The 115343-nt window shown below is 41.5% G+C and carries 88 protein-coding genes, 1 tRNA gene and 3 pseudogenes; 30 read left to right on the top strand and 62 right to left on the bottom strand.

Features of this window, described 5'->3' with window-relative positions:
- The first annotated feature begins 560 nt into the window (after positions 1 to 560).
- Positions 561 to 1157 carry a TetR/AcrR family transcriptional regulator gene (locus tag AAEY87_RS06005; protein ID WP_350656358.1) on the top strand — a complete coding sequence of 199 codons (597 nt, stop codon included), beginning with the start codon at positions 561 to 563 and terminating at the stop codon, positions 1155 to 1157.
- 221 nt (positions 1158 to 1378) lie between these two features.
- Here the strand turns inward: AAEY87_RS06005 and AAEY87_RS06010 are convergent, their stop codons facing one another.
- From AAEY87_RS06010 to AAEY87_RS06030, 5 genes are all read right to left on the bottom strand, one after another.
- A complete protein-coding gene (locus AAEY87_RS06010) occupies positions 1379 to 2188 on the bottom strand; it encodes an enoyl-CoA hydratase/isomerase family protein (protein WP_350656359.1) in 810 nt (269 codons plus the stop codon).
- Between the two features lie 39 nt (positions 2189 to 2227).
- Positions 2228 to 3838 carry a BCCT family transporter gene (locus AAEY87_RS06015; protein WP_068327719.1) on the bottom strand — a complete coding sequence of 537 codons (1611 nt, stop codon included), beginning with the start codon at positions 3836 to 3838 and terminating at the stop codon, positions 2228 to 2230.
- Between the two features lie 97 nt (positions 3839 to 3935).
- The gene (locus AAEY87_RS06020) at positions 3936 to 6065 is read right to left on the bottom strand and encodes an acetate--CoA ligase family protein (protein ID WP_350656360.1); all 2130 of its coding nucleotides are present in this window, start codon (positions 6063 to 6065) and stop codon (positions 3936 to 3938) included.
- 341 nt (positions 6066 to 6406) lie between these two features.
- Entirely contained in the window at positions 6407 to 7897 is a 1491-nt protein-coding gene (locus tag AAEY87_RS06025) for a CoA-acylating methylmalonate-semialdehyde dehydrogenase (RefSeq protein WP_350656361.1), read from the bottom strand.
- A 59-nt stretch (positions 7898 to 7956) separates the two neighbouring features.
- The gene (locus AAEY87_RS06030) at positions 7957 to 9147 is read right to left on the bottom strand and encodes an iron-containing alcohol dehydrogenase (RefSeq protein ID WP_350656362.1); all 1191 of its coding nucleotides are present in this window, start codon (positions 9145 to 9147) and stop codon (positions 7957 to 7959) included.
- Between the two features lie 240 nt (positions 9148 to 9387).
- Between AAEY87_RS06030 and AAEY87_RS06035 the strand changes: the two genes are divergently transcribed.
- Positions 9388 to 10158, top strand: coding sequence for an IclR family transcriptional regulator (locus tag AAEY87_RS06035; RefSeq protein ID WP_350656363.1), 771 nt, complete (start codon positions 9388 to 9390; stop codon positions 10156 to 10158).
- A gap of 554 nt (positions 10159 to 10712) precedes the next feature.
- On the opposite strand, the gene AAEY87_RS06040 is transcribed toward AAEY87_RS06035, so the two are convergent.
- The 10 genes from AAEY87_RS06040 to AAEY87_RS06090 form a co-directional block, all read right to left on the bottom strand.
- Complete coding sequence (locus AAEY87_RS06040) at positions 10713 to 12053, bottom strand: short-chain fatty acid transporter (protein ID WP_350656364.1); 1341 nt, start codon at positions 12051 to 12053, stop codon at positions 10713 to 10715.
- 142 nt (positions 12054 to 12195) lie between these two features.
- Positions 12196 to 13830, bottom strand: a complete 1635-nt coding sequence (locus tag AAEY87_RS06045) for an AMP-binding protein (protein ID WP_350656365.1) — start codon at positions 13828 to 13830, stop codon at positions 12196 to 12198.
- A 112-nt stretch (positions 13831 to 13942) separates the two neighbouring features.
- A complete protein-coding gene (locus tag AAEY87_RS06050; RefSeq protein WP_350656366.1) occupies positions 13943 to 15847 on the bottom strand; it encodes a sigma 54-interacting transcriptional regulator in 1905 nt (634 codons plus the stop codon).
- Between the two features lie 24 nt (positions 15848 to 15871).
- Positions 15872 to 16639, bottom strand: a complete 768-nt coding sequence (locus tag AAEY87_RS06055) for an SDR family NAD(P)-dependent oxidoreductase (protein WP_350656367.1) — start codon at positions 16637 to 16639, stop codon at positions 15872 to 15874.
- Between the two features lie 10 nt (positions 16640 to 16649).
- Positions 16650 to 17810, bottom strand: coding sequence for an acyl-CoA dehydrogenase family protein (locus AAEY87_RS06060; protein WP_350656368.1), 1161 nt, complete (start codon positions 17808 to 17810; stop codon positions 16650 to 16652).
- Between the two features lie 4 nt (positions 17811 to 17814).
- Entirely contained in the window at positions 17815 to 18525 is a 711-nt protein-coding gene (locus AAEY87_RS06065) for a histidine phosphatase family protein (RefSeq protein ID WP_350656370.1), read from the bottom strand.
- Positions 18518 to 18859: a hypothetical protein gene (locus tag AAEY87_RS06070; RefSeq protein ID WP_350656371.1), complete on the bottom strand. Its 342-nt coding sequence runs from the start codon at positions 18857 to 18859 to the stop codon at positions 18518 to 18520. The genes AAEY87_RS06065 and AAEY87_RS06070 overlap by 8 nt, the downstream gene beginning before the upstream one ends.
- Positions 18856 to 19848 carry a phosphotransferase family protein gene (locus AAEY87_RS06075; RefSeq protein ID WP_350656372.1) on the bottom strand — a complete coding sequence of 331 codons (993 nt, stop codon included), beginning with the start codon at positions 19846 to 19848 and terminating at the stop codon, positions 18856 to 18858. Before AAEY87_RS06075 ends, AAEY87_RS06070 begins: the two co-directional genes overlap by 4 nt.
- A 1337-nt stretch (positions 19849 to 21185) precedes the next feature.
- A complete protein-coding gene (locus tag AAEY87_RS06085) occupies positions 21186 to 22451 on the bottom strand; it encodes a type II toxin-antitoxin system HipA family toxin (protein ID WP_350656373.1) in 1266 nt (421 codons plus the stop codon).
- A gap of 18 nt (positions 22452 to 22469) precedes the next feature.
- On the bottom strand, positions 22470 to 22775 hold the full coding sequence (locus AAEY87_RS06090) for a helix-turn-helix domain-containing protein (RefSeq protein WP_068035789.1): 306 nt from the start codon (positions 22773 to 22775) through the stop codon (positions 22470 to 22472).
- Between the two features lie 156 nt (positions 22776 to 22931).
- Here AAEY87_RS06090 and AAEY87_RS06095 point away from each other — a divergent pair.
- Both AAEY87_RS06095 and AAEY87_RS06100 read left to right on the top strand, forming a co-directional pair.
- A pseudogene (locus AAEY87_RS06095) lies at positions 22932 to 23273 on the top strand (IS3 family transposase); the annotation flags it as partial.
- Positions 23274 to 23439: 166 nt separating this feature from the next.
- On the top strand, positions 23440 to 25056 hold the full coding sequence (locus AAEY87_RS06100; protein WP_350656375.1) for an NAD(P)/FAD-dependent oxidoreductase: 1617 nt from the start codon (positions 23440 to 23442) through the stop codon (positions 25054 to 25056).
- Positions 25057 to 25236: 180 nt separating this feature from the next.
- Here AAEY87_RS06100 and AAEY87_RS06105 read toward each other — a convergent pair.
- The 5 genes and pseudogenes from AAEY87_RS06105 to cadR form a co-directional block, all read right to left on the bottom strand.
- Positions 25237 to 26586, bottom strand: a pseudogene (locus AAEY87_RS06105) (IS3 family transposase).
- Between the two features lie 123 nt (positions 26587 to 26709).
- Positions 26710 to 27408 carry a VIT1/CCC1 transporter family protein gene (locus AAEY87_RS06110; protein ID WP_350656376.1) on the bottom strand — a complete coding sequence of 233 codons (699 nt, stop codon included), beginning with the start codon at positions 27406 to 27408 and terminating at the stop codon, positions 26710 to 26712.
- A gap of 80 nt (positions 27409 to 27488) precedes the next feature.
- Positions 27489 to 27821 carry a hypothetical protein gene (locus tag AAEY87_RS06115; RefSeq protein ID WP_227514030.1) on the bottom strand — a complete coding sequence of 111 codons (333 nt, stop codon included), beginning with the start codon at positions 27819 to 27821 and terminating at the stop codon, positions 27489 to 27491.
- 51 nt (positions 27822 to 27872) lie between these two features.
- Positions 27873 to 28136, bottom strand: a complete 264-nt coding sequence (locus AAEY87_RS06120; protein WP_228138819.1) for a hypothetical protein — start codon at positions 28134 to 28136, stop codon at positions 27873 to 27875.
- Between the two features lie 303 nt (positions 28137 to 28439).
- Entirely contained in the window at positions 28440 to 28853 is a 414-nt protein-coding gene (gene cadR / locus AAEY87_RS06125) for a Cd(II)/Pb(II)-responsive transcriptional regulator (RefSeq protein WP_068035815.1), read from the bottom strand.
- A 153-nt stretch (positions 28854 to 29006) separates the two neighbouring features.
- On the opposite strand from cadR, the gene AAEY87_RS06130 reads away from it, so the two are divergent.
- On the top strand, positions 29007 to 31154 hold the full coding sequence (locus AAEY87_RS06130) for a heavy metal translocating P-type ATPase (protein ID WP_350656377.1): 2148 nt from the start codon (positions 29007 to 29009) through the stop codon (positions 31152 to 31154).
- A 94-nt stretch (positions 31155 to 31248) separates the two neighbouring features.
- Here the strand turns inward: AAEY87_RS06130 and AAEY87_RS06135 are convergent, their stop codons facing one another.
- The 4 genes from AAEY87_RS06135 to AAEY87_RS06150 all read right to left on the bottom strand — a co-directional run bounded on the left by AAEY87_RS06135 (position 31249) and on the right by AAEY87_RS06150 (position 33267).
- On the bottom strand, positions 31249 to 31413 hold the full coding sequence (locus tag AAEY87_RS06135; RefSeq protein ID WP_350656378.1) for a hypothetical protein: 165 nt from the start codon (positions 31411 to 31413) through the stop codon (positions 31249 to 31251).
- A 280-nt stretch (positions 31414 to 31693) separates the two neighbouring features.
- Positions 31694 to 31769: transfer RNA gene (locus tag AAEY87_RS06140), tRNA-Arg, on the bottom strand.
- Between the two features lie 73 nt (positions 31770 to 31842).
- Positions 31843 to 32550, bottom strand: coding sequence for a hypothetical protein (locus AAEY87_RS06145; RefSeq protein ID WP_227514032.1), 708 nt, complete (start codon positions 32548 to 32550; stop codon positions 31843 to 31845).
- 201 nt (positions 32551 to 32751) lie between these two features.
- Positions 32752 to 33267 (bottom strand): hypothetical protein, encoded by a 516-nt coding sequence (locus AAEY87_RS06150; RefSeq protein WP_350656379.1) that lies wholly within the window; start codon positions 33265 to 33267, stop codon positions 32752 to 32754.
- Positions 33268 to 33867: 600 nt separating this feature from the next.
- Here AAEY87_RS06150 and AAEY87_RS06155 point away from each other — a divergent pair.
- The 3 genes from AAEY87_RS06155 (at position 33868) to recD (ending at position 45350) form a co-directional block, all read left to right on the top strand.
- Positions 33868 to 38385, top strand: a complete 4518-nt coding sequence (locus AAEY87_RS06155; protein ID WP_350656380.1) for an exodeoxyribonuclease V subunit gamma — start codon at positions 33868 to 33870, stop codon at positions 38383 to 38385.
- 74 nt (positions 38386 to 38459) lie between these two features.
- The gene (locus tag AAEY87_RS06160) at positions 38460 to 43055 is read left to right on the top strand and encodes a UvrD-helicase domain-containing protein (RefSeq protein WP_350656381.1); all 4596 of its coding nucleotides are present in this window, start codon (positions 38460 to 38462) and stop codon (positions 43053 to 43055) included.
- Positions 43056 to 43142: 87 nt separating this feature from the next.
- Positions 43143 to 45350: an exodeoxyribonuclease V subunit alpha gene (gene recD, locus AAEY87_RS06165; RefSeq protein WP_350656382.1), complete on the top strand. Its 2208-nt coding sequence runs from the start codon at positions 43143 to 43145 to the stop codon at positions 45348 to 45350.
- Between the two features lie 106 nt (positions 45351 to 45456).
- Here the strand turns inward: recD and AAEY87_RS06170 are convergent, their stop codons facing one another.
- Both AAEY87_RS06170 and AAEY87_RS06175 read right to left on the bottom strand, forming a co-directional pair.
- Positions 45457 to 46020, bottom strand: a complete 564-nt coding sequence (locus AAEY87_RS06170; protein WP_068035828.1) for a hypoxanthine-guanine phosphoribosyltransferase — start codon at positions 46018 to 46020, stop codon at positions 45457 to 45459.
- Between the two features lie 111 nt (positions 46021 to 46131).
- Positions 46132 to 46800 carry a hypothetical protein gene (locus tag AAEY87_RS06175; protein ID WP_068327767.1) on the bottom strand — a complete coding sequence of 223 codons (669 nt, stop codon included), beginning with the start codon at positions 46798 to 46800 and terminating at the stop codon, positions 46132 to 46134.
- 503 nt (positions 46801 to 47303) lie between these two features.
- Here AAEY87_RS06175 and AAEY87_RS06180 point away from each other — a divergent pair.
- From AAEY87_RS06180 to AAEY87_RS06190, 3 genes are all read left to right on the top strand, one after another.
- The gene (locus AAEY87_RS06180; RefSeq protein ID WP_068327770.1) at positions 47304 to 48983 is read left to right on the top strand and encodes a carbon starvation CstA family protein; all 1680 of its coding nucleotides are present in this window, start codon (positions 47304 to 47306) and stop codon (positions 48981 to 48983) included.
- A 148-nt stretch (positions 48984 to 49131) separates the two neighbouring features.
- The gene (locus AAEY87_RS06185) at positions 49132 to 49407 is read left to right on the top strand and encodes a cory-CC-star protein (RefSeq protein WP_350656384.1); all 276 of its coding nucleotides are present in this window, start codon (positions 49132 to 49134) and stop codon (positions 49405 to 49407) included.
- Between the two features lie 83 nt (positions 49408 to 49490).
- Positions 49491 to 50507: an ArsA family ATPase gene (locus tag AAEY87_RS06190; RefSeq protein WP_350656386.1), complete on the top strand. Its 1017-nt coding sequence runs from the start codon at positions 49491 to 49493 to the stop codon at positions 50505 to 50507.
- A gap of 117 nt (positions 50508 to 50624) precedes the next feature.
- Here the strand turns inward: AAEY87_RS06190 and AAEY87_RS06195 are convergent, their stop codons facing one another.
- From AAEY87_RS06195 to AAEY87_RS06210, 4 genes are all read right to left on the bottom strand, one after another.
- Complete coding sequence (locus AAEY87_RS06195; protein WP_350656388.1) at positions 50625 to 52313, bottom strand: GTPase/DUF3482 domain-containing protein; 1689 nt, start codon at positions 52311 to 52313, stop codon at positions 50625 to 50627.
- A 21-nt stretch (positions 52314 to 52334) separates the two neighbouring features.
- On the bottom strand, positions 52335 to 52532 hold the full coding sequence (locus AAEY87_RS06200) for a hypothetical protein (RefSeq protein ID WP_350656389.1): 198 nt from the start codon (positions 52530 to 52532) through the stop codon (positions 52335 to 52337).
- A gap of 147 nt (positions 52533 to 52679) precedes the next feature.
- On the bottom strand, positions 52680 to 53663 hold the full coding sequence (locus AAEY87_RS06205; RefSeq protein WP_350656390.1) for a sterol desaturase family protein: 984 nt from the start codon (positions 53661 to 53663) through the stop codon (positions 52680 to 52682).
- Between the two features lie 224 nt (positions 53664 to 53887).
- On the bottom strand, positions 53888 to 55288 hold the full coding sequence (locus AAEY87_RS06210; RefSeq protein ID WP_350656391.1) for a DUF2868 domain-containing protein: 1401 nt from the start codon (positions 55286 to 55288) through the stop codon (positions 53888 to 53890).
- A gap of 294 nt (positions 55289 to 55582) precedes the next feature.
- On the opposite strand from AAEY87_RS06210, the gene merR reads away from it, so the two are divergent.
- The 5 genes from merR to AAEY87_RS06235 all read left to right on the top strand — a co-directional run bounded on the left by merR (position 55583) and on the right by AAEY87_RS06235 (position 59056).
- A complete protein-coding gene (merR, locus tag AAEY87_RS06215; protein ID WP_350656392.1) occupies positions 55583 to 55969 on the top strand; it encodes a mercury resistance transcriptional regulator MerR in 387 nt (128 codons plus the stop codon).
- 150 nt (positions 55970 to 56119) lie between these two features.
- Positions 56120 to 56359 carry a mercury resistance system periplasmic binding protein MerP gene (gene merP, locus AAEY87_RS06220; protein ID WP_350656393.1) on the top strand — a complete coding sequence of 80 codons (240 nt, stop codon included), beginning with the start codon at positions 56120 to 56122 and terminating at the stop codon, positions 56357 to 56359.
- Between the two features lie 9 nt (positions 56360 to 56368).
- Entirely contained in the window at positions 56369 to 56617 is a 249-nt protein-coding gene (merF, locus tag AAEY87_RS06225) for a mercury resistance system transport protein MerF (protein WP_350656394.1), read from the top strand.
- Positions 56618 to 56659: 42 nt separating this feature from the next.
- Positions 56660 to 58063, top strand: coding sequence for a mercury(II) reductase (merA, locus tag AAEY87_RS06230; protein WP_350656453.1), 1404 nt, complete (start codon positions 56660 to 56662; stop codon positions 58061 to 58063).
- 216 nt (positions 58064 to 58279) lie between these two features.
- Positions 58280 to 59056: an SDR family oxidoreductase gene (locus tag AAEY87_RS06235; RefSeq protein WP_350656395.1), complete on the top strand. Its 777-nt coding sequence runs from the start codon at positions 58280 to 58282 to the stop codon at positions 59054 to 59056.
- A gap of 117 nt (positions 59057 to 59173) precedes the next feature.
- On the opposite strand, the gene AAEY87_RS06240 is transcribed toward AAEY87_RS06235, so the two are convergent.
- The 5 genes from AAEY87_RS06240 to prpF form a co-directional block, all read right to left on the bottom strand.
- On the bottom strand, positions 59174 to 60673 hold the full coding sequence (locus AAEY87_RS06240) for a bifunctional 2-methylcitrate dehydratase/aconitate hydratase (RefSeq protein ID WP_350656396.1): 1500 nt from the start codon (positions 60671 to 60673) through the stop codon (positions 59174 to 59176).
- Positions 60674 to 60883: 210 nt separating this feature from the next.
- Positions 60884 to 61483: a GNAT family N-acetyltransferase gene (locus AAEY87_RS06245; RefSeq protein WP_350656397.1), complete on the bottom strand. Its 600-nt coding sequence runs from the start codon at positions 61481 to 61483 to the stop codon at positions 60884 to 60886.
- A 12-nt stretch (positions 61484 to 61495) separates the two neighbouring features.
- Complete coding sequence (locus AAEY87_RS06250; protein ID WP_350656398.1) at positions 61496 to 61888, bottom strand: hypothetical protein; 393 nt, start codon at positions 61886 to 61888, stop codon at positions 61496 to 61498.
- Between the two features lie 154 nt (positions 61889 to 62042).
- The gene (locus AAEY87_RS06255) at positions 62043 to 63890 is read right to left on the bottom strand and encodes an ABC transporter ATP-binding protein (protein ID WP_350656399.1); all 1848 of its coding nucleotides are present in this window, start codon (positions 63888 to 63890) and stop codon (positions 62043 to 62045) included.
- A gap of 133 nt (positions 63891 to 64023) precedes the next feature.
- Complete coding sequence (gene prpF / locus AAEY87_RS06260; RefSeq protein WP_350656400.1) at positions 64024 to 65271, bottom strand: 2-methylaconitate cis-trans isomerase PrpF; 1248 nt, start codon at positions 65269 to 65271, stop codon at positions 64024 to 64026.
- Between the two features lie 100 nt (positions 65272 to 65371).
- On the opposite strand from prpF, the gene AAEY87_RS06265 reads away from it, so the two are divergent.
- Both AAEY87_RS06265 and AAEY87_RS06270 read left to right on the top strand, forming a co-directional pair.
- Entirely contained in the window at positions 65372 to 65593 is a 222-nt protein-coding gene (locus AAEY87_RS06265; protein WP_068035855.1) for a TA system antitoxin ParD family protein, read from the top strand.
- A 17-nt stretch (positions 65594 to 65610) separates the two neighbouring features.
- Complete coding sequence (locus tag AAEY87_RS06270) at positions 65611 to 65901, top strand: type II toxin-antitoxin system RelE/ParE family toxin (RefSeq protein WP_350656401.1); 291 nt, start codon at positions 65611 to 65613, stop codon at positions 65899 to 65901.
- 110 nt (positions 65902 to 66011) lie between these two features.
- Here AAEY87_RS06270 and acnD read toward each other — a convergent pair whose 3' ends face one another.
- From acnD to AAEY87_RS06295, 5 genes are all read right to left on the bottom strand, one after another.
- Positions 66012 to 68645: a Fe/S-dependent 2-methylisocitrate dehydratase AcnD gene (gene acnD / locus AAEY87_RS06275; RefSeq protein WP_350656454.1), complete on the bottom strand. Its 2634-nt coding sequence runs from the start codon at positions 68643 to 68645 to the stop codon at positions 66012 to 66014.
- Positions 68646 to 68850: 205 nt separating this feature from the next.
- Positions 68851 to 69978 carry a bifunctional 2-methylcitrate synthase/citrate synthase gene (prpC, locus tag AAEY87_RS06280; protein ID WP_350656402.1) on the bottom strand — a complete coding sequence of 376 codons (1128 nt, stop codon included), beginning with the start codon at positions 69976 to 69978 and terminating at the stop codon, positions 68851 to 68853.
- Between the two features lie 106 nt (positions 69979 to 70084).
- Positions 70085 to 70978: a methylisocitrate lyase gene (gene prpB, locus AAEY87_RS06285; RefSeq protein WP_350656403.1), complete on the bottom strand. Its 894-nt coding sequence runs from the start codon at positions 70976 to 70978 to the stop codon at positions 70085 to 70087.
- Between the two features lie 508 nt (positions 70979 to 71486).
- Positions 71487 to 72773: an NRAMP family divalent metal transporter gene (locus AAEY87_RS06290; RefSeq protein ID WP_068035864.1), complete on the bottom strand. Its 1287-nt coding sequence runs from the start codon at positions 72771 to 72773 to the stop codon at positions 71487 to 71489.
- A 309-nt stretch (positions 72774 to 73082) separates the two neighbouring features.
- The gene (locus AAEY87_RS06295) at positions 73083 to 74063 is read right to left on the bottom strand and encodes a LysR family transcriptional regulator (RefSeq protein ID WP_350656404.1); all 981 of its coding nucleotides are present in this window, start codon (positions 74061 to 74063) and stop codon (positions 73083 to 73085) included.
- 228 nt (positions 74064 to 74291) lie between these two features.
- Between AAEY87_RS06295 and AAEY87_RS06300 the strand changes: the two genes are divergently transcribed.
- On the top strand, positions 74292 to 75248 hold the full coding sequence (locus AAEY87_RS06300) for a hypothetical protein (protein WP_350656405.1): 957 nt from the start codon (positions 74292 to 74294) through the stop codon (positions 75246 to 75248).
- 575 nt (positions 75249 to 75823) lie between these two features.
- Entirely contained in the window at positions 75824 to 79909 is a 4086-nt protein-coding gene (locus tag AAEY87_RS06305) for an ESPR-type extended signal peptide-containing protein (RefSeq protein ID WP_350656407.1), read from the top strand.
- 231 nt (positions 79910 to 80140) lie between these two features.
- On the opposite strand, the gene AAEY87_RS06310 is transcribed toward AAEY87_RS06305, so the two are convergent.
- Positions 80141 to 80575 carry a hypothetical protein gene (locus tag AAEY87_RS06310; RefSeq protein WP_227514033.1) on the bottom strand — a complete coding sequence of 145 codons (435 nt, stop codon included), beginning with the start codon at positions 80573 to 80575 and terminating at the stop codon, positions 80141 to 80143.
- Positions 80576 to 80781: 206 nt separating this feature from the next.
- On the opposite strand from AAEY87_RS06310, the gene AAEY87_RS06315 reads away from it, so the two are divergent.
- The gene (locus AAEY87_RS06315) at positions 80782 to 81456 is read left to right on the top strand and encodes a hypothetical protein (protein ID WP_350656408.1); all 675 of its coding nucleotides are present in this window, start codon (positions 80782 to 80784) and stop codon (positions 81454 to 81456) included.
- Between the two features lie 185 nt (positions 81457 to 81641).
- On the opposite strand, the gene AAEY87_RS06320 is transcribed toward AAEY87_RS06315, so the two are convergent.
- Both AAEY87_RS06320 and AAEY87_RS06325 read right to left on the bottom strand, forming a co-directional pair.
- Complete coding sequence (locus tag AAEY87_RS06320; RefSeq protein ID WP_350656409.1) at positions 81642 to 82385, bottom strand: M90 family metallopeptidase; 744 nt, start codon at positions 82383 to 82385, stop codon at positions 81642 to 81644.
- 101 nt (positions 82386 to 82486) lie between these two features.
- A complete protein-coding gene (locus AAEY87_RS06325) occupies positions 82487 to 82837 on the bottom strand; it encodes a hypothetical protein (protein WP_350656410.1) in 351 nt (116 codons plus the stop codon).
- 179 nt (positions 82838 to 83016) lie between these two features.
- Between AAEY87_RS06325 and AAEY87_RS06330 the strand changes: the two genes are divergently transcribed.
- Positions 83017 to 83775 carry a 5-oxoprolinase subunit PxpA gene (locus AAEY87_RS06330; protein WP_068035880.1) on the top strand — a complete coding sequence of 253 codons (759 nt, stop codon included), beginning with the start codon at positions 83017 to 83019 and terminating at the stop codon, positions 83773 to 83775.
- 119 nt (positions 83776 to 83894) lie between these two features.
- On the top strand, positions 83895 to 85340 hold the full coding sequence (locus AAEY87_RS06335) for an amidase (RefSeq protein WP_350656456.1): 1446 nt from the start codon (positions 83895 to 83897) through the stop codon (positions 85338 to 85340).
- A 134-nt stretch (positions 85341 to 85474) separates the two neighbouring features.
- Here the strand turns inward: AAEY87_RS06335 and AAEY87_RS06340 are convergent, their stop codons facing one another.
- The gene (locus AAEY87_RS06340) at positions 85475 to 86482 is read right to left on the bottom strand and encodes a virulence RhuM family protein/type II toxin-antitoxin system death-on-curing family toxin (RefSeq protein ID WP_350656411.1); all 1008 of its coding nucleotides are present in this window, start codon (positions 86480 to 86482) and stop codon (positions 85475 to 85477) included.
- Positions 86483 to 86779: 297 nt separating this feature from the next.
- On the opposite strand from AAEY87_RS06340, the pseudogene AAEY87_RS06345 reads away from it, so the two are divergent.
- From AAEY87_RS06345 to AAEY87_RS06355, 4 genes and pseudogenes are all read left to right on the top strand, one after another.
- Positions 86780 to 88354, top strand: a pseudogene (locus tag AAEY87_RS06345) (circularly permuted type 2 ATP-grasp protein); the annotation flags it as partial.
- A 138-nt stretch (positions 88355 to 88492) separates the two neighbouring features.
- The gene (locus tag AAEY87_RS14500; protein WP_502945453.1) at positions 88493 to 89125 is read left to right on the top strand and encodes an alpha-E domain-containing protein; all 633 of its coding nucleotides are present in this window, start codon (positions 88493 to 88495) and stop codon (positions 89123 to 89125) included.
- A 107-nt stretch (positions 89126 to 89232) separates the two neighbouring features.
- Positions 89233 to 90018 (top strand): transglutaminase family protein, encoded by a 786-nt coding sequence (locus AAEY87_RS06350; protein ID WP_068327831.1) that lies wholly within the window; start codon positions 89233 to 89235, stop codon positions 90016 to 90018.
- A gap of 39 nt (positions 90019 to 90057) precedes the next feature.
- On the top strand, positions 90058 to 90798 hold the full coding sequence (locus tag AAEY87_RS06355) for a proteasome-type protease (protein ID WP_350656413.1): 741 nt from the start codon (positions 90058 to 90060) through the stop codon (positions 90796 to 90798).
- 54 nt (positions 90799 to 90852) lie between these two features.
- Here the strand turns inward: AAEY87_RS06355 and uvrA are convergent, their stop codons facing one another.
- From uvrA to AAEY87_RS06400, 9 genes are all read right to left on the bottom strand, one after another.
- Positions 90853 to 93435, bottom strand: a complete 2583-nt coding sequence (uvrA, locus tag AAEY87_RS06360; protein WP_350656414.1) for an excinuclease ABC subunit UvrA — start codon at positions 93433 to 93435, stop codon at positions 90853 to 90855.
- Between the two features lie 186 nt (positions 93436 to 93621).
- Positions 93622 to 94557: an EamA family transporter gene (locus AAEY87_RS06365; protein ID WP_350656415.1), complete on the bottom strand. Its 936-nt coding sequence runs from the start codon at positions 94555 to 94557 to the stop codon at positions 93622 to 93624.
- Between the two features lie 171 nt (positions 94558 to 94728).
- Positions 94729 to 95973: a DUF819 family protein gene (locus tag AAEY87_RS06370; RefSeq protein ID WP_350656416.1), complete on the bottom strand. Its 1245-nt coding sequence runs from the start codon at positions 95971 to 95973 to the stop codon at positions 94729 to 94731.
- A gap of 220 nt (positions 95974 to 96193) precedes the next feature.
- Positions 96194 to 97252 carry an NADH:ubiquinone reductase (Na(+)-transporting) subunit F gene (locus AAEY87_RS06375; RefSeq protein WP_068327842.1) on the bottom strand — a complete coding sequence of 353 codons (1059 nt, stop codon included), beginning with the start codon at positions 97250 to 97252 and terminating at the stop codon, positions 96194 to 96196.
- A gap of 72 nt (positions 97253 to 97324) precedes the next feature.
- Positions 97325 to 97687, bottom strand: a complete 363-nt coding sequence (locus tag AAEY87_RS06380; protein WP_068035895.1) for a phenol hydroxylase subunit P4 — start codon at positions 97685 to 97687, stop codon at positions 97325 to 97327.
- Between the two features lie 32 nt (positions 97688 to 97719).
- On the bottom strand, positions 97720 to 99237 hold the full coding sequence (locus tag AAEY87_RS06385; RefSeq protein WP_068035897.1) for an aromatic/alkene/methane monooxygenase hydroxylase/oxygenase subunit alpha: 1518 nt from the start codon (positions 99235 to 99237) through the stop codon (positions 97720 to 97722).
- 59 nt (positions 99238 to 99296) lie between these two features.
- Positions 99297 to 99566, bottom strand: a complete 270-nt coding sequence (locus tag AAEY87_RS06390; protein WP_068035900.1) for an MmoB/DmpM family protein — start codon at positions 99564 to 99566, stop codon at positions 99297 to 99299.
- A 47-nt stretch (positions 99567 to 99613) separates the two neighbouring features.
- On the bottom strand, positions 99614 to 100624 hold the full coding sequence (locus AAEY87_RS06395; RefSeq protein WP_350656418.1) for an aromatic/alkene monooxygenase hydroxylase subunit beta: 1011 nt from the start codon (positions 100622 to 100624) through the stop codon (positions 99614 to 99616).
- A gap of 70 nt (positions 100625 to 100694) precedes the next feature.
- The gene (locus AAEY87_RS06400; RefSeq protein ID WP_068035903.1) at positions 100695 to 100994 is read right to left on the bottom strand and encodes a phenol hydroxylase subunit; all 300 of its coding nucleotides are present in this window, start codon (positions 100992 to 100994) and stop codon (positions 100695 to 100697) included.
- A 445-nt stretch (positions 100995 to 101439) separates the two neighbouring features.
- Here AAEY87_RS06400 and AAEY87_RS06405 point away from each other — a divergent pair, with 445 nt between their 5' ends.
- Positions 101440 to 103293 (top strand): sigma 54-interacting transcriptional regulator, encoded by a 1854-nt coding sequence (locus AAEY87_RS06405; protein ID WP_350656420.1) that lies wholly within the window; start codon positions 101440 to 101442, stop codon positions 103291 to 103293.
- A gap of 142 nt (positions 103294 to 103435) precedes the next feature.
- Here AAEY87_RS06405 and csdA read toward each other — a convergent pair whose 3' ends face one another.
- The 3 genes from csdA to yghU form a co-directional block, all read right to left on the bottom strand.
- Positions 103436 to 105115 (bottom strand): DEAD/DEAH box helicase CsdA, encoded by a 1680-nt coding sequence (gene csdA, locus AAEY87_RS06410; protein WP_350656422.1) that lies wholly within the window; start codon positions 105113 to 105115, stop codon positions 103436 to 103438.
- Between the two features lie 577 nt (positions 105116 to 105692).
- Positions 105693 to 106913, bottom strand: coding sequence for a DUF1176 domain-containing protein (locus tag AAEY87_RS06415; RefSeq protein WP_350656423.1), 1221 nt, complete (start codon positions 106911 to 106913; stop codon positions 105693 to 105695).
- 290 nt (positions 106914 to 107203) lie between these two features.
- On the bottom strand, positions 107204 to 108058 hold the full coding sequence (gene yghU / locus AAEY87_RS06420; protein WP_350656424.1) for a glutathione-dependent disulfide-bond oxidoreductase: 855 nt from the start codon (positions 108056 to 108058) through the stop codon (positions 107204 to 107206).
- Positions 108059 to 108401: 343 nt separating this feature from the next.
- Here yghU and AAEY87_RS06425 point away from each other — a divergent pair, with 343 nt between their 5' ends.
- Positions 108402 to 109778: a DHA2 family efflux MFS transporter permease subunit gene (locus tag AAEY87_RS06425; RefSeq protein WP_350656425.1), complete on the top strand. Its 1377-nt coding sequence runs from the start codon at positions 108402 to 108404 to the stop codon at positions 109776 to 109778.
- 177 nt (positions 109779 to 109955) lie between these two features.
- Here AAEY87_RS06425 and bfr (AAEY87_RS06430) read toward each other — a convergent pair whose 3' ends face one another.
- From bfr (AAEY87_RS06430) to AAEY87_RS06440, 3 genes are all read right to left on the bottom strand, one after another.
- A complete protein-coding gene (gene bfr, locus AAEY87_RS06430; RefSeq protein ID WP_068035914.1) occupies positions 109956 to 110438 on the bottom strand; it encodes a bacterioferritin in 483 nt (160 codons plus the stop codon).
- A 72-nt stretch (positions 110439 to 110510) separates the two neighbouring features.
- Positions 110511 to 110999, bottom strand: a complete 489-nt coding sequence (gene bfr / locus AAEY87_RS06435) for a bacterioferritin (protein WP_068035916.1) — start codon at positions 110997 to 110999, stop codon at positions 110511 to 110513.
- A 402-nt stretch (positions 111000 to 111401) separates the two neighbouring features.
- Complete coding sequence (locus AAEY87_RS06440; RefSeq protein ID WP_068035918.1) at positions 111402 to 111593, bottom strand: (2Fe-2S)-binding protein; 192 nt, start codon at positions 111591 to 111593, stop codon at positions 111402 to 111404.
- A 622-nt stretch (positions 111594 to 112215) separates the two neighbouring features.
- On the opposite strand from AAEY87_RS06440, the gene AAEY87_RS06445 reads away from it, so the two are divergent.
- Positions 112216 to 112527 carry an ArsR/SmtB family transcription factor gene (locus tag AAEY87_RS06445; RefSeq protein WP_350656426.1) on the top strand — a complete coding sequence of 104 codons (312 nt, stop codon included), beginning with the start codon at positions 112216 to 112218 and terminating at the stop codon, positions 112525 to 112527.
- Between the two features lie 90 nt (positions 112528 to 112617).
- On the opposite strand, the gene AAEY87_RS06450 is transcribed toward AAEY87_RS06445, so the two are convergent.
- Genes AAEY87_RS06450 through cysT form a run of 3 tightly spaced genes read right to left on the bottom strand, consistent with a single transcriptional unit; the run spans position 112618 to position 115195 of the window.
- The gene (locus AAEY87_RS06450; RefSeq protein WP_082785668.1) at positions 112618 to 113340 is read right to left on the bottom strand and encodes a sulfate/molybdate ABC transporter ATP-binding protein; all 723 of its coding nucleotides are present in this window, start codon (positions 113338 to 113340) and stop codon (positions 112618 to 112620) included.
- A 30-nt stretch (positions 113341 to 113370) separates the two neighbouring features.
- The gene (cysW, locus tag AAEY87_RS06455; RefSeq protein ID WP_350656427.1) at positions 113371 to 114309 is read right to left on the bottom strand and encodes a sulfate ABC transporter permease subunit CysW; all 939 of its coding nucleotides are present in this window, start codon (positions 114307 to 114309) and stop codon (positions 113371 to 113373) included.
- Position 114310: 1 nt separating this feature from the next.
- A complete protein-coding gene (gene cysT, locus AAEY87_RS06460) occupies positions 114311 to 115195 on the bottom strand; it encodes a sulfate ABC transporter permease subunit CysT (protein ID WP_068035926.1) in 885 nt (294 codons plus the stop codon).
- Positions 115196 to 115343: the final 148 nt, after the last annotated feature.

Genomic DNA, 115343 nt, shown 5'->3' on the forward strand with positions numbered 1-115343 from the left:
CTATTAATAAGTATTAATTGTGAATATAACTCAAATTATCGTATCTTAATAAAATTAAAGCTTTAGCTAAATTAGATATTCTAATTATTGTAATTAAAATATTTGTTTACAGTATGAGTGTAATGTCTTTAGTTCTCAGCGTCAATAAAAATCTGACCGGATAGAATAACTTTTTCGTTTGTCATGATATACGAGTTGCAGAAATGATGTTTTTCAACATGTGGTAGCTGATTTAGCTAAGATGTATGGTGTAAGATACGATGATATTGATAACTCAACGAAATAGCTGAAATACCTATGGAAGTTACTGATATTTTCATACTTTTAAGAAAGGAGTAGATACTTTCCCTATAGTATTAGTCGGTTTCCATCCAATCTTTCATTACTAATTAACGTGTTTTAATGCTATGATTTTAAGAAGGATTGAATGGTTTCGATAGCATAGTGACCGTTCAAAGAGGACCTTTTTAGCATTTTACTTAACTATCTTGCTTTCAGTGAGAAATAGTAAGCAGCTATTAAGCAATATTTTGGAGTGGAACAACTGGTAGGTGGATTTAGTGACTAAGAGAGCAGAAGAAAGAAGAAAACAGGTGTTACGTGCAACACTTAGAGCAATCAATGATAAAGGGTTTAGCGAAGTTACGCTTCAAGATATTGCAGATTACACTGACTTTAGTAAAGGTGTTATCAGCTATTATTTCAAAAACAAGGAAGATGTCTTCTATCATTTACTTGAATGGATGACCGATCGCATTTTCCAAAATGAGTATGTCGCTATCCAAAAAGAAACAACGGCTATCGGTATGATGCGTGCGTATGTTGATACTGTATTCAAGAGTCCTAAAGATAACAAAATATTTTATAGTGTTTATCTCGAATTTTTGGCTCAAACGAAAAAAAATGAGAGCTTTCGTGAAGTGAATAATACCTTCTATAAGAATTGTTGGTTCTTAGGTAGTGAAATTATTGAAAAAGGAAAATCAGAAGGAATCTTTAAAGATGTAGATACGGTATCTGGAAGCCATATGATTCGTGCTTTGATTGATGGTTGTCTTTTACAATGGTTGATGCGCGATGACGAAACGCTGCACGCTTATTACCGTGAAACTTGTTATGAGACGATTATTACTTATCTAAACCATAAAACTCCCTAGAAAATATAATTTTTCCTTTTTAACAATTTTTTCTACTCAATGTAAATTTCAATCATAAAGAATCCACTAAGATTTTGTGAATTAATCACTATCCTATAAGTTTATCCAAATGGTTCGATAGGGGTCAATTGTTATGCGACCTAAACGTAAAAGATAACAGTTATTACATGTTATCTTTTACATATAAAACTACCCATTATTATATTTTGGTCGTTAGATACTTATTTCCCTTTTAAAAAAGCGCTTAATCCTTCTTCGCGAATGATTCGTCCTGCCTCTGCGAACTCTTGTTCTTGACTTAAGAAAAACATAGAAATCGCCGTTTCAATATTATAGTCAAGTGACTGTTTCAAGTTCATCATCTCGTACGTTTTATTGATTGTCATCTTTGTTATTTTAAGTGCTGAAGCAGGCACACTGACCATTTTTTCAGCCATCTTTATCGCTTCTTCCATCAATTGCTCTTGTGGCACCACTCGATTAAAAATACCTAGACGATAAGCTTCTTCTGCATCAACAGAATCACCCGTATAAAGTAGTTCTTTCGCTTTTCTCAAGCCTACAATCCACGGCATCATTAATGTAGCTGGAGCAGCACCAAACCGGATCTCTGGTTCCCCAATACTTGCTTTATCAGATGCGATAGCAAGATCGGCAGAAAACACCCAATCTGCTGCTACGCCATAAGCGTAACCATCCACTGCTGCAATTACGGGTTTTTTTAGATCCCATAATTTTAATCCTACCCGTAAAAAGGTTTCTAATTGTGCACGGTATACTTCTGATGGCTCATCGCCAATGGGGGAAGGCAGATCCATAGACTCTTTTAAATCTGCACCTGCAGAGAAATTCCCCCCAGATCCTGTAAGTATAACTACTCTTACATTCGAGTCCTTTTCAGCTTGATCCAATGCTTCCCATATATCTGCGGTCATTTGTTCTGTTACTGCATTTAATTTTTTGGGACGATTGAGAGAAATCGTAGCAATATTATTAGTAACTTCATATATAACTGTCTGATATTCTTGCATATTTTCCATCCTTTCAAAACTTGAGTGTAGTATTAATTGCTATAGCTCATATACTTCTTCTTTAATCTCAACAGCTGTTTTTTGCTTTTCTTTGTGCAAACTCATACTAGCTAAGTCAATAGGCCCTTCTTGCCATTGAGGATCGAGATGTGCTTCTGTTTTTAACATCTTCATTAATGAGATGACCAGTAATAGGATTACGAATATAAAAGGTATCGCTGTCAATATTGAAGCTGTTTGTAAAGTCTTCAAATCCCCACCTAAGACCATTAAAGTGCCAGGCAAGATAAATAAGGTTAATGCCCAAAATAGTCTATTCCATTTAGCAGGCTCTTCATTAATACCAATATTTGGTGTTGTTGCTGAAGCCATCATGTAAGCTGCTGAGTCAAAGGTAGTGGCTAAGAATATTAAGGCGATGAAACTAAATACAGCGACTACTAAGGTCCCAAAGGGAAGGGTGCCAATGACTTGAATAATGGTTGCAGGGGCACCGACTTCTTCTAGTAATCCAGTAACTGACAATACATTAGTTAATTCCAAATGCATTGCATAATTTCCTAATATTGAAAAATAAGCGGTGCAACCTAACGTACCCCAAGCTACTCCTCCTAAAATTACTTGCCTAATAGTTCTTCCTCTAGAGATTTTAGCAATGAATAAGCCCATGAATGGCGTATAAACAATCCACCATGCCCAGTAGAAGACAGTCCAACTTTCTACAAATCCTGAACCACTTACTGGGTCTGTATATGTATTCCAGCGCACGAAATTACTGAATAACATGCCAATACTATTGGTGCCCATTTTTAAAATAAACTCGCTTGGCCCGACCAATAAAATGTAGCTCAAAAGTATAATAGAGCAGATAATTGCTAAATCGCTTAACAATTTTAGACCGCGTTTTAGGCCCGAGTAGGCACTCCATGTAAATAAAGCGGTACATAGTACGAGTACAAATATGGTCATTGACATTGAAGCTTCTATTCCTGTTAGGCTGCTTAGTCCCGCTGCTACTAGCGGTGTACCAAGTCCCAAGGAAGTACCTGCAGCTCCCAAGATCCCAAACATAAATATAACATCAATCGCTTTTCCTAGTGCTCCGTCTGCATGTTTTCCTATCACAATACGGCAAATCTCACTTAATCTCAAAATAGGTACTTTTAAAATATAATAGGAGTAAGCAATAGGTATAGCGGGTAAGACAAAGAATCCCCAAGCTGAGGGACCCCAGTGAAAAATACCATATGCGGCCGCTATTTCAGCAGCTGCTATCGATTTTGGTTCAATTCCGTAAGGTGGCGCCATATAATAATAAGCCCACTCAATTGTTCCCCAGTAAACCAATCCTGAAGCCACACCCGCACAAAAAACCATGGCACCCCAACTGAAGTTTGAAAACTCAGGCTTTTCATCTTTGGTGCCGAATTTAATTTTTCCATGTTTACTAAAAAATAGATAGATTAAAAAGGCGAATCCTCCGGTCCCAGCCCACAAAAACATCATTCCAAAGTTTGAAGTCACAAATCCATTTGCTTGACTGACAATCTCACTACCTCTTTCTGGATATAGAACCAAAGGAAGACAGATAGCCACAATCAAAACAAATGTGGATACGAATATGAACCAATCAATTTTATTCTCTTTCAATTTAATACTCCTTCCTTAGAGTTAAATATCCTATGTGTCTTTTACCTTTTATCAGTGAAACGAACTAATTAGCAGGCTATAGACGGTGTATAAATAATTAGTTCACTAGCTCAGCATATTTTTTAACAGATGCATTTTCAACATTGATATTTTTTGCCGATGCAAGTACATCTAGGGCAACAACACCTTTAACGCGTACAGATAAAGGGTTTATCTCAAACTCGACAATTTCCTCATAGTTTTCCATCGCAGTCTTACCCATCTGTACAATAGAACCAGTGAGTGCTTCTAAATCTAGTGGTGTACTACCTCTAAAACCTTGTACACTTTTCCAAAGCATAGGTATACTTCGAATCATTTGCTCAGCTTTCTTATGGGAGATAGGTGGCACTGCTAAAACAACTTCATTGAACAGTTCGGTATAAATACCTCCTAAGCCAAATATAACTACTGGACCATAGTTTACGTCTGTTCTGTAAGCAAGAATGGTTTCAAAACCATCTGTGACCATCTCTTGAATCAGATAAAACGGAGAGTTAAGGTGCTCCATTTTTGCCCAAGCTTTCTTTAATTTCGCGTCATTTTTAATATTTAATGCAACGCCTCCCACATCGGTTTTATGAGCCAATCCTTGTGCTTTTAGAACGATTGGATACCCAATCTCATTTGCATATTCAATCCCTTCTTGAAGAGACATCACTACTTTCTCTCTTGGAGATAAGAATCCATTTTTTTCTAATAATTCTCGCCCTTCATCATCATGAAGAAGATGTAGCTCTTGAAGAGCTGCAGACTCTTCTACCGGATATATTGGTGTATGATTCGTTTTTTCTAAAAACTCTTTGTACTGAAACATTGCTCGACAAGCAACTAGTGCGTTGCGACTACCTTGTATGACAGGAATGCCAGCCTCTTCTAAGATAGACAGAACTCTAGGATCAAACTCTGTTTGAATATGGCTAAAATATAAAAATGGTTTGTCAGAATTTTCTCTTAATGCAGCAAGATCTTTAGCAGGCGTACTGGTGAAATCGAATTCATGATCGCCTTGGCCAATTGGTGCATCTATTGCTACTGTCACAATTCCAATATTAGTATCCTTCACTAAAGTGGATAGACAAACATTGGATACTTCAGAAAAATCTTTACTACTTTTATCCCAAATATCTAAGGGATTAGATATTTCACCTAATTCAGTAAACTCACTCTTTAGCTTTTGATTGGTAGCATCTGAAAAATCAGGAAAGTCAACACTATAGTCTTCAGCCAAATCGAGCAGTATTCCCGCTTGTCCTCCTGATACCGTTACTGCAGATACTGTGTTTTGAGTGGGTAGGTATGGATATGATAATAATTGCGCTACTGCTACTGCTTGATCAATATCTTCCACAAAAAGTACACCATGTTCTTCGAGAACAAGTTTCTCAATCACATAGTCTCCAGCTAATGCTCCTGAGTGTGCATTAGCAGCCGCTGCTGATTTTACGGTTCTGCCAACTTTAATCGCAACAACAGGCTTTTTGTTGACGCTACACAAATCTAATGCTTCTAAAAAACCTTTGTAATTGCGTATCGCTTCTATATATAAAATAATGACAGAGGTGTCAGTATCTTCCGCTAGTAAACTCAAATAATCATGCATTTGAACATCTGCTTCATTACCTGTTGAATAAATCTTGCTGATTCCAAGTTTAGAGGCAATAAAGGCGTCGTTGACTGAACCGCTTTGAGAGATAATAGAAACAGGGCCTTTTTTTATGGGACGCAGCGGTCTATGTAAAGTACCAATGTATGGGGTGAACTGATTATGCATGTTAAAATAACCCATACAATTGGGTCCAACTATTCGCATGCCTGAACTTGAAGCATGTTCAAGAATAGCTTTCTGTATTTTTTGCCCCTCTAAGCCGCTTTCCCCATAGCCACCTCCAGGAATTACCAGAGCTTTAGCATTTATTTGGCTAGCGTTACTAGCGACTTGAATCATTAGTTTCGGATTGACAAGTCCGATCACCACATCAATCGACTCTCCAATATCTAAAAGAGTTGGGTAGCATTTTGTCCCATCAATATCTTCATATCTTGGATTTACCAGATAAACGCTTCCTTTGAATCCCATCTGGCTTAAGTTTTCTAAAAGTACACGTGTTGCAAAGCGATGATTAGCGCCAACTATAGCTACAGTGTGAGCTTCATTAGTTAATATCTGCAGATTGTCCTTTTTCATGCATATACCTCTCTCAATAATTACTTAAAAACAGCTTATTTTTTACTCAAATTATCAGTATCAGAATAGCCTATATTTTCATCGTATACTTAATTATCTGACCAGTCAATATAAAAAAATATTAGCAAGGATTTGTATTCCTACATTATCAGTAAACTATCTATAACGTCATAAAATAATAACTATATCAATAGTTTACGTGGTAGGTCTTTTAAAGAGTGATCACATCTAAAACTGTTAGCCAAACCTATAAGCAATATCTTAAATAATTACTTGCTCTATATAATAAAGAAGATATTGCTTACATAGGATTAACAATTAATCTTATTTAAATTTGATTGTTAGGTGGGCATAGAAAACTGCTTTTCTTCTCGTAGCACTGCACTAGGCCAACGTTGAGTAATCGTTTTACGTCGAGTAAAAAATCTTACGCCATCTGGTCCATACATAGCTAAGTCACCGAATAATGAACGTTTCCAACCTCCAAAGCTTTGAGATGCTACGGGTACTGGTAACGGAATATTTACGCCAACCATGCCTACTTGGATATTATCAATAAAATGACGAGCAGCTTCACCATCTCGGGTATAAATGCAGGTGCCATTACCATATTCATGATCATTTATAAGCTGTACGGCCTCGCTCATGGTTTGCACACGCATAACTTGTAAGACAGGACCAAAGATTTCTGCTTCATAACTGTGCATCTCTTTAGTGACGCGATCAATCAAAGTAGGACCAACGAAAAACCCTTTTTCATGGCCTTCTGGTGCAGCATTAGAGCCATCAATGACTAAGTCTGCACCTTGATCAGCCGCACTCTTAATATAATCTAAAATCTTAGATTTATGAGCTTGAGTAATGACAGGGCCAAAGTCGTTACTCTTATCTGAGTGAACGCCAAGTTTTAGCTCTCGTATTGCAGGCTGCAATGCAGCAATCATTTTGTCAGCAGTATCATCACCGACTGCAACTGCAACAGATAAAGCCATACAGCGTTCACCCGATGAGCCAAAAGCTGCGCCTAATAATGAAGTGACTACATTGTCTAAGTCAGCATCTGGCATTACAATCGCATGATTTTTTGCACCACCTAAAGCTTGGCAACGCTTACCTTGTGCTGCGGCTGTCGTATAGATATATTCAGCAATAGGGGTGGAGCCTACGAAGCTAACAGCTTTGACATCTGGATGATGTAAAATTGCGTCGACTGCCTCTTTACCACCGTTCACCACATTGATGACACCATCAGGTAATCCTGCTTCTTGCAAAAGCTTTGCAATAAAAAGTGTGGCACTGGGGTCACGTTCAGAGGGTTTTAAGATGAAAGTATTACCACAAACGATGGCCATAGGAAACATCCATAGTGGCACCATTACAGGAAAGTTAAATGGGGTGATACCAGCGACTACTCCTAATGGATGAAACTCACTCCAAGAATCTATATCGGTACCAACATTGCGACTATGTTCACCTTTTAGCAGCTCTGGTGCTCCGCAAGCATATTCGACATTTTCAATGCCACGTTGTAACTCGCCAGCTGCATCATGGATAATTTTTCCATGCTCCTCGCCGACCAGTCTGCATATTTCATCAGCATTTTGCTCTAACAACTCTTTGAATTTGAACATGACTCGAGCGCGTTTTAATGGTGGCGTTTTGCTCCACGCTGGAAAAGCAGCTTTAGCAGCAGCCACTGCCTCACCGATAGTTTTTTCATCACCTAAAGCTACCTGCTTGCTAACCTCACCAGTAGAGGGATTGTAAATAGGTTGAGTTTGGTTCTCATCATTAACCATATTGCCATTAATAAAATGTCCGATAGTTTGCATGATATTGTTTCCTTTAAACGTTTGAATTATAAGTAGGTTAAAATTAAATGACGACTGTCTCAGTTGGGTGAATCGTCAGCTGCGTTACTGTCATTCCATAGCAAGGTATAAAGCTGAATCATTTCTTCTAGGCTGGGTATTCGAGGATTGTTATTAGGCGAACCTGATGCGAATGCTTGTTCACACATAGTGTTTATTAGCTCATCAAAATCAGCTTTTTGAACACCAAATTGTGCCAATGTAGGGACTTGAAGCTCATTATTTAGGCTTTTTAGGTAGTCAACCAAACTGACATTAGCTTGATCATCCGTTTCACTATGCTTAGCAATGCCTAATGCACGGGCGCAATCTGCATAACGATCGGGCGCGCTCGATATGCCAAACTCTGTAATAGTTGGTAGCAACATCGCATTTGATAAACCATGAGGTACATGAAAAAAAGCACCAATCGGTCGGCTCATACCATGCACCAAGGCTACTGAGGAGTTGCAAAATGCAATACCTGCTAAGGTAGAACCTAGCATCATTGCCTCACGTGCCGTCTCATCTTTGCCATTATGATAGGCTTTTTTTATGTTTGGCCCGATTAAACGTAGGGCTGCTAATGCTTGCTGATCGCTATAGGCATTACGTTTAGGACTGATATACGCTTCAATAGCATGAGTCATGGCATCGATACCTGTGTCCGCTGTCGTACGAGGTGGTACGCTGATAGTCAGACTGTAATCAATAATTGCCGCTATGGGCATAAACCCCATACCAACACATAACAGCTTTTCGTTATTAGCTTCATCGGTAATGATTGTAAAGCGTGTGACTTCTGACCCTGTGCCTGCCGTAGTAGGTATGGCAACAATAGGTAAGCCTGCTTCATTCACTTGACGAGGAAACTTATAATCGCGAATCACCCCACCAAATTTTCCTAGAATCGAAATGGCTTTTGCACTATCGATAGGGCTGCCGCCGCCTAAGGCAATCAGTCCATCATAGTCTTTCGCTTTTACCTGAGAAACACCTGCCTCGATAGAGCTTTCAGTAGGTTCTGGCACGGTATCTGAGAATACATCAGCAGTAATATTCACATCTTTTAAAATTGCTTGCACATTATCTACATAGCCTAGTTTGACCATCATATCGTCAGTAATGATAAGTGGATTTTTTATACCTAAGCTATCTAATATTGCTGGTAGATTTTGACAAGCATCACGGCCAATTTCCATTGTTCTTGGTAGAAGAATACTGTGTGACATATTTACTCATCCTTGTATTAATAACTATAAATAGAAGCTAAATAGGTAATAAATTTATAGTACGCACTACTTACGCTATATTAACTATGTCTGATTGGTATTTTTCATAACGATAAAAATCTTATCGATATGTAAATGTATCAGAATGTTTTTATAATAACAAGACGCAATGACATAAATATTATCGTTATAATGAATAAATTTATTCGCAGCTACATAGCTAGAGATATAAGGTAAGAGATGAGTAATACGAAAAAAAAGGGTTCAAGCGTTGAGCGCGTTTTACAGATAGTAGAAGTTTTAGCAAGCTCACAAAGACCGATGAGTGTTAGCGATCTAGCAGAAACGCTAGAGGTGCCTATACCAAGTATGTACCGATTATTAGATCAATTGCAGAGCCTTGGGTTTGTTCAATTAGATTTACCAGGGAAAGTAATGTGTGGGAAACGGACGTATAAGCTGGCCATGGACTTATGGCAGAACAGTCATTTTAAGACAGAAAGGTTGGCAATATTGCAGCAGCTTTCGGCGCAAATAGGGGAGACCGTAGGTATTGCAATCTTGCAAGATCTAGACGTGGTTTATGTGGATCGAGTATTGTCCGACTGGCCACTTCAAATATATTTACCAGTGGGAACTCATGTACCGGCTTGGGCAAGTGCCAGTGGCAAATTACTCCTTACACAGCTATCGGACGAAAAATGTGAACGTATTATTGAGAAAATGTCTATACACGCACTCACTACCAATACTCAAACGAATAAAAAGCAGCTTATGCAAACGATTGCAAAAACACGTGATACTCAAGTTGGAATAGATAATGAAGAATTCATTCCAGGTATGGTAGCGTGCGCTGTAATGGTTCCAAACAATGAACAGCAAGCATTTGCTACCGTGTTCACTCATGGTCCGACAGTTAGAAAAACTTTAGAAGAATTATTAAGCTACGTGCCTCTCATGCGAGAAGCTGCTGATGAGCTATCAGTTATTTTCAATCAAGACTATAGATAAAGTTATTGACGATAGAATAGGGTGATAGGGTAAGAAAAATTATAACTTACTCTTTATTAACTAAGATGAAATACGTTTCATGTGGCTTTAGCTAACGGGTAGTCTTTTCTTTTCATTATGGCTTGGACTTGAAGGCGTGAAGAGGTTTTAACAAGAAAGTGCGATTTTCTTGAACATTTAACAACCGTGTAGTGCTGCTGCTAGATAGCAAAAAACCCTTGTAGCGCGTGGCATACAAGGGTTTTTTGCTATCTGTGATGGTGCGCCCACCACGCAACGACTAATTATCTTAATTCTTTCAGAGGCGTTAGTAGATAAGCACTATATTCTCTGTTCGCCTTTAACAATTAAAGTTTCCTCTAGTTTTAAGGAATGAAAATTCTATTTGTATATCATTTAAATAAATGTGGACGGTCTAAGAGATAAGTCTCTGACTCATAAGCTGAGCAAGTAAATTATGACAAATAAAAAAGACATCACATTTAATGCGGTGTCTTTTTATGGTGTGGTATTTTAAGTAGTCATTTTAAGCGTGAGCTAACTAGGGTCTTTTGTTAAACCAGCAACCAAAGCCCGCCCATAATGATTAAACCTGACACCGCCAATACAATTAAGCAGTATCCCATAATGGCACGTGCGTCAAGCCCTGCAATACCTAATAATGGTAACGCCCAAAATGGTTGTATCATATTCGTCCAAGCATCGCCCCACGCAATTGCCATAGCCGTCACGCTAGGACTAACTCCAAGTGCTGTGCCAGCCGGTATCATGACAGGTCCTTGAACAGCGAATTGTCCACCACCTGAAGGCACGAAAATATTGACAATACCAGCGCTTAAGAATGCAAACACAGGAAAACTGTCTGCTGAGGCATTATTAATAAAAAACTCAGTAACCTCGGTACTAATAGAGATGCCATTGAGATTTGCCCCTGTCATGATTCCCATAATGCCACCGTAGAAGGGGTAAAGTAGTACAATTCCAGTGATACTACTGATGCCTGAGTTTACGGCCAAGTAGTAGCGCTCAAGGGTACCATGTGCTAGTAGCCCCATAAACAAAAATAGGCCAATTACGATATTAAATCCTAAGCTAAAGCCATTATTAGTAAATTCATTCACATAATACATGAGTGCAAGTGCTAGTAAGACAAAAGCAATAAGACGACTGTCATCCAGTTTTTGGGCTGGTGTATCATGTTCGGGTGCTTGATAAACCTTACTTTTAAGAATACTTGGATCGACTAGCGTTGGATTTTTGGGATGCATAAAGCTATTAAGTACGGGTATAACGACAATCAAAGTGACCAAGATAGCTAAATTATAAGGAGCGAATATGGTTTGCGTTAGAGGAATGGCTTCTGTCAGTACGTTTCCTGAGAGTTGTTTTAGCGTATCGCCACCACTACTCAATGCTAATGGGATTGATCCAGATAGACCTGAATGCCAAACCAAAAATCCAGAATAAGCAGCGGCAACCAATAATGGATAATCAACTTTCGTTACTTTTTTGGCAAGCGATCTGGCAAAGACAGCACTAATGACCAAGCCAAAACCCCAGTTAATCAAAGCGCCTGCCATAGCTACTAGAGTTACTATGATAATGGCTGCTTTTGGCGAATGTACTTTGTCAGCCATAGCGTCCAAAAAACGCTGAATGAAGGGAGCATTGGCGAGGGCATAGCCTGTTATTAAAATTAATGCCATTTGCATGGCAAAACCATGTAATGACCATAGGCCATTGCCCCAATGGCCTGCCATAGATAAAATATCTTGACCCGTTAAGATAAGACCGGCTGCAAACGCGATAATGGTGAGAATAATTGAGAAAACGAACGACGATGGTAAATAACGATTGACCAGTTTTACACTGGCATTGGTTAGCATAGCTAACATAGCAAACATCCTTGTAGTATTGATAGCGACCTTGATATAAAGAGCTGAACTTATTTAAATGATAAGCCGAGTGTTCTATTCAACATCTCTTTGATCGGTTGTCTTACATTTATATCAAACTCCTTTTGATATACTGTTTTTGTCAGTCTTCCATAAAATAATCGTAATATTTTTCCCTTAAAGTTTTTTTACTAATTTTTCCTGTGCCTGTATAAGGCATTTCATTGATTAAAATAGTCGCAGAGGGGATTGACCACTTATGTAACTTATGGGCTAAATACGTTTCTATTTCTACATGTTCGATATGCGTTGTAGGCTTCGTCACTAAGATTAAAAGAGGTCTTTCTCCCCATTTTGGGTGATTAGCAGCAATGACTGCAGCTTCAGCAACTTTCTCATGACCCAGCATGGCATTTTCAATTTCAACACTACTGACCCATTCGCCACCAGTCTTAATCATGTCTTTTGCACGATCAGTAATATTCATGTAGCCACGTACATCAATCGTTGCTATATCCCCCGTATCAAACCAAACCTTTGTGTTATTAGTTGTATTATCAGTCGTTTGGTTGCCACTATTATTGTTGTGATAGCTTTTGGCAACGTTATGTCCTCTAATTTCTAATAAGCCTTCAGATATACCGTTATGAGGAAGAAGTTCATTGTTTTTGCCTTTCAGCCTCATTTGCATACCAAAGATAGGTCTGCCGCATTTTAGAATTTGCGTCTTCGGTAGGCTTTTTAGATTGTCTATTCGATTACAAGCACCCATAGAGCTGGTTTCAGTCATACCCCACGCATTTTCAAGCGCTATGCCATAACGGCTTAGACTTTCAATTAAAGAATAAGAGGCCGCAGAACCACCCGAGATCGCTCGTTTTAAGGTAGTTTCAGTGATGTTATTTTCTTGAAGATGGTTTTTGAGCGCTGTCCAAATAGTGGGTACCGCCATAGAAACATCTACTGCTTGGGTTTGAATCAGGTTATAGACTTTTTCAATCTTTCCAGCAAATGAGTGGGGCCATACGATTTTTGAACCACATAGCACGGCATTGAAAGGCATACCCCAAGCACTGATGTGATATAAAGGCACAAGTGGCATAATGCAGCTGTTTTCGTCTAACCCCACTACATTAGCCATACTTAAAGTTAACGCGTGCAAAACTGTACTACGGTGTGAATACAACACACCCTTTGGAGCACCTGTCGTACCTGATGTATAGCAAAGACCACTTGCAGTTTGTTCCGGAATATCTGGCCAATCATAATCTGTAGATTCTATTGCAAGAAGTTCCTCATAGAACATAAATTCAAGAGGCGATTCTAATGTTGTATCTACATCACCGAGTACAATTAGGTATTTAAGAAAGGGCTGAATATGTTCATAAAGATCTTCAATAATATGTAAGCAATCTTGCTCAACAATAATGACTTCGTTTTGTGCAGATATGATAATTTGCAGTAATTGCTCATGGGGTAGTTTGGGGTTGATAGTGTGATAAATGCGCTCTGAACAAGGGATAGCATAATGAAGTTCAAAATGCTGATAGTTGTTCCATGCAATGATACCTATCGTAGCCCCTTTACTGACATGGAGACGATCTAAGCTATTGGCAAACTGCGCAACACGCGCAAAGGCATCTTCATAGGTATACTCGTGGGTCGTTATACCATCTGATTTGAGAGTCACGATTTTTTGCTCAGAATAAAGCGCCAAAGCGTGTTGCATGATAGAGGTAATGTTTAGATTACAATGCATCATCATTCCATTGATCATCTCTTTGTCCTTAATTAAGATGGTTGATAACGATGATGCAAATATAATGCCAAATTTTTTAACTATAAATATCAACAACTTAAATTTTTTAATGAGTTTCTGTTTTGAAAAATTATTTCAAATATGAAACGGAGCTATCCATTACTTTCATTTTACGCCATAGCGTTGTACGGCTAATTCCTAAATTTTTGGCAGCCAATTCTAAATTGCCGTCAACCTCTTGGAGCGTCTGCTCTATTAGTAGCGACTCTTGATTTATCTTGGCTTCTTTTAACACAGAAGTATGGTCTACTTTTTGAGTAGATGAAAAAAGTTCTGGCAAATGTAGAGATAAGAAATTCGGCTGGGTTTTACTTTCATCAAAATAAAACAGTACCTGTATCCTTTCTATAATGTTTTCTAACTCTCGAATATTCCCTGGCCAGTTATATTTTTTCAATAATAGTGGTAGGGTGTCTGGCAAGTCTTTAATCGATTTTTTATGCTTCTTTAGAAAGATGTCTGCTAACGTCAATATGTCTTCTGGTCGGTTTCTTAAAGGTGGTATTGATAATCGAAGGATATTTAGTCGATAGTATAAGTCCGCTCTAAAATTACCGTTGGCTACCAAACATTCTAAATCAGCATGGGTGGCGGCGATAATGCGAATATTAAGATGATGACTAGCAGTTGATCCTAAGCGATTGATTTGTCTTTCCTGTAGTACTCTTAAAAACCTTGTCTGTAAATGTAGAGGCATGTCACCAATTTCATCTAAAAACAACGTGCCGTTATGCGCAGATTCGATCAGCCCAATCCGTCCGCTTTTCTTTGCACCAGTAAAGGCTCCTTCCTCATAACCAAATAGTTCACTTTCTAATAAACTTTCTGGGAAAGAGGCACAGTTGATAGCGACAAATGGTGCCTTGCTGCGTTTGCTGTAATTGTGAATACTTTGTGCTAGAACCTCTTTACCTGTTCCGCTCTCGCCTGTGATTAGCACGGTACTGTCAGTCTTGGCATAGGCTTTTGCTAAGGTTAAAGTGGTTTTAAAGGTAACATTTCGAGTAGAGAGTTGGTTAAATTGGTAGCGGGTATTAAAATTTCTAGAAGATACTTTTCGAAACTCGCTGCTAGAATATTCTAATGCATTGAGTTCTTGGGCGCTTAAAATATAGCCATTAATATAGTCATTGTTCATCTCCAAAATATGAACCGCCAATTGGTCATTTCCAATATCAAGCAGTTGACGTGGATTATGGCGGCCCATATCTAAGTCTAAATTACCAAAGATATCTGCAGATGACTTATTTAATACGTCAGCAGGCGATTTTTTAAGTAACTCAGCCATAGATGTATTTATAAAAGAGATTTTTTTATTCTTGGTAATAAAACAAACACCTTCGTTCAAATGATTAAATATTTCAGTAAGGCGAATAATTGTAGACTGTTCTCTTCTTATCTTGTCTAGGCTTCTTAAGGCATTTGTAAGTAAATCTTTAAGCGATACAACCGTCATAGTCAATTGTCCGACTAGACCTTCATTAATTGCCAGCTCTACAGAGATAGGTGAGCCAATAACAGCATCAAATTTTTCATTCTTGATTAGTTGAATAGTTCTTTTAGCGTCGAAATAAGAATCATAGGTGAACTGTTTAATATCTAGTAAAAAAATTTCTGAATAATCTTCGAGACTAATTGTAGTGGTCGATTTTCCAAGTAAAGCAATACGTTTGTATTGCTTCAAATTAGAGATAGCTTGAATAACATCAAACATACCTGTTCTGATGACCTGAATCTCGATACTCAGTATTTCTTGTAGATAACTAGCCGTTGCGCCTGTACATAAAATAATTTGGCAACCATTGACGGTCAGTTGTTGCGCTACGGCTTCAACATCAGAAATATGACATTCAACAAAGCCGATATCTTGTGAATCAATCTCTAATATTGCTTGTTCGACCAAAGAACGAATTCCATTAATATTTGGGGTGTGAATATAAGTAAATAAAATATTAATGGGCTTATTTTGGGGCATTCTTTATATCCTTAAAAAATCATATTATATAGGGGCACAGCTGTGCCCACCATCTACCTTAATCTCTACGCCAGTGATTCCTTTACCTGCTTGTGATGCAAGCAGTAATAGCGCACCATCTAAATCTTCAAAATCAACAAATTTACGGCTTGGAATACGTTTTAGTAGCTGTTGCCCTAAGTCACCGGTTAGGTATTCTTCGTTAATATCAGTAATCATGTAGCCTGGCGCAATGGCATTGACGTTGATACCAAATCGAGCCAGCTCAACCGCCATGACTTCTGTCAAATGACGCAAACCAGCTTTAGAGGCACAGTATGGGCTAACGCCTAAATTGACTGATTCGGATAAAATAGACGTGATATTAATGATAGATCCTTTGTTATCTGAATCAATCATATGTTGAGCAATTTCTTGCGAGCACTGCCACGGGGCTTTTAAATTAGTGTTTACAATTTTATCCCAGTCGGCATCATTATATTTTAAAAAGCTTTTGGTATCACTGACTCCGGCGTTATTAATCAACACATCTATTTTGATGTTTTGGTCTACTAATGTGCTTAGCATCTGTTTGAATGCATGGCGGTCATTGACGTCCAAGATAAAGCTATGAACCTTAATATTATGACTTTGTTCAAGGCTTTCTTTGAGATGCTGCAATTTGTCAGCACTTCTGGCACAGATAATAACATCTGCACCTTTTTGGGCAAACAAAGTAGTAATATGTTTTCCTAAGCCGCCAGAAGCACCTGTAATAAGTACAGTTTTGTTGTTAACATTAAATAAACTCATTGTCCTCTCCTTATTCTTCTTTGCCTAATAGTTTTCTGGCGACACTCATTCTATGGACTTCGTTTGCTCCATCATAGATTCTAAATCCGCGAGCATCTTTAAAGATTTTGCAAACAATTGATTCATCTGTCATGGCTTGGCCCCCTAGAATCTGAACGCTTCTATCAATGACTCGCCAAATGCCCTCAGAGCTGATGACTTTGACCAAACTTGATTCGTAGTTGCCTCGCTGCCCTGCATCTAACACTTGTGCGCAGTAATGAATCGCCAATCTGGTGCTCAATAAATCCATTTCATTGTCTGCTAGCATAAAACCAACGCCTTGATGGTCGCCCAACCTCTTACCAAAAGACTGACGCTCTCTGGCATATTGTGTGGCAATGTCGTGCGCGCGCTGTGCTTGTCCTAACCAACGCATGCAATGGGTGAGGCGAGCAGGGGCCAATCGAACTTGAGCATACTTAAAGCCTTTACCGATTTCACCCAATACGTTTTCTTTCGGAATTCGAAGGTTGTCAAATACTAAGATACCGTGACCACCTGCAAAACAAGAATCCATGGCATTCATATTTCTTTCTAAAATAAATCCTGGTACGTCAGTATCTGTCAAAAACATGGACGCACTACCATCCTCCATTTTTGCCATAATAATAGCCAATGCGGCACCATCAGCACCTGTAATAAGCCATTTACGACCATTGATGACATATTCATCGCCTTCTAATACAGCCGTGGTTTGCAACATCGAAGGGTCTGACCCTGCACCTGGGCTAGGTTCTGTCATGGCAAAACAAGAACGAATCTCGCCGCTCACCATTTTGCGTAACCAACGCTCTTTTTGCGCGTCATTGGCCACTAGGTCTAATAGATGAATATTACCTTCGTCTGGGGCGTGAATATTCATAGCGATAGGGCCTAACGCAGAATAACCCGCTTGTTCAAACGCAATAGCTTTTTGCATATGTGACCAACCCAAACCGCCCATCTCGACGCTGGCGTGCGGGGTGAGCAATGTTGCTGCTCTGGCACGGTTAATCATGTCGGCACGTAGCTCGGAACTTGGGCCGTGGCTGTCTTGACGAAGGTCTAGCTCAAAAGGAATGATCTCTTGGGCGATGAAATCTTTCACCTGTTGTTGTAACGCTAACAAATCGTCTGATAATGTAATCATGTTTTTATTCCTTAAATCCATTGTTATTGACATACATGTTATAAACATCGTCCATGGCACTATTAAACAACTCTGTTTTAAACGGATTATAAATAGTAAAATTTTGGAGTTTGATACGTTTACGAAAAATGCGGTTATTTTTGACGTGTATGTCTAAAATGTTTAAACATCCATAATCTTGTTCTTGGGTATAAATGTCTGCTAAGTGGTTATCAAACATCCAGTTAATAATGATTCGGTTAACCACATCGTGAGACGATATCAAAATATTTTGGCGACTAGAATCAGACACGATAACCTGTTCAAACCATTCAATCACCCGACGACTGAAGGCCTCCCAATTTTCACCTTGTAAAAAATGCTGCAGTTGATTAGTTTGTAGTAGGTACGCTTCTTTTAACTCTGTTTGAGCCTTATCAGCTGGCACATCTCTGAGTCGTCCCGATTTAATCTCTCTAATCGTATCTACCGCTATCACTTCTTTTGAGGGTTGATATTGGGTTAATATTTCTGCTGTTTGTATAGAGCGTGGCATGGTAGATGAGTAAACATTTTCAAATGAGATGTCTTTTATACTTTCTGCCAGCAATCTAATTTGTTCAACACCTTGTGGCGATAATGAGGCATATTTTGGATTCACCGGTTTATTTTCTTCATCAAAATAAGCCACATGCCCGTGCCGTACCAAAAAAATACGCAGCCAAAAATCAGCCATGTTTCGCCACCTTAGGGTTGGTGATTTTTAGCGCTTCGTTATTGAGTGATTCTAAAATATTAAGCATGTTTGGGGCTTGCTTGCTTGCTCGAATATTTTGGCTCAATAGTACTAAGGCTTCTTGGTTATCTGCTATTGGCGCATCAAATGCTGATTGTAATATCTCATTAATGTTTGAGGCATAGTTTTCCTGTTCCAAAATATAGCTTTTTAATAACTCAAAGCTTTTCATAATCATCAATAATTCATATTTGTTGTTGGCTGTCGGCAACAGCTCCGTTTTGATAACGGCTTGACTGGTCTCAATTAAATCAATGAACGTTTGCTGTTTCATGCATTGTCTCCCAAAATATCTAAAATATTTTTCTCTAAGCCAGGCACCATAAACTCAGTCAATGCCAATTCTAAAGAAGGTGTTTGCATATTATTATTACGGTTTGACTGTTGTATGGCAATGATCGCCCAACGGACATGAGACAACAGATGCCAAAACTTTAAGTCAGATTCTGGTATATCAACACCGCAGACATCGGTATAGGCTTGCGCAAAATCTTCATAAGAGCCGATGCCGCCAGCAACATTTTTATCTTGACCAAAACGCCAGCACTTGGCTGTAAACCAGCCAATGTCTTCACGGCGATCACCCCACTGGGTGAACTCCCAATCAAGAATGCCTGAAATATGGTCGTTTTCAATCATGATGTTGCCGGTACGGAAATCTCCATGTACCAGTACCAGCTCATCAATGCGAGGCAAATTATCGGCAATCCAATTAATGGCATATTCTAAAACAGGGCGAGACGCTTGCAGCAAGTCTAGCTGTTCTCGAAAATACCGAATTTTATCCGCAAGATACTCATCTTTATTGGGCTTGGGTAAAAATGCTGTTAATTCATCATCAGACGGTACTTGATGAATGTAAGCCAAAGACTTACCAATATCTTGCGTGATATTTTTTCGGGTGTTGGCATCAGCCAGTCGAACCAATTTATGGCCCTCAGCCACCCCATTGATTTTCTGCATAATGAAAAAGTCACTATTCAAAAAATTGGGGGCCTGTGCGAAGTAGATTGGTTTAGGAACCTGAATACCTAATTGGTGTAACCGTGACAGTAGTTTATATTCTTGCTCACGGCCAGAGCTGACCGAAACACTGGCTTCTGAGTTTTTTCGCAAAACCAGTGCAAAGTTGTCATCTTGAATCAACCAGTTTTCTTGGATAGCGCCGCCGCTCATTTTTATGACTTTTAAGCGGTCTGTCACGGTTAAGTTGAGTTGGTTTTCAAGCAATTCTATTACTTGATGGATTCGCTGATTATCCATAACTATCCTTTTATTGAATTTATTGTTAATCGTTTACTATCAAGCAAATTACATGCCATTGTATTTTTTTATATAAATCAATCACTTAGTTTTTCCTTATGTTTCATGATTGAAATTAAGATTTTCATATACGAAATTTTTCAGTCTTGATCTACCATAATAATAGTCTCAGTTGAAATCTAATGGCTTGGTCTTGAATACGCTAGGATGCAGGTTTCCTTGCCTAGATGGAGCCGAGCCGTCCACCCAAGTAATGGTTTAGTTTATCGATGATTATAAAGATAATTACGGGACCCTATCCATCTGTCGATTAATACCGATTCGTCTATCAACTTACTAGCTTGCTAAAGACTTAAGAGACAACCCAGAAAAGCGCTCATTACGAAGTCAGCATGACGATTTTTATACTCGATCCACTATAAAATAAATACAGTGCGACTGGGAGAGATTTTGCGCAGCCTCTGTCTGCGTAGGCATAGCAAGAAAAATTTATACTAGTCGCACGTTATAATATTTGTACTTATTTTATTTAGGACTGACGATAGATTAGCGAGATTAAGCGTATGCAGTAGGGCAGTAAAGTTTGGTGGCAGATCAAGCAGATGGTATTCATGTGGCTTGCTGGACCTCGAGCGACTCATGCATAAACACCATCTACAAGGTGGTTGGCGAGGTAAGAATAAGGTTACTACTAACAATTGTGACAACCAGCTACGGGTTGATGACCTAGTAAACCGCAACTTTACGCCCATTGTCCTAACCAGCTATGGGTTGTGGACTGCACTTACATTCAAATAGATGATTATTATCGTCAGCCATGCTTGATTACGCCTGAGAGCAGTCATGACATTAAACGATTAGCGTGGTTTGAGGTGGTTTGTTTATCGAGATTTATTAGCGTTGCTCATCCCATGCTGTTTATGGAGATATATTAGAATGCGCCAAAGCAGCTTATCTATGAGCTGATGGGCTAGTATTAGATAAGCTTATAACCGTAGACTCACCGCATCATATACAAATGCGTCAGCTTGTAATCGATGTGATTAGTCTAGTGGCAGATGATGACATCGATTAGTCGGTAGTCTTTCCTTTTCATTATGGCTTGGACTTGAAGGCGTGAAGAGGTTTTAACAAGAAAGTGCGATTTTCTTGAACATTTAACAGCCGTGTATTGCTGCTACTAGATAGCAAAAAACCCTTGTAGCGCATGGCATACAAAGGTTTTTGGTATATGTGATGGTGCGCCCACCACGCAACGACTATTTACCTGTAGTTCCTTATTTATATAGGTCTTTTAAATTTACTTAATTATTTTAACAACATATTTAACAACTTTGTTAGACCTGTCCATTTACCATCCTATCAATATTGGCTTTTACATCATGCATAACTTGGTTTGATAATTCTTTCTCAATATCGTAGTTGTTAATAATCTTCAGAAAACCTTTGGCCACAGCTGTTACCTGCTCAATAATAGCAGTTGCTTTATTCTGCTTAATATCAGCAAGTTTGGCAAGTTTAAGTAGGTGCAGTGCAGTAGGATGCCGAGCTTCACCTGCTACATCCATTTGATGATAACCGTTCATACCTGAATTATAGGCGATATCATAAACGGGCGATAACGACCACCTGCCAGTCTCGTCCATCATAAAAGAAAAGTTCTTACTATGATCGTCTTTATTGTTAAAAATGACATTAAATACGGCATGCCTAAAACCCTCTTCTACAGCAGCTTGTGACTGGGTTAGCATACGCACACAGCGTAAATACTGCAAATAATCCAATGATGGAATCCGAAAATCGATATCTAATAAGCCAGCAAGTGTATGAATATGGACGCGCTGATTGCCCATGCGGTCAAAACGCTCAACCCCGAAAGCAGCATATTTTTCATCAATATCAAAATAATGATGCGCTGGCATGTTAAGGCCTGCTTTTTTTGCCATATCAGCATAAAGCGATTCTAATAGACAAACGGTTTTATGCTCCGACTGAGCAGGGAACTTAATAAGCCACGGAATTGCGGATGTATGTTCGCTTGTTAAGTCAGTAGTAATAAACTCAGTTGCTTCATCATATAAGATAAGTGCTTTTGGTCTTGCGCCTTGGGGGGAGCCGCCAATAACGATAAGCTCAGCCAGTATGTCACTATCTTGTCCGGATAAAATCGATTGATTGGCAGCGGCTAGTTTGGCTAAAGTGAAATCAGTGATGTCGATATCGGCGCCTGATAGGTCTTGTTGTGGCTCAAAACTCAGCGCTCCCATGGCTGAATTACCAATATACGCAAGGCGATCTAAGACATTAACGGGCGTAGCATGAGTCATTGTTTTTCGAAAGAACCTATCCATTAGCAACATTCCCCAACCATCAGGTAAGCTGTCTGACAATAATCCACATAGGTAATGGCTCGACGCATGAGTACCATAATAAGGTGCTGCTCGTAATGGCATTTCAATTGGTGACAGCTCCATTCCATCAGCCAGCCACGCTGCATCATAGCCAAAGGCAGGGCGTCGTCCGTCCATCGTTAATTTGCCGATAAGACGTTTGGCTCCAAATCCTTGATAGTAAATGTTAACAATTGATATCGGTTGATACATTAAAATGGCTACCTTATGTCAGCTTTTATTTGAGGCACGCAAGCGTGGATTTTGCTTAGCGATAACATCTTCTATGTTGGTAGGTGCCATATTGAACAATTCGGCAAAACTATTGACCATACCAAGGGCTAAAGCGAGCCTGATTATATTATCTAGTGTACCGCCTTGCCCTGATTCAATACGAGCTACGGTGCTGACACCGATTCCAGACCTCTCAGCTAAAGTTGCTTGAGTTAAGTTTAATGACAACCGCTGCGTTTTTAAGCGTTCACCTAAAATCTTGGCAATCTCACTTGGAGTATAAAAATCAAACCTTACATTCATAATTTAATCAATCATATAAGAGCGTTAAGTCACTATTTTAACATTTAATGATTCAAATATGAATGCTTGTTTTTATAAAATAAATGATTATCAGAAAAATACTTGATTTCTTCAAGAGCGGCCATAGCGTTAGGACAATATGGTTTCTTCAGCATAGCCCAGTATTGTAGCTACGCGTATCACGTCATCAAGCAACATCATTTTAACGGCTCAATGAGCGGCAAAAACAACTGCTTTGACAATGCGCCAATAGAGAATTTCTGGGGCATGTTGAAGAATGAGATTATGTATCACCAAGACTATAAAAAAAGGTTTACAGCGATCAACGAGATTACACAATATATCGAGCTTGAGTACAATGAGGGGCGATTAGCAAATCACTGCTTTGCAGCGACGCAAGACAAGAGCTATGCTCGCAGTGGGACTAGGATTCAAAAGGGTTTGGACTATAGACCGCCAAGACAGGTGTCGTCTGACTTTTACCGTCAGGCTGCGTAACTAAAATCTCCCAAGTTTGACTGTACGGATTTGACGGCAGGGGTCATTTTCAAACTACAATACAAATCTGTAAATTTACCCTGCATAAGTAAAATATTTATTCGCTTATTTGTATCAGTACCAGTAAAATGCGAGACTGTTTTCTACACTAGTTTATGAGTAACCAATGATACGTTTAACTGAAATTAAATTGCCATTAAATCATGCACCTGAAGATCTAACTACTGCTATAATGACAAAACTTAAAATTTCTGCTGAGAAAATGGCTTCATTTGTGATGTTTAAACGTGGTTATGATGCTCGTAATAAAAGAAATATCCAATTAATTTATACGCTAGACATCACACTTACCGACTTGGATTTAACCAATGATTTACTGGTTCAATTTGAGTCAGACAACCATGTTAAAGCAACACCAGACACAAGTTATAACTATGTTGGCCAAGCGCCAGAGAATTTAACTGAGCGTCCTGTTGTTATTGGTTTTGGTCCTTGTGGTTTATTAGCAGGACTCACCCTTGCTCAAATGGGTTTTAAACCTATTATCATTGAACGCGGTAATGAAGTAAGACAACGCACCAAAGACACCTTTGGCTTTTGGCGTCAACGTAAATTAAACACAGAATCAAACGTACAATTCGGTGAAGGTGGAGCAGGTACCTTTTCCGACGGTAAATTATATAGCCAAGTGAAAGATCCAAATCATTATGGCCGTAAAGTAATGACAGAATTTGTTAAAGCCGGCGCACCAGAGGAAATTTTATTTGTTAGTAAACCGCACATAGGTACTTATAAGTTAGTCAGCATGGTAGAAAAAATGCGTGCCGAGATCATAGAACTCGGTGGTGAAGTCCGTTTTGCTACTCGCGTAGACGACTTGCATATAACTGACTCAAAAGTAACTGGCGTGACACTTAATAGTGGCGAAACCTTAAAAACTAACCATGTTGTTCTTGCTGTTGGTCATAGCGCCCGAGACACTTTTGAAATGATCCATGAGAAAGGCGTGTATGTTGAAGCAAAACCTTTCTCAATTGGCTTTAGGATTGAACATAAACAGTCAACCATAGACCAAGCACGCTTTGGTGACAATGCTGGAAACGAAATACTTGGCGCTGCGGATTACAAACTGGTTCATCACTGTAAAAATGGTCGTTCTGTTTATAGCTTCTGTATGTGTCCAGGCGGAACCGTTGTTGCCGCAACATCAGAAGAAGGCCGTGTTGTCACTAACGGCATGAGCCAATATTCAAGAAACGAACGTAACGCCAACAGTGCTATTGTTGTAGGCATCGACCCAGAGCGAGATTACCCAAACCACCCTCTTGCTGGTATCGACTTACAAAGAAAACTAGAAACCTTAGCGTTTGAATTAGGCGGCAAAGACTACAATGCACCAGCGCAAACCATTGGCGACTTCTTAAAAGGTAAACCAAATTCAGAATTAGGTGATGTTAACCCGTCTTACACACCGGGCATTACCTTAACCGACTTAAGCAAAGCACTACCCGATTTTGCCGTAGATGCCATACGTGAAGCCATTCCAGCGTTTAATAAAAAAATCCAAGGATTTTCATCTGACGACGGTTTACTAACTGGCGTAGAAACCAGAACATCGTCACCAATAAGTATTAAACGCAATAAAGAATTCCAAAGCATTAATACCAAAGGCTTATTCCCTGCAGGCGAAGGCGCTGGCTACGCAGGTGGAATATTATCAGCAGGGATTGATGGCATTAAAGTGGCCGAAGCTGTGGCGAAATCGATGTTGAAGATAGATTAAGAGCGGCTTTAGGCAAACCACAATATTAAACCTCTTACCTAGATAAAAATATGCGATCGAAAAAGCCTTTCAAGCTATGAAGTATAAAGCTTGAAAGGCTTTTTTGTGTTTTTAGGGTGGTGGACTACTCTTGTTGACCTATGCTGTCAAACCTGTAGACATTCACTTGGTAGATTTTAGTTACGCAGCCTGATGCTGAAAGCTAAACCACATCTTTCTTGGCAATAGATAACCTAAACCCTTTTGAATTCTCGTCTCACTGCGAGCATAGCTCTTGTCTTGCGTCGCTGCAAAGCAGTGCTTTGCTAATCGCTCCTCATTGTACTCAAGCTCGATATATTGTGTAATCTCGTTGATCGCTGTAAACCTTTTTTATAGTCTTGGTGATACATAAGCTCATTCTTCAACCTGCCCCAGAAATTCTCTATTGGCAGGTTTTCAAATGAGCGAGGAAAAGTAAGTGTCTGGGAGACACTTACCCGAGTACAAGGCGGAGGACTGTGCCCGTAGTGGTTGTCTTTACCACTCATTGAGCCTTTGAACTTATGCTGCTTAATGCTCTTGTGATACTCATTGCTACAATACTGACTGCCTCTGTCAGAATGTAAAATCAACCCTTGGCTGGGCCGCCTGCTCTTGATGGCCATATTGAGTGCATGGCATACTAAATCTGCTGTCATGTGTTTATTGATAGCGTAGGCGACCAGCTCTTTGGTGTAGAGGTCTTTAACGCCTGCTAAATACAGCCAGCCCTCGCAAGTCCAAATATATGTGATGTCACTAACCCACGACTCATTAGGTAGACTGTCGTCAAACTTCTGATCAAGCAGGTTTGGATAAATCAGCTTATTATGATTGGAGTTGATGGTGACTTTAAAGCGTTTGTGACGATGACATTTGATGTTATTTCTTCTTCGATACTTCTAACCATATATGGACTGATATCATGGCCTTGCTCTGTCAGCTTTGCCTGCAGTCGATCAACACCATAACGTTCTTTACTTTCACTGTAAGCGGCTCTAACCAATAGCTCGCAATGGTTGCGATGTATCTGTTGTTCGCTGATGTCACGACTGATCCAGTCATAGTAGCTTGATTGCTTAACAGCTAAGACCTTGCACATGCTTGCGATAGTAAAGACCTGTCTATTAGTTTTTATAAAAGCGTACTTCATGAGCTGTGTCTGGCAAAGTATGTGGTGGCCTCATTCTAGCATAGCTCTCATCTTGCGTAGGGGCGAAGCAGTGCTTCGCTTTATCCCTTCTCATTTAATATCTCTCGTTCATCTTCGGCCACTTTAAGTTGTCGCTTAAGCTGTTTTATCTCTTCAAGCGCAGTTGCTAATTGTGGGTCATATTGCTCAGTACCTTTGAGCTTGCCTTTATTCACTTTGTTTTGCCAATTAGATAACGTTTGCATCGCTATTCCTAGCTGCCGAGCAGTTGCACTCAAGTTACCATTGTTGTCTGCAATTTTTTTAATAGCTTCTGCTTTGAATTCTGTGCTATAGCTTTGCTTTTTCTTAGTCATAGTAAACTCCTTATCGAGTCGTTAGTTTACCAAGTTTACTTATACGGTTTCTTCAGCATAGCTCAAAGCTTAAAAAGCTCCCATTATTACCATAAACGAACTTTATAGTAAAGAAGACCGGAGCTAAACGCTTACGCCAAACAACCCGCCAATAAATGAGGTTGCTAGCATTGCCAATACACCCCATATTACCACCCGAGCAGTAGCAGGAATAATAGGAGCGCCGCCCAAGCGTGCTGATACTACACCAAGCAAAATTAAGCCCACAATGGTCAACGAGGCCAACGACCATACTAATGTCTCTGCTGGCAATAGTAGAATACCAATAACGGGTACTATGGCGCCTACTATGAATGAGATGGCAGAGGCAACGGAGGCTTGAAGTGGCTTTGCTGCATTTATGTCAGTCAAACCTATCTCATCACGCGCATGTGCCTCAAGGGCATCGTGCTCAGTTAAAGCCACGGCAACTTGATGGGCTAAGTTTTGCTCAAGTCCACGCTGCTCATAAATTTTTGTTAGCTCAAGAAGCTCTCGCTCAGAATTATGCGTCAATTCATGTTGCTCTTTTTCCAAGTCAGCTTTTTCAATGTCTGCCTGCGATGATACTGAAATGTACTCACCCGCTGCCATTGACAAGGCACCCGCAGTCAACGACGCAAGTCCTGTCAGTAGTAAAGTTTGGCTATTTGCGTTTGCAGCAGCAATACCAACCAGTAAGCTGGCGGTAGAAATTAATCCATCATTTGCACCTAACACTGCTGCTCTGAGCCATTGGCTACGGTTGCTTAAATGCACTTCATCATGAATAGAAAGAGACATAAATAACCTCAAAAATAACTAAGCAAGAATAATGAACCAAAAATACTATAGTATAGTTTACCTTGTAAATTGCTCAGAGATTAGCTAACTTGCCTTAAGGCATATAATCGATAGGCAATCAGTAAAAACACCACTGTCTGACTACCCGCATAAAACAATAATAGCGCTAGCAGTCTGCTATCAGAGCCCACCATAAACACATGAATACAAATGCCCATATAAGCTAAAAAGGTTAAAAAATGCAACCATCGCCATGCTGATTGACCCATGTATTTTTTAAGGTAGAAGCTAAACGCGCTGATGAATAAAAACCAAAATCCCAATTGTTCTAATGCGACACCGATACGGTCAGTCTGAAACCCAAGGGGTAATAATACCTGCCAAATATTAAGATTTATATAATTATCAGTCAATAGAATAATCGCATGAAAAGTAGAAAAGCCTACTGCGAGCAAGCTTAAATATTAATGTAATGCAAATACTTTTGCAGCATTAAAATACCGACATAGGCGCGTACTGAGCAACAAACCAAAAACAACTGCCAACCAAAATAAAGCATAGGCAATCACACCACTTGCGTGTGATGAGTACCAAAAATGCTTATCTGTGGTCATAAGGATTTGCGATAGGCTTTCTCCCCACAACGAAAGAGCATAGACACCACCGACTATGCCAGCACTTAAAATAAATACTGTCCATAGCGCCTGCACAATGGGTGATTCTGACAAGGATATCTCAAACCCTTACTTGCTTCGTTTTAGACGGTTGTAAAAAGGGTACACTTGCGTCGTTGGTTATATCATTATGATTGTTTTGGCCCATCATTACACCTCGCTTAATAGTCAGTTTATTTACTGACAACAACACGCTCTTAAGCTGAGCTTAGAGGGCAATAAAAATTTGAGTAATAAAAGATAATATTTGATGGAGGGTATAAAGAGTCAGAGTTTGCGTCGCCAAAATTTGTCAATTTGAATTGAATGAGATCATTTTATTACTATTAAACTTTGAGTAAAATAGATGATAGCCTATCAACCATGATGGCAAGAATTATCGGCAAGCGCATGTAATATCCCGCATGATTCAGCTGGGGCTTCGCTTGCACATTTTTGCCGCAAAACAAGCAGATGCTGTTTTAATTGCGCCAATTCTTCCATACGTATTTTGACTGCCTTAATATGCTCATCTAATAGCACATTGACCTCACCGCAGTTCTCATCAGGTTTATCCCTATACTGAAGCAGGGTTCGTACTTCATCCAAAGTCATATCGAGCGTACGACAGTGTAGGATAAATTGCAGACGTTCAATATGCCCCTCATTATATAAACGATAGTTGCCTTGGCTGCGTAAAGGCTCTGGTAATAACTTTTCTTTCTCATAATAGCGAATAGTTTCGACCGTCGCACCTGTACGTGTGGCAAGCTCGCCAATTTTGATAAGCACTTTTATCTCCTCAAATAATGGTCTCTATCATCTAAAACAATAAAATAACTATAAGGTTAGATGATAAAAGAATCAAACTGATTTTTTGTCAAAACCCTTGACCCTGAAGCCACTACAGGGTTCATAATACCTTTAATAAGAGGATAAATGATTATGCAATATCATATTGAAGGTATGGACTGTGCCAGTTGTGTTGGCAAAATTGAGCGGGCGCTAATACGTATGCCCGGTGTCTCTGACGTTCAGCTGAACTTTGCAACCCAAAAACTAGAGCTAATCCTAGCGCCTGATACGAATACTGAGATCAAAGATATCGAAAAAACCATTAAGCGCCTAGGGTTTGGGGTGTCATCTTTAACTGATCAAGAAAATGAGGTAGGCATTGAGGGTAGTCAAGCAGCGGTAGACGATCTGCGCTGGTGGCAAACCATAAAGGGCAGGCAGGTCGTTGGTACTGGGCTTTTAATGAGCGCAGCATATGTGTTGTCTTTGATCTTCCCTGAATATGGTGCATGGGCTTTTATTGCCGCTGTGGCTATCGGTGTCCTACCATTTGCTCGTAAAGCTTTTGCACTGGCGTCAGCAGGTTCGCCTTTTTCAATTGAAATGCTCATGTCTATCGCTGCTATTGGCGCCCTTATCATTGGTGAAGCTGAAGAAGCGGCTGCCGTGGTCTTTTTATTCTCAGTTGGTGAGCTGTTAGAGAGCGTCGCCGCTGATCGTGCTCGCGCAGGCATCAAAGCTTTATCATCGCTAGTACCAAAGACTGCCATCTTATTGGATGCGCAAGGACAACAACGTCAGGTGGCAGCGACTTCACTACAGGTTAACGATAAAGTTCTCGTGCGTCCTGGTGATAGAGTCTCTGCTGATGGTGTGATTATTCAAGGTATATCTAGCCTTGATGAGTCACCTGTGACTGGAGAATCTGTTCCTGTTGCCAAGACAATAGACGATGACGTCTTTGCTGGATCCATCAACGTTGATGGCGTACTACAAGTACGCGTGGAAAAAACGGCTGCGGATAATACGATTGCACGTATTATTGAGCTGGTGGAGCAGGCGCAAGCGTCCAAAGCACCGACCGCCCGTTTTATTGAAACCTTTAGCCACTACTATACGCCTATAGTGATGGTAATTGCTGCTCTGGTTATTATCATTCCACCGCTGCTGATGGGAGGAGAGTGGGCGACATGGCTGTATCGTGGTTTGGCGCTATTACTGATTGCCTGTCCTTGTGCCCTAGTACTATCAACACCCGCCGCTATTGCCTCAGGTTTGGCTGTTGGCGCGCGTCATGGACTGCTTATCAAAGGTGGTAATGTTATGGAGTTGGTGGGTCAAGTGAGTACCGTCGCTTTTGATAAAACGGGCACCTTGACCGAAGGCAAACCACGGGTAACCGATGTTATTGGCTTTACAATAGCGCATACAGATGCTGAGGGTGAAGACAAGTTATTGGCCCTATTTGCGAGTGTAGATTCCGCTTCTAGTCATCCTCTTGCTCAAGCTATTGTGGATCATGCCAAAGCAGCTAAGGTGAATATACCTGATGCCTCTAATGCTTCTGCTACTGCGGGTAAAGCAGTTTATGCAACTGTCGCTGGACGTACTTTATCCATTGGCTCATCAGTCTACGTCGCTGAGAAAGTTGTGTTGTCACCTGAGCAACAGGTTCAAATTGAGACGCTACAAAATGATGGTAAGACGGTTTCTATTTTGTTCGATGAGCAAACGGGTGAGGCACTAGGATTGGTGGCTCTACGTGATGAGCTGCGAGAGGATGCACAGCAAGCCATTGCACAGCTTAACAATATGAACGTGCGCTCTGTCATGCTCACAGGTGATAATAGCCGTACGGCAAAAGCGCTTGCCAGTCAGTTAGATATAGAATGGAAGGCTGAGCTGTTACCTGAGGACAAGCTGCGTCTACTCAGCGAGATGCAAGAGAACAGTAAAATAGCGATGATTGGTGATGGTATCAATGACGCACCCGCTTTGGCAACGGCAGATGTTGGCGTTGCGATGGGCAGTGGCACGGATGTGGCTATCGAAACGGCTGATATTGCACTATTAAAAAGCCGCGTGATGGACGTTGCTAACCTTATTGCTTTATCTCGCGCCACAATGAGAAATATTCATCAAAACGTCATATTTGCATTGGGCTTAAAAGGTATATTTCTGATAACGACTGTGCTCGGCATTACAGGACTTTGGATTGCCGTATTGGCTGATACCGGCGCTACTGTGCTAGTAACGCTAAATGCTTTGCGTTTACTGCGTTTTAAAGGAGTTAGCTGATTGGTAACTTGCCCTAAAAATAAGTAAATAACTCTAAATGTATATCGAGTATAGACAAGGTTAAGCTTATCTTTGCTCGATATACCTTAAAAAATTACTTTCTAGCTGAACACTCTAGTTCTACACTTGCCCCAAGTATGAGTGGTTCATCGGTGCCAAGTAAAGCGCCTTCAGGATAAGGTTCACTTAACCCCGCTGCGTAAGCTTCATTAAATTCACCAAACTTACTTAAATCTGCCAGTATTGCAGTACAGTTCACAAGGTCAGTCTTTTGATAGCCATCTTTTAAACCAATCTGCCCTGATAGATATAGCGTGTCGCCTAAGCGTACCACAGAAGAAAAAGGATATCGACTACTACGTCCATAGAAGATAGGCGTAAGCGTTGATTCTTTTTAGTGTCAGTAGCTACTAGTATCGCTTTTTTTGTAAAGGTTCTGGTGACGGTGTCATTGATATTTGCATTTGCTTGAGTTGCGGTAAATGCAAACAGAAGTATAAGGCTTACGAGGTAATATGGGTTGTTGTATTATATTGATATGGTGCGCCCACCAAGACTCGAACTCGGATCGATCGCTTAGGAGGCAATTGCTCTATCCTGTTGAGCTATAGGCGCATTATGGAGTGCCATTGTAAAAAAAAGCATGCATAAAAGCAATCAGCAAAAGATAAATAAACACGGTTTGTATCTACTTTCCGTTACTGAGGGCATCGGCAACCTGTATAGAGCTTTCATTTGATGCTGATTTGGAGCGTGATGTTGGGTTAAATAAGTCATGTAGATTATTTCTATAACCTTCAATATTCTCATAATCATGCTGTTTCAAAATATCTTGTCCCACACTAGATAGCAAGAAATTGCGGAAACTCGTCGCAGCAGGGTTTTCCGTTAAGATAACCCCGTCGACTGCTTTAGAGTCTCTCAGCGCATAACTAAATGATGCTAAATTACGCGCTTCCTTATTATCGTTTGGAGATGGCGCCTTAGCGTTTTCATCGTCATTATCTATAGCTTGATTAGTAGCTGTATGGTCAGCATTAATTGAGTTTTTATTACGCTCAGCTTGAGACTCTTTAAGCAAGGCTTGTAGAGGTGCTAAGCGCTCTTTAGAGATTTTATCATTAGCCATAATGATGTCAGTATTAAAAATAAGTTCTGAGCTTTTATTGACACCATTATCATCAGAAGTACTTGTATTTGGTAAAGTCAGCAGTTTATTAGCATTTACATAAAGCGTAAATATTTGCACCGTAGGATAGCGTGATTCAAAACGAGCAATGACATCATCCAAAGGTGATTGCAGTTTATCTTCTGCTTGTACGTACAAGATAGCAGTATTGACTGTTTCTGGATCATCCTCATTAACAGTAGATGTTTCCCCATTTGTACTTGCCATTATCGGGAGAGGGTCCATATTTTTCCGATTACTACTCCATAGCCAAGCAAAAATACCAATTATAATAACGAGTAGTAATAAAATTAGCCCAGCTAATAGTAGCTTGTAGTCTTTCATAGGTTACAGCTCATCTTTTGTTTTGAGATATTGTTTGAATTGTTTTAGTGTTTTTTCTTTTTTAATGTTGTCTCGATTTTTTACTTAATGCCGATGATGCAATACCTCATTGGTTAGATCCGCTAGCATATCGTCAAAAATATCATCTTCGGCAACAGGTGGCGTTATAGGCTCTGTCTTTTCTGCGTTATTTACAGTGTTGGTGGCCTCATTGTCATTGCCCAAAGACTGAACCGCTGAGATTGGCTCTTCTGTGTTTGATTGATGAGCAGCTAGCGGTGATTTACCATCATGAAGCAAAGCTCTTAACCATTCAAAGCCATGAACTTCCCACCAATCCTCAAATCGAGGCAATGTACTTCCACGTACAGCCTCAGGTAGATTTAGGGTGCGTAGTTTTTGTGCCAATATAGGATCAGTAATGGCTTGATGACGACTGAGATAAAGCGATTTTACGTCGCCATTGTAAGGCTGCCGACGTTGCCAAGCGGCATGGTCAATTTTCATACGTGGTAATTGCCACAGTTCACCGCGAAAATAAACGACATAAAGACGTTTTTCGGGATGAACAAAGATAGCATCAATGGGACGCATTGGCATAATACGTAATTATCTCGTTTTTGAGGTTAAAAGTTTTAGATGTTGGATGAAGATGTTATCTCAATCATCAATCATCATTAGTTATAGTAGAATCGCAATTTTCTAGTTTCAGATGATCAAGCTAGTTATCAATATTAACAAAACACGCGACATCATTTGTCGCAAGCTATTATGCATTTGAGTAATAAACTAGTAAATAGCGAGTATCAATGGCACACTATTCGCAGTATATTAGCTCGAAACTTACAACTACAGGTGTTGACGTTTGACAAGTCATATTACATTAAAGTCAGCAGTAGTTCACAATCAAACGCAGCTATCTTAGCAGAAATATATAACTGGCACGACAGCTAAACATAGATTAATGGATATTGCTCTTTGTGCTTATGATTGCTTTATGTTCTAAGAGCCATAATGTTAAGACAGTGTTTGTTTTATCTGTTTAAACTTTATTACTTTATATAGTATTAAATTGTCTACATCTATGTCCTTTTAAATCTTTTCTAACCGACTAAAACTTCTTATAACGTCATTGTTGTATCGCTGTTATTATTGCGAGCAGTTTTTATTATTTGTCTTATTTTAATTAGATTATTGTCTATGTTTACGATTATTCAGTCCCACCGTACCGAGCTTTTGGTTGAACAGTTATTAACAGCTTATAAGTCCAAAAACCAACCCATTTTTGAAGAGTTTGTGGTCATTGTGCCGTCAATGGTACTTGGTGATTGGCTAGATAAGTCTATTGCAAGCCAAGCGGGTATTAGCACCTTAGTGACGACGACGTTTTGGGGTCAGTATCAGTGGACATTGATGCAGGATGTATTGAGCCGCCACAATGCCTATTTATTAGAGCAAAACCCTGAAGCGGCAACGTTGAATGTGCCTGAGGTGGCAGTGCTGTCACCAACGGTAATGCAGTGGCGATTGTTTGGTTATTTGACTTATTACCAAGAGGCAATTGTAGGGGATGAAAAACATCCCGTTCATCCGTTGCTGGCGTCTTTGATTGATGAGCCACAAGAAGAAGTTCAGCAGGACAATGCTCAACAAGACAATGTACGACAGGATAAAGCGCAACAAGATGCGCGTATTTGGCAGCTGGCAAGTGATTTGGCGAGGGTGTTTAACCGCTATTTAACCCATCGTGAGGACTGGTTAGACCTATGGTCACACAATAAGCCGCTTAATGTAGATGCGCTGATAGCAGATAAAGATGCACTATCCCTGCGCTTCGATAAGTATGCGCGCGGCACCCCTGAGTGGTTGGTGGCGCATTATATAGAATTAGAGGTCGCGCAGCGTTTCTTATGGTCTCATTTGTTTGCCGATGTGCATCAGCACCGTGTGGCACTTGAGGATACCTTTTGGTCAGCCTTAAAAGAAAACAAAGCGAATGAGCGTGCTCAACTGCCCAAAGTACTGCGTATTTTTACCATTCAGCAATTGCCACAAACCGAGCTCGACTTTTTACAGCGCTTATCACAATACATGAATATCACACTGCTGCACTACAACCCATCCAAGCTGTTTTGGGCGGATATTGTTGATAAGTCTTGGCTACAGCGTCAGCAAATCATTAACCCTGAAAGCGTGTTTTTACGTGATTATGGTCACAGTTTGCTATCGCGTTTGGGCAAACAGTCACGTGATACCTTTGCGATGCTTGCTAATTTATCGGGTAATGAGCAATACCAAGACGCACTCGTCGAGTGGCAGGATATTTTTAATGAGGGCGATGATGGCTTAAGTGATAAGTTTGGTATTGGTTTTGATGACAGCGCTCACTATGTGCAAGATAGCCCAAGTTTATTAAGGCGTTTGCAAAATGATGTGTTGATGCTGGATGAGCAGTCTACCCAGCAAGCGACAGCAGCAAAAGTCTCGCAAGCAGTCAGCAAACAATTAGAGACAGGCTCTGATCAAGACGAGAAAGAGACGGCGTGGTATGACGATGAAGTGTTAGAAAATAAACGCTTTGAGAAGGAGCGTTTTTGGGCAATGTCTGCGCAAGATAATAGCCTAAGCATTCATTCGTGTCATAGTTTGCAGCGTCAACTTGAAGTACTACGTATTATGATTGGGCGCTGGCTCAATGAACCTTTAACACCTGGTGAGAAAAAACGCCATATATCCGATATTGTCGTTTTGCTACCCGATGTTGAGCGTCACCATGCGCTGATCAGCTCTATTTTTGTGAGCGGTAAAGGTCAAGACGGTTTGACCCTACCAGCAAAGGTAACCGGTGTTGTCGATGCGGATATTCGTCAGCTATGGGAAGCCATTATTGGTTTTTATAAGCTATTAGGCAGCCATAGTGCCCGCTTTGAAGCGGCAGAGGTGCTTGATTGGCTAATGCTACCACCGCTGTATGAAAGTTTTGGCTTAACCCATGACCAGATGAGCCGTGGTTGTGATTTGCTGGTAGAGGCAGGCTTTATCCGCGGCTTTGATGAATGGCATCTTAAACAAACCTTAGATAGCAACGACTATGACTACCGATTTACCTTTGCTCAAGCGCTAGATAGATTAACCTTGGGTCTGGTGATGCCAGAGGCCAGTTTGAGCGATTGCTTATATCCTTTGGCACAGGAAGATTGGCCAAGCACTGCCTTGCCAGAGATGAGTTTGCCGCTACCGCAAGTGAGCCTAAATGATGCGATGATTGTCGAAGCGCTTTGTCGTATTTATGCCGGTTTGACTGCTCGCCGTGATGATCATACACAAAAACTAAAAGCGGAAGATTGGCTCGATCAGATTGAGAAACAAGTCATTCATCGCTACTTTGGTGATGTCGATCAAACCCGTACGATGCGCGCCATCTATAATGCGATGAATGGCTTTAAGTCAAGCCTGAGGGCCAATCGTCACTATAGACAGTACGCCAGTAGCGATAGTGTCAGTAATGCTAACAAAAAAGAAGTAGAGCAAAGGCTGGCAGGCGTTGAGCAGTTGCCATTAAAGCTGAGTTTTATGTTGGACAGTATCGAGGCGGAGCTTGAGAGTCAGCAGGTCAGTGCCGAGCCGACTGGGGTGATTACCTTTGGTCGATTTGGTGCGTTAAGAAACGTGCCTTTTGATTTGGTGGTGATGCTCAATATGGATCTCTCTGAATTCCCTGGGCGTGATCTTGATAATCGATATGATTTGATGAAAGCCACCAATTCCCGCCGCGGTGATAGAGTCAGTGAAGATGATGATAATGGTGCATTTTTAGACGCATTGCTGTGTGCGCGCAGTGCTTGCTGGATATTTTATAACGGTCAAAGTCTGACAGACACCCACGAGCACCTGCCAGCCAACCCAGTCAGTGAGCTATTACAGTTTTTGCAAGGTGAGGTGCAATGGCAGGTAAACTCGCTTGAAGCATTAGACACATTCCCTAGACATGTTGACTCTACCACCGAGAGCCTTAAACGTTATTTACCTAAATTGATTAAGCAGTGGCTGGTGACTGAGCATCCAGCACTGCCGTTTCATGAGAGTTTGTTTGAAACAGATATTGAAGACGCAGATGTTTCTGAGCAAGCGTCTGACACTGCTAAGCCTAATTTGAATGAAAGCGCAGCTATCCACACTGAAAATAATATTCAAGACAACAGACTTATTGATAATGCAGATGAGTTAGATGTTCTTTTAAATACAGCCATGCGCAAAACCAAGCTTGCGCAAAAACGTCAGTTTCCGCCTGCGCCGCTTTGGCAAGCGGTGTTTCATACCTTAAAGGGCAGAGCATTTAGTGAGCATGCAGAACTGGTTGGCTTGCCTACCAAAGCACAGTACGAATCAATCGCTCAGCTGCTTGGTCAATCTCTAGGTCAGTTAGGACAAGTAGACAATCAAACCTTAGCTACATTGGCTGAGATGTTGTCACTAGAAGCGACAGCTGTATCCAGTGATTCTGCTGATATAGATGATGCTACTAAAAGGTCTCTTGCCGATACCGTATTTAACATTGGGGAGATAGACGTTGAAGGGGTATTGGCGTATCAAGTGCGTCATCCGGCCAAGGCATTTTTGCGTACTCAAAAGGTGCACGTGGTGCAGGGCGAGGAAGCGATGGCACATCAAGAGCCGCTATTCCTAGATAATCTGACGACTTATCAGATTAAAGAGTATTTGATTAATGAGTTGGCGAGCGATGCAGCCAATAACAGTACCGACAGCACAGCCACGCAAGACAGCCCAATTCTAATGTATCAAAAAATCATGCCAGCAGGTGTGGCGCGCCAAACGACCTTGCCCAATCAACAACAAAAACTGCAACAGCAATGTCAGGAATTTAAAGAGCAGCTAATTGCTAATGGCTTGGATGATACCCAGATATTGGAGGAGAGTGATATAGGCGGTTTGCAGCTACTGACCCCAACCACCGAGTACCCCGTTCAGCTAGCGCTAGCATCCGTGCTAAGTCATGCTGATAGTGAAATATGGCACAAGCTATTACCTAAAATGGTTAAGATAAAAGGCTCAGTACCAACATCAGTGCTAATAGGTGCTAATAACAATCGCTCTAATCTACAGGCTGGCATGTCCTATGCCGAGCAATCCCCCAAGCAGTGGTTAAACATACTACCCAATTCTGCTAGCCCTAAGCATTTAATCAAGTTTTGGTTGTCGCATTTGTATTGGCAAGTTGCCAGACGCACGACAGCCGAGCAGGTAGCACTAAATGATGGCGTAAGTATTTGGCGTTTTAATAAATCAAGCTCACAAGTCAAAAAGTATGAAAAAACAACGGCCTTTAAACTCAGCCCTATTATGTATGAGGATGCCGTGACCGAGCTGATAAAGTGGGCGATATTTGGCAAGGTAATCGGTCAAGTGCCGATTACCTTATTGCCAGAATATGCGCTTAGTTATCTTGATAAGTGTGCAAAAGCGGCAGAGAGTGAAGACGAGAGCGGCAGCTATTGGCCAAAACGCGCAGATTTCTTAGATTGGCTAAGACCTAACTATCATGTAGACACGGTATACGATACCTGCTCGCAGCATGCTATTTGGCAATATGTACTGCGTGATCAAGACGCCTTTAAAGCCCTATCAGCAGCATTAACGACGTTAGCACAGCCGCTGTATGAGCCGATGTTTACTGCCCTACAAGGTTTAGATAGTTAGCTGGCTAGTTGGTTATTCAAAACGGTTCGTTTTTTGCCCTTTGGCTTAATTAATAATAAAAAGTGTACGCCCATATGACAGAATTTACCGCCACCACTAACATGATGGACATTTCTACCCAGCCACACTCATCTGATGAGTACCTGAGTGAATCGCCTCACTCATTTGATACATATCAGGGTATGACTGACAGTGAGTGTATGGATGACGACATGACTAAGCCTAAGAATAAGGCGGATGTGATACCAGCGGTTGATGTTGCATTGACGGGTCGGCATCTTATCGAAGCGTCAGCCGGTACGGGTAAAACGTGGACACTAACTGGCATTGTACTGCGTCTGTTGATTGAAGCACGGCGTGCGCCAGAGCAAATTATCGCGACGACCTTTACCCGCGCCGCTGCAGCTGAGATGCGTCAGCGCATTCATGATCGTTTGGTGGATTTTTATCAGCTGCTGCAATGGGTGAATAGCCTGAGTGCTGACCCCGCTAATAAAGAGAGTTTGTATCCGCATATACTACAGGTGACACCTGATAGTGATAAGGATAAGCAAGCAGTCAATAGCTCAAATACGGATTCAAACGCTGAAACAGATGTTGATGAACTAAATCAAGACGTTGTTTATAACAACGTTCATGACAAAAAAGCCGCTGCTGAAAAGCGCGCACAAGCAAAAAAAGATCGTGAGGATTGGCTGATCGCTCAGGCTAAATATGTGCGCTTAGATGACATCATGCAAGACCCTATTAATCTGCATTTGGTCGGCTACTTGCTTGATCATGTATACAGCTATCCAATGACAGAGGCCATTCGACGCACGGCGCTGGTATTAACCACCTTGGATAAGCTGTTTGTCGGCACCCTTGATAGTTTGGCGCAAAAATGGTTGAAGGAGTACAGTAGCGAGACCGGTCATCAGCAAGGCATGGCTATTATTGAAGACAGCAGTATTGAGCAAGTGACTGACAGTATTGTTCATGATGAGCTGCGTCAGTTTCAAAGTAGGCTGTATCATGAGCAGCCTAAATTGTATGCATTGATGGATCAGCAAGGTAAGCTGACGGCGGTTGGCGATCATAAAAGTTATGTGACTCGGTCGCTGAATTTTATCTCTGCGCCGATTAATGAGGTTGTGAGCAGTGATTTTTCTTTTGAGGGTTATGAGCGGCTTATCCGCAGTATCATTGAGCGCAGCGACGAGCTTGATGCTTTCTTTAAGCCTGAGGGTGAATATCATGAAGTTCCCAAAGGACAATTGCAAAACAATAGAGAGTCTTGGCCGAAAATTATTCAAGTGTTAGAAGAGTCTGGTCCAGCCGCTTATAAGTTCATATCAGACAAAAAAACTTATACTGGAAAGTTAATCGAAGCTTTTGAGAAAACCGATAATATTGGCTCTCAGTTTCGTGTACCAAAAGATGGTGAAAGAGTTAATTTAATATTTAATGAGTTGCAGGTGGTTCGTGACTTTAAACGGTATATTGAAGAAAGTAAGACGCTTGATGAATACGTCATTACTATTTTAGCTAATCTAAATCGCCATATCGTGCTTGCGGTTCGTGACAGGCTACCGATTATCTTAGAAGAGCACGGTGAGACCACATTTAGCTTGCAGATGGTACGTTTGAACCAAGCATTAACGGGTCGGCAAGGAGAGAAGCTGGCACGTTATATTCGTCATCACTATCCAGTGGCATTGATTGATGAGTCGCAAGACATCAATGGCGAGCAAGCCATTATGATTGAAAGTATCTATCTGCCGAAGCGTAAACGTAAACCGTCGGCCAATGACAAACAGGCTACTAATAAAGCCAACCATGAGTTTTTATTATTGGTTGGTGATCCTAAACAGGCCATTTATGGGTTTCGCGGCGGTGATGTCGCCAACTACAATTATATGAAAGCCCAGTTTGACAAAAGCAGCCTTTGGACGCTTGATATTAACCGTCGTTCAAACGCCAGTGTGATTAATGCCCTAAACTGCTGGTTTGGTATGCCTGCGCCAGTGACTAATGAGAATAGGCTCGCACAGTTAGGTAGTGGTATTTATTATCAACACATTAAAGCACATAAAGAAGAAAATCAGCTGTCTTGGTTTAATGAGCCAGACATACTAAACAGTGACCTAAACAGCGACTTAGTAAATGACGTGCTCTCTGCTCAGCCAGTGAGTGTGTTGCACCTGCCTTATGATAAAGACAAAGAGCTTGAGTACGATGAGCATGAAATCACAGCGCGTCATATTGCGACCTTACTCAGCAGTGGTCAGACATTAAAAGGCAAACCGATTCAGCCGAGTGATATCGGCGTGCTGGCACGTGCCAAAAAAGATTTAAAACGGGTTGAAGACGAGCTAGTAAAACTCAATGTGCCGACCTTGACCACCAGTGATGTCAGTATCTTTGAAACCGTCATGGCAGAAGATGTGGCAGCGCTGCTGAGTGCCATGCTATACCCGTATCGTCATGACATGATTAATCGGGTGCTGACCAGTCATCTATATGGTCTGAGTATCAAGAATGTCAAAGCCATGATGACTGACCATGAGTTAGGGGCTGTAGATTTAAATAGCGTTAATACAAAAGCCATTGATAATCAGAAAAGCTATCAAGACTTTATTAGCTATTTAAAAGAAGGCACACAGCGCTGGCAGCACTTTGGCATATTATCGGCCATGCATTACTTGTTAGATGAAAGCCCTGTGCAGCCGCAAGGCGTTTGGCAAGCCTTAGCCGCGCATCCAGAAGGCGATCGTCATATTATGGATTTGCGCCATGTGATGGATATATTAGCGCAGTATGGTATCGGCATGGGTGAGTACGAGCTGCTAGCTTGGTTTAGACAAAACATAGATGCCGCGCCTAGTAGTGATTGGGCTAAGCAGTATCCGTTACCGACAGAGTCTGGCGTGCAGCTAATGACCATCCATAAATCAAAAGGGTTAGAATTCCCCATTGTCTATGTACTGGGTATGGGCGATGCCAGTAGGAAGTCAGGTAATAAAGAAGAATACGGGTTATATCTCTATAACGCGCAACAAAACCCTACCCAGCAAGATGCTACTCAACAAGACGCTATTCAACAAAATCAGTCAGCGTTAGCTCAGCAATCGACAGGCAATCAGCGCCGATTCTCTCCTGTACAAGGCTCTGCGACCACAGAGGGCTACTATACCGATATGGAGACGCAAGAGGGCTTTGATGAGATGCGCCGGCTTGGTTATGTGGCATTTACTCGCGCCAGTGAGCAGCTTTATGTGGTGCTGCGAGATCCCCACAACAAAACAGGGTTTGAATTAAAGCCGGTGTTCTATTGGTTTGATTCACCAGAGCCAAAATTTGAATTGCCAGATAGACTCAAAGGCACCATAGGCATGATTAGAGGCCATAAGGTCAATGACTTTTATAACGATAACTGTGCTGCCGCTAAAGCAGGCGCATTAACGGAAAATGGAACGCCTGATTCTATTACGCCCAAAACCGAACCTATTAAGTATGATGATTTTTCAGAGGTCATGAAAATCAATTACTTTTACGGTTGGGCTAAGACCAGTTTTACCGCCTTAGCCCGTCAGCTAGATGAATCAACGCAGACAATGGCTATCATGGATGAGCGTATTGATGATGCGATAGATATTGATATGACCGAAACTTCGGTTTCAGTTGTGCCATCACTGAATAATAATGAGTCTGTTGAGCAAGTCGATGAGTTAAGTCTCAAGCTAGAGGATGATATTCGTTTTACTTTTGTGAAAGGTGCCAATGCGGGTACATTTTTGCATGAGATATTTGAAAAAATTGATTTTAACAATAAATCACAGTGGTCTCAGGTTATCGATAGAGCCATCAGTAGCTATCAGCTGCCACTGGTGTATAGCAGTGCCGAAACCCAAAGTCGTCGATTACAAGCGAAGAAGCAAGAGCAAGGCGATAGTGCTTCATTAAATACTGATTCATTGAATTCGGACTCGATAGATGCTAGCAAGCATGAAGCTCTCATTGGCTGGATTGAGGAGGTGCTACATACGCCGTTATTGGCGTCCAATCAACCGTTACGCTCTATCGATGCAAGTCAGAGGTTTGCTGAATTAGAGTTCAATATGGGGCTGTCAGAGCGTTTTAAAGCACAAGATATTAATAGACTCTTTCAACAGTACCTGCCTAATGAAACCGACAAACATGTCAGTCTTGTTCCGCAAAACAAAGCGCATTTGTATCGTTATTTACGTGGTGAGATCGATTTGGTGTATGAGCATGCTGGCAAGTATTACGTCGTCGACTATAAGAGTAATTTTTTAGGAAATAGCCTAAGCGATTATAATGAAAACACCCTCAAGCAAGCAATGTCCAAAGCAGGATATTGGTTGCAAGCAGCGATTTATCAGGTGGCGTTGCATCGATTCTTATCTATGCGGATTAATGACTATGCAGGCAATGAAGATAAGTATTTGGGCGCGGTGGAGTATGTTTTTTTACGGGGCGTATATGATCCAGCTGCCTCGTTAGCTATTGAAGCAGAAGATGCTAATACGCTTGACGGTAGCAATTTAATGCACAGTAATTCAATAAAGCATAAATCAATAAGCAGTGCCCGCTATGGATTGGTGACTTGGGACATTCCTATTGATTTTATTAAAGCCCTAGATGCATTGTTTGGCATGCCAAGCTAGCAGGCTATACAAAATGCATAAAATAACGGTTTTGATGCAACAAATTACTATAGCGATTAATCATATAAATATAGAGAAAAACATACTATGAGTAATAATAAGAGCAGGGCCGATATAAGCTTACAAGAAAGCTGGGCCAGCAACATCAGTGATTATATTTTGCTGCGCCGTCAGCAAACGCATTTCGCGTATAGCGTGACCGATGCCAAGCCTAATACTGATAGCGCAAAAATAGATAAAACACCAGATAGTGGCTTATTTACGGCTTTATTCACTATGTTGGCGACGCATTTAGAAGAGGGGCATACTGTACTCACCATTGAGGAAACTGAGCATGAGGTGCCGCTGAGCGGTCAAATCAATGGCGAGCTGGTGACACTATATGCTTGGCAACAGCAGCTGTTAGAGATGCTAGCAATGCCGATTATTGCCTTGATTGACACTCAAATAGAGGTTCAATCAGAGGCCGATATTACAGCTGAGGTATCGATATTTTTATTGCTAGAGACTTTGTTTGCTAAGCAAGACCAGTTATGGGCGCAGTTGGCACTGAGTAATCATGAAAAAGAGATGTTGGTTAAAAGGTTTGATGCAGTAGCGGCACTCTACCAGTTATTGAAAAATAGCAACTTAACGTCTTTTTCTAAGTTAATCGATAAGCACACTTTGTTCGCTGACGTTAATGCTAACGTAAACAATAATGAAAATAAAAATAGCCTAAGCAAAAATAATCAGCCTATCGTTTATCAGCTTATCAATAACAAAGAGGCTGATAAACAAAACGCAGCAATCACTTTTTGGTTACACAGAGCTTGGCAAGCAGAATTTAACTTAGCCGCGCGCATCAATACTATTTTAGACCAGCAGGTAACACCGCTAGAGATAGCAATACCCGAAAACCTTCATGAACATCAGATAAAGGCAATTAATGTCGCTAATAACAATGCCTTTAGCATTATTACTGGTGGGCCAGGGACGGGGAAGACCTACACTGTTGCTCAGCTAGTGATTGCACTGCAACAGGCTACAGAGAGTGGGGGAGGTGCGTCTGAAAGCATTAGGTTCAGCACTGACAGTGCTAGCTTGGCATTAGCAGCACCAACTGGTAAAGCTGCACAGCGGATGCAAGAGTCTCTGCAGGCAGCGTTAGACGCAGCGGATGTTGAACTACAGTTGCAAGAAGCAAAAACCATTCATCGCTTATTAGGTATCGGTCGGACGGGCAGACCGCGTTACGATGCCAATAATCCACTTGGCGAAGATATTATCATCGTCGATGAGGCGTCGATGCTAGGGGTTGAGCTGGCGAACTATCTTGTGAGTGCGGTAAAGCCTGGCGCAAGGCTCATATTGTTAGGAGATGCCAACCAGTTAGCCGCAGTAGATGCAGGGGCGGTACTGGCTGACTTGTGCCGTATTCCGCGGTTAGAGCCTATCCATGCAGAGCTAACAGAGAGTCGTCGATTTACAGCAGACTCGGGTATCGGTAAGCTTGCTTATCAAATCAACAAAACGGAGACAGATACTCATGCTATTTGGCAGTTGTTAAAGCATGATAAGGCACTGAGTTTTCAGTATGTGAATAGCATCAACACCTTACAAACAGAAGCTTCTCAAGATAATAAAATAGAAAATAGCCTAAGTAAAAATAAAAATGTCTCAAACCTCACCTTAAATTACCATCCCTACATAAACAAAATCAAAACGTTGCTGATAAATACAATAGAAAAATCCGTGCCAGAATCAGTTAAAGATACCATTGCTTCATTAATGGAAACCTTTAATCAGTTCAGGGTGTTAACTGCCGGCCATAATGGCGAGTGGGGCGACCATTATATTAATAATTACTTTACTCAATGGCACCTTACTGAGCTTAAGCTACCACTGGGTCAAAACACATGGTTTCATGGTCGTCCCGTTATGGTCCTTCAAAACAACTATGAGCTAGGATTATTTAACGGCGATATTGGTTTTTGTTTGCAAACTGGTGATGAGCGTAGTCGACTCGAAGTGTTTTTTGAAAATAAAAAGCAGGGGATAGCCGTCAATCTGCTTAATGAAGAGGTGATTGCCACCGCCTATGCGATGACTATTCACAAATCGCAAGGGTCTGAGTTTGATCATGTGGCCATTACTTTTGATAATAGTCATGCAAGATTGCTGAGCAAAGAGCTTATTTATACCGCTGTGACCCGTGCCAAAAAACAGGTGACCATATATAGTACGAAATCTGCTTTGGAAAAGGCCGTCCAGACACCTACTGAGCGTCATACGGGTTTGGCATTACAGTTTTAATAATACCAAACAACTTTACCGTTGACGCATACGCGTACTTAGTAAAAATAGTCCAACGAAAAAAGCACCCACTGGGTGCTTTTTTATTGTTCAAACCAAAGAATGACTAGATTTTGTCTTCTTTAATAGCATAGATACCAGGCAAATGACGCAAGTAACCATGGAAATCCATACCACAGCCATAAACATAACGGTCGGCGACATTAATACCAACAAAATCAACGTCAAAGTCTGCAACCTTGCGATCATGCTCTTTATTGAGTAATACACAAGATTCAATAGTTAGCGGTTTTTCTTTACCTAACTCTTCTACGATAGCTTTTAAGGTAATACCTTCGTCAAAAATATCATCAATCAGTAATACGTGCTCGCCTTCAAGGCTAACATCAGGTTTGAATTTCCAATCAAGCTCATTGGTGCCTTCATTATCACGATAGCGTGAAGCATGAATATAATGCATACGATGATAGAAGGTTAAATGAGTCAGCAGCTGACCGGCTGGAATGAGTCCGCCATTCATAACAACCATAACGATTGGATTAAGACCAGCATAATGAAGGTTAAGTTGAGCGGCAAGACGCTCATAGGCCGCAGCTACTTCGATACTACTAATGAGGCATTCTGAGTTGCGCAGGGTTTTTTCAATTTCTTGATTACTGATTTGAGTCATGAGTTGCGCCTTCGAGGAAAAGTGCTGCTTATTTTAGCAAGTTTTAGTGAATTTGCCCAACGAGATATTACTTTAAAGCAAAAATATTGGTTTATTTTTATCGTTATCTGATCAGTCAGCCATCTTTATAAGAAAAGGGCGGTAAAAACGAGCCAAACGATTTAATCCAGCATCAGGTAGCTGCGGCAATAATTTATTTAGAGCCATGCCCATACCCTTGTCGATACCTACTTTAGCAACCGGAATAGATTTGCGTTTGATCATGCCAAGCTTGAGCGTTTCAGTGAATTTACTAATGAAATGATTAAGTGCTTCTTCATTCATAGTTTCAAGCGCAATTTTAAATTGACTCTTATCAACATTGTCAGGCGTAACCGCATCAAAACCTTCGATAATAGTATCAGCAGAAGCTTTAGGTAGTTCAAACCCAACACGGCGAACACCTTCATTATCAATGAACATAGTCTCGTTCTTCAAAAAATTAAAGCTTGGCATGATGTCTTCGTTTTTATCTTTACCAAGTAGTACGTTGAGTAGAGTCTCTGTCGCGCGCTCAATCGTATTTACAATCTTTCGCATGGATGCTTGGCGATCCGGATTTGGAATTACATCTATCAAGCTCACCAATAGATTCTCATTTAGCTCGCGGGCGATTTGCTGAGTGAGGTCATTGCGATAAGGATAGTAATCCACTTGTTCACCTGAAGTGATAATACGTTCAGCCTCATCAATCATATCATTCAATTTATCTGATGGTACAAATCCAAAATAGTATGTCATTTTATTCCTTATAGATACTTAATAGGATAGATAACTAATAAGTGTTTAATAAATACTTATTATCATATCCGGCGTCAGTATAGCCAAATTATCTGCGTGAAAACATCTTAAACCAATAAAATAATAGGTCGACGTCTGCATCCATTGACTATGTGCATAATTGGTGAAAATAGGGTATGGGTGTGAAAATATCAACAATGTATTTTAACAATTATTGATACCTATACAGTATTAGGGCTACGTTTACACTACTCAATAATGGACATTAGACGTTACATTTTATGTCGGATGGATTAAACTTAATGCGTTATATCCATATTTTAACATTCAATATTTCTTTATGTTTTACGTCAAAGCCGTCTTTATTTAATACAGTCTTAACGAAAAACATAATAATTACTTCCTGCCAGCATTAACTAGCTCACTAAGGCAACAATGGAATGAAAAAAGGACAAGAGGAGGTGTAAATTTCACCATCCTCGCCTTATCTAAGGAGAGATAAGATGAATAGCGCTATTGTATTATTATTTGGGATTGCCGCAATGCTTTGCGGATATTTGTTTTATTCAAAATTTATCGCGACCAAGATCTTGGCGTTAGATAATAGTCGTCCCACGCCAGCCCATACGATGAAAGATGGGATAGATTATGTACCTACCAATAAATATGTGTTATGGGGACATCATTTCACCTCTGTAGCAGGTGCTGCGCCAATTATTGGTCCGGCCATTGCAGTCATTTGGGGCTGGGTACCAGCTGTGCTTTGGGTGGTATTCGGAACGATATTTATGGCTGGTGTTCATGATATGTCAGCTATATGGGCGAGTATGCGTAATCGTGGTCAATCTATCGGCTCTATCGCTGGTACGGTCATGGGTACACGCGTACGCAGTCTGATGATGGTCGTTATATTTTTATTATTACTAATGGTCAACGCTGTATTTGGTGTCGCTATTGCGAATATGCTTATCAAAACGCCATCAGCTGTCTTGCCAGTATGGGGAGCATTGATTGTCGCCTTTATTATTGGTCAATGTATTTATCGCTATAATATGAGCTTGGCTTGGGTGTCAATTATTGGAGTAACGGCTTTATACGGACTGATCTATCTTGGTCCTATGTTCCCAGTCGTATTACCTGAGACTATTTTTGGACTGCCAGATAATGCTGTCTGGATTATTATTCTATTCACCTATGCCGCAATTGCTTCGCTACTACCAGTATGGATGCTATTGCAACCACGTGACTATATTAATGGGTTGCAGCTATTCGTCGGTTTGATTCTATTGTACGCCGCTATCTTTATCTCAACGCCTAACATTGTCGCGCCTGCAATCAATACCGACTTACCGATAGGCACACCGTCAATTATGCCATTATTGTTTGTGACTATTGCTTGTGGTGCTATTTCAGGATTCCATGGCTTGGTCGCGACAGGCACAACTTCTAAGCAAATTGACAAAGAAGAAGACGTACGTTTTGTTGGTTACTTTGGTGCACTTGGCGAGGGGATGTTGGCATTAGGCGCCATCCTTGCTGCCACCGCAGGTTTTGCGACCCTTGGTGATTGGCAGGCAGTTTATCAAAAATTTGGTGACGGTTCGGTTGGAGCATTCATTGATGGCGGCGCGGCGATACTCAATGCCGGTGTCGGTATTGATATGGTATTGTCACAGACGATGCTTACGGTAATGGCAGCACTATTTGCTGGGACAACAATGGATACTGGCGTTCGTTTGCAACGTTACATCTTCCAAGAGTTTGGTGAGTTCTATAACCTTCCAATTTTAAGTAAAAGCGTGGTCGCTACCTTGCTAGCAGTCGGATCCTGTCTATTATTGGCATTTGGTGCGGGCGGTATTGGCGGTGAAGGCGGCATGATTATTTGGCCACTATTTGGTACTACTAACCAGTTGATGGCGGCATTAACACTCATGATCGTAACCGTTATCTTATTACGTAAAGGCAAACCGGTTTGGTATACCTTAGCGCCTTTGTCGTTCTTATTAGTCATGACGGTTTTTGCATTGTTAATCCAGCTTAAAACTTTCTATACCGATGGCAATTGGTTGCTCATTATTATGGATATCGTCATCATGATTGCAACGATTTTGGTTACTTTTGAGAGCTTTTCGGTACTGCGGCGTGAATGGTCGCAGCATAAAGGTAAAAATGAGACTTAATTAAATCTGAAATATTTGAGCAGAACAAAACGCTAGCAATTGCTGGCGTTTTTATGTTGTGAGATATTGTAGGGTGTGGTTAGCGCAGCGTAACCCACCACTTAATGATATTATCTAATAGGTAAGTTCTTAAAATTAAGGCAAGAGTATGGACGACATAAAAAACGACCAGCCTTTATGGCGAAGATTCCTAACAGGTCTTAATGAGTTTTACCATGCGCCATATCGGCAAACGATGGCACGCGCCGCACGCGATGAAGAAGATTTATTTATGCTAATGATGTTCGCGGAGAGCCTCGGCATTGATAACCCAGCCAGCTTTTATACACTTGAGTTACAACCACTGTTTTTGGAGAATTTCCATGAATGGCATACACGAATGGGTATGGAAAAATGCCCCTTTGACCATGTTGGCTGTTGCTAGTTGGGTGACTAATTAGATTGTTAGAAGTAACTATAAATAATAACTATAAGAAAAAACATACAAACAGGAAATGAGAAAGGATTATGGCCCTACAACCTTTAAGTGCATTGGTCACCCAGTTAGCTACCCAACCGATTATATTTGTTGGCGGTAAAGGCGGTGTTGGTAAAACGACGGCAGCGGCCGCACTAGCCAGCCATTATGCTACTCAGCAAAAAAAGACACTCATTATCTCCACTGATCCAGCGCATAGTTTGGGTGATGTATTAAATGTAGCGCTCAGTAATGAGAAGACAGCAATTACCCCTTACCTTGATGCGCTTGAGCTCAATCCGGATATTATCGTTGATAACCATTTTGCACAGGTCGAGCGTACCATCAAAGGTTATGCCAATCCTGACATGATGCCCAAGATTCGTGAGCATCTACGTCTGTCAAAGTCTGCGCCCGGAGCACAAGAGGCCGCCATGCTCGAGTCAATGTGCCAGCATTTGGTGGCGGCAGCGGATGCTGGTTATGAGCATATAATCTTTGATACCGCTCCAACGGGACATACCTTGCGTTTATTAGTATTGCCAGAGATGATGGGAGCGTGGACAGATGGATTATTAGCCCAGCAGCGGCGGCAGTCTAAGTTACGCACGGCAGCAACGAGCTTGGATTTAGATAACAACAATTATAAAGACAATGATAAAAACGACGTCTCGAATCCATTTGCCAAACAAAAACCGGATCGATGGGAACAGGCAGTATCTGTACTAGAGAAACGCAAGCAGCTGTTTCGTGAGGCAGGGTTGTTACTCCATGACCGCAAGCAAACGGCCATTGTATTGGTAATGACTGCTGATGTATTGCCATTGGCTGAAACTAAGCGCGCCATCCAGCAATTAGAGGAAACCAAACTCACGCCAGCGGCAATCGTGGTCAATCAGCTGATAACGCCTACGCAAACCGATGAGTTTTGGCGCAAACGTGCAGACAGACAACAAGGGTTGATGAAAGAGATAGAAAGTAATTTTACAGACTATCCAATTTATCCCCTTTATTTACAGCAGACAGACGTACGCGGTAGTGAAGCTTTGAGTAAGTTATTGAGTTAAATCTGACTCTCAACTTAGTATGGACTTTCGTAGGGTGCATTCCACAATGCACCCTCATAATTTGATAGGTGATTAGAACGCACCCTACGCTCTAGAGAGAGTCATCAATTAAAACCGTTAACCACGGTCAAGATTATGCGCCTGCAATTTACTTGAAAGTGACCATGCCGCATCAATACGTAAGCTTTCCGCCTGCTCAGACTTACCACTACTGAGTGACGACCATTGCGGCTTGCCACGGGCTTTTTTTAGCTCACTTGGCAGTTTATGGGTAGGCCAAGGGGTAATCGGGTTGCTTTCATCATCACTAAGTTCAACATTGTCATCAGTCGTGATTTGCTCTTTTGCGTACAGGAGCTGCGTCGCATCAGTTGCAGCGTGACCACGATGACGCACGGCAACTAGTAAGTCCATAGCACGGGTAGCAAGGAGGGTTAGGGTAGCGGGGTCGATATACAAACGCTTCACACCGGATAACTTGTCCGCGATACTACCCGTATTAGATAACAGCCCACCTGCGATACCACCTATCGCGGCCCCCAATCCTAAAGTCGTACCTAACGCAGCCGCATCAATGCCCAGTCCTAATAACGCGCCAGCTGCCGCACCAGAAGTCGTACGAATACCATAACTTTTGAGCAGTTCAGGATCAAATGGGTCTTGTTGGTAAGCTTGCAACTCAAGCGGAGTCGCTGCCACAGCATTATCATAAAACTTATAAAGATTTAACAATTTATGCTGCATGCTACGCTCGCTTTGGCGAACGGCTTCTTGCATCTGCTGCAACACAGGCATCGGGTCATCATCTTCATTAATTTCTTGGACGAAGGCGGCGACATTTAATAAAAAATCCGCAATGATGATATTCGCCTCATCGTACAGACGTGCCCAGTTTTCAGTCCGGCGCTGCATCAATTGCTCAAGCATTTCAGCATGAGTAAGCATAGTGGCTAAATTCTGCCAAAGTCGCATTTCATCGGCAAATTCAAAAGCGACAGAATCAAAACGGGTGGATATATGCAAATTACGGCGCGCCAGCATGGTTTGCCATTCATCGATATTGGCATCCTGACTATCAGTGAAGTTAAATACGGGCATAACCGGAATTGCTGCCCACGACAAAATGGTTAATTCGTCTTTATACTTACCGAGCACAGGCTCACGCGCATCGACCACATAAATGGCCATATCACTCGCCAGCAGCTGGCGGATAACTTTAGCTTCTTGGCTATAATCCTCACTGCTACCTAAAGTGTCACCACCCTGCGCATTGTCTGTTGCCAAAAATTGTTGTAAACGCTCAATACCATCACGGCGACTGGCAGTATTATCCTCCAGCCAATCCATCAGGCCAGACGCATCTTCCAAACCCGGAGTATCGTACAAGGTGACCAGCACTTCGCCCGTTTGGTTATCCGTTAATTGCGCACGCTCAACATGACGAGTAGTTGCAGCCTCATTTTTGACTTCACCAAAATAGACATCACGTAGCAAGGTACGCAGTATTGAAGTCTTACCCGTATTGGTATGACCAACGACTGCCAATTTTAATGGTTCGTCACTAGCAATTGTGGTTTTACTGGTTGTTTTGGTAGCGTCTTCAGTTGGTGACGTTAACAAAATCGATGAATTGGTTAGACTGCTATCCGTAGTAGGTTGATCGGTATTACTCATACTCTGTTCTTTACTGATATCAATAGGTGGCGTACCCTCAATAGGTTTGGTAGACGAATTGGATGCATCATAAGCCTTGTCCGCAAATAGGCTCTTCGGCTGACTGTCAGAATTATTATTGTTATTATTCATGATAGGGTCTTATATTGAATGTTATTGGTCGATTGCGGCTTTCAGTTGTCGGATAACAGCACTTAATAACATCTCGTCAATCTCAGTTAGCTCATTTAATCCGTAATCATAAGTTTTTAAGATCATCGCTTTTTGATCTTGAGTAAGGTGCACCGATATATCACCATCTTTTATCATTCCTCGATAATCTTCTAGCGTTACTTTTCTATTATCTTTCATGTCCAACCTCCTCTTGACTGTCGATTTGGCAAATACTCTATGAAAAAATCACTCTTTTTCATGCAGATACATCCTCATCTATAAGCCATTGTAACCAAACGCCCTTATAGGGTCTATATAAGCGATGTTATTGCTAATCAGTCATTTTTAAACGGCACTAGGTGGACGAAACAATACTTTAAGCTTGTTCTTTAATCCTTTGGTACGGAAGAAGCGTTGCCACATACGATAAAATACGCCAAATATTAGGCTGATAATATTATCGTGACTGGCTTCACCTACTGCGCCATATTTCACTGGGTTATTAACCGTATCTTCTTCTACGTAAGTGCCAAACCAACGATCAAAAAGTATAATAACGCCACCATAGTTTTGGTCGATATAGTCGCCATTGGTACCATGATGCGCACGGTGGTTGGATGGAGTATCAAAAATATATTCAACCCACCTAGGGAATTTGCCAACCGTTTCAGTATGAATAAAGAATTGATAAATCAGATCAAGCGCGTAGAAGAAGAAAACCCAAACCGGATGGACGCCAAGCAGCATCAGCGGGACAAAGAACAACCACCAGCCTGTGATTGAGTACAATAAACTTTGGCGCATAGCCGTTGATAAGTTCATTTGATCGTCGGAGTGATGTACCACATGCGCTGACCAAAACCAGTTGACACGATGTGAGCTACGATGAAACCAGTAATAGCAGAACTCAACCGCGATAAAAATAGGAATGGCCGTTAGCCATGTGACTTCAATCGTAAACAGGCGATATTGATATAACCACAAGCAAATAGGCAACACGACAAGCGCTTGAATAATCAGCTCAAAGCCTAAATAAGAGCCACCTAAGCTAAAGTTAGTCATGGCGCGACGCCAACCAAAGGCAGAACCACGCCCACGCTTAGATTGATAAAACCATTCTGCCAAAAACAATAGGAAAAACGGTCCACCTGCCAGCGGCAATAGCCACTCTTGCCAATGTGCAGGTAAGATACTCGCCAGCATGGGCTGCCAAGACTCAGGCGCGATGGCTAAGATACTCTGATTGAGCGTCTCTTTGTAATCATCTAAAGTCTGTCCATACTTGCCTAAACTTATTAGACCATTACTACTATTATCTGTCATTGCCATAACATCCTACCGCACATCTACCATTGTGGTCATCCTTGACTCTTTAATATAAGCTTGACGCCTTATAAAAGCAGCATTGCTTATGAACGCATGCGTCATCTGCAGTCGATCTTATATAAAAATGATATAGGATAGGGCTGCTGGTATGGATTTTTTGCAGCATCTGTCTACGCAGGCACAGTAAGCAAAGAAAATTTATATCAATAGCTCCTCATAATGAACCACTATGAATGATTCTCTACCAAGCCAATATTACGTGCAGCTAATGCCGTTTGCCATTGTTGATAACGGATAGCCTGAGGAGATTTTGGATCAGTAGCCGCTACAGATGTTGAGATATCATTAATATCAGCGCTATGCGTTCTGTCATTATTTAATAGTTGAACGATGAGGCCGTGTTTTGCATGAGTAGCAATGCGATCAAGCTTGCGCAATGTGCCACGATCTGGCAATGCCTGGCTATGAATACCTAGCAATACTTGTACTGGATTTTTATCTAAATAAGTCGTTAGGCGATCCATATCATCACGGTCATCAACGATACCGAAATTTTCAACCTCACTATCACTATTCGTATCGTTAAGACCTACTTGCCACCAATGATCCTGCTCTGATGGATACTCAAGTAGTGCAACCAGCTTTTTGCCAGCACTAACGCTCGCCTTTGGTGCTACCGGTGCTGGCGCTTCATTGAAGTCATCGGCATCTACTACTTGACGCTGCCAAAAGTTAATAATCTTTTGATAATAGGGGAGTTTGATATCCAAGCGCATTTTTTTGCGGCGAAACATTAGTGCACAAAATGCCCAAGCGATCGCACGCGGGACGATACCATACATAATTAGGCTACCAATTAACAAGCTTGCCCATTGCCGCGCGACAGATAATGGCATAGCATCTGTTACGAGTCGGCTCTGCACAATAGCAGCATTGTCCGGCACATCAAAACCAACCATACTTGGTAGCCAGCCAAGCACTTGGGTCAAGCTAATCAGCGCCTGATCTGATAATAACGTCGACTCCCAGCTAAAACTATACTGACGTACAATCAATAGAAAAATGATCGCAAACATCATTCCTGTCAACGTTGCCAGCCACAATTGATGACTAAACCGACCTAGATACCAGCGCATCCCGCTATGCTGCAATTGACGCTCGTACAATTCCACTGCCGCCTTGGTGACATCGTCCTTACCGCGTATCAGATAACTAGGACTAACAAAGTTTGCAAACCAACTGGGAGACTGGCGACCTTGATTAATCAGCGTCATCACCAGCCAGCCACCGAGCATAAGTGTATGAAAACCCAGCAGACAAACCAACACATAGAAGAAATTAACAACATTGGTCTGCAATAAAGTAAACAAGCCCAAAAATCCTGACACGCACCACACGACACTCATGACTATCATGATGCCTTTGATACGGCCGTCAATTTTCCCTAACACCCGTGCAAGATTGCCATTGCTGTCGATACGCGAAGCTCGACGATGTAGCTTTTGAATCGGCTTACCGTCTTCTACCTGTAGTTTTTCAGTCACCAATAAAGGATCAGTTGTGAAGACATGCTGCTGAGTCTCAAGCGTACGTACCAGCTCAGTTAATTGATCTTGGGGTGATAGCATGATGGGATGATATCCGTGTCAGTAAAACAAATATTAGGTCATTTAAATGAATAGTGATTCAAGCGTATTGTAGCGCATTTGGCAAGATTATTATTTGTGGTTATCCATGCTTATCTAGGCAAAAATAAATAGTATTTTTACTTTGAGATACCGATGGAATAGTTACAGACAATAGAACTATTTATAAAAAATTAATTATACTTATCAAATATTTATCACTTATTTCTTGGTAGTATGTTCATTTAATTAGAAAAACGCATTTAACGTTGTGCTGCTTTTTAGTAAGGAGAAATAATGTCTAGAACCATCAGCAAACTAGCAAAAGAAATCGGACTCAATATAGAAACCGTTCGTTTTTATGAGCGTAAAGGACTAATCAAACAACCTATTAAACCTATGCAAGGTTATAGGCAGTATCCAATAGAGACGGTAAATAGGATTCGTTTTATTAGACGTTCTCAAGAATTAGGATTCACATTGAGAGAAATAGAGAGTCTACTTTCACTTAATGATAGCCCTTGTAGACAAGTCGAAGAGCTAGCAAAAAGAAAGCTAATGGCTGTTCAAACCAAACAAGCTGATTTACTTCTTTTAGAAAAGGCGCTCTTAGAGCATATAGACCGATGCCAAAATAACAAAGATGATACTTGTTGTCCTATCATTGACTCTTTACAACCGTAGCAAATCAATGTTGTTCTGAATAAAACTCATCTCATCAAACCCATACTAAACACGGTCAACAATATATTTTATTAATTTACCAAAGAATCTATTGACTCCGTACCTAGGTACATAGAATACACTTGTGTCATAACTTAACGAGGTATTTATATGGAGCAGAAACAATCAAACCTTCTGATGACAGTTAAGCTTGACGTACCAACAACGAACTGTGTGACATGCCCGATAACAGTCACACATTCACTAAAGAAGGTCGATGGTGTTAAAAAAGCCGAAGTCACTTATAGAACTAAATCGGCTGTGATTATATATGATGACACCAAAACCAACGCAGAAACCTTAATGAAAGCAACAACCAATGCGGGTTATCCGTCTACATTAAGAAGATGAATTTTAACTATGGATAAAGATACATTGTTATTCCGATTTGGAATTATAAGCACCATAATCGTCGCTTTGTGCTGTTTTACTCCTATTCTTGTCATTTTATTAGGTGCTGTAGGTCTTGCTTCTTTAACAGGATATTTGGACATTGTTTTATTGCCAGCGCTAGCATTTTTTGTCGTACTTACCATTTACGCACTGTATAAAAAAAATTCAACAGATAAAAACCTCTGTAATGATGATAAAAAAAAGGATGAAAAATGATTAATGATTAATGATTAAGTTTACACATCAGATGTTACTGATATAAAGGTAGCCATGCATATAGCTATCGTTGGCAGTGGCTCAGGTGCTTTTGCTAGTGCTATTAAAATGGCAGAGCTTGGAGCAAGAGTAACCATGATTGAAGGTGCTAAAGTGGTTGGTGGATCTTGTGTAAATACAGGTTGCGTACCATCAAAAATACTTATTCGTGCTGCACAATTAGCGCATCAGCAACGAGATAATCCATTTAAAAGACTAAAAAACAGTCACCCTCAAGTAAACCGTTCTCTAATCGCTCAACAACAGACTGCACTTGTCGATGAATTACGTGATACCAAGTACATTAGTATTTTAGAGTCAAATCCAGCAATAACCTTATTAAAAGGTTACGCACGCTTCGAAAATGAAAATACGTTGCTTATAAAAAAGCCTGATGGTTCAGAAAAAGAACTTCGCGCAGACCGTATTTTAATTGCAACGGGTGCTACACCGACTATCCCACCAATTAATGGTTTAGCAGACACCCCGTATTGGACATCTACAGAAGCTTTATTTGCTGAAGAATTGCCAGAGAGCTTACTGGTAATCGGCTCATCGGTTATTGCCCTGGAAATTGCCCAAGCCTATCATCGTTTAGGGTGTAGTGTGACTATATTGGCACGCCATACGTTATTGTATGCAGAAGAGCCTTTATTAGGCGAGAGATTAACAGAGTGTTTTGAAAGAGAGGGTATTCAAGTATTAAATAACACTCAAGCAAGCAGCGTCAGCTACGATGGAAAATCCTTTTCATTAGATACAAATGAAGGCGTTTTAAGCGCTGATAGGTTACTTATTGCTACTGGTCGTCACGCAAATACAGCTCAGCTCGGATTAGAGAACGTAGGTGTTGCGATACAAAAAAATGGAGCTGTTATAGTCAATGATAAAATGGAAACATTAACAGCTCATATTTATGCTGTAGGTGATTGCTCTAACATGCCTCAATATGTTTATGTAGCAGCTGCAGCAGGTACTAAGGCAGGTGTCAATATAATGGGTGGTGATGCAAGGCTAGATTTATCCACGATGCCTGCGGTTATCTTTACAGATCCACAAGTCGCAACAGTTGGATTAACTGAAACTCAGGCGGTAAACGCAGGATTTGAAGTGATTAGTCGAGTGTTAGATATGGAAAATGTGCCTAGAGCATTAGTTAATTTTGAAACAGATGGATTTATCAAACTGGTCGCTGACAAACCAACAGGTAAAATCCTTGGCGCACAAATACTCGCTCATGAAGGTGGGGAGTTAATTCAAAGCGCTGCACTCACTATTCGTAACAATATGACAGTAGATGACCTCGCAGGACAGCTATTTCCATATTTAACGATGGTCGAAGGTTTAAAGCTATGTGCACAAACTTTTAGCAAGGATATTAAAGAGCTATCATGCTGCGCGGGATAACCTCATACGGCTATCAGACGTTACCCCGTATCTATTTTTCACTACTATCAATACTATTAGGCCTGTTAAACGTTGTATAAAATCGAGTTTTTATTGTCTTTCTTCATAAATTGTCTCTAATTATCTGCCATACACTATGCTATGTTAAAGATAACAATAGCGTTCATACTAAATGAAGTTAAAGAAGAATAATGAAATTGCAAAGGAAGGTGCTATATGGACAATAAAACCTATCTTATCATTGGCGGGACTGGGGGCATTGGTCAAGCGATGGTCAGACAGCTAGTACAAGCGACTGCTAATGAGCAAGGTAGCAAAGATAATGACAGCACTCGCATTAAAGTCTTTGCCACTTACCATAGAAGTATTCCTGACTTTGAAGCGGATAATCTGCATTGGTTGCAAATGGATGTCAGCGATGAGAACAGTATTAAACAAGCTGCCGACGATATCAAGCAGCAGAGCACGCATCTTGATTGGGTTATTAACTGTGTGGGGCTGCTACATACTGAAAAATCACAGCCAGAGAAGGCACTTCGGCAAGTTGAAACGGAATTTTTCTTACAAAATATGCAAATCAATGCGTTAGCAGGCTTACTGATAGCCAAGCATATTAGGCCGCTACTTGCTAAAGCGGAACGCAGTGCTGATAAACCTGCAATATTCGCGACTATATCAGCGCGTGTGGGCAGCATTAGTGACAATCAGCTGGGCGGCTGGCATAGCTATAGAATGAGTAAGGCTGCGCTAAATATGGGTATGAAAAACCTAAGCATAGAATGGGGACGCTCATTAAAAGACGTGTGTATAGTGGTCATGCAGCCGGGAACGGTCAACACGCAACTGTCTGCACCATTTCAGGGTAATGTCGCTGATGGTCAACTATTCTCGCCAGCCTATAGTGCAGAATGTCTATTGGAGGTGCTGTCAAACATGACTGCTGCCCAATCTGGTAGTTTTGTCGACTGGGCAGGGGAGTCAATCCCGTGGTAAAGTAGAACTTGAAAAAGTAAATTATTAAAATAAAAAAAGGGTGTGTCATGATTCAATCAATGACACACCCTTTTGGGTTATAGAAGTCTAATCCATAAAAACTCAATTAATCATCGTCTAATTAATGACAAATAAGTCCATAAACTCATTGACAGGTGTTTGCTCTAATTGAGCTTGGTCATCACACAGCTCAATGATTTCGTCACAACGACTCTCGATAAAGCGGGTAGCCAGACTGGATCGAAACTTCGCTTCTAACACAGGAATGCCTTCTTCACGGCGTCGCTTGTGACCAATAGGATATTCAACAGCGACTTTGTCGGTACTGGTGCCATCTTTAAAGAAGATTTGAATCGCATTGGCAATAGAGCGCTTGCTTGGGTCATGATAGTCTGCTGAGTAGCGCGCGTCCTCTTCTACCACCATCTTACTTCGTAGCTCATCAATTGATAGATGTTGCTCATGATAGTCGTCTTCATAGTTTTCTGCCATGAGATCGCCAGTTAATAGAGGGACGGCAACCATATACTGTAAGCAGTGGTCACGATCGGCAGGATTGGCAAGCGCACCCTCTTTTGAGATAATCCGAATCGCCGAGTCATGCGTGGTGAGAACGATTTTCTCAATATCATCGATTCTATCTTCGATGCGTGGATGCAGAATGACTGCGGCCTCACAGGCAGTTTGTGCATGGAATTCAGCAGGGAAACTTATCTTAAATAAAATATTTTCCATCACATAAGTACCAAAGTCACGCTGAAAGGTAAAACGACGCTCATCTTCAGGTTTGAGTGCTAGGTCTTTATTGGTATGGCTAAATAGCACATCATAAAACCCCCATTGCGGGGCAGTTAACGCGCCAGGTATTCCCATCTCGCCACGACGCGTGATATCTACCAAGCGTACAGCACGGCTGGTTGCGTCACCTGCCGCCCATGATTTACGGCTACCAGCATTGGGTGCATGGCGATAGGTGCGTAACGCTTGGCCATCAACAAGTGCTTGTGAAATAGCAGCCATAATACGCTCGCGTGGTAGGTCATATAATTTGGCGACGACAGCTGTTGATGCTAATTTGACTAAAAACACATGATCCAGCCCAACGCGGTTAAATGAGTTCTCAAGTGCTATTACACCCTGAATCTCATGCGCCATAATCATAGATTCAAGCACATCTCTGATGGTAAGTGCTGCGCGACCTTGGCTGACGTGTTGCTGACTGATATAGTCTGCTACTGCCAAGATACCGCCCAAGTTGTCTGAGGGATGCCCCCATTCGGCAGCAAGCCACGTATCATTATAATCAAGCCAGCGCACCATACAGCCAATATCAAAAGCGGCTTTAATAGGGTCTAATCGATGGGAAGTACCGGGGACGCGCGCGCCATTAGGCGTAATCTGATCAGCGCAATCGGGTCCTAGGTGTTTGGTACATTCAGGGAAGCGCAGTGCAAGTAAACCACAACCAAGCGTATCCATCAGACAGTAGCGTGCGGTATTCCAAGCATCAGCGCTATTTGGGGAGTCATCATCAATAGAGTAGTTGAGAACATAATCGGCGATTTTTTGAATCTCGTCGTCATATTCTGGACGGACATTGCTTTCTACATTAGACATAGTCGTTACCTCTTCCTTAAGTTAGCTACTTTTTTGACCATTGACCGTTTACCACGACCACCGTTTTCACGATCATAGTCATGACTCAAAAGTAGCATACTCAATAGGTAACAACAGTGACATAGTGTAAAAGAACTTTGTAGTTTGAGCCCTTGTAATCTAAGGTTTTATTGTGAGGTTAATAACATACGACTTATCATATAAATATATCTAAGTCATCAAATATATTAAGCCTGCAATGAACATAAGGCTCAATATCAACAGTAAAAAACTCAAAAGTTTGGTCGCAAAACCTGACCCTTCTGGGCCACCTAGCTTCAGGTTCTTTGCTTTAGATTTTTTAATAATCGGCAAAACCATATCAACATGTTCGAGACCGTCTGTAAGATAAAACTCACTTGCACGCACGAACCCTAAAGATTCATAGAAGTTGAGTAAATAGGTCTGTGCTGAGATTGCAATGGGTTTTTTACCGTGTTTTTTACGGCAGTGCTTAATGGCATGCGTCATGATTTGGCGCGCCAAGCCCTCACCTCTATACTTCGGTAATACTAATACTCTGCCGATTCTAGGCATTGGCAGAGTATTAGTAGCTGAGGTACTAGATTCAGGTGCAATAATGCGACAGTAACCAACCAGTGCTTCATCTTTATGCGCGACAAGATGTAGGCAGTCAAAATCCACCTCATCCATATCTTGATAAGCGCAGTTTTGCTCGACGACGAATACCTGCGAGCGCGCTTTTAGAATATGATAAAGATCTACTGAAGTTAGCTCATCAAAGGTTTTTATAGAAAATTGACAGGTCATAGTTAATGGTTCTTAATGATTTAGACGCTTTTGATTTACTTTTACAGTGGTGGCATAAGGACTAATACCTTTATCCATAATTTTAATGGCTTCTTCATCGATATCATTATCAAAGTTATTAAAAGCATTGTGATGTCCTAACATAAAGCTTTGACAGTTGCTTATCCACTTATTTACTAAGGTTGTTTGTGATGACATAATTTGCGAATTTATGTTACTAATAGAATATACAAAAGCTTTTTGTTTTTCTTCAACCATAGTGAATATCTCTTTCTGTTGCAATTTAGCATTCATAGGAGAGGTGGCAAGCAGCCAAATTCTAGAGGCCATAATTTGTGGAATAGCGACACACATCGTCATAGTCTTTTGTTGAAGCTTTAATGCATTTGCTGAGTTAGTTAACATTTTGATCCCAATTAAAAAGTAAGGGTAAAGGTAGTAAATGAGCCAGTATTTTAGATATGGTAGTCATCAACGCTAGGTAACTAATCAAATATTTCGTTTAAAATTTATATATTTAAGAGAGATATAACTAAAAATAATACACTATTATATATACTTAACCCTTTAGTGTTTGACTAATTTTGTCCAAGTTCAAGCTATCAGACATGGCACTAAATATCTCAAAGTACTTACCGCGTTTCTCATACAGCTCTTCATGTGTGCCCGTCTCAACCACTTGACCATTTTCTATGACCACTAAATCATCGGCATCGATAATTTGGGCAATATTGTGCGAGACCATAATCACTGTGCGATCTCTTTTAATCAGGTCTAAGCTCTTTTTGACTTGTTGACTGGCAATCGCATCCAGACTGGCCGTTGGTTCGTCTAAAAATACAATTGGCGGATCTTTTAGAAACATCCTTGCCAGTGCGATACGCTGCTGCTGACCACCGGATAGTGACTTTGCCGTACTCTCATAACCGTGAGCCAGCTTTATAACTTGCTCATGGATAGAGGCTTTTTTAGCAGCGACAATAATATCCTCATCGGTCGCGTCCATATTGCCATAACGAATATTTTCACTGATAGTACCTGAAAAAATATGATTGCTTTGTAACACCAAACCGATGCGCTGGCGTAATTCATGGGTATCACAATCGGCTAAATTATGACCATCCAAGTATATCGTGCCAGCATCTGGCTCATAAAATTTCACCAATAAATTAATAATGGTGCTTTTACCTGCACCGCTTAAACCAACTAGCGCAGTAATGCGATTGGGTTTAATGGTGAAGCTGACATCTTTTAGCGCCTGCGTGCCATTAGGATAAGTAAAATCGACATTTTTGAGCTCGATATGACCTTTTAAATTTTTACTGCTCATCCCATTGACGTTTTCGACTTGCTCATCATCTTCTAAGATTTCGAAAAATCCTTCGGCATAAGTCAGCGCATTATTAATTTGGTTATAAATGCGATGTAACTGGCGAATAGGGGCAGCAACGTTTTGAAATAGCATCACATGGAATAAAATCATACCGATGGTCATCTGACCATTCAAGACAAAATAGGCAGTGAGCAGGATGATAACCACCACCCCAATCTGTTCAATAAAGGTCTTAATTGCATCATAAATAAAACCAATGCTACGAATTCTAAGCTGATTGTCGGTCATCTCCTTTTGAATCTTTAAGTGCTTCTCAGCCTCAATAGATTCACGCACAAAAGATTTGACCACGCTGATCGAATTAATTAATGAAATGACAAGCCCGCTCTTGGCTTCTCTAAAGCCGCGCATCTGCCTACGGAATCCTTGTAAGCGCCGCGCTTGCTTTTGACTGATAAAAAAGTAAATGGGTATGATAATAAGTCCGACCAAACCAATCCAAAAGTTGGTCGAAAACATGATAATGAGTGAGACGATGGCGCTGGCAAACAAGGGCAGCATGTCGATGAAGAAGTTTTGCACTAAACTTGTGAGACTGCTGACACCGTAATCAATACGGGTTTGCAGTTTACCACTATCGTTTTCACTACTGGTATAAAACGCCATACGATAGGTCAGAATGCGCTCAATGATACGCTGGGACAAATCGCGTGATAGATTGATACGAATCTTTTCGCCAAAGAAGCGCTGGCCAAAAGAGATAAATATCGACAGTATCTCTTTAGTCAGTAAAACGACACTAATGATACCAATCATGCGCAGACCAGCTTCCCAAGGCTCGGCAAGGGTGGCGATTTCAGTCAAGGTATCGACAGTATAGCGCAGTACAAACGCATTGACCTGCGCGGTAAAAGAGCCAAGCACCGTCAACACCAGCGTAGCAATGATTAATATTCGATAAGGCTTAGCAAATACCGCCAGCTTTTTAAGAATATCCCATAGCAAAGCTCTCCGTTCTCTTTTTTCAACCGGAGGCTTTTTATCTAATTGTACGCGGCGTGGAGGAGTACTCATAACATGAAGGTGCTATCTGATTTGAGTTAAATCCCTACGGTTAAAGGGTTTCGTTTATTCGTATTGGTTTTTATATACCTTATAAATCGATAGCTATTATAAAGACTTTAATCAGCATCCCAAAATCTGTTAACTAAAAACTATCACTTGGTACAAAAACTTCACCAACCATAATACGACGAGCAGAACGACTCATTGAGACTTTTTTGGCTTGCCAGCGTCCATCGACTTGTTCAGTTTTACCGCCAACTAACAATGTGCCAGAAGGATGCCCAAAACGCACTTCACCTAACTGTTTTTCAGATTGGCCAGCGCTCGCTGCTTGGTTAACGAGTGTACCTTGCGTGGTCGCTGCGGCGGCAATAGCAACTGCTGCTGTGCCCATCATCGCATGATGTAGTTGCCCCATACTCATTGCTCGTACGACTAAATCAATATCTGCTGCGTTAACTTCTTTACCACTGGACGCGGTATAACTTTGTGCAGTGCTAACCCAAGCAATTTTAGGAATATGCTGACTTGCCTGCGCCTCAGAAACATCTTTAAATAAGCCCATCGCAACACCGCCTTCGGCACGGATTTTCTCAAGCTTAGCTAAGGTTTCGCTATCGCTATTGATATCGCCCTGCAGCTCAGTACCAGTAAAGCCCAAATCTTTTGCTTTCATAAATATGGTTGGGATACCGGCGCTAATAAAAGTGGCTTTAACGCTATCAGTTTCTAAACCACAACCAGACACATCAAAGTCGTCGACTAGATTGCCAGTAGGGAACATATCACTAGAAGAGTCGACTGGGTCGATAAATTCAATTTTGACTTCGGCGGCTGGGAAGGTGACACCGTCTAATTCAAAATTGCCCGTTTCTTGTACTTGCACTTTGCCATTCTCATCTTTGTATACAGGTACATGAGCGATAATGGTTTTACCGATATTCTCTTGCCAAATACGCACTTCGCAGATGCCAGTACCGTTTTTGGCACTTTCCGCTACTTTATTCGCATCTACCAGTCCCATATTAATCGCACAAGCACCAACTGCGGCAGTTAAATTACCGCAGTTACCTGCCCAATCAATCATAGGTTTGGCAATATTAACCTGTCCAAAGAGATAATTAACATCATGGTCTGCTTGCTTAGCCTTAGACAAAATCACCGTCTTTGACGTGCTAGAGCTACCATTACCTAAACCGTCGATTTGCTTACCATAGGGATCAGGGCTACCGATGACACGCAATAGGAAATTATCTCGCGACGCGCCAGCAACTTGGCAGCGCTCAGGTAAGTCGGATAGTTTAAAGAAGGTGCCTTTTGAAGTGCCGCCGCGCATATAGGTAGCAGGGACGGAGTGTTGTGGGGCGAATTTTGTTTTTGATTGGGTCATTGTTTATTCCTTATATCGGCTTATTAGAGTGAGGGTCGTTAATATACTATTTTTGTGGTAAAATACCACAAGGGTTAATATTTTGAATATGGAGAAAATTATGTCTACCGCAAGCATACGTCTTAATAAAGTATTAGTTGATAAAGCCTATGCGATCTCAAAAGCACAACATCGTACCCCGCCAAAGCAAATAGAACATTGGGCAACCATAGGACAAATTATGGAAGATAATCCTGACCTATCCTATGAATTTGTTCGTCAGCTGTTGATTGCACAAGCAGAAGTCGATGCTGGTATGGTTGAACCTTACGAATTTGGATAGTTTATTTTGGACAAATAATGACTCAGTCTTTAAGTGTTATTCAATCACATAGTTTTAAAAAAGCAGTTAAGAAATTACATAAAAATCAGAAAGCCGACCTAGATGATGCTGTACGTGCCATCAATGATAATCCTAATTTGGGCGTGCAGAAGGTGGGTGACTTATCATCCGTACGTGTCTATAAGTTTAAAATGCTAAAACAGTTAACATTATTGGCCTATCAGATTGACGATGGTCAGCTTGTTCTCACTTTATTAATGATTGGCACACATGAGAATTTTTATCGTGATGTTAAATTAGTGCTCTGATTATTATATAGTGCTAGTGTCATTATTTTCATACCCAAATATTAAAAAACCGATGCCATATAGACAGTCTATACAACATCGGTTCTTTAATTACTTAAAAGTCATAACGCTTACGCAATATCTAACGTGCCATCGATAAACTCTTTCGCGAAGCGCTGTAACATACCGCCTGCGTTATACATCTTCACCTCATCAGCCGTATCCAAACGGCAAATGATAGGGGTTTCAGTTTTGCTGCCGTCGGCACGATTAATAACCAAGGTCATTAAACCGCCAGCAGATACTTCGCCAGTCACATCAAAGGTCTCTGAACCATCGATTTTTAGCGTATGGCGAGTCGTACCTTCTTCGAACTGTAAAGGTAGCGCGCCCATACCCACTAAGTTTTGACGATGGATACGTTCAAAGTCTTCAGCGACTACGGCTTCCACGCCAGCCAAACGGACACCTTTAGCAGCCCAATCACGGCTTGAGCCTTGACCGTAACCATCACCAGCGATGATGATAAGTGGCTGTTCACGATTCATATAAGTCTCAATCGCTTCCCACATACGCATAACTTGACCTTGTGGTTCAACTCTGGCGTATGAGCCTTGGATAATTTCACCATCATCGTCACGTACCATTTCATTCAGTAGTTTAGGGTTGGCAAAAGTAGCACGTTGGGCAGTCAAATGGTCACCGCGATGCGTTGCATAAGAGTTGTAGTCTTCTGCAGGTAAACCCATCGTATCAAGGTACTCACCAGCAGCTGAGTCACCCAAAATCGCATTAGACGGTGACATATGGTCGGTGGTAATGTTATCACCCAATACAGCAAGTGGGCGCAAACCAGTTAAGGCGTTTTTCTTGGCCATTTTGCCTTCCCAATACGGCGGACGACGGATATAAGTAGTCATCTCACGCCAGTTATATAATGGGCTTAACGCTTTACCGGTGTCTTTTTTGGCTTCATCAAACATCGGGATATACACAGCGTTGAATTGCTCAGGCTTTACAGCTTTGGCAACGATGGCATCGACTTCTTCGTCATCAAACCAGATGTCTTTTAGATAAACGTCGTTACCGTTTTGATCCTTACCTAACGAATCCTTTTCGATATCAAAGCGAATGTTACCCGCGATGGCATAAGCGATAACCAGTGGTGGAGACGCTAAGAAGGCTTGTTTGGCGTATGGGTGGATACGACCGTCAAAGTTACGGTTACCAGATAGTACTGCTGTACTGAATAGGTCGCGGTCGATGATTTCTTTTTCGATCTCAGGGTCAAGCGCGCCACTCATGCCATTACATGTCGTACAAGCGAAGCCTACCACATCAAAGCCAATTTTCTGTAAATCAGGCATGAGTCCAGCTTCTTCTAGGTACATTTTTACCGTTTTTGAGCCTGGAGCTAATGATGATTTTACCCAAGGTTTGCGTAGTAGGCCTTTAGCATTAGCATTACGGGCGACAAGGCCAGCAGCAACCATGTTGCGAGGGTTAGAGGTATTGGTACAGCTGGTAATCGCAGCAATAATTACTGCACCATCTGGCATCAAGCCATCTTCTGGTTCAGGAAGTTTGTCACCCTCACCGTGAGCAATACCTTTAGCAACCAAATCCGTGGTTGAAACACGAGCATGCGGACGTGAAGGGCCTGCCATATTACGTACGACTGCTGACAAGTCAAATTCAAGCACACGGTCGTAAACGGCATTTTCCATACCATCTGCCCATAGACCTGTCTGCTTAGCGTACTGCTCAACCAGTTTGATTTGATCTTCACTACGACCCGTTAGGCGTAAATAGTCGATGGTTTGCTCATCGATATAGAACATCGCAGCAGTCGCGCCATATTCAGGAGTCATATTAGAGATAGACGCACGGTCACCAACACTTAGTTGGCGAGCACCTTCACCGAAGAATTCAATATAGGTAGATACCACACCTGCATCACGTAAGAACTCAGTCATAGCAAGCACTAAATCCGTACCAGTAATGCCTTTTTGTAATTTTCCTGTTAACTTGACGCCAACATAATCAGGCAGGCGCATGTAAGATGGGTTGCCCAACATCACACTTTCGGCTTCAAGCCCGCCAACACCGATTGAGATGACACCTAACGCATCAACCATGGGTGTATGACTATCAGTACCGACCAAAGTATCAGCAAACGCAACTTCTTCACCCGCTTTATTTTGGACGACTTGGACGACTGGCGACATTTTTTCTAAGTTAATTTGGTGCATGATGCCGTTACCAGGTGGTACGACGTTCACGTTATCAAAGGCATACTGGCACCAGTTGATAAAGTGGAAACGGTCATCGTTACGGCGCTCTTCGATAGCACGGTTCTTCTCAAAAGCGTTTTCTTCAAAGCCTGCATGCTCGACCGCAAGCGAATGATCAACAATCAATTGTGTTGGTACGATAGGGTTCACTTTTGATGGGTCACCGCCTTGCTCGGCGATGGCATCACGTAGACCTGCCAAATCAACAAAAGCGGTCTGACCTAAAATATCATGACAAACGACGCGAGCAGGGTACCATGGAAAATCTAGGTCTTGCTTACCTTCGATATGCTGCTTAAGTGCATCGGTTAACTCTTCTGGTGGGCAACGGCGAACCAAGTTTTCACACAATACTTTTGAGCAGAACGGTAGCTTGTCATACGCGCCAGCTTCAATGTTCTCAATCGCTTCACGGGTATCAAAATAGTATAAATCAGTGCCAGGTAATGGCTTTTTAAATTGTTCATTCATGGGTTGTACTAGGGCATTGTCCATAAGTCACCTTTGGCTGTTAGCTGGTTGAAATTCAAAAATAATCGTTCTTTTAGCAAAATCATTAGTATTAGAAGTAGGCTTTGCTAAAAAATCTCGTTGAGAAGGCAGGTGTTATTAAGAAAAGGAAAGTAGATGTAGGGTACGCAAGGCACACCCTACAAATATTCTATATCAAGAAAAATTAACGCGCGCTCATATCTGGTACTGGACGCAAGTCTTCACCGATATATTCCGCACTTGGGCGAATGATACGGTTGTTAGCACGTTGCTCAAATACGTGTGCGGCCCAGCCAGTTAGACGTGAACACACAAAAATTGGCGTGAACAGTTTGGTTGGGATACCCATAAAGTGATAGGCAGAGGCATGGAAGAAATCAGCATTACAGAACAGTTTCTTTTCGCGCCACATTACTTCTTCACAGCGTACTGATACTGGGTATAGCACCTCATCACCAACATCGGCAGCCAATTTTTCAGCCCAGCCTTTAATGACGACGTTACGTGGATCTGATTCGCTATAGATAGCATGACCAAAGCCCATAATCTTATCTTTACGTGCCAGCATGCCCATCATCTCTTCTTCAGCTTCATCAGGTGAGCTAAAGCCTTCAATCATATCCATAGCCGCCTCATTAGCGCCGCCATGCAAATGACCGCGCAATGAGCCAATCGCGCCAGTAATACAAGAATGGATATCTGAAAGAGTAGACGCACAGACGCGCGCGGTAAAGGTTGAGGCATTAAACTCATGCTCTGCGTACAAGATTAAGGATACGTTCATAACCTTGGTATGCAACTCGTTTGGTTTTTCACCTTTGAGCAAATGTAAAAAGTGCCCACCAATCGTCTCATCATCAGTTTCCGTCTCAATACGCTCATTGTCATGTGTAAAGCGGTACCAGTAATTAATGATTGATGGGAATACTGCTAACATACGGTCGGTTTTATCGTTTTCTTGTGAAAAGTCAGTTTCCATCTCAAGGTTACCGAGCATAGAACAACCGGTACGCAATACATCCATCGGATGCGCATCGCTTGGAATACGCTCAAGCACATCTTTCAGTGCTTGTGGTAGACCGCGTAGTTTTTTCAGTTTGGCTTGGTAGGCATCAAGCTCACTTTGGGTTGGCAAGTTGCCATAAAGTAGCAAGTAGGCCACTTCTTCAAAAATGCATTTATCAGCCAACTCCGACACGTCATAACCGCGATAGGTCAAACCTGAGCCTGATTTTCCGACCGTTGATAGAGCTGTTTTACCTGCGACTTGACCGCGTAGACCTGCGCCTGAAAGTTCTTTCTGTGCTGCCATGATTAAATTCCTTTTGTTGGTAGCTTTTTTGGGTGGGACGATAGTAAAAATGAATAAATGAAATCAAATTCTAATGATTTTATTTATATCTTAATTGACTTATGTCTTACTTGTTGTCGGCAAATAATTTATCTAGTGTTTGCTCAAACTCATGATAGTTTAAGAAATCATAGAGCTCCATACGCGTCTGCATGGTATCAACGACTTTTTCTTGCGTACCATCAGACAAGATATGCTGATAAACGTTCAGCGCAGCTTTGTTCATTGCACGGAAGGCTGATAATGGATATAACACCATGTCTACGCCAACACTATGTAATTGTTCTGTGGTGTATAGGTCAGTTTGACCAAACTCAGTCATGTTTGCTAGTACTGGAATATCCAGTACATCCGTAAACTTACGGTACATCTCGATATCTGTTAATGCTTCAGCAAAGATCATATCAGCACCAGCTTCTTGGAAGGCAACAGCACGCTCAACGGCAGCATCAAGCCCTTCAACAGATAGGGCATCGGTACGCGCCATTATTACAAAGTCACTGTCAGTTTTGGCATCAAGAGCGGCTTTTAGACGATCAACCATCTCAGAGATACTAACAATTTCTTTATTAGGGCGATGGCCACAGCGCTTTTGGGCGACTTGGTCTTCGATATGTACCGCTGCAACTCCTGCTTTTTCCATTTTTCTAACGGTTTGGCTAATGTTGAATGCGCCACCAAAGCCGGTATCAATATCGACAAGCAATGGTGTATCAACCGCATCGGTAATACGGCGTGCATCTTCTAGAACATTATCAAGGCTGGTCATACCTAAGTCTGGGAGACCAAATGAGGCGTTCGCTACACCAGCACCAGAAAGATATAATGCTTGATGACCGACTTGGGTTGCCATCATTGCTGTATAAGCATTAATAGTACCGACTATCTGTAGCGGTTGGTTATTGTCATTATTTTGTTTCATGGCACTGCGAAAACGCGCGCCAGCTGATGATGAAGTCATTCGAGAATCCTTGCGTGGAGGGTTAGTCTTACTGTAGGGATAGTTAGATACTAACTATTATTTTTTCTTTCGTTTTTATATACTTAGTTAGATGTTCAGTTCAGCATTGTTCATTCTTAACCAGAACATCCGTTGCTATAACGAATTTTTATTAACTTAGAGTATACGCAATTATCCCTAGTTTGAAAGAGGTTATTACCAGTAGTGTATTAGCTTATATTAATAAATATTGTAGAAAAATTAATAGTATTCATATTTTGAATGATGATATCCATATTTTAATGATATATTCGCTTTACTATGCATATCAATAAACATAGTTGTTTTAATGCGGGCTAGGTTGTCATATTTAGTTACATTTATAATGGCCAATAAGCAGTGATACCAATACAGAAGAAGATCGAGCATATTATTAATTTTATCTTTTTGACAATAGAAAAAGCCCTGATAGCTAGCAGCTAAGAGGGCTTTTGGTTTTTTATTGCTTAATTAGGTTTTTGATAATATTTTAGCCAAGCAGACCAGCAAGGTTAGCTAAGAATAACAGGGCGACACCACCTAAGAAAAGTAAGCTTGTAATCGAATAAGCATTCATACCTGGCGATAGTTTTTGATGGTTTTTTACTAAAGAATAGTTCAACCAACCAAAAATAGGCGCTGATACAAAGGCGGATATCATAGCGAACTTCAACATAGCACCTAACTGTCCAGTAAAGAAAGTGATAATAACCAAACCCCCACCAATCGCATAAGTCGTCCAAAAAGCAATCTGCTTTTTATTAATCTCGCTCTCACCTTTTATTAACCGCCAGCACTCAGCATTGGCACGGCCATAACCATCCGCACAGGTAATGGTAGTACCAAACATGCACATAAAGGCGACGAAAGCGACTAGCAGTCTTGACCACTCACCAATCGTGGCTGTATACATATTAATTAGCTGATCAATATAAGCAACCCCTGCGGTTTGAATCTCTTGACCAGAGCCATACTGAACGAAAACACCTAACGATAAAAAGAATAACGCTAAAACAGCAGAAACCAAAAAGCCCACATTAAAATCAAGCAAACCTTGTTTATGAGTGGTGTTATCCGCTTTTCTCTTTGCAGATGTCCACATTGAGGTAATGGCAGCAAATTCAAGCGGCGCTGGCATCCAGCCCATGAGAGCCACAATAAATCCTAGAGTCGCTAAATTCCAAGGGGAGGCGGCGACAAAGTCAGGGGTCATCACCGTTGGCTTGCCAGCAGCAATAATGACCGCTAATACGGTTGCACTGACCAGAGCAATCATAATCCATTTAGTCACCCCATCGAGCAACTTATAGTGACCGGCAATCAGAAAGAACCAGCAAACAGCAACGATGATAATAGCCAAGCCAATACTGGACAGTCCTACAGAAGCGGGCAGCATAAAGCCCAATATCACTGCCGCAAGTAGGGTCACTGCACCTGTACTAATCACTGCGGATAGGATGGATAAAACAAAGTAGATCCATAGATACGCTTTTGAGCGCTTAGCATAACCAGCAATTAAACTCTCGCCAGTATCGTAGACATAATCTGTGCCAAAGCGAAAGAAAGGATACTTAAAGACGTTGGCTAAAATAATCATGATCGCTAACTGCCAGCCGTATATAGCGCCCGCCTGCGTTGATGAAATTAAATGCGAGCCACCAATGGCAGCAGTCGCCATCAAAATTCCTGGTCCAAAGATACGCCAGCTAAAGCCTTCTTGTTGAGCGTTAGCGCTACCGTCAGCTGTACTTGGGTTATTGAGTTGTTGAGTGGTCATGAATACCTCGAAATGGTTAAAACGGCAAATTATCACTTACCTGTGTCAGCTTGCCAATGATCAGTAGAAAAACGTTCTATCTCGGGCAGGCCAAAATATAAAACGATTCATATCGTATCGACTTTAGCACACCAATGCTCTTCAGGATAATGATTATTCTAGTTATTATTACTATTTGTTTGCATCGCCATTCTTGATAGTTATCATAATAAATAACTAATATCAAGCATTAGCATTGATTATTTTTTGGCGATTCTTTATACCACAATATGCAGCCGATATCTGATAATTTCAGACTATTCTTATAATTTACAGCTTTGACACAAATTTTTGCTGCCGATAAGTAATTCCGCGCCGCTCATAGACATGATAAATTGCGGTGAGCAGATTGGGTATCTTTGGGTGTACAAAATCTTTGAGAGTGTGTAGGTAAATAGGGGAGGTAACATTCTCATGAATCAAGCGCTGATAACTGATTTGTTCAGTACGTACTGTTTTGAGGCTGGCAGGCACTAAAGTAATACCCTCACCAGCAGCTACCAGACCAAGTGCTACTTGCAAATCGCTGACCTCAGTCGTCATCAGTGGCGTGATACCGTATTGCGCAAACAAGTGTAGTAAAGGTTCGGTGACAGGCTCATTACCTGGCGTGCCGTTTTTTCTGGTTTTTAAGGCGGTAGCGGTAGTAGACATTGGCAAATGAGTTTGGTGGTATAGAATCAAGCGATTATTCGCCAAATCAATCAGACGTTGTTCCTTGGTATGAGCAAGTGGGTGCGCTTTGGGCAATGCCACTAAATAGCGTTCATGGCGCAATAAAATCTGCTGTATCCACGCATCTTGATGAGCAAAGCGCCCAAAGCCGATGTCAATTTCACCTGATTTAAGCGCTTCAACTTGCTGGTAGGAGCTGATGTCTTTTAGATTAACCTCAATATCAGGACTCTGTTGTTTCAAAGACGCAATAATTTCGGGTAAATGTCCGTAGAGCACTGACGGTACAAAACCAATATTAAGTGCTGTACTTGGCGCTGATAAACGCTGGGTCATACTGGTAATAGTATTGAGCTCTGTTAATACGGCACTGACTTTGTCATAAAAGAATTGACCGGCTTCCGTTAATTGTAGGGGACGATGATAGCGATCAACCAATATCACATCCATATCAGTCTCAAGTTGCTTGAGCTGCCGACTAAGACTAGGCTGCGATAAGCCCGTTATCTCAGCTGCCGCACTAAAGCTTTTTAGATCAGCGATAGCAATAAAGGCATTAAGCTGCTTTAAATCCATGGTTTATAGTCCTATCACAGTCGCTTTATTTTTTGTCTTTAATTAGGTGCATAGTGTTATCTGTAAGGCTGGCATAGATTTTGCTACTTCGGCACCAAATTAATACTAGCAAACCAAATTATGCTTCAAAACTATTAATTAGCTAGCAAGACATTAATCAGATATCAGCATCATAACGTAATTCTAGCGGTCACTTAAGAATAATGACATAACTTGGTTTATTATCATATGAATGATTTAGATAACTATAATATAGAAAACAATATCTTAGACGATAACTTAAACAATAATAAATCAAATATCGAAAGAGGTTTACCTAAAAGTAATTATACGAAAACCAATAATAATAAAACCAGCGATATTTATGAGCGCTTTATTAATCGAGTTCAAAGCATCAATGGCTCTGGTTCTAATGGCAAAACTGACGAGAATAATCAAACCAGTCTCAATGACACATCTGTATACGAGCCTTTAAGTGATGAAGAGCTGCAGTTTGTTATAAGCCCTGAACAAACATTAGATATCAAAGAAACAAATACTATTACATCTGACGATGAAGATAACGCAATGGAGCTGTCTTTAGAAGATGATGCTACGTTTGACGATGCCATATTAGTATCAGCCACTGAGTCGAATATAGACTCAGATACCAAACAGATGGGCGTATTAAAAGGCAGGCAAGTCGGAAGTCTAAAGCTACTGATAATTGGTATTGTCTGCGGCTTATTACTCAGCGTACTTACTGCCATACTGTTAAACGCTACTGGCATTTTTGCGACCTTGAACGATTACCTAACTTCAAACAATTCGCAAAAAACAGAAACAAGTACAAGTGTGTCAACTGCCAGTGCTGAGCCAGAAAATAATGATGAGACAGTAGTTGAAGCCAATGATGTAAGTCTTGATAGTCTAAGTACAGAGGACTTGAGTTTGAATAATCGTAATGAGATAGTCGCTGGGGAAAAATCAATAGATGGAGATGAAAACGTTAAGTCTGAGTCAATTAATGACCCAAAACAAAATACGTCATCAAAAACAATCACAAAAAGTCCAGCACCCAAAAAAAATACTGAAAGCAAAGCTGAAAATATTAAGACTGATAACGCTAAAACTGAAACGGTCATTAGTTATGAAGATTTTGCAAAAGAGGCGCAGAGCACTTTATATCGAGAAGCCAACAACTAATCATTGAAAACTATAGTTAAGTTATAAGCGCTTAAAATAATTTATTGTAAACAATAACTTACGATATATAGTTAAAATATTTTCAAAAAAATAAAATCAATGCTATTTATTTATAAAAAAATAAGAAAGTAGATTAATAAAATACCAAATGTAAACAAAATAATTTAAATGAACTTTTGTAATTAAATTTATTTTTTTAATAAACAACTATTTTTGTCTAAAAAACGACTTATGATTAGAATACAGATAGCCATAAGTTGGTAACGTCTAAAGCTGACGAGTGTGCTAGTTTATTAGGATTAAACACGCCCTAATATTGAATGATAATCATTTAATATTAGGGCGCGTTTTTTTATATGCACATTATATTTTAAATGACCGTAGAAATACCCTGTACTTTATAAGGAATTAGTTTTTAATTTATTGAATAAATAGAAAATTGTTCATTAGTATGTCTATTATATCTTTTTGTAGAAATTAGTAATAAATAATTACGCTATATTTACATTCTGTATGCTTGCAAATACATTCGCTTTAACGAATACTAATTATTCTTTTAAGCTAAGGAGCAAGCTATGAATAAAATATTTAAAAAAGTTTGGAATAAGTCATTAGGATGTGTAGTCGTCGTATCTGAGAATGCTAGAAGTGCCGGCAAGACCAATTGCACTACTGGCAGTATTAGCCAAACGACTAGTCCATCTATTCATACATCCAACAATTCAACTAATTATCAAATACTTACCTTAAAGGCTTTAGTGCTTAGTATGGCGGCTATTAGCGCTACTGTCTGGGCAGATACTGGTTCCAATAATACAGACCCTAGTTTCAATGATTTAGATAAAAACAGTAGTGATGTGGACTTGGATGAAAACTCAATTCCTTTGTTCGGTACTGAAGTCGGTTTTGACAATGATGCATGGGGTAGATTTAGTAGTGCTGTAGGTAGTAGTAATACGGCATCAGGTGATGAAAGCAATGCTGTAGGTGGTAGCAATAAAGCATGGGGTTATGACAGCAGTGCAATAGGTAGTAATAATACAGCAACGACTTATGGGACCGTTGCACTAGGTAGTGGCAATACAGCATCAGGGGAATATAGCAATGCGGTGGGTAATTATAATAAAGCAGAGGGCTTTTGGAGCAGTGCGATGGGTCGTGCTAATCGTACATCAGCTGACTATAGCAGTGCAGTGGGTAACGAGAATACTGCTTCAGGTGAAAATAGTAGTGCGGTGGGTTATACAAATGAATCATCAGGACTTAATAGTAGTGCATTAGGTAATAGTAATAGAGCAGTAGGTGAAGAAAACAGCACTGCAGTGGGTTATAACAATACTGCAAGTGGTATGTTCAATAGCAGTGCGATAGGTTTCAGTAACGAAGCACAAGAGGAAAATAGCAGTGCAGTAGGCTATAGCAATCGTGCAGCAGGTTTTTTTAGTAGTGCCGTAGGTAGTAACAACAATGCATCAGGTGATTGGAGCAGTGCCGTAGGTCATAACAATGATGCAACAGGTCCCATGAGTAGTGCTATAGGTGATAGCAATACAGCAACGACTTATGGGACCGTTGCACTAGGTAGTGGCAATACAGCATCGGAGGAATATAGCAGTGCAGTGGGTAATGGTAATAGCGCAGAGGGCGGTTGGAGCAATGCGCTAGGTCGTGCTAATCGTACATCTGGATATTATAGCAGTGCAGTGGGTAACAAGAATACTGCTTCAGGTGAAAATAGTAGTGCGATGGGTTCTGAAAATAAAGCATCAGGTGATAATAGCAGTGCACTGGGGGCTAATAATACAGCATCGGGTGAAAAAAGCAGTGCGATGGGTCGCTCTAATACGGCATCGGGTAGATTTAGCAGTGCGATAGGTTTCAATAATGAAGTATCGAATGACTTTAGCAATGCAATAGGAGCTGCTAATAAGGCATCAGCACGTAATAGCAGTGCGATAGGAGTTAGTAATATAGCACTAGGTGTTGATAGCAGTGCGCTGGGTCGCTCTAATACTGCATCAGGTATTGTTAGCAGTGCAGTAGGTGTTTCCAATAAAGCTTCAGGTATTGGTAGTAGTGCGATGGGTCGTTCTAATACTGCATCAGATAATGGAAGTAGTGCGCTAGGTTCTGAAAATAAAGCGACGAGTAATAATAGCAGTGCATTAGGTCGTCTTAATATTGCAGAAGGTGATAATAGTAGTGCGGTGGGTTTTAGCAACAGAGCATCGGGTGAAAATAGTAGTGTGTTGGGTTATGGTAATAGCGCAAGTGGCCTTTTTAGCAGTGCAGTGGGTAGTGATAATCATGCAGAAGGCAGTGAGAGTAGTGCGGTAGGTTTTGGCAATATGACCCAGGGTAATGAGAGCAATGCAATAGGTAGATATAATTATGCAGAGGGTAATTATACTACTGCTATGGGTAATAACAATAATGCATCCGCTAATAATAGCAGTGCAGTGGGTTCTGGAAATGCAGCAAGAGGTACTGATAGTAGTGCAATAGGTAATTATAATTTCATAGAGGGTGATAATAGTAGTGCGGTAGGTGTTAGCAATGTAGCAATGGGTACTGATAGTAGTGCGGTGGGTTATAACAATCACGCAGGAAGTTTTGAGACTAGTACAGTGGGTGCTAGTGCGGTAGGGGTTAATAATAAAGCGACAGGTGATAATAGCAGTGCATTAGGTCGTAGTAATACGGCATCAGGTAATGTCAGTAGTGCTGTAGGTTATAACAACACAGCATCTGGTAACTTTAGCAGTGCGATGGGGCGTGGTAATACTGCATCAAGCGGCTATAGCAGTGCGCTAGGGTTCAATAACATCGCATCAGGTGGACGTAGCAGCGCGGTAGGTTATAGTAATACTGCATCAGGAGTAAACAGCAGTGCATTAGGTCGTGGCAATACGGCATCGGGTACTGTTAGTAGTGCAGTGGGTTATAATAATAGAGCATTAGGCTATAGCAACGCTGTAGGTTTGAACAATACAGCATCAAGTGCAAACAGTAGTGCATTAGGTGTTAGTAATACTGCATCAGGTATAGGTAGCAGTGCTATAGGTGCTGTTAATACCGCATCAGCTTATCACTCTAGCGCATTAGGTCATAGCAATACGACATCGGGTGAATATAGCAGTGCAATCGGTTATAGCAATACTGCAAACGGTATAATTAATAACACTGCAGTAGGTTATAACAATATTGCAGGTGGTCTCTATAATAGCAGTGCAGTAGGTGATAGCAATGAAGCAATAGGATATTTTAGTAGTGCACTAGGTAGTAGCAATAATGCATTAGGTGACTATGGCAGTGCAGTAGGTTATAACAATACTGCACGTGGTGCTTTAAGCAGTGCGATAGGTGATAGCAATACAGCGACAACTTTTGGGACCAGTGCCGTAGGTAGCGGTAATACTGCATCGGGAGAATATAGTAGTGCAGTAGGTAATGGCAATAATGCATTAGGTGACTATAGCAGTGCAGTAGGTTCTGAAAATACAGCATCAGTTGAAGACAGCAGTGCAGTAGGTCGTTCCAATACGGCATCAGGTAATGCAAGTAGTGCGGTGGGTTATAACAACACAGCGTCCGGTATTTTTAGTGGCGTATTCGGAAGCAATAGCCAAGCTACAGCAGCACGTGCGACCGCTATTGGTCATAATTCGCTTGCAAATGAGATAGATACCATTTCAGTTGGCCGTGCGGGTGCGGAAAAGCGGATCACCAACGTTGCTGATCCACAAAACGCTTATGATGCTGCAAATAAACGTTATGTCGATGATCAGATATTGGTCATACAACAGAGCTTTACAGCGCGTGCGCAGCCTAAATTCATTGAAGATGATAGCGATATGGCTGCAGAAACATTTGCCATTGGCAATAACGCAAGAATGATGTCTGTCAGTCTTAATGATGTAGATGCCAATGATTTAGCAGTACAAGGTCAAGGTGAGCAATCTATTGCCATTGGTGATGGTGCAGAAGCAAACGGTGTGCAATCCATTAGTATTGGTACTGGCAATAAAGTTACTGGAAATCACTCTGGTGCGATTGGTGACCCAAGTATCATTAATAGCAATAACAGTTACATTGTTGGTAACGACAATAATGTGTCTGGCGATAATACTTTTGTGCTGGGCAACAATGTCAATACTTCAGCTCAAAATGTGGTGGTATTGGGTAATGACTCTAGCTCTGATCGTGACAATACGGTGTCGGTTGGTTCTGCTACTAGCCAACGTCAAATCATCAATGTCGCTGCTGGTACCGCTGATACTGATGCCGTAAATGTGAGTCAAATGCAAACTGCGGAAACGCGCGCTATTGAAACCTCTAACGCCTATACTGATACTGGTATAGCTACTTTGAATAATACATTCCGTAATTACGAATATGAAAATGACAGACGTTTTCGGGAGGTCGACGAGCGTTTTGATCGTCAAGGTGCGATGAGTGCCGCTATGTTAAATATGGCCACTAGTACATCAGGTCTATCAGGTAAAAACCGTATAGGTGTAGGCGCAGGTTTTCAGGGGTCTGAACAAGCAGTTTCATTAGGTTATCAACGTGTAATACATCCCAATGCTAGCGTTAGTGTTGGTGGCGCTTTTACCAAAGATGAAACATCTGGTGGTGTAGGTTTGGGTTATAGCTGGTAAGGATTAATTAAGCACAAACAAGGGATATTTATTTATCCCTTGTTTTTTTTAATATAAAACAGTCTATTTAACATAATATACATTATGCGAAAACAAACCAATGGTCTTAAGAGCTGAGCGCATAATGTTTTATCTAGTACTATTTGCAAATCTTGCCATTCATTTCTATAAAAATTTATTCAATACTTAAAATTCTACATTATTTATATCAGTATTTAATATCGATACCAGCTAACGACAGTTTTTAAGTAAATGTTCTCTTAAAGATGTGCCGTCCTCATCTAAGATTACATCTGCCACTTGGCAAGCCGCTTTATTATCGATGCTATCACACGACAACTCATAATAAACATCATTGCCTTGCGCTAAGCTGACTTGAACCAATCCTGTTGTGGTCACTGAAAACTTCTTATCTTGTGCATAGTCAGGATCTTGGGAACTCCACAACACGTCATAACCAATATGACAGGACACTTGCTCTTTATCAAAGTAATCTTGCTCAAGCTGCATTGCTTCTTGTAGCTCTTGACTGCCATATTGTTGCAGCACAACCGGATAATCTTGACCTTGATTATTCACATCCTGCTGGTACATTTTGGCAATAGTATTAACTTTCATGGCAAAAACCATCTGTAACGGCTCTGTTAGATTAGCGACAGCCGTCATAGCAGAAAACCCTATTATTAACATTATTATAGAAAATATCGTTTTTTGCATGGTGTCCTCCATGAACTATGACATTTTAAGTGTTAAATTCATTAAAACACATATAAACTATCATTTGACTGCATAATTGTTTAGTATTTATATTGGTTTAATTCCACTCTAATTCCATTTTTATTTAAGCAGTAAGCTACGATAAGGATATTGTTATGATGCCGTCATCTTGTTTGCATATCTCTCAGTCTTATCTTTATAAACTATCAATCGCTGCATGTTTTACTTCAATACTGATTGCCACTGGTTGCCAATCTTCTGCCGAGTCCAGCACGACCGCTTCCAATCAACCAAATGGCAACTCATCGACACCAGTTGTCTCAGATATCAGTCAACAAACCCTTAGGCAGCAAGCGTTACGTATACAACGTGCACTCGCTAATAATGATTTTGCAAGAATCACCAATGATATCCATCCAACACGTGGCATTCGCTTCTCAATGTACGCCTATGTGCGTCCTGAAGCTGATAAAGTCTTTAATCGTGAGCAATATGCAAAGTATCTACAGCAGTCCAAAATTCGCTTCACTTGGGGCGAACTTGACGGTACTGGTGACCTATTGGTTACTCCATTACCAGAATATTTAAATACTTGGGTTGCGGCGCAAGAATATAATAATAGCGCCATCAGTATCAATGAATTCCGCCAAACAGGTGGTATGATTAATAACTTAAGAGATGTCTATCAAAACTCAGATGTGGTTGAGTTCTATTATAAAGGGTCAGATGTATACGATGGCATGGACTGGCGCATCATGCGTTTAGTGTTTGATGACTATCAAGGCAAGCGCTATCTGGTGGCCATTATTAATGATCGGTGGACAGTTTAAGTAAAACATAAGTATATGATTTAATAGTTAAATTTCATTGAAAAAGGGCGATGCGTCATATGTGATGCACTACCCTTTTCGTTTATAATTATCCGATATCCGATATCCGATATCCGATGCGCTGGGCGCACCCTACAAAAATTTTTGTTTCTTGTTATGACTATATGCTCATATTTTGATATAAATCACATGGGCGTCTGGCGAAAGAATTTCACCATAATCTCATAAATTTCAGGATAAGCATTAACCAGCTTTTGCGGAGTCTCAAAAAACACTTCGCTAAGCACCGCAAAGAACTCAGCGGGATTGGTCGCACCGTAACGATCCAAGCCTGATTTGCGATGGGTTTGGAAGTCTTCAAAATCTCGGCTCATAATTTCAGTCCAACGCTCAGGATCCATGTCAGGTTGCAGTGGCGGAAAGCCATTAGCGCGACCATTTAGCATATCGAGCTTATGCACAAACTCATGAATGACGACGTTATGACCATCACGCTCGCCTGAGTGCTTGGCATCCTTCCATGACAGTATCACAGGCCCGCGCTGCCAAGCCTCACCGCTACGATGTTGAGTTCCCTCATGCACAATACCGAACTCATCTACTGTTTTGCTTTCGCTTTTATATGAACCAGGATAGATAATGACTGACGACCAGCCAGCGTACCATTCAAGTCCTAAATTTAAGATAGGTAAACAAGCTTGCAAGGCAATAGACTGCCTAACAGCATCTGTAATCTCAAAACCCTGAGCACCGTTAATAGATTTGTCGTCCAAAAACAATGTCGCCAGCTCAAACAAACGAGACATCTCATCCTTGTTTAGCCTATCAAGTATGATAATACGCTCGGCAGCTTGCATCCAATCCGCATCAGTAAATTCACTGTTGTCCAATATATGCTGCTCGCGCCAGTCTTTTATCATGCTAAACATATTGGCTTTCCTTAATATTTCCAGTAATGAAACTACTATTTCTAGTCATGGTATAAGTTAATGGCTAAATGACATTAATGACTTAAACACTATCTATCGCGTCAATCGAAACTGTTATTAGTGATAAGAGCTAAGTTACCCTCACCGTTCTTTTCCATATAGTGCTGACCATAACGAATAAACTCAATATAATTATTAGATAAAGGTTGGATATTGCTCTTATCTAACTCTTCTTTATAATCCGCTATCGAGCCTTGTATCCATTCCCCTTCATTGGTACTGCTAAATGCATATGCTGAACTACACATTACTACCGTATTGCACTTGATTATATTGGCTTCATTTTTAAGTTCTTTCAGAGAGTTAATGACATAGGCCTGAATACGTTTGGGTTTAATCGGCTCGTAGCTCGGATCAATGAAAAGTATCTCAAGTTTTAGATGCGCCATCATATAGCTTACTATCAGTAGCTCAAAGCTATGTATGCACTACAGTGAATATTGCTAAACTTAATCTTATATTGTTATACTCAAATCGTTCATATTTATTAATGTTACTGTACAAGAATTAAAAATATTAATATAGCTCTTTAATTGCCATAAATGTGAATGTATTCCTAGGGAGAGGTTCAATGACACTAACGATCGATCTGAATTCAGATATGGGAGAAGGGTTTGGTGCTTGGTCGGTTGGCGACGGGGTCGATCCCGATATTATGCCATTTATCAGCTCCGCCAATATTGCAGCAGGCTTTCATGCTGGAGACCCTTCCATCATGATTGAGACGTTGCGTTTGGCATCGCGCCATGGAGTATGCATTGGTGTACATCCAGGATTTCGTGATTTGGTAGGATTCGGACGCCGCCATATTTCGGCGCCCGCCGATGAACTGGTGAATGACGCTCTGTACCAACTGGGTGCTCTGCGTGAACTTGCTCACCTTGAAGGCCTCAAGATGCATCATTTCAAACTGCATGGCGCGTTATTCATGCATGCAGCACGAGATAAGGAGTTTGCCGAAAAGCTAACATCTGCTCTGGCAATTGTCGCTCCTGACTTATATATTTATTGCCTAGCCGACTCAGCCATTGATAATGCGGCAAAAAGCGTTGGGTTACAGAGAATTCATGAGTTTTACGCGGATCGTGATTACGACGATGAAGGAAACATTGTATTCGTGCGCAAGGTCAATCGCCTTGATCCTGAGATGGTGGCAAAAAAAGTGTTACTTGCCTGCCAAGACAACGAGGTAGAGGCGGTTAGCGGCAAACTAATAAAGGTTAAATTCGACTCTATATGTATTCACAGCGATACTCCGGGTGCCCTTTCGTTGATTAAGGCTGTACGAATAGCTCTTGATAACGCCGGTATCAAGGTAGCGGCTCCTTAACTCAACTATTATTTCAGTTGAGCGCTTGAACGAGTGCAATAAGTGCAATAAAAACAACGATAATTTCAAGGAAGATAATTATGAGAAATTTTGAAATTGAAGAATTGACTATCACTGATATGCAGACGCATCTCAAAAATGGATCGCTAACTGTACGTGGTTTGGTTGAAGCGTACCTTGAACGAATCGAAACAATTGATAGATCTGGTCCTACTCTAAATTCTATCATTACTATTAATCCAATCGCGCTGGATGAAGCCGATCGCCTTGACTCACATTTCGCAAAGACAGGCGAATTTGTTGGTGCATTACACGGCGTGCCGGTGCTAGTAAAAGATCAGATAGAAACCAAGGATATGATGACTACCTTTGGTTCGATAGCTCAGGACGGCTATCACCCGAAGGACGACGCAACCGTTATCAAAAAGCTGAAAGCAGCAGGCGCCATTATCCTTGCCAAGACAGTATTGCCAGATTTTGCAACATCATGGTTCGGATTCTGCTCAAAACAGGGCGAAACAAAGAATCCATATGTTTTGTCACATGATCCAGGTGGCTCCAGTAGTGGCACAGCTGCTGGGATCGCTGCGAACCTAGGGCTGGTCGGAGTAGGCGAAGATACCGGTGGATCTATACGCTTGCCAGCCAGTTTTACAAATCTTGTTGGTGTCCGTGTCACACCAGGCCTGATAAGTCGTGACGGCACATCACCCCTTGTGGTGTTTCAGGACACAGCAGGACCGATGGCGCGTACTGTTACGGATGCTGCACTCCTTCTGGATGCGATGGTGGGCTATGATCCCGCCGATGAATATACTACCGCAGCGAGTATTGCCAATCATCAAGGCAGCTACGCGGATGCAATGGATATTAACAGTCTCAAAAATGCGCGTCTGGGAGTTGTGCGCAACGCTTATGGACCAAACGATAATACTGAATCGGCAGAAGTTAATCAGATTATTGACTCAGCACTTGAACAAGCAAAGAGCGCTGGCGCTGTACTAATTGACGTTGAAATTCCAGATATGATGGAACACATTACTGAAACCTCCTTGTATGGTTCACACTCGCGGCATGACATTAATGAATTTTTAGCCTCACGTGAAAACATGCCAACCAAAAGCCTTGAAGAAATCAAAGAAAACGGTACGTTCCACCCAGTGCTGGATCTTTTGATTGATATCTTTGAAGGACCGGTAAATCCAGAAGATGAGCCTGACTATTTTCGAAAGCTTGCCGCTCGTGATAACTTCCAGCGCTTAGTTGCTGGAATCGTTGCGAAAAACAACTTGGATGCGTTAGTGTTTCCCTGCATTCAAATTCTTCCGCCATCAAAACAGGATATCCGTGACGGCAAGCATCAAGTACTAACGTTCCCAACCAATACTTTGATTGCTTCGCAGACTTGGATGCCATCGATTTGCCTACCTGCTGGATTCAGTGAAAATGGCTTACCCGTGGGTATGGAGCTGGTTGTTTTGCCATATCACGAGCCAGATTTGTTCCGGCTAGGTTACGCATTTGAACAGGCCAATAATGTACGTCGTACCCCTACATATTTATGATTTTTTAATTTCGAGATTCGCCTTAACGGCTAAAGATATAGGCGTTAAGGCGATAAAAATAGATACCTTTACCTTTGGTGCGTGCCAGCACGTCCGCTAATGTATCACCATCAACACCTGTTAAGCTTCACCTCTTAACCCTCTAACGACAACATATTCATAATAAGCTTAATCAACGTCTCTTTTTGATTGGGGTCAGATTCAGCGACCAGTAACGTTAATGCCGCAAGACCAGTATTATTAATGACCATGTCACCTTTGTCATTGAGCAGTCGATTATTACGATGCAAAAAATCCACGAATAAAAAAGCACCGCTGCGTTTATTACCATCGGTGAAAGGATGATTTTTTACCATAAAGTATAATAAGTGCGCCGCTTTACTCTCTATAGTCGGATAAGCAGGCTCGCCAAATACGGTTTGCTCTAAATTACCAAGCACACTATCCAGTCCGTCACCGCGAGGCTTGGCAAATAGCTCAGTCGCCTCTCTCCTTGCTATAAGCTGTGACTTTAGATTGTTCAAATTTGCCATAGCGTCATCGGTACTAGGCAGTACCCCGCCATCCTGCCCTGCTGGATCATCGAGCAACCCTTCATCATAGCGTTGTAGCCATAAAAATGTCTGCGTATAACGGCTGATAATCTCAATCAAGCCGCGCCCTTCATCAGTATTTAGGTCAGGGCTTTTTGCTGTTTTTTCAATTAAGCGCAAAGCTTGTTGTAATTCGCTTGAGTTTTTATCAAGTCGTTGTTGATTAAGAGTGTAACCTTGTACTAAATATTCGCGTAAGCGCTGGGTTGCCCAAATGCGAAACTGGGTGCCGCGCTGTGACTTTACCCGATAGCCAACTGAGATAATAACGTCAAGATTGTAGTGCTCAACCTGATAAGTTTTACCATCTGCAGCAGTTGTCGCAAATTTTGCGACAACTGCTTCTTTATCTAACTCCCTCTCTTTAAATACATTATTAATATGCTTACCTAATGTTTTTATATCACGATCAAAAAGCGATGATAGCTGCTGTCGATTAAGCCATACACTTTCATTTTCAAGATGCACTTGGATTTCAGCTTGTCCATCCGAACTCTCATATATCTCTATGGTTGAGGTGTTGGTATTCATAGTATCGATAATGTTCATTCTATTCCTTCTTTAATCTTCAATTACTATACGTATTGAACTTTCGTGTACTAATGTAGATAGCATAACTGTAATGTATAACACTAGATTTATTTTAAAAATCAGCTCTATATTTGTGTCTTATCGTAGCTCTGGCAACCTTAAAATATCAAACACTTATTGTGCATTGGCTTATAGACACGGTATAGTAAATATAAGACACAGGCTATATATTGGACGTATTGCCACACTAGTCTGCCTATCATAGCCAGTTTACTTATCATAACAATAACTTTACCAAGGATGCGTGAGGTATTTATGAATAAAGAAGCGACTCAGTCCCAAGCCCAAAACCAATCTCAAAACCAAAACGACGGAAATGCTGAAAACCAAAATCAGACGCAAGCATCAACAGCTAGCAAACCTGCTACCAAGCCCAGTTCTGCAAACCCTACAAAAGATGTAACAACGAAGTCTAAAGAAAAGCCAAAATGCTTCGATGAATTAAAGAGCAGTAAAGACCAGTACCGTCCGGTAGCACAGGCAGTTGGTGACTGGCTAGATGATATCAGTATTGATGGTCTCAATCATTTAAATGAGCAAGCCGAAAATATCTTTTACCGAAAAGGCGTTACCTTCACCGTCTATAGCGATGCCAAAAACATCGAGCGGATGATTCCGTTTGATATTATCCCGCGCATCATTGCTGCAAGTGAGTGGCAACAGATTGAAGCTGGTTGTAAGCAGCGTATCACCGCTTTAAATGCTTTTTTGCACGATATTTATCATGATCAAGCTATCATGAAAGAAGGCATCGTCCCTGACGCTTATGTCTATGCTAGCGGTTGTTATGAGCCATGGATGATGGGTATTGAGCTAGACAAACCTATCTACTCACATATCAGTGGTATTGACCTTATTCGTGATGAGAGCGGCCGATTTTGCGTATTGGAGGACAACCTACGTACGCCCTCTGGTGTCTCTTATATGCTTGAGAGCCGCAATATATCAGAGACACTGCTGTCCGATTTGTTTGCGCATACTCCGATTTTAGGCGTTAGCGATTACCCGCAACGCCTCAAAGCCTGTCTTGCCAGCTCAACGAGCAAATACGACCCACAAATCGTCATATTGACGCCTGGACGCTTCAACAGTGCTTATTATGAGCATGCCTTTTTGGCACATGAGATGAATGTACCCTTAGTACATGGTTATGATTTGGTGGTTGAGGATAGCAAAGTCTATATGCAAGGCATTCGCGGTAAAGTACAAGTTGATATCATTTATCGCCGTATCGACGACCCTTATATCGACCCATTAGCATTTCGCTCAGACTCTATCTTAGGCGTGTCAGGGCTAATGAGTGCCTACCGCGCAGGCAATGTGGTGGTCGTCAATGCCCCAGGCACTGGCGTCGCTGATGACAAGAGCTTATACCCGTTCGTACCCGATATGATTGAGTTTTACCTAGGCGAGAAGCCTCTCTTGCCTAATATCGAAACCTTTCAATGCCGCAAACCTGATGAATTAGAATATGTGCTGAGCAACTTAGACAAACTGGTCGTCAAAGAAACACAAGGTTCTGGTGGTTACGGGATGCTTATTGGACCGACCTCCACCAAGCAAGAAATTAGCGACTATCGTAAGCGTCTGCTTGACAACCCAGCAGGATTTATAGCTCAGCCGACTATCTCACTGTCTACCAACCCTACCGCTGTAAGCGATGGTATCGCACCGCGTCATATCGATTTACGCCCCTTTGTCCTTAGTCATGGTGACAGCTCTGTGGACATCGTCCCCGGCGGCTTAACCCGCGTGGCAATGGTTGAAGGCTCATTAGTCGTCAACTCATCTCAAGGCGGCGGCATTAAGGATACATGGGTCATTGACGATAGCAATTTGAAACCGTCAGCTAAGCACGAGGCCAATCAAACGATTAAAGGCGATAGCCAAGCTAATGCTTATCATGCCAATTATCATAATCCTGCACAGCCGCTCGAAGCCGGATATGAGAGCTTCGATGATGCGCCTATGATATTGCTACTGTCTACTGCCAATCATCTGATCTGGCTCGGTAGATATAGCGAGCGGCTCTATTGCTACGACAATATCATGAAGCATCTGATCAAAGGCGATCTTAAAAAGTCACAACTAAAGCATTTAATTAGCTGCTTAGGCTTTGAAGCTGACCCTAACGATTCATTAAAACCTATCACTGCACAAATGCTACGAGACTTGGCACAAAACAAAATCCCTAACGTGGTTCAGTCCATCGAGACCAATGTACAAGAAGCCAAAGGCGTCATCGGTGAAGATGCCGCTGAGCTGTATAACTTAATCAAACGTCTATCAGGTGCAGGCACGTATCGGGCGGCCACACTGCAACTACACGCCTGCAACGCGGCTATGGCGCAAGAGCATCCAACCGTGACCTGCTTTTGGCAATTGGGACGCCTGTTTGAGCGGCTCGAACGCGCAGTGTTGTTAGACGAAGATGCGACAGAAATCAGTCTTGAATTTAAATATTGGATCAGTGAGTTACCAGAGAACACACGCTGGCGTGAGCTTACGCGCTTGACCAATCAGATGATTAAATCAAAACAACTGTGTGACTTTAAGCTCATTAGCCGAGAGTTCAGTATTATCCTTCAGCAAGGAGTCTGATACGGCAGGATTTTGCTTAGTTAACTATCAGTAACTATCATTTGCTCAATCATTAGCAAGTGCGCGTCCAGATAATCAAGACAGTAGATAAAACAAAGGATGACGTTATGAAACTTCAAATCAGCCATCAGACCAACTACTATTATGGCGAGCTGGCCCAGCGCAGCGTACAGTATATACGTATGACACCGATGCAACTGCCGCATCAAATCATTCATCAGTGGGATGTCATGCTACCCAAAGTTGCCACCAGTCAAAAGGACGGCTTTGGTAACGACTGGCTCACGCTTAGCCGTAACGAGGCACATAATAATTTACAGATGCAGGCATCAGGCATCGTTGAGATTAATACCGATACTGAGCGACTAGAGGATATGGATAACGTTCCCTACTTGCTCTTTACCGTACAAAGCCCCTTAACCAAGTGCTCAGAGGCAATGCGTACATTTGCAGCGCCTTATCTAAAAAACCCGACGCATGACAGTTTAAAAGCGATGGCGGCCGAGCTCTTAACGAAGATGCCCTATATAAAAGATACTACTCATGTCGGTACAACCGCAGCCGAAGCCTTTGCAATCGGCGCTGGCGTGTGCCAAGACCATACCCATGTGTTTGTGGGCTGCTGCCGTGATCAGCACATACCGGCGCGTTATGTATCGGGCTATTTGTATGACGATACTGAGAACCACATGGCAAGTCATGCTTGGGCTGAGGTATGGCTGGACGGCTACTGGTATACCTTTGATATCTCAAATCAGCTGTTTCAGCCAAGCTCTCATGTATATGTCGCTATTGGTCGCGATTACTTAGACGCAGCTCCTGTGCGCGGCGTACGCATGGGTGGTGGTTATGAGAATCTATACAGTCAAGTACTAGTGACACGCTTATCGTAATGGCAGATTTTATGCAATTATATTTATTAGGAATATCTCATGACTTATTGTGCGGCTATCCGCCTCAAAGAAGGGATGGTTTTTGCCAGTGACACCCGTACCAATGCAGGCGTGGACCACATATCAACCTTTAGAAAGCTGTATCAATATGGCGTTGAGAGTGAGCGTTTTATGGTGCTACAAACAGCTGGTAGCCTTGCGACCTCGCAGGCTGTATTCAACAAATTACAGAGCGATATTAATTTGCGCTCCGAGCACAGCTTACATGCCGTCTCTTCATTATTTGACGGCGCGCAAATGGTTGGTGAGTGTATGCGTAACGTCATGACCAATGCACAAAGAGTTGCTAATGATAATAGTAGCGGCACTTTTAACAGCTCGTTTTTATTAGGTGGTCAAATAAAGGGGCAACCGCCTGAGCTGTATATGATTTACCCTGAAGGCAACTGTATTAGAGCGACTCAAGATACGCCATTTTTTCAGCTTGGTGAAAGCAAATACGGCAAGCCCATTCTTGATCGGTCAGTGAAATACGATACTGGGGTTAATCATGCTGCTCAGGCATTAATGTTATCATTTGATTCAACCATTCACTCCAACCTGTCTGTCGGTATGCCAATAGACTTTGTGATTTACCAAAATGATAGTCTCACGCTACCAAAAGGTCGCCGTATCGAGGAAGACGACGAATACTTTAAAACCATTAGTCGTCAGTGGTTAGAAGCGCTGCGTAATACGTTAGTTGAATTACCTGCCTGCCCTGATAATTATTGGGAGTAAAGGGCTTTCTCAATGTTGAGCTTGATTTGATTGAAGTTACTCTGGAAACTCTCACTACATCAATAAAAAAGGCGCGGTTCGGCTGGTCTTTGATTTTGCCACTTCATCAGGTGTGCCTTGAGCGACTATCTGTCCGCCCTCATCCCCTGCCCCTGGACCAATATCGATAATCCAATCACTATTGCTGGCCACTTGCATATCATGCTCAACCATAATGACCGTATTACCTGCATCGACGAGTCCATTTAATTGTGTCATCAGCATCGATACGTCTGCTGGATGGAGACCAGTGGTCGGTTCATCCAGTATATAGAGTGTATCGCCTCGTTGCGTGCGTTGCAGCTCAGTGGCTAACTTGATGCGTTGGGCTTCACCACCTGATAGTTCAGTCGCTGGCTGACCCAGACGCAGATAACCAAGGCCGACTTGTAGTAACGCATCTAATGCGCGCAAAATAGACGCTTCATCGACAAAGAACTCATAAGCCGCTTCCACCGTTAGATTTAGCACTTCAGCGATGTTTTTATCTCGATAAGTGATCGCCAGCGTGTCATCATCGTAGCGTTGACCATGGCAGACTTGGCAAGGAGCATAGACACTAGGCAGGAACAACAGCTCAACGCTGACAAAACCTAAACCCTCACAATTTGGACAACGGCCTTTGACCGTATTAAATGAGAAGCGACCCGCATCATAACCGCGCGCTTTTGCCTGCTCAGTTGCTGCAAATAATTTACGAACATTATCAAACAGCCCGGTATAGGTCGCAAGGTTTGAGCGCGGTGTACGACCAATGGCTTTTTGATCGATATTAATGAGGCGGCTCACTTTATCCATGCCAGCAATAATTTTGCCATTCGTAACCGTTTCAAACTCTTGCTCAAGTAAATCCGCTTCGCCCGTTGGTGCATCCACGTGGGCTTTTTGTCCTAACGCTTCATTGACCAGCTCAACCAACGCCTGACTCACAAGACTTGATTTACCCGAACCAGATACGCCAGTGACGCTGGTCATAATGCCTAGCGGAAACTCAATACTTAACCCTTGGATATTATTGCGTTCAACATCAGCCAGCTTTAGCCACGCTGTTGGCTGTCTTAGTGATAGTGTAGATAGCTGATTTGTCGTTGAATCCACCGAATCAGTATCAGTAAGTAGATATTGAGCCGTTTGTGAGTGAGCGACATTACGCAACCCCTCTATAGGACCGCTGTATACAATCTCACCACCATGCGTGCCAGCCTTTGGCCCCACATCCACTACCCAATCAGCATGCCGGATGACACTGACATCGTGTTCAACGACAAACACTGAATTACCAGCGGCGATGAGTTCATCCAATGCCCTCAATAGCGCCTGTGTATCAGCAGGATGCAAACCCGCGGATGGCTCATCAAGTACATATACCACGCCAAACAGCTGCGAGCGTATTTGGGTCGCTAGACGCAAGCGTTGTAGCTCACCTGGCGACAAAGTCGGTGTCGTACGTTCAAGTGATAAGTAGCCCAATCCCAGTCTCGTTAATGCCTCGACACGAGTGAGAATATCACTGGCGATACGCTGAGTAACAATGGCTTTTTCGCGGTTTGGTGTCTCATTAACGACCTTGGTGCGAGCCGTCTTTTCAAGTTTAAGCGCTAGCTCGGTTAAAGTTAGTTGCGATAGCTCACCAATATCCAGACCTGCAAACTTAACCGATAGAGACTCTTTTTTTAGCTTCTTCCCATGGCACTCAGGACACTCAGATATTTGCATAAATTGCGAAACGCGCTTTTTGGTGCGCGGGCTTTGGGTATTGGCAAACGAGTGTAATATGAAGTTTTTTGCACTGGTAAAGGTGCCCATATAGTTTGGCTTTTCGCCTTTCTCAATCGCTATGCGAGTTTGTTCAGTATTATATTCAGGATAGACAGGCACCGTCGGCGTCTCATCAGTGAACAGAATCCAGTCGCGAGCTTTCTTCGGCAGCTTATTCCAAGGAGTGTCGATATCGTAGCCAAGTGTCGTCAATATACGACTGAGGTTTTGACCTTGCCAAGCTGGCGGCCATGCAGAAATAGCACGCTCACGAATGCTCTTAGTCGCATCAGGCACCATCAGCTCTTCGGTGACTTCAAACACACGACCAATACCCGAGCACGTTGGGCACGCCCCTTCTGGCGTATTAGGCGAAAACGCATCGGCGTATAGTATCTCTTGATCTGCTGGGTACTCGCCAGCTCGTGAGTACAGCATACGCAGGCCGTTCGATACGGTCGTGACACTACCAACGGATGAGCGTACGGACGGCGTACCTCGTTGCTGCTGTAATGCAACCGCAGGTGGCAACCCTTCTATCGCATCGACATCCGGCTCATCAACTTGATCTATCAAACGCCGCGCATAAGGCGACACAGAATCAAGATAACGGCGTTGTGACTCAGCAAATAAAGTGCCAAAGGCTAAGGATGATTTACCGGAACCTGATATCCCCGTAAAGACTACTAGCGCATTACGCGGTAAATCAACATTGATGTTTTTTAAATTATGGACACGTGCGCCCCGTACCTGTATGCGATTATTAGGATTATTTAGGTTGTTTGTAATTTCTAAGCTAGTATCAGGGTTGGTTTTATTCTTATTGTTTTTAGAGGTCATAAAGTCGTTTTTCCTGTTAATACACGTTTTAATTTTGAGTGTTTTTCGCTGTGTCTATCACACCAGTCAGCCATTGCAAAAGAGTCTAACATGTTCAAATAGGTACTATAGCTAGGCTTACGTATCCTTGCATAGAGAGACAAAACGATAACTTTATACTGTATTGCGCAAGTCATTTAATGCTATTTATGAATAGACTTTCTTCCCAAATCCCAACTTCACATTCGCCAGTATCAGTCCCGATAAGATCAATACCATCGCGAGCATCTTCCACCACGTTATTATCTCGCCTGTGAGCAGCACTGAGGTCGCCATGCCAAATATAGGTACCAGTAGAGCAAAAGGCATAACCTTTGAGGCAGTATTTTGCGCAAGCAGATGCGCCCATAGTCCAAAGCCAATCAGGGTTGAGATATAGACGATAAATCCAAGCGATAGCCACGACTTCATTGATGCCTGCGTAAACGTCGTAAGCTGCCAAGCGCCACTCTCCAGTAGTAGAGAAGATAGCGTCAAAATCACGCAAGCGATTAGACCACCCCATACCACCAGAGCTAGCGCTGATAATGCTGCTGATTTATTCGAGGCTTTGTTAGTGCTACTAGCAAGAGATACTGTAGCGGTCTGTTGTTTAGACGCTTGTTTTGAGGCAATATTGCCAAAGCTCCAACCAATAGCGGCAATCAAAATACAGATAAAGCCAAGTAGCGGCATATCACCGCCAAGGTTCAATGCAATCAGGCCCAGCCCCAGTACGCCGATCACCATCCCCAATACCTGCTTGCCACTTACCGCCTCGCCCAAGATGACATAGGCCAGCAATACAGTGATAAAAATCTGCATTTGCAATAAAAGCGCCGTCAATCCTGCCGATGCACCCAAATGCATAGCAGTAAATACAAACGCGTACTGCAATACAAAAGTGCCAATCGCATAAATGAACAGCGTCCGGTTAAATTTGGGCGGCTTAAGAAACAAAACCAGCGGCACGGCAGTAAAGAAAAAACGCATGGCGGTGAGCATGAGTGGCGGAAAGCTCTCAAGTGCCCAAGCAATAAAGGTGAAGTTGACTCCCCAAATAAAGGCAACCAATACAGCTAAAGCGATGTGGATTGGGGTCATAAGATTATCTTAGAGTAGAGTTAGGATGAGTTTTCACTCATGATGATTGTTGTTGACTATAGTCCAAATTACCATGCATTTGCGACTAAACGTATCAGCGACTAGCGACGAGTTTTTGAGGTGGTTGGGTGATTATTTGGATAAAAGCTGTCAATACTGATAAAAACTCTATCACCCAACCACCAATCGCATCAACTGGGTACTAATATAGCCACCAAACGTACCCACCGCATAGCCAAGAATACCCAAAAACACGCCAACTGGTGCGAGCGACGGATGAAATGCGGTGGCGACAATCGGTGCAGAGGACGCGCCGCCGGTATTGGCATTGGAGCCGACCGCCAAAAAGAAAAACGGTGCACGAATCATCCTAGCCACAGCAAAGATAATCACTACGTGAATACTCATCCATAATAGACCGATGAGCAGGAGCCGCCACTGTGAAACGATGCCAGCAAGATTAATTTGCATACCGATAGCAGCAATCAGAATAAATATAAATACCGTACCGACTTTGGAAGCCCCAACATGGTCGAGTCTGCGAATCTTGGTAAAAGAAAATATAACGCCTATGATAGTAATAATAACCACCATCCAAAAGAATGAGCTGGCAAAGCTATACTGTACTGCCCAGCTGTATGGTGCAAAAAACCCTGCTATCTGCCCACCGATAAAGTGTGCCACCCCTACCATGGCAAAGCATAAGCCAAACATAACCATTAAGTCATTCAGTGTCGCTGGACGCGCATGATCGCGCTCATAGCTCTCAACCGCTGCAATGACTTTATCAATACTACTACTATCAGCCTTTAATAGACGATCTATCTTATCGCTGTGCTTGGCCATGACCAAGATAGCCAATAGCCATAATGAAGCATTGGTCGTATCAACCAAGATCATCATCCCAAATAAGTCATCGCTGACACCAAACAGCTCCTTCATTGCTGCTTGGTTAGCCGCACCGCCAATCCAGCTACCCGCCACTGCTGAAAATCCGCGCCACAGGGTATCATCGGTAAACATACTGGGCGATATCCACTTAGCCACACCTAAGCTAATCGGGCCACTGATGACAATAGCAATACTGGCTGCAAAAAACATAGCAATGGCTTTCCAACCTAAGCCTAGTATCTTAGGGACATCCATCGATAAGGTCATCAATAGCAAACTTGCTGGCAACAGATAAGTAGCCGTAAATCCATAAATCTGCGAGCCAATACCATCAGCGAAAACGCCCAAGCTATTCAGCGTCGCCGGTATAAAGCAGCACAGTACGATACCCGGCAATACGGCATAAAAGCGTCGCCAAAATTTACCAGGCAGCCCTTGGGTATAAAATACTAAGCCGATAATTGCCATGATGATGCCAAACGCTAATGGCAGACTATCAATTGCTAAACTTGAGGTGGCGGGCATTAAAAGGCTCCGGAGTGTGCTAGTTAGTAAAAGTTCGTCAGTATAGACAAGGCGAAAAACAGGTGCAAGCTGGTATTTATTTAGGGTGTGCTGAACACTCCTTAATATCCACCTAAATATACCAGTAAGCAAACGCAAAAAAGCCAGATAAAAAGTATCTGGCTCATTAAAAAACATCAAACTATTTTAGAAGGCTATAGTTCTATCAGGTAAGTAACGATTATATTCTTTTGAACAAAGCGGAGCGACTTGATTCCTCACTGCCATCAGCCGCAGTCAAAAAGCGTTCCATATGAATATCGCGTTCGAATAGTCGTGCTTGCATCAGCGTAGTAATAGTAGAGTCTATCATTGGCGGTGGTCCACACAGATAAGCCTTGTGCCCTGAGCACTTACCATCAAAGTGCTGGTTAACCGCATCATTTACATAGCCTTTGAACCCCGTCCACTCTCCCAGTGTATCTTCAGCACTTAAAGCTGGAATATAGTGAAAATTTTCATTATCTCTTGCTAATTGTTCAAATTTATCTCTATGGTATAGCTCAGGGATATTCCTTGCTCCCTGAAACAAATAAATCTGACGCCTATCGCCCTGCTCCAAAAGATCTAAAATCATAGATTCAGGACTAGATAATCCAGACCCGCCAGCCACAAAAATTACATCTTGATTATCACTGTTTCGGACAAAAAACTGACCATAAGGACCTGATAAAGAAATTTCATCACCGACAGACAGGTCATTATGTAGCCAAGATGTACCTTTTCCATCAGGTACTAATCGTACATGTAGCTCAATTACATTCGGTTGCGATGGAGGATTGGCAATAGAAAAAGCTCGAGTACCAACATCAGGGATGTCCAGATTGATATACTGACCTGCTTGAAACTGTATATCTTCATCCAACTGCAAGCGAACGCCCAATATAGTAGGTGATAACGAATTCCTCTCAATGACCGTTGCCGTATAGTCTTGCACAGGATATCCTAAAAAATCAGGATCGACATCGATATCGGCCTCAATCACCAAATCAGATTCAGGATAACAGCAACAAGCCAGCACTTTGCCCTCGTCACGCTCAACTTCCATGAGTGCAAAGGTAGACGCCTCTCCAAGGTCAACAAAACCCTCAAGTACCTGAACTTTACAAGTCCCACAAGTGCCATGACCACAAGCAAAAGGTAACCACACTCCTTGTCGCAAAGCGGCCTGTAATAATGTTTGACCGTCTTCAACTTCTATAACATCGCCAGTCGGCTCAATAGTCACTTCATAAGACATAGCGCTCTCCATTGCAGTATTTGTTAAAAACCATTATCAGGGTTATTGTTAATTGACTTTTCCTAAGCCAATTTATACACCAGTCCCTCTCCAACCATTTAAACCCGGTGTTTTAAAGCGTAACAATGACTTATGATCAAAGCCAATCTCTGCTAGTGTTTGCTCATCCGACGGTGTGACCATCTCTCCATTTAAATTCCATTGCACCTCATCCCATTTGATATGTTCAAAGTCAGGATGCTGATCAAAACCTTCAGTCAGAACACCAGCCTTGAAATCTTTAAAGGTCATGGTTGGCGGTAATGGAAAAGACTTGGCAGAACAGAACAGCAAATGCTCATCCCAACCGATAAAGACTAAAATATTACCACCAAAGTTGGCTTGTTTATCCATAACGTCACCCGTGTACTCAGGGCGGATTGCTTGAACTGCCATAAAAATCTCCTTATCAATATTTTTTGGTTAAATTAAGCCACACCTTTCCATTTTTTCCAGTTAGCTTCATCAACAGAACCTTTAAAATCCATATTGTCGGCACCGATATTCATGCGATAGTATTCAGTGAGAATATCGTCCAGCTCTGGGCCACCGCAGTTGCCTTGCAAGATTTGATGTACGGGTAGCCATGCCTGTACGTATTTTTCAGGTTCATCATTGAAAATATCTTGACAGCCGTCTGAACACATGTGGTAACGCTCGTCGTTATAGACAGTACTGCGATAACTGAACTGACCTGGATCATCATTCATCTCCGTAAAGGTCATTGGCACTTGGCAAATCTGACATAACTGCGGCAAGCCTTTGCTATAAAAGCGTTTGCCTTCTGCTTCAAGTTTTTTGGCCAGCTCCCAACGAGGGCGATAATACTTGTCAAAAGTATCTGGATATTTTTCACTGAGCCAATTAAGCTCTTCATCGGTTGGGATCCAAGTATGGAATCCAGAAGCATGACCAAAGTTATAAAATATCCACCAAGCCTGATGCGATATGTGTTCTTTTTCCTTTTCAATCACTTCGACATATTTTGGTGGGCGGATACCGTAGCGAGCTAAATCATCGAATAACGCCCCGCCAGCATCTTCAAAGTAGACCTCCCAAGCCTCTTTCCATGACATAACTTTGTTTGGCAGCATATAATCCATCATCATGCCAACGATGGACAGTAGACGCGTGCCACGCCAAAACCACTTATCAATCCACTTTTGCACGATAGGAAGGTTATCTTCGTGCTGCTCAAGTAAAAACTTGATGATTTCAAGTCCAAGCGTCATATGACGTGCTTCATCTGATTGAGCACTAAAACCAAAAGTCACCGTTGCCATGTCGCCGTTGTGCGCAGCTCCAGACATAAAAGGTACAAACAGTAAATTAGTGAGTACGTATTCAAACGAGAACGAAATCGCAAGTAAAAACTCAAAAGGCCCTGCTGAGCGCGCATCTTCAAAAAACGACTTGGGAACAGATAGATACCAGACACGGTCATGCATATGACTCCAGTCTTGGAAACCGTTAAAGTACTTATTAAAATGGCTCATGGCATGAATCTGAGTTTGGACATGACGTAGCTCATCAATAGACTGCATTTGACAGGCGATACGTGCACCAATACCACTAAACTGACGACCAACGTTAGCGTAGCCTTGGTATGCTTGATACTCTAGTGGCGTAACGGCTGTCAAAAATAGCTTGATGGCATTCAAATAGCGAGGATCTGAGATATTCATTTGACCGTTGTTTTGAGAAAAAGCATCAAAAATAGCATATAGCTTTTTTTCCTTTTCAGCTTGATACTTCCAATAAGTATCCATCGTCAAACGGAAAGGATCTTCCCATTTTGACCAGTCTGTAATTTTTATACCTTCAAAATCTTCGTGAGGAAAAGCTTCTTTTCTGTCTTCGTATGAAAAGTCCCAGTCAAGATCACGGGTTAAGAGACGGTATTTCTCTTTTAGGTTGAGCTTTTTGGCGTTTTTTGTAGTAGTCATGGTCTGCTCCTTGTTAGATACGGGATTATCAATCCTTGATAATATTTTGATTTTAGGTATTACTGATGCCAACTTAAGGTCAGCGAGTCTTCTTCTTCTTCGACATTACCGCCTAATGTTACTAAGCTTAACTGTAGCTCTTGAATCTCCCACTCACGACCAAGTTTTTCTTCGACTGTCGCGCGGTTAACAACCAGCTCATTCTCACACTCCATACGAATCATAGCTGGCTGGTAAATGACAGTGACTTTCGGGTTGTCTTCTTCTACTGCTTGGACGATATAGCGTGACATATCGTTGTCTTGCAGCGCTAGATATACTTTTGACATAACAGTTCCTTAAATGATGAAATATAACTTAGTGTATTTAGATAAATTTATGCTGCTGTTACAGTACTTAACCCTACGGTCTTACAGCGTTTGGCCAATTGAGCTTGAGTATCTGCTACCACAATTACCGCTTGCTCTGCACCGAACAGCTTCTCAATCAAAGGCTGATACGCTACTAATACTTTATCCAACCATGTATCCAGCCATTGCTGGCAATGCGACTTATTATCTTCACTCTCAGCCACGATGATTTTGATGACACTATTACTCCAGCCTGTCAGGTCTTTAAAGCAATCTTGCATAAACTCAGTAAGCATCGCGATATCGCGGCCATTATGCTTGACTAACCAAGTATCTAAGTGCTGATAATGGACGACATGAATAACGGTATCCATAACAAGAGACTGCGCAATAAACAGCTCAAACCAATCTTTTACCACTAATGTATTCTCACAAAGCGCACGAACACCTTGCCACGCCGTATCGTTCATCCAATACGCTTTGCCTTGCTGCAATGAATCGCTAGAGTTGCCATCGATTAACAGCCCAATTCGCGATAAATATTGCGCCATACCTAGTCTGTCCATACCTGCATATAAACAAGCTTGGGTAATAGCAGTACCATAACCATAAGCTGCGCCGTACATAAAGTTTAGATTGGCCGTTTGCTCAACGTGGCGTAGCGGTATCAAACCAAACGTAACGGTTTCTAGCACTTCTTCACTTAGATTGTTCAAAAGATCGCGTTTTTCAAAAAATTTATAATTGCTTTCTGCTGTATCTTGCAGGCGGGCACGGTTTTGAACATAAGCCCCATAATAAAACTGGCGTGGATCTTTTAAGTCATACCAATCCGTCATTTGAATGACAGAGTAAGTTTTGTCATTCAGAGTCTTATCAGGATTCCAAAGGGGCTTATAATGAAAGTTTGTGGTCCCCTGAGCGTCATAAGTCGCTTCTTGATAACGAGTAGCAGGCTTCTCACCAAATCTCCGAGAGATATTAGCAAAGGTATGACGAATGGGTTCAAGGCTGGAGGTTTTGATTTCTAAAGACATATTCAGTTATCCTTAATAAATATAAATAGAATCATACGGGTAATTGGGGTGATGGTTATTGCCATTATGACTAGGAGCTTCTAGCTTCAGAATGGTTATTACCTACTAACGTAGACTTGGTGCCATAACGCCATTTGTCCTCCTCTTCATCATTGAAATGCATTTGTTCAGCTGTCATGGTGATGACATTATTGTTGACACAAAATGCTGCAAAACTTGCGGGAGGTAGCACCAGTTCAACGAACAAACTCGAATCTCCAATCGCGAAGTCAAACATGACAAATTTGGCATCCGGTGCACTTCTGACCCGAACATACTTAGGGAGATCATTAAAAGATGGGGGATTTGATTGAGGGGTGTGTGAATTCATCCTAAATTCCTTATTTGGCGTCCTGCCATTTTGTTCAAGTGATTTACTATTAAAGTGACTTACTACTATGATCAGTGAAAGCAATTATCTCAAAGACCTTTCATTGCTAATTTAGACACTACAAGTTGCATGCCAACCACGATTTTTATTTTTTAAGTTACTGAATTTAAAAGTATTTAATTTTTATTTTCATATATTGTCTATTTAAAAACGTTTTTCTTATCATCATTAATTCAGCATTTGCTGAAAATTTATTCTTGGTTTTCATGAAATAATGAAGTCATTTCGCTAACTACGCAGGGTTGTAATGCATCTGATTGCAGAGCAAGCAATATATTTGGATTAAGGTAATTGCGTGATTTGAGTATATGTGTGATTATAAATAGCAACGAATATTCGTCTAAGGATAGACATCACCCAGCCACTGGCAAGGATTGCGTCTGACATGTCAAAGCACTCTCATAGTAATAATTATCAAACCTCTGAAAACCCCAACATTCTCACCCCCTCGCCTATATCACATAGGTCACATAGGTCACATAGCCATTCTCTACTTGAGCCGTTGGAGAAAAATGAACAACAAAGCGTAAAAGAACAGGATTTCTCTAAAAGCATTGAAGACTTATTAACCCATCTCGAATTCGATGTGCATGCAGGCAAAATATGGTTTGGTGGTCAACGTATGCTACTCAATCATGCCCATGCATTATGGCGTCTGCGCGAAGAGCTGAACCTGACGCTTGGCTCTGATATCACACAGCGGCTTTTTTTTCGTTATGGGTACTTTGCTGGCGTGGAAGATGCTGAAATCAGTAAAAAATTACGCCCAGATGGTAGCTGGAAAGAAGTCTTCCTCTCTGGACCACAATTGCACACCATTCGTGGCATGGTGAAAGTCGTCCCTGATGAGATGACTGTGGATTTTGATAGTGGTAAATTTTTTGCAAGCTTTGATTGGTATAACTCATTTGAAGTGGCTTATCATAAAAAGTTCAATGGTCTATCAGAGACGCCCGTATGTTTTAGCTCGCTTGGTTATGCTAGCGGTTATACCAGCTATTTTTTCGGACGGCAGATCGCTTTTAAAGAAGTGCAATGCGCAGCGATGGGGTTTGATCATTGCCGTATAGAAGGTAGACCATTAGAAGAATGGGAGGAAGATACTGATTTGCAAAAGTTTTTTAATACTGAGCGTCTAAACACTGAGTTGTTTGAGCGTCGAAGTAATTTTGATGAAGTTAAAAGACAAAACCCTAATACACGAATAAAGCCTGAAGGTTTTTTTTCTGCCATTGGTGAGTCACCCTCTTTTAAGAAAGCGACCGCGTTGACAAGAAAGGTAGCTAAGACTAAAGCGACGGTATTATTACAAGGAGAAACTGGCGTTGGTAAAGAAGTTTTTGCCCAAGCGCTCCACGAAGCCAGTGATCGCAATGAAAACCCATTTATCGCCATAAACTGTGCTAGCATTCCTACAGATCTCGTCGAATCTGAGCTCTTCGGAGTTGAAAAAGGCGCATTTACTGGCGCTGTGCAAACTCGGCAAGGTAAGATTGAAGTGGCAAGTTCAGGGACACTATTTTTAGACGAGGTGGTTGAGCTTTCTCATCGGGCGCAGGCAGCTTTATTAAGGGTGTTGCAAGAAGGTGTGCTCAATCGTGTAGGTAGTCATATTAACATCTCAGTTGATGTCCGAGTGATTGTGGCAACTAATGAAGATTTACAGACAGCTGTTACTCAAGGTAGGTTTCGCCAAGACTTATATTATCGTTTAAGTACTTTTCCCATTCATATCCCGCCCCTACGCGAGCGTAAGCAAGACATTTTGTTATTAGCCAAATTCTTTTTGCAAAAATATGCCGCGATGTACAACAAGAACATTCAAGGTTTTACCGATCAGGCGCGTGAATACCTCAATCTACACACATGGCCGGGCAACGTTCGTGAGCTCCAAAACGTCACTGAGCGTGCAGTCATTCTTAATGAAGATCACCACTTAATCGATGCAGCTGATTTATTATTATCTAATATACAAGACAGACATAAACAAAACTCACAAAAACTCAAAATATCTGCCGATAGTGGTAGCTTACAGCTCGCTGATGACAGCAAGGTTAATGAGGCGCTTGAAACCTTATTCTATGAAGGTTTCGATTTAGAAAATTTCAACGATAAGCTTATTCATGCAGCTTTGAATCAATGCGAGGGTAATGTATCTAAAGCCGCCCGCTTGCTGAATATTAGCCGTGCCAAACTTGATTACCGACTCAGCAAGTCTAGTGATAATAGGACGCCTTAATATAATATTATAAATAAGTAAAACCAGACGAACACAAAAAAGCCAGATAACGAGTATCTGGCTTTTTGATATTCTATAAATAACGTTGTTTTACGCTGTTAAATCAAACCCAGTAGAGTTGCTATAGCAGCTAAACGCACTCTTATGATGAAGTGTTACCACGGTTGCCACTGTTCGGACGACCTTGACCACGGCTATCAGAACGACCTGCTGGGCGACCTTGGCTGCCACTTGGACGACCGCGACCAGTTGCTGCACGCTCACCGCGTGGAACACCAGTGCTATCACCACGGCTAGGACCACCAGTATGTTTACCTTGATATGGCTTGCCACCTGAACGCTCATTTGGCTTACCAGATGAATCACGTGGCTTACCTTGATAACCGCTGTCATTGCTTGCGCGTTGACCAGTCGGTGCGCTATCGCTTGAGCGACCACGGCCTTGACCACCACCGCTAGACTTACCAGCATAGCCACCACCTGAACGACCACGACCTTGGCCTTGACCACCGCCGCCGTTAGAGCGTCCGCGACCACGGCCACGACCATTACCTTTGTTTTCGCTAGGAACATAAGTTTTCTTAGGCTCCATGCCTTCGATAACTGATACTTCCATTTTACGATCTAAATAACGGTTGATAGCGTTTAGCTGTGGACGATCATCCATGCTACATAAGCTGATAGCAACACCCGTACGACCGGCACGACCACAACGACCGATACGATGCACGTAATCTTCTGTTTGACGTGGTAAGTCGTAGTTGATCACGTGTGATAGGGCTGGCACGTCAAGACCACGAGCAGCAACGTCAGTTGCTACTAAGATTTTACATTTACCATTACGTAAGTCTTGAACGATACGGTTACGTTTGCTTTGTGGCAAGTCACCATGTAAGAAGCTGGCTTTATGGCCTTGCTCTTGTAGAGATTTGGCTAATTTTTCAGTGCTACGTTTGGTTGCCGCAAAGATAATGATTTGTTCCATTTCAGGCTGGCAAACGATTTTATCAAGCAAACGATTTTTGTGATCAAAATCATCACAGTAATACACGTTTTCTTCGATATGAGCTGATTCAACTTTGATTGAAACACGCTCAGGGTCTTTAGTGAAGCTAGCAGCAATTTTACCTACTGGGCCATCCCAAGTCGCTGAACACATGATGGTTTGGCGATTGTCAGGAGCAGCTTTTAAGATATCGTTGATATCATCAGCAAAACCCATGTCTAGCATACGGTCAGCTTCATCAAGTACTAATACTTCAAGGCTTGATAAATCAACGCGACCAGCATTGATATGGTCAAGTAAACGACCAGGAGTCGCAACAATTACTTGAACGCCTTTTTTCAAAGCAGTGATCTGACCATTGTACGGTGCACCGCCTACTAATGGCACACAGAATAAGCCGCGCATGTCTTTAGAGTACGTACGGACGCTGTCATGTACTTGCTGAGCAAGTTCACGCGTTGGCGTTAGGATAAGGGCTTTAGTTAATTTATCAAAGCTAGTCGCACGGCTTAAACGATCAAGTACTGGGATAACGAATGCCGCTGTTTTACCACTACCAGTTTGCGCTGACAATAATAAGTCACGACCTGCTAGAGCAAAAGGAATGGCTTGTGCTTGAATAGGTGTTGGGTTGGTATAACCACTGCGATCAAGCGCGGTCAAAATTGGCTTGGCAATATTAAGGTCAGTAAAGGTTACTTGATCTTCATCAGTCGCGTCAGTAGTAGCCGCTTGATTGTTATTATCAGTATTTGGGGTATCAGTGTTTTCGATGATGCCGTTTTCAGCGGCGATTGCAGATAAGATATCGGTCATGAGAATCCTTGGTAAGTATAAGTTGCTGTAAATTCAGCAAACTTGATGCATACCACTGATAACCGTTCACCACGCTGCCTTTATTAAAGAATTACCGGACCACATAAAAGTGTCGATAATCAGAAGCGAAGTCATTAAAACTTAGAGCCTCTACAATAAATGCGTTCGTGCTGTCTGACGTATTTTGGTGGTAGTGCCGAGTGTCTTATCCTTGTTTGATATCAGCGCATTATCATTGCTTTGTCCAAAGCAGATAAAGGCGAATAACAACCAATCTAAACCATATTTATGATTCAGTAGATAAGATATGAGTCAAAAATAACTGATCTTTCTATTAAATGTTATTTAAGTACACAAAATCATCGGCAACAATTACTTACGGTCAATCCTAGACCCAAAATCGCAGGCGATGTTATCAATCTCATAATTCACGAAAGTCTAAGCTAACGTGGCGACGCAGTATAGCATAATGAATCCACTATCAGTACTTATTTTTTATTTTTTTATCAAAAGAACAGTATCTGTAGGTCAAAAATAAGTTTTTGAACCTATAAAACTTTGAACCTATAAAATTAAGCTATCGTGATTTATTTACTTCAGATACATAGGTTGGTAGCTGCCATGCACCGCCTATTTCAATCATGCGACACATTCCTGTGCTACTTTCATGGCTTTTTACAAAACTTTTACCTGTCCATATCCAGTCAGTTTTGTATAAACAGTCACCAATACCGCGTCCTTTTTGAACTGAACTTATTTTACCACTATCATAGTTGGTCGCCTCGGTAGTCACCAACACCGGATTATAAGGTTTGGTGTCGTTTATTACCCACATCCCAGTTCCTGCATTGTAGGCACCCATCCAGCAGTTATGCTGTACTAGCAGCTGTGATCCATTTAAACGGTTGATACGCCAAGAAGACTTATCCATCAAATTTGGGCAATCAGTATTCACGTCTGGTATCGTATCTTTCATCAACGCTGACAGCTGTGATGTTTTCATGCTAAATTTTTTCTTACTGTTTGAGGTGGCTTTTGCATTTGGCACGACTAAGCGAAGCTGCGGTGCTGCTTTAGGTGCTAATACGCTACTATTAGATTTGCTAGCACCATCGGCGCTAATAAAGGCACTTGATGTTCCCACTCGCCCTTGTGCTTCATCTGCTTTTAGCATGACAGCCGTTGCACCTTTGTCAGACAACTCCCAGCGCGAATTACGCATTACAAGCTCAATCTTACTAGACTTGGTTAATGCTTCAAGCAGAGCTGCAACCTGTGTCGAAGTTAAGTCCGCATCGCCAGCTACCGTTGAGAATGGCTTGGTTTCCCCCAAGTCTTTATCATCAATAAACAGTGACATGCGATGACGACTACCTAGCTGTAGCAGGGCTTTCGTAGAGCTCTCTTTAGCACCGCCAAGTTTGATTTTCCCAACTACGTTAGCATCACTGCCAGCACGACGAACTAATAATACAGAAACAGGGAAATCGCTGTTGTTTTCAGCTTGGTAGCCTGCCAGCCGACAAGTGCGCGTATTGTCACACGCCACTTGCCAATCCTGATGAGTTAGTTCAGTGGCGCTACTTATTGGACTTATTGCGATGGCGCTAGCGGCTACGAATGCCGACAATACTATTTTATTTTTAGCAAAAATACTTTTTAAAAATGTGCTGTTTAGCGCTTTATCACGAGAAATATCAAGCATCCAAGCCAGTTTATTGTTGTTGTTATTAAACTTAGCACTACTATTGCCCGCAGACATAGATGACTGCCTAGGCTCATTATGTAAACCTTTCATAACTCTCACTCATCAATAGAGGAAATATAAACACTGAATCCTAATGACTACAGCGACTCGTCATCTTAACCCACCGACGTTTCTGTCTGTTGTACTAATGTATCATTATGTAAATAAACAAGCAAACAACTTTCAAACGGCTATGACATTTAGTTTGAATGATCTCCATAAAAATGGCTGCTTAGCGCAATGCTAAACAGCCTTTCAACTTTTATTATAAATAGCTATCGCAAAAAGCTATTAAGAAAATTCTAATCAAATAAAATACACGTTAAAAAATTGCCATGAATTCAAGAAATTGGTTGTAATGGTAAGTCGACAGCCCTTTTCACTGCAGGGCGTTCAGCAATTAATTTTGCCCAACGTTGCACATGTGGATAGCTATCGACTTGTAAAAACTCAGCAGCATCATAGAGTTTGCCTAATACGAGCTGGCCGTACCAAGACCAAATAAGCATGTCTGCTATGTTGTAATCTTTTTCGTCATTGCCGCACATATATACTCGGTTTTTTAAATGGCTATCAAGTACGTCAAGCTGACGTTTGGTCTCCATCGTATAACGGTTGATTGGGTACTCCATTGGTTCGGGAGCATAAGCATAAAAATGTCCAAAGCCGCCACCTAAGAAAGGCGCACTACCCATTTGCCACATTACCCAAGAAAGACATTCTGCCCGCGCTGCTCCTTGTTCCATTGGCACAAATTTGCCAAACTTTTCGGCTAAGTACATCAAGATAGCCCCAGACTCAAAAATAGCGATAGGCTCGCCAGCATCGTTACTAGAATAATCAACCAAGGCTGGTATTTTAGAGTTAGGATTCATAGCGACAAAGTCAGAGCCAAACTGATCACCTGCAGAGATATCAATCTTATAGGCATCATACTCGGCACCCTTTATATTAAGCTCAGCCAACTCTTCTAAGATTATATTTACTTTGACACCATTTGGCGTATTTAATGAGTACAGCTGGAACGGTGCATCGCCCACTGGTAGTTTTTGTTCATGACGCACGCCTGCTGTCGGGCGATTAGTGCTAGCAAACTTACCACCGTTGTCTTTATCCTGCACCCAAACTTTTGGCGGTACATATGTATCGTTTTGCTTATTAGAATGATTGCTAGATTTATTATTATCATGACTCATAACATATCCTTAGTTTGTATTTATCGACTCATATTTATAGCATTATCATGCTTCTACTAACGTTGCTTACTTATATTTTTTGCTTAAGTAGCTAGTGAAGCTTTACTATAGCGGGAACTAGCCTCTATATTAAAGCTCTCTCTTGTAAGCAACATCTTGCTTTAAACGGCACTATTTACACGCTTATAGTCATTAGGTTTTATGAGTTAGCTAATGATAAACCGTTACCTTGAGTCACTTTTATTATCATCTGCTCTTTCTTATACTACTCGGCTTGCATAGCGAACTGGTTGCAAACAGATCACTTTGCTTATTTTATACTGGGATATCTAATGAGATTGACATGGTAACGCTGACCCCGACGCAAGAGAAATACCTACCGTATGTACTGGCAGTAGCGTTATTTATGCAAATCTTAGACGCTACCATCTTGAATACTTCATTGCCGCAAATGGCCCAAGCGCTGGGTGAATCGCCTCTAAAAATGCAATGGGCCGTTATCAGTTATGCACTAACTCTAGCTATCTTTATCCCTATCAGTGGTTTCTTAGCGGACAAATATGGGACGCGTCGAGTATTCTTATCGGCCATTATCATTTTTTGTATCGGCTCGCTATTGTGTGCAGCCTCGCCTACTTTAGACTTTTTGATTGGATCTCGAATTGTACAAGGTATCGGCGGTGCAATGATGACCCCGGTTGCTCGCTTAATTTTAGTCAAATCCTATCCACGTAATAAGTTATTGACGGTAATGAACTTTGCCGTCATACCCGCGTTAGTGGCGCCCTTAGTCGGACCACTATTGGGTGGTTACATAGTACAATACGCTAGCTGGCACTGGATATTTTTGATTAACATTCCTATGGGTATGGTCGGCTTTGTATTAGCCAAAAAGCTTGTACCTGCACTCTTTGAAGATACCAAACGTCTAGATTGGACAGGTTTCTTATTATTTGCTGCAGCAGCATGCGGGTTTACACTTGCTGTCGAGTTTGGATCACAAACCGATCGTGGGCTCTATGGTTTACTGATGGCTCTAGTCTCAACCCTACTGATAGGTGCCTATATTTGGCATGCGAAACGTAAAGAGTCACCGATATTTCCTTTGAGCTTGTTTAGCATCCGCACCTTTCGTATTGGTATTACTGGTAACTTGTTCACGCGCCTCGGTATCAGCGCTGTACCATTTTTACTACCTCTGCTGCTACAAGTAGTGTTTGAATATTCTCCTTCACAGGCAGGATGGTTGCTTGCGCCTATCGCAGTTGGTGCGATAGGTATCAAGCCATGGGTCAGTAAAATCATTCAGCGTTATAGCTACCGTACTGTATTGGTTTACAATACCTTCTTAATGGGCACGCTAATTATCATCTTGGCGCAGTTCAGCGACTCATCACAGTGGCCATGGTTTATACCGGTTTTGACACTAATGGGTGCAAGTAATTCAATGCAATTTAGTGCCATGAATACTATTACGATTGGTGATTTACAGGGTGCGCAGACTAGTAGCGGCAATAGTCTCATGGCAGTAAACCAGCAATTGGCAATCAGTTTTGGCATTGCCTTTGGGGCAGCAGTTCTCAATTTATTAAGAGAGCGGTTAGAGCTTGATATCTTGATGGCATTTCAGACGACTTACTGGGTGCTAGGGATTCTAACGATACTTTCAGGGTTGTATTTTTTACGACTCAAATTTGAAGATGGTCGAGGCTTATATTAAGAATAGATTCGTTACAGCAGAGTCAGATCAAAACGTGATAATCCTAAACACAAAAAAGCCAACATACTTTATAAAAAATATGCTGGCAAGTTTGATTAAACTGGCACAATCAAATGCATCTAGCTTCTTAGTTTAAAGGCAGGTTTGTTTTAATGCATTTTCTGACCCTATAGCGCTCTAAGGTGTTGCATCGTCATCCATTTGTGACTGAATGTAGTTTTGCACACCAACCGCTTTAATTAAGTCTTCTTGGGTCTCGAGCCAATCCTCGTATTCTTCGTTGCCATCTTTGAGCGTTACTAATAACTGGCGTGACACGTAATCGCGATGCGTCTCGCATAGTGCAATAGCATCAGTAATGATGTCAAATTTTTGCTTTTCTAAACGTAGATTACAGTCAATAATCTCTGGTACGTCTTCGCCAATAAGGATTTTGCCCAAATCTTGTAGATTTGGTAATCCACCTAACAATAAAATACGCGCAATCAAATCATCCGACCACTTCATCTCAGCAATTGACTGCTTATAAAATGCATCGTTTAGCGCTTCAAGCCCCCAATGACGTGCTACACGAGCATGCAAGAAATACTGATTGATCGCGATAAGTGATTGACCAAGCACCTTGTTTAATGAACGAATAACCTCTTTATCACCTTTCATAATCTCTCTCTCCCTTTTATATCTCTTATAGAACCAATTTTCGATGTTGACTAACTATCAGTTTTATTATAATTAGGCAAGATTGGGTGATACTTCGGCCATTTGACTCTGGAGGTAATTTGGTAGACTAATCATATCGATAAGACGTAACTGCTGCTCTAGCCAATGCGCATGATCTTCCTCAGTATCCTTGAGTTGCTCGACCAGCATATCGCGAGTGACGTAATCACGCTCTTCTTCACACATAGCGATACCATTTTTGAGATGCTCTTGAACTTGATACTCTAAATCAAGATCAAACTGCAGCATTTCTGGCACTGTCTTACCGATGTGGATATCATCAACAGACATTTTTGGTGTCCCGCTCAGCATTAAAATACGGCGGATAATCGCTTGTGCATGCAGAGTTTCATCTTCCATCTCATGATGAATACGTTCATACAGCTTGCCATAATGCCATTCAGCATACATCTCTGAATGAATAAAATATTGGTCACGAGCGGCCAACTCACCGCCTAATAAAAAATTTAAATAATCGATAACTTTTTGGCTGCCTATCATAACATCTACTCCTATTTTAGAACCTATTCGACTTGGTTATTACCTTAAACCCACACTTTTAACACAATGATAATAGTTTTTTTGAACTACTTAGTAATATTTATACTTGAGTGGCTTCTGACAATGTCAAATAGATATAGTAGCATACAGGTAAGATATGGCTTGTAACGTTGTGAACTAAGAATAAGATGCCAGTTGAGAACAATAATTAAATAGAGTTATTTGATTATTAGCTAAGGAAAGAAAGTTGAATAAAAGGATTTCTACTCATCATAGAAACTACTACAAATCGTGAAAAAATAACCATCTATACACCTCTTATATTGTATAAATACAAGAATTCTTTAATACATCTATCACTAACTAAAACTTGCTATTTTTATGGCATGCTAATTGCAATATTTAAACTGCATAAGCCAGTAATTCAAGCTTAGCATGATGCTCGTTTAGATAGTCATTGACCATAGGTTCACAGCATCCACAACAAGTAGCAACATCAAGGGAATCTTTCAAACCCTCAAGGGTATCGATTCCTGAAGCAATAGCTGCTTGAATTTGCTTCTCTTTTACATCGTTACAGATACATACGTACATTTAGTTGCTCCTATCTTTATAACTGGTTGATACTCTTTATAATAACGATAACTATTACCATTTACAATGATTGTTGCAATAATTGTCAGTCTTATGTGCTTAACTTAAAGATATTAACCTATCTATTTTTAATACAAAAAAACAAGTTCGCAAAGATCATAATATAAAAGAATATATTTATATATCCGTAAATATGCATATATTTGTGATAAACGGTGTTAAAATGGCGACAAACGGATGAATAAAGAATATTTTTATATAACTTGATGTATTTATTGTGTTATTATTGATTTCAGTTGTTATAATGTTTTTTATTGTCTACTTATTATATTATATTTGTGTAGATATGTGAACAAATAGCAGATGTTCGACAGTGGCTCAATAGGACAATTATTGGCTGAAAGCCACAAAGATCGTCCCTGCAAAATTAACGAAATAACATTAACGAAACTACGCTTTGTCTTGTTTACTGGATGAATGCTTTTTACTGAATTGATTAGATAATAAGTTATCAAGTGCTATTAGATAATGGATTATCTATTTTACTAACTACTTAACTGTTCTCTTATTAGGATGATTAAAATTCATAAGTAAGCGTGACAATATATTTGGAATATACTCTATGTCTGACAATACTTTTGCTATGCAGCCTCTTGACTTATTTAAAGTACTATCTGATCCGACTCGTTTGAAGTTGTTTCAAATTCTATTTAACAAAGAGTCACGTTGCGTATGTGAATTGGTAGATTTGCTTGACCAGCCGCAACCGACCGTATCGCGTCACCTGAATCACTTAAAGAAGCTGGGAATTCTGAGCTGTTCGCGCGAAGGTACATGGATGTGGTATGAGGTAGCAGATGACTTACCAGAATGGTGCCAAGATATTTTAGAGATTACTTACAAGACTCTGATGAGTCAGCCAGAAATTAGTTAACAGCTTAGCTTTATACTATTCCTTGCGCATAAAAAAAGACCTACATTATTTTAATGCAGGTCTTTTTTTATGTTTGAGTAATACGTCTGATTACACCAAATCTAAGAAATCACTAACAAAGGCATTAGCTGGATGATGGATTAGCTCTTCTGATGTCCCCACCTGCTCTACATGACCATGATTCATTACCACAATCTCATCTGACACTGCGCGTGCTTCTTCTTGATCATGAGTCACCATGATGCTGGTAATACCCAAATCGTGATGAATATCTTTTAGCCAAGTACGCAATTCTTTACGTACCTTGGCATCAAGCGCACCAAATGGCTCGTCAAGTAATAACAATTTAGGCTTTACCGCAAGTGCCCGTGCCAGCGCAATCCTCTGACGCTGACCGCCTGATAACTGATGCGGATAAGCATTTGCCAGTTGTGGCAATTGCACCAAGTCTAATAGCTCTGCGACGCGCTTATTGATATCGGCCTTACTAGGTCGTTCGTTCTTTGGCAATAAAGTAAGTCCAAATGCTATATTGTCAGCGATATTTTTGTGTCGAAATAGCGCATAGTGTTGAAACATAAAACCAATATGGCGTTTTTGCACAGGCGTATTAGTCACATCCAGCTCATCAAATAATATTTGTCCCGAGTCCGCATATTCAAGACCCGCGATAATACGCAGTAAGGTCGTTTTACCGCAGCCTGACGGACCAAGCAAAGTAGTCAGCTTACCAGTCGGTACAGTGATATTAATGTTGTCTAAAGCGGTAAAGTTACCAAAATTTTTATTAACGTTACGAATCTCGATGCTCATATCTGTATCTCTTTTATGATTCTTTTTATATTAGGCTTTGTTGTCGTCGACACTGCTTATCACAGTCGCATTGGCACTAACCAGTAGTTCAGGCGCGCTAACCAACCTTTCGGACTTGGCAAATTTACGCTCCTGTAGCTTAGTCATCACTTGTTGTATCAGCAGCGTCACTAAAGCAAGTGCAGCAAGTAAGCTTGATAACGCAAAGGCGGCAGTGAAGTTATAATCGTTATAAGCAACCTCAACCAATAGCGGCATAGTATTGGTCTCACCGCGAATATGACCCGATACCACACTCACAGCACCAAACTCACCCATTGCTCGGGCATTAGTCAAAATCAAACCATACAGCAATGCCCATTTGATATTTGGTAATGTTACATGCCAAAAGGTCTGCCAGCCAGTGGCACCCAATGTAAGCGCTGCTTGCTCCTCAGAGTCGCCTTGCGTTTGCATCAGCGGTATCAGCTCACGTGCCACGAATGGAAAAGTGACAAATAATGTCGCTAATACAATACCAGGAACAGCATAAATGACCTGAAAGCCCATACTTTCAAGCCAGCCACCAACGGTAGAATTGAGTCCGAATAGCAATACAAACATCAAACCTGCAACGACCGGTGACACTGAAAAAGGTAAATCAAGCAAAGTGGTGACCAGCTGCTTACCTTTAAATTGATAACGGGTGACTAACCAGGCAATTGCGATGCCCATCACCATATTGATTGGTAATACGATACCAGCAGTAATTAACGTGAGCTTAATAGCTTGTAAGGCTTCTGGATCGACAAGCGATGCTATATACAACTGCCAGCCATCCTTGAAAGCTTCATAAAATACAGCTAGTAGTGGCACGACCAGCATGATCACCATGAACAAGACGGCAATAGCGATAAAGGTACGTCGTATCCATGGAGTATCTTTGGTTGCAGGATTGCTTTGATAATCATAACTATTAGCTATTTGCATCTTAGCGAGCTCCTACACGGCGCGACAGTTTCCACTGTACGATATTAATGGTCAATAAAATCACAAATGAAATCAACAGCATAAATAATGCCACTGCCGAAGCGCCTTGAATATCAAATTGCTCAAGCTTACTGATAATAATAAGCGGTAAAATCTCAGATTGCATTGGAATATTACCCGCGATAAAAATCACCGAACCATACTCACCAGTAGCACGAGCAAACATCATACCTGCACCCATCAGTAGTGCCGGTAGCAGTTCTGGTAAAATAACTTTGCGAAAGGTAGTAAAGCGATTCGCGCCTAATACCGCAGCAGCCTCTTCAAATTCAACTGACAACTCTGCTAATACTGGCTGCACGGCACGGACAATAAACGGAAAACTAACCACGACTAAGGCGAGCCAAATACCTATAGGGGTAAAAGCTACCTGTATGTCGAACTTCTCAAACCACTGGCCAATTAGACCATTAGGTGCATAAAGGGTGGCAAGAGAAATACCTGTCACTGCGGTCGGTAGCGCAAATGGCAAATCTACTAAGGCATTAATCATTGACTTGCCCCAAAATTCATAACGTACCAACACCCACGCAACTAGCGTACCAAATACCATATTGGTCAACATCGCCAAAAAGGACATCCATAGGCTCAGCTTAATGGCAGCAGTTACTTGTGGCTGAGTAATAGTCTCCCAAAACCCAGTCCAGCCCATTTGTGTCGTGGTATAAGCCATCATTGCAAATGGAAGTACCACCAATAACGATAAGCTAAAGACGGTAATGCCCATGCTCAGACCGAAACCTGGCAGCACATTGCGTTGACGCAAACGTGTCAGCCAACCTTTTTTATTAAGGGGTTTACTGGCAGAAGGTGTTTTTGCACTCATATTGATGTCCTATTGTCTAACTAATAGTACTTAGCGATAGTACTTAGTGACAGTACTTAGCAATGGCACTTATCGTAACGACCACGTTATATCAAATCTATTATTAGTCTGCTTACGGTATAAAGGACATAGCGCGGGCGGCCATGTC

This window comes from Psychrobacter sp. S1-30-MNA-CIBAN-0213 (genome assembly GCF_040309845.1).
Lineage (GTDB): Bacteria > Pseudomonadota > Gammaproteobacteria > Pseudomonadales > Moraxellaceae > Psychrobacter.

Coding starts and splice junctions, on each gene's coding strand:
- csdA (WP_350656422.1), bottom strand. CDS start 105,115: ATGACCGATATCTTATCTGCAATCGCCGCTGAAAACGGCATCATCGAA.
- acnD (WP_350656454.1), bottom strand. CDS start 68,645: ATGAATGAACAATTTAAAAAGCCATTACCTGGCACTGATTTATACTAT.
- AAEY87_RS06145 (WP_227514032.1), bottom strand. CDS start 32,550: ATGGCAAGTACAAATGGGGAAACATCTACTGTTAATGAGGATGATCCA.
- AAEY87_RS06100 (WP_350656375.1), top strand. CDS start 23,440: ATGATACGTTTAACTGAAATTAAATTGCCATTAAATCATGCACCTGAA.
- AAEY87_RS06010 (WP_350656359.1), bottom strand. CDS start 2,188: ATGCAAGAATATCAGACAGTTATATATGAAGTTACTAATAATATTGCT.
- AAEY87_RS06055 (WP_350656367.1), bottom strand. CDS start 16,639: ATGAGTTTATTTAATGTTAACAACAAAACTGTACTTATTACAGGTGCT.
- AAEY87_RS06380 (WP_068035895.1), bottom strand. CDS start 97,687: ATGGCAGTTCAAGCAATCCGCCCTGAGTACACGGGTGACGTTATGGAT.
- prpC (WP_350656402.1), bottom strand. CDS start 69,978: ATGGCAGCACAGAAAGAACTTTCAGGCGCAGGTCTACGCGGTCAAGTC.
- AAEY87_RS06290 (WP_068035864.1), bottom strand. CDS start 72,773: ATGACCACTCAACAACTCAATAACCCAAGTACAGCTGACGGTAGCGCT.
- AAEY87_RS06110 (WP_350656376.1), bottom strand. CDS start 27,408: ATGTCTCTTTCTATTCATGATGAAGTGCATTTAAGCAACCGTAGCCAA.
- uvrA (WP_350656414.1), bottom strand. CDS start 93,435: ATGACCTCTAAAAACAATAAGAATAAAACCAACCCTGATACTAGCTTA.
- AAEY87_RS06040 (WP_350656364.1), bottom strand. CDS start 12,053: ATGTTAGCTATGCTAACCAATGCCAGTGTAAAACTGGTCAATCGTTAT.
- AAEY87_RS06240 (WP_350656396.1), bottom strand. CDS start 60,673: ATGTCTAATGTAGAAAGCAATGTCCGTCCAGAATATGACGACGAGATT.
- AAEY87_RS06250 (WP_350656398.1), bottom strand. CDS start 61,888: ATGTTAACTAACTCAGCAAATGCATTAAAGCTTCAACAAAAGACTATG.
- recD (WP_350656382.1), top strand. CDS start 43,143: ATGAGTAATAATAAGAGCAGGGCCGATATAAGCTTACAAGAAAGCTGG.
- cysW (WP_350656427.1), bottom strand. CDS start 114,309: ATGCAAATAGCTAATAGTTATGATTATCAAAGCAATCCTGCAACCAAA.
- AAEY87_RS06050 (WP_350656366.1), bottom strand. CDS start 15,847: ATGCCCCAAAATAAGCCCATTAATATTTTATTTACTTATATTCACACC.
- AAEY87_RS06340 (WP_350656411.1), bottom strand. CDS start 86,482: ATGAACATTATCGATACTATGAATACCAACACCTCAACCATAGAGATA.
- AAEY87_RS06075 (WP_350656372.1), bottom strand. CDS start 19,848: ATGGATAATCAGCGAATCCATCAAGTAATAGAATTGCTTGAAAACCAA.
- AAEY87_RS06295 (WP_350656404.1), bottom strand. CDS start 74,063: ATGGATTTAAAGCAGCTTAATGCCTTTATTGCTATCGCTGATCTAAAA.
- merF (WP_350656394.1), top strand. CDS start 56,369: ATGGATAAAGATACATTGTTATTCCGATTTGGAATTATAAGCACCATA.
- AAEY87_RS06070 (WP_350656371.1), bottom strand. CDS start 18,859: ATGAAACAGCAAACGTTCATTGATTTAATTGAGACCAGTCAAGCCGTT.
- bfr (WP_068035916.1), bottom strand. CDS start 110,999: ATGATAGGCAGCCAAAAAGTTATCGATTATTTAAATTTTTTATTAGGC.
- AAEY87_RS06235 (WP_350656395.1), top strand. CDS start 58,280: ATGGACAATAAAACCTATCTTATCATTGGCGGGACTGGGGGCATTGGT.
- merR (WP_350656392.1), top strand. CDS start 55,583: ATGTCTAGAACCATCAGCAAACTAGCAAAAGAAATCGGACTCAATATA.
- AAEY87_RS06170 (WP_068035828.1), bottom strand. CDS start 46,020: ATGACTCAAATCAGTAATCAAGAAATTGAAAAAACCCTGCGCAACTCA.
- AAEY87_RS06305 (WP_350656407.1), top strand. CDS start 75,824: ATGAATAAAATATTTAAAAAAGTTTGGAATAAGTCATTAGGATGTGTA.
- prpF (WP_350656400.1), bottom strand. CDS start 65,271: ATGACCCAATCAAAAACAAAATTCGCCCCACAACACTCCGTCCCTGCT.
- AAEY87_RS06335 (WP_350656456.1), top strand. CDS start 83,895: ATGCAGACGCATCTCAAAAATGGATCGCTAACTGTACGTGGTTTGGTT.
- cysT (WP_068035926.1), bottom strand. CDS start 115,195: ATGAGTGCAAAAACACCTTCTGCCAGTAAACCCCTTAATAAAAAAGGT.
- AAEY87_RS06310 (WP_227514033.1), bottom strand. CDS start 80,575: ATGACGGCTGTCGCTAATCTAACAGAGCCGTTACAGATGGTTTTTGCC.
- AAEY87_RS06445 (WP_350656426.1), top strand. CDS start 112,216: ATGTCTGACAATACTTTTGCTATGCAGCCTCTTGACTTATTTAAAGTA.
- AAEY87_RS06085 (WP_350656373.1), bottom strand. CDS start 22,451: ATGTATCAACCGATATCAATTGTTAACATTTACTATCAAGGATTTGGA.
- AAEY87_RS14500 (WP_502945453.1), top strand. CDS start 88,493: ATGATATTGCTACTGTCTACTGCCAATCATCTGATCTGGCTCGGTAGA.
- AAEY87_RS06185 (WP_350656384.1), top strand. CDS start 49,132: ATGGACGACATAAAAAACGACCAGCCTTTATGGCGAAGATTCCTAACA.
- AAEY87_RS06245 (WP_350656397.1), bottom strand. CDS start 61,483: ATGACCTGTCAATTTTCTATAAAAACCTTTGATGAGCTAACTTCAGTA.
- AAEY87_RS06025 (WP_350656361.1), bottom strand. CDS start 7,897: ATGCAAACTATCGGACATTTTATTAATGGCAATATGGTTAATGATGAG.
- AAEY87_RS06255 (WP_350656399.1), bottom strand. CDS start 63,890: ATGAGTACTCCTCCACGCCGCGTACAATTAGATAAAAAGCCTCCGGTT.
- AAEY87_RS06175 (WP_068327767.1), bottom strand. CDS start 46,800: ATGACATACTATTTTGGATTTGTACCATCAGATAAATTGAATGATATG.
- AAEY87_RS06400 (WP_068035903.1), bottom strand. CDS start 100,994: ATGAATTCACACACCCCTCAATCAAATCCCCCATCTTTTAATGATCTC.
- AAEY87_RS06180 (WP_068327770.1), top strand. CDS start 47,304: ATGAATAGCGCTATTGTATTATTATTTGGGATTGCCGCAATGCTTTGC.
- AAEY87_RS06375 (WP_068327842.1), bottom strand. CDS start 97,252: ATGTCTTATGAAGTGACTATTGAGCCGACTGGCGATGTTATAGAAGTT.
- AAEY87_RS06355 (WP_350656413.1), top strand. CDS start 90,058: ATGACTTATTGTGCGGCTATCCGCCTCAAAGAAGGGATGGTTTTTGCC.
- AAEY87_RS06130 (WP_350656377.1), top strand. CDS start 29,007: ATGCAATATCATATTGAAGGTATGGACTGTGCCAGTTGTGTTGGCAAA.
- AAEY87_RS06415 (WP_350656423.1), bottom strand. CDS start 106,913: ATGAAAGGTTTACATAATGAGCCTAGGCAGTCATCTATGTCTGCGGGC.
- AAEY87_RS06405 (WP_350656420.1), top strand. CDS start 101,440: ATGTCAAAGCACTCTCATAGTAATAATTATCAAACCTCTGAAAACCCC.
- AAEY87_RS06190 (WP_350656386.1), top strand. CDS start 49,491: ATGGCCCTACAACCTTTAAGTGCATTGGTCACCCAGTTAGCTACCCAA.
- AAEY87_RS06020 (WP_350656360.1), bottom strand. CDS start 6,065: ATGAAAAAGGACAATCTGCAGATATTAACTAATGAAGCTCACACTGTA.
- AAEY87_RS06315 (WP_350656408.1), top strand. CDS start 80,782: ATGATGCCGTCATCTTGTTTGCATATCTCTCAGTCTTATCTTTATAAA.
- AAEY87_RS06385 (WP_068035897.1), bottom strand. CDS start 99,237: ATGACTACTACAAAAAACGCCAAAAAGCTCAACCTAAAAGAGAAATAC.
- AAEY87_RS06200 (WP_350656389.1), bottom strand. CDS start 52,532: ATGAAAGATAATAGAAAAGTAACGCTAGAAGATTATCGAGGAATGATA.
- AAEY87_RS06330 (WP_068035880.1), top strand. CDS start 83,017: ATGACACTAACGATCGATCTGAATTCAGATATGGGAGAAGGGTTTGGT.
- AAEY87_RS06150 (WP_350656379.1), bottom strand. CDS start 33,267: ATGCCAATGCGTCCCATTGATGCTATCTTTGTTCATCCCGAAAAACGT.
- AAEY87_RS06195 (WP_350656388.1), bottom strand. CDS start 52,313: ATGAATAATAACAATAATAATTCTGACAGTCAGCCGAAGAGCCTATTT.
- yghU (WP_350656424.1), bottom strand. CDS start 108,058: ATGAGTCATGATAATAATAAATCTAGCAATCATTCTAATAAGCAAAAC.
- AAEY87_RS06370 (WP_350656416.1), bottom strand. CDS start 95,973: ATGCCCGCCACCTCAAGTTTAGCAATTGATAGTCTGCCATTAGCGTTT.
- AAEY87_RS06450 (WP_082785668.1), bottom strand. CDS start 113,340: ATGAGCATCGAGATTCGTAACGTTAATAAAAATTTTGGTAACTTTACC.
- AAEY87_RS06440 (WP_068035918.1), bottom strand. CDS start 111,593: ATGTACGTATGTATCTGTAACGATGTAAAAGAGAAGCAAATTCAAGCA.
- AAEY87_RS06205 (WP_350656390.1), bottom strand. CDS start 53,663: ATGGCAATGACAGATAATAGTAGTAATGGTCTAATAAGTTTAGGCAAG.
- AAEY87_RS06060 (WP_350656368.1), bottom strand. CDS start 17,810: ATGATTACATTATCAGACGATTTGTTAGCGTTACAACAACAGGTGAAA.
- AAEY87_RS06395 (WP_350656418.1), bottom strand. CDS start 100,624: ATGTCTTTAGAAATCAAAACCTCCAGCCTTGAACCCATTCGTCATACC.
- AAEY87_RS06320 (WP_350656409.1), bottom strand. CDS start 82,385: ATGTTTAGCATGATAAAAGACTGGCGCGAGCAGCATATATTGGACAAC.
- merP (WP_350656393.1), top strand. CDS start 56,120: ATGGAGCAGAAACAATCAAACCTTCTGATGACAGTTAAGCTTGACGTA.
- AAEY87_RS06270 (WP_350656401.1), top strand. CDS start 65,611: ATGACTCAGTCTTTAAGTGTTATTCAATCACATAGTTTTAAAAAAGCA.
- AAEY87_RS06390 (WP_068035900.1), bottom strand. CDS start 99,566: ATGTCAAAAGTATATCTAGCGCTGCAAGACAACGATATGTCACGCTAT.
- AAEY87_RS06365 (WP_350656415.1), bottom strand. CDS start 94,557: ATGACCCCAATCCACATCGCTTTAGCTGTATTGGTTGCCTTTATTTGG.
- AAEY87_RS06030 (WP_350656362.1), bottom strand. CDS start 9,147: ATGTCACACAGTATTCTTCTACCAAGAACAATGGAAATTGGCCGTGAT.
- bfr (WP_068035914.1), bottom strand. CDS start 110,438: ATGAAAGGTGATAAAGAGGTTATTCGTTCATTAAACAAGGTGCTTGGT.
- AAEY87_RS06045 (WP_350656365.1), bottom strand. CDS start 13,830: ATGATCAATGGAATGATGATGCATTGTAATCTAAACATTACCTCTATC.
- AAEY87_RS06155 (WP_350656380.1), top strand. CDS start 33,868: ATGTTTACGATTATTCAGTCCCACCGTACCGAGCTTTTGGTTGAACAG.
- AAEY87_RS06090 (WP_068035789.1), bottom strand. CDS start 22,775: ATGAATGTAAGGTTTGATTTTTATACTCCAAGTGAGATTGCCAAGATT.
- AAEY87_RS06350 (WP_068327831.1), top strand. CDS start 89,233: ATGAAACTTCAAATCAGCCATCAGACCAACTACTATTATGGCGAGCTG.
- AAEY87_RS06210 (WP_350656391.1), bottom strand. CDS start 55,288: ATGCTATCACCCCAAGATCAATTAACTGAGCTGGTACGTACGCTTGAG.
- AAEY87_RS06300 (WP_350656405.1), top strand. CDS start 74,292: ATGAATGATTTAGATAACTATAATATAGAAAACAATATCTTAGACGAT.
- prpB (WP_350656403.1), bottom strand. CDS start 70,978: ATGACTTCATCATCAGCTGGCGCGCGTTTTCGCAGTGCCATGAAACAA.
- AAEY87_RS06325 (WP_350656410.1), bottom strand. CDS start 82,837: ATGATGGCGCATCTAAAACTTGAGATACTTTTCATTGATCCGAGCTAC.
- AAEY87_RS06265 (WP_068035855.1), top strand. CDS start 65,372: ATGTCTACCGCAAGCATACGTCTTAATAAAGTATTAGTTGATAAAGCC.
- AAEY87_RS06035 (WP_350656363.1), top strand. CDS start 9,388: ATGAGTAATACGAAAAAAAAGGGTTCAAGCGTTGAGCGCGTTTTACAG.
- AAEY87_RS06160 (WP_350656381.1), top strand. CDS start 38,460: ATGACAGAATTTACCGCCACCACTAACATGATGGACATTTCTACCCAG.
- AAEY87_RS06065 (WP_350656370.1), bottom strand. CDS start 18,525: ATGGCTGATTTTTGGCTGCGTATTTTTTTGGTACGGCACGGGCATGTG.
- AAEY87_RS06425 (WP_350656425.1), top strand. CDS start 108,402: ATGGTAACGCTGACCCCGACGCAAGAGAAATACCTACCGTATGTACTG.